Here is a 115,343-nt window from a genome sequence, read left to right as displayed (position 1 = left end):
CAGCTTTCACTTTAAATCCCTTATCACCTTCTTTATATTCTATCAACTCATTATACTCAAACGTTTTGTCACCATTCAGCACATCACCACCTTTCGATGTTTGTCCGTCAGCAGAAACTAAGAATCTTTCCACTTTCTTTAAACCTGCCTCCGAAACAATTTTAAAAGTAGTACGAGGCATAACAGGTTCCTCATCCATTTCATCATATACAATCTCTTCCGGATCGAATGTAATGACAGGACGCTCCATCACATCGGTAACGGCAATCGGTAAAGTCCCGCTCGTCACATGATTCAAATTGTCGGTGGCCTCAATGATAAAGGCTTCGTAATTTGCATTGTACTCCAGATTTTCAGACAAGCTGTATGAGTTGGGATTAAAGAATTCAGTCACCGTTTTATATTCGGTCACTCCCTCTACCGTCTGCAATTTCATTGTCACACTCCGGAGTCCGGCCTGCGACTTAATGACAGCCACTACCGGCAAATTATCCACTTTATTTAAATCCACATCCAGTTGTTCCATCGGGAATTTAATCACAGGAGCAGCCGCATTAGGATCCAGACCATCATTATCATCGCTACAGGCAGCAAAGCCCAGGCAAAGTCCTAATATTAATAAGGTATATATTTTACGAATCATAATTAGTTCTCTTTTTAATTAACTGTGGTTATTTGGAATATTTGCAATAGTTCTCAAATATATGAATCACACCATTCGTTGGCAGAATGTTGCTGGTCTTAGCCTGACGCTGTGGAGATTTCCCGTTGCTTCCGGTCTGATTCACCAGAATCTTACCGACTGCAGCTTGCCATGGGTTTTTCCATACAGACATTGTCATCAGCCCATTCTCTCCTTTCAGCATCGTCAATACGAACATAGGTTCCACCTGCAACTGTCCATAAGAACTATATTCACCGTCTACAATGTGATAAAGCAACATGTTCGTTACTTTCTCTTTATCACAATCTGTAATGGATGCCGCACCTGCAAATTCATTCTCCCGATACAGCTGCATACCTGTATTATTCAAAGCCAGAAAAGTATATTTATTATCAGTCTGGGTATAATAATCCTTCAGACCTGTATACTCAATAGCTGCTATCAACTCCGAGAACATATCTTTGTGATCTTGGAAATATTCCCACGCTGTCACTTTTACATACGGATCATCCACCGACGGTTCATAGTCATAGTTCTTTTGTAAGTCCAGATCACAACCGGTCAACGCCAGAATGGCCCAACAAAAGAAAAGAGCCTTATATAATATTGTCTTTTTCATCGTTTCTATCTTTTTAGTTGTTAGTATTGCCATAATACGTATTCTGCACAATCTTCGGATTTTCCAGAATATGTGAATAGTGGATCGGGAAAAGTTCATTACCGTCCTGCTCCATTCCGTTGATAGGTTTCATCACTTCTTTCCACTTTCCGGTACGTACCAAGTCAAACCAGCGACGTCCTTCACCAGCTAATTCCACTTGGCGTTCACGCAAAATATAATTAACGACTTCTTCTTCTGAAGCAAAATCATTTTCAGTCAGCGTGTTCAATCCGGCACGGTCACGTACAGATTTCACCAGTTCCAAAGCCTCACCCCATTTACCCTGATGAGCACGAGCTTCTGCTTGAAGCAACATCATATCTGTATAGCGATAGATCGGATAAGCAACCTCGCAAGTCTTATTCAAAGAATTACTAATATCACCCGCCATATATTTACGCAATTCATTTCCATTCTGGTAATACTTCACCATATAATCTTTGCGCAAATCACCTTTCATGTCCTTTTCATCAAAGATGCTCATAAACTTGTCGGACATAACCGCCGCACGGTTTCCTGAACCGGAGAACCATTGATACATATAACTATAACCATTCGTGCCGACTTCATCCATGTTGAAGTGAACCAGGAAAATAAACTCTCTGGAGTTATATTCATCATTTTCCGGTGTATCATCAGACGGTTTATTGGTCAGCTCTTCCGTAAACATGGTATGCCAAGTAGCAATGTTAGGTTCGAAGTCCACAAAGCGACCGCCTTTCTTGGAAGCAATAGTTGCCATCTTATCAATGGTCTGATCGGCCAGATTATATTCTTCAGCCCACATATAGGCGTCTGCCATGATAGCCCATACGCCACAGATAGAAATACGTTTGCGTTCAAAATTCTTGTTACGGTTAATCAGACTCTCCGCTTTCTTCAGATCCGGAAGAATAACATGTTCCAGAATATAATTCTTATCTGTACGTTCCTTGTAGATAGCCTCCGAATACTTTTCAGTAGGTTCTATAAACAAAGGTATGTCTCCCCAGACACGGATAGCATAGAAGTAGGCCAAAGCACGTAGCGCATACGCTTGTCCGAGGTAATCGTTGCGGTCTGCCACGTCGGGCATACTGATATTAGGAACATATTTGATGGCCAGATTGGTCTGGTTAATCATCTGATACAAGGTTGTCCATTTCGCACATTTCTCGTCCGTAGACATCAGGTTATTAATCACACGTGCCTGATCGGCCATCACCGGTGCTCCGGGAGCTACGTTATCCGAACGGAATTCACCCCAATAAAAATAATTCTCGCGTAGAGTGGAACGCAGCAATCCGTAGATTTCATTTATACCTGCCTTAGCATCACGAGCGGTCTGCCACATGTCACCTGCCGGGATTTCACTCACCGGTTCCTCATTCAGAAAGTCTGAACAGCTATTCAATGATAGAGCCAGGCATACAGCTCCAACAAAATATTTTATATTCTTCATACGATATTTTCAATTAAAAGTTAGCAGAAAAACCAATACCATATTCTCTCTTTCTCGGATAACGATAAGAGTCTTTACCTACCTGCAAAGGATTACTTGTAGAGAATTCAGGATCGAATCCCGAATAGTTGGTCCATGTCAATGCATTGTTTATAAAAGCGTAGATGTTTATATTCTTCAACATCAGCTTCTTTATCCAGTTTTCAGGAAGATCATAGGCTATACGTACGTTCTGCAAACGGATAAATGAAGCATCTTCCAAATAGAACGAGTTACCCATACGCGCATTGTTGAAATCATCGTTATACGGACGCGGATAGATGGCCTGATCGCCCGGATGCAACCACATATTATGAATGACTTCCGGTGAAGGAGTGGTTCCGGTATATTTGAACATATTACGATTATGTTCGGCAGCGTTATAAATCTGTCCTCCCAAAGAATAATAGAATCCCAAATACAAGCTTACGCTTTTCCAAGTCACGGTTGTATTCAAACCACCGGTCACATCAGGCATGGCATTACCAATCACCATACGGTCATTATCATCAATCACACCATCACGAGTTCCTTCCGGCTCTTCCCAGTTGTAATCTCCACCACGGAACGGTTTGCCGTTCGGTAACGTTTTCTGGCGGATATCACCTGCATATTCCTTTCCATTCAATAAATACTTATATTGGAATACACCATTTTCAAATACCGGAGTCAGTTGTTCCCATTTATCTGTAAAAGCGTTCGATTCGTCGTAAGCAAAGATACCGGCGCTTTTAAATCCATAGAAGTCACCTACACGGCCGCCTTCTTGCATCCACCAGATATCACCTTCCATATATGCCTTACCTTCAGACAGTTTCTCAATGCGGTTGATATTTCTGGAGATATTGAAAGAAGCATTCCACTTCCAGTCCTTTGTGCGGATAATATCACCGGTAACGGCAATTTCAAAACCGCGGTTACTCATCTCACCGACGTTTGTCTTCATATATGCAAAACCGGATTCTTTAGGCAATTGGTAGTTTGCCAACAGACCGTCTGTATATTTATCGTAGTAATCGGCAGTAATCGTCAAACGGCTATTCCAGAAATTCAAGTCCAAACCAAGGTTGAACTGTTTGGTTTCCTCCCATTTCAGGTTGTCTTTACCGATACGAGTCGGAATAACACCACCCACTCCGTCATAGATAGAATTCGGAGAATAAGAATAAATATAGTCATAGTTTCCGATCGCTTCATTACCCGTAATACCATAACTTACACGTATCTTACCATCTTCCAGGAATTTCTTCGAGAACTTCATGAACTTCTCATCAGAGAAACGCCATCCCACTGACACTGACGGGAAATTTCCCCATTTGTTTTCTTTCGCGAAACGGGAAGAACCGTCACGACGCATATTCGCTGTAAACAGATATTTTCCCAGATAATCATACGTCACACGTGCAAAGACAGAAGCCATGGAGTGATTGCTCAAGGTAGATCCCGTAGAAGACAAATCCAAATTAGCAGCAAAGGCATTCATCGTATAAATAAAGTCGGTGGATGAATTCAAACCTACAAAGGTTTCATTTTCATAACGCCATTGTTGAGCACTGACACCCACCATTGCGCTGAAATTATGTCCCTTGATCTTACGTGCATAAGTGATGAAATCTTCATTCATCCAGTTCCAGTTCAAGTAATTATAAGAATAGCCCTTATTCTGTTTCTGCCATTCATCGGTGATAAGACTCGGTTCGAGTTTTTTGCGCTTGTCCAGATAGAAGTTGGCATTGATATTGGCTCTGAACTTCAGATATTTGTTGAATTTGATTTCAAAGAACTGGAAAAAGTTCGCCTTATAAGAGTCTGTAAAGTCAGTTGTATAATTAACCTGTGCAATAGGGTTCTTCTGACCATTAAACACTCCAACCAAAGAGCCATCCGGATAATAAGTATTGAAATAAGGGCGACGAGTCAATACCGCACTCAATAATGTACCTTCATTCAGACCTTTCTTCTTAGAATAAGTCAAAGAAATACGGCTACCCATATTCATCCAGTCTGTCGGTGAATAATCGGAGTTGATACGAGTATTTAATCTTTGAAAACCGGTATTGGAAATAATACCTTTCTCGTTATAATAACCGGTATTGATGAAATATTTCAGTTTCTTCGTACCGCCACCTACGCTGATATCCACCTGATCTTTCTGCGCAGTGCTCGTAATCATGTCCAGATAATCATTGTCTACATTGAAGAAAGAGTTCAACGGATCATTCAGTATATCACTACTTTCGTCAGGATTACCTCCGCCGTATGTTTCAAAATACTCTTTGCGGTACTGGTCGTACAACAGACGCTCTTTGCGATTTGCCTGTGGCACCTTATGAGACAATGTACCCCATGAGTGATTATACTTGATATCAATACGGGCTTTACCTTCCTGACCGCTCTTAGTAGTGATAATAATCACACCGTTAGCCGAACGGGAACCGTAGATAGCTGCAGAAGCAGCATCTTTCAAAATCTCCATAGAAGTAATATCATTGGTATTGATACCGTCGATACTTTCCAAAGGCACACCATCTACAATATAAAGAGGAGTCACTCCTTCGGCGGAGAAAGTGGAAGTACCACGAATTTTAATAGAAGAAGACTCACCGGGCTGTCCCGAACCTGACACTACCTGTACACCGGCAGTAGTACCTTGCAGTGCTTCAAAAACATTAGTAGCCATCTTCTGCTCAATAGCCTCACTTGAGATGGAAGTAATAGCTCCCGTCACATCACGCTTTTTCATCGTACCGTAACCCACTACCACTACTTCGTCCAGTAACTTAGAGTTCTCTTCAAGCGTAATATTCATTGTTTTATCTTTCACTACTACCTCTTTAGGGGTATATCCCATGAATGATACAGTCAAAGTAACTCCCTTCTTTGAAACATTCAATGAGAAATTACCATCTAAATCCGTAATTGTCCCATTAGATGTTCCTTTCTCCATCACGTTAGCGCCAGGCAAAGGAAATCCTGTTTTATCCACAACAACTCCCTTCACTGCAAACCCGCCTTGAGCATAAGCCGGATGGACAAGGAAAAGGAGACTCAAGGAAATCAAAAGAAACGACTGCAACAACCGCACTTTTGTCCTACTCTGCAAATTTTTCATAACTAGAATAAAATTAAATTGGTTAATTATCAAGGTTTTACTCACTACTTAATTAATTAGGAGAAATACATTGGTTCTCTCCCGTAAGATGCTATCTTTTATTTATTACACGGATGATTGTCTTTCATAATACTATACAATAATTATTATATTAGAATAAAGATTATATCATACTCGGTCTGCTAAATAAAAGTGTGTGCGGACACACCTAATTAAAGAAAACTCAAGTACAAGCTGGCATGATCCAACGCCACAAAAGTATCGCATTTGAGCATATTGCACCCTATCGAATTGTTCGTTTTATCTAGTCTAAAAATTCAGATGACTTATTTTAATCACCTTACAGAGGGATCGGAAGGGGCATCATGAGATTTCCTATACTGTGTAGGAGCTATATCAAAAAGTTCTTTAAAACATTTGTTGAAGTATTGAGGATTTCCAAATCCTAACCGGTAAGCAATATCCGAAATGTTCATCTCCGGAGCATTCAGCAGAAAATACGCAGCCTTTTTCAGACGGAGATTCATGATAAAATTATTTGGTGTACTTCCCGTGATACCTTTTATCTTCTGAAATAAGACAGTACGCCCCACCCCCATCTCCCGTGAGAAAGCATCTACACTGAATTCGGGATTTTCCATATTATCTTCCACCACTTGAGTAGCTTGTTCGATAAACTTCTGGTCGAGTTCGTTCGTTGCAATCTTCTCCGCCTTGCTATCCAATTGATGGGCATATTTATTCTGTAAAAGTCTGCGGGTATTAATGAGATTATTGCATTGCATCACCAGCCGCCGCATATTAAATGGCTTCACCACATAAATATCCGCTCCAATTCTCAATCCTTCCAACTCACGTTCGGGAGCACTAAGGGCAGTCAGAAGAACGACAGGTATATGGCAGGTTTCTATATTGTTCTTGATCTTGGCACATAACTCTGTTCCGGGCATTCCGGGCATCATGATATCCGAAATAACCAGATCGGGCTGCATCACCTTTACTTTCCCGTATCCTTCCTTGCCATCACTTGCAGTTTCAACCGTGTACAATGGAGAGAAAATATCCACAAGGATATTTCTGATCTCTTCATTATCATCAATTACCAGTAACTTACAGTCAGTAGTCCCGCTTTCACTCTGGGCTGACCGCACCTCCTTAACCAATAGTTCTTTATCTTCCGAATAATAAATATATTCCTTATCCCGCTCCGGTTCAACCCGGGTCACAGAAGAATCAAAGTGAGCATCCCCTTTTTTCAAAATGACCTTAAAACAAGAGCCTTTTCCCAACTGACTTTCTACTGTTATATCCCCCTGATGGGCTTTCACAATACCCTGACTCAAAGCCAGTCCGATACCTGTTCCTCCATACTGTCCTATATTCTCAACCTGATAGAACCGCTCGAATATCTTAACGTAGTCTTCCTCGGAGATTCCCGCACCATTATCGGAAACGGAAAACATACATTCCTCCGTTCCATCAGCCAATTCCATACGGATAGTTCCACCGTCTGAAGTATATTTAAAAGCATTAGACAGCAGGTTATTAACCACCTTCTGTATTTGCATCCGGTCTCCCCACACAAGGCATTGCTCGCAGTCGGCATGCAAAACAAACGAAATATTCCTGTTAGCAGCCAACTCCTTGAACAATACATAATGCTCTTTGAGCAAAGAATATAAGTCAAATTGAGAAACTTTCAGTTTCAAAAGTCCCTGTTCTTGTTTCCGGAAATCAAGCAATTCAGTAATCAATGATTTCAGGTTACCTGCATTTTTATGTATATTCAACAGTTTTGAATAAGCATAGGTAGACAATTTGCCGGAATTCAGCAACAGATCAACCTGTCCCAGAATAAGAGTGATCGGAGTTCTGATTTCATGCGAGATATTCGTGAAGAAACGAAGTTTGGATTGATTCATCTCTTCAATGTATTGCTTCTCGCGAAGTTCAAAATCCAATGAAGTTTTCAGGAACAGACGGATTCTATATTCTCTCACGATAAAGAATAGCATAGTCAGAATCACGCATACATAAATCGTATAGGCCCACCAAGTGGCATAGAAAGGTGGCGTAATCGTTATATTCAGCGATCTGATTACTTCCGGGAAGTTCTTCAGCCTGATCTCAAAGACATAATCGCCCGGAGAGATGTTCGTATAAGTAATATCATTTCCCAAACGGTTCTCGCTCCATTCATCATTATACCCCATCAACCGGTATTCTACCTCACCCCCGCCTATATGCAAAAAATTATCTGTCGAGAAGCCGATAGAAAACACATTCTGCAAGTAATTCAATTTGATCCGGTCGGTATAGGCAAAGGATTTATTTAAAATACCGGTTTGATCGCCTGTTGTTATCTCTTTGTTGTTGACATACAAATGCGCCAACTCCAGATCGTATATTTTCGGAGGATAATACAGACTACTTTCACGAATGGTAACCAGTCCGGTGGCCCCTCCCATATAAATATCATGATTGCGCGATACATGCATGGATTTCCGGTTCACAAGAGTCAGAGGAAACCCTGTTTTCGAATTGAAGTTAATCACTTTTCCCTCTTTCTGCTCCAGCATTGACAATCCATGCCCGGTACCAATCAGCAAATTTCCGGAAGGAGTTTCACCCAATACCCTGATATTTTCTCCTGACAATGCACTTTCAGGAGTATGCAAATGAAATGAACGGTCTTTCTTATCCAACAAGAAAAGTCCGTTTCCATGTGTCCCTACCCAAATATTTCCTTTCCGATCTTCATAAATAACATTGACCAGCTCTTTTTGAGATCTGACCCGTTTCTTCAAACTTATCCTATAGGTTTCAAACCGCTTTTCATCAATCACATAAGCTACACAACCGTCATCGGAAGCAAACCATAATCTGTTTTTCGAATCAAGCAATAGGGTGTTGTAGTTATGTGTAAACAATTCCTTCTGATGAAACAACACCTCCGGTTTCAAGGTCTGTTTATCCAAACTCACAATAGCGGATGTTGTCCCGACATACAATTTACGAGGCGTATCTGCCAAAGCAAACAGGGCTTCTCCTACACTTTCTTCTCCAAGCGGTTCGAGATTATAGATATCATTCCGATAGTTATCAAGATGAAAACAATTCACCTTATTGGTAAAGTCAGCAGCAATCCATAAGCAATTATTAGCCTCATCAAAAACAACATCTTTCAGATAGTCCGTACTGAAATGATATCCCGTATGCGTATTAAAATGCTTGAACTTCCCTTGCTCCGGTTGATATAAATCCAATCCGCCTCCTTCCGTACAAATCCAGATATTTCCGGCTTTATCTTCCGCCATAGCACCGACCACGGGAAAAGACAATCCGGTGTCCGAAGCATGATAATGCACAAAATGCTGATATTCCGGAGAGAAGAAATTTACCCCTCCCCAATAAGTCCCCACCCAAACAGTTCCCTGATTGTCTGTATAAAGAGACGTCACCGAACGATTGGACATGGCACCCACCCGGTTAGGATCTGCCTGATAATGGAATATTTTCCCGGTAGCCACTTCAATCTTACTCAATCCACTTCTGTAGCCTACCCATATATTCCCTTCCAAGTCCTGACATAACGCTCTCGCCATATCATCCCGAACCGTGTAAACACTCTTATCATTGTATTCATAGTGATGTATGATGGCACCTTGAGGTGAAAAACAGAAAACGCCCTGATCCTGCGAACCTATCCAAATATTCTGGTCGTTACTTTTTATCAGTTTCATCACTTTAATTCCGGGCAAGTGAAGTGACATCGCTCCGCAAGTGTCTACACGCATCACCCCACCCTCTTTCAAAGCAATCCAGAGGCTTCCCTCGGAACCTTCCACCATCGTCGGGCCACTGTCCGGCAGCTGCAAATCGGCATACATCGGTTTCAAGAGGCGGGTATTCTTATCGTATAAGAACAGTTTCCCTCCTTCTGCAATCCACACTCCCGTCTTTCCTTTGGCAAGAGTGGAGGGAGAAGTCACCGGAAGGATATAATATTTCTCCGTTTCAAGGTCGAACTGGAAAAGTCCGGTAGAAGCCAACAGGAAAAGACTTCCCTGACCGTCTTCCACCATTTGAGTCACATATAAATTACCATAACTGATAGAGTCGTTATGAAAGTGGTTGAAGACTTTGATGTGATTGCCATCGAAACAATTCAGCCCGTCCAGAGTGGCAATCCATATACGCGATTTCTCATCCTGGCAAATATCGCTCACCGTTATTTGCGACAATCCATCTTCCACACCCAATGTTCTGAACTTGTATTCCTGTGACCGGAGTGGAAATACAAATCCAAAAAGAGATAGCAGAATAAAAAAATGGATATTAGATAGTCTTTGTCCGCGCATATCAAGAATGATGGTTTATAGCACACATTAATCTCGTCACAAAAGTAACAGTTTTTATGATATTCCCAAAATCAGAGCAAAATTACTGATAGATATAGACTTTCACCCTATTCATTCTTCCCGTCCGAACGAACGATATTCCAACGGAGTCAGCCCTGTACGCTTCTTGAAAAAAGAGAAAAAGTATTCGGTAGACTGGAAACCCAGAAAAAAAGAAATCTCTTTCACGGATTGGGAAGTTCCGACCAGCATTTGTTTGGCCTTACGTAGTTTCAATTCCTGAAAATACTTGGCGGGAGCATAACCTGTATATTCCTTGAAAACACGTCGGAACCATGAATAACTGATGTTGAGCCGCATAGCCAACTCTTCCGGATCCACATTACCGGAAACATTTTCATTCATGATAATTTTAGCCTGCTCTATCTTCTGGTCCACATCACTCATCTCAAAAAACTTATTCTTGGAAACGGAAAGAATCATTCCTATCATGTGAAGCACAATGCCGGAAAGATATTGTTGCGCGGAAATCTTATCCGCTTCTGCCACAGCAAGGGCACGGGAGAACAAGGAAACCAACTCTTCATTAATACCAATTTCGAGTATTTGCTGTTCCTGCGACAAAAAAGCATCGTTCACGATGGCGTCTATCATTGGTCCTTCAAAACCAATATAATACTCCGTCCAACCAGTCTGCCGTAACGGGCGGTAAGTATGCCATTGACCGGGAAACAGCACCATCAGCCGACCTTTACAAACCTGCTTTTCGGAAGTGGAATCGGATGAAAACAAACCACGCCCTTTGGTGATATAAACCAACTGATATTCGCGAAGTACCCTTCCTTTTTCCGCATTAAAAAAGTAACCGGAGGGATGTTCTTTCAACGGATAAGGTGAATCGGGAGGGATAGACTGATAGCCGACAGTATTTACCCACAGGCCGAATTTACGGTCCATGTCATTTACAATCAGATATTTAAATTCTAATCCCAAACTATTATCCTCGATCATATCAGTGTGTTTTCATGCAATTGAACCAGACAAAAATAGGAATTATTTTCAGAAAACACACGCAAGGGTATAAAAAAACATCCGGAGCGTACTTTCAAGTATCTCCGGATGTTTATATAAAAACAAACTTTACTATGACGAGATTTAGAATGCTTTATGATACAAGGCTTCAATATCCGCTACCGAAGTAGGACGAGGATTTCCACCTGTACAAACATCATTGAAAGCAGCTACAGCCAATGCAGGAATATCTTCTTCTTTCACATTGATTTCATGCAATTTCTGTGGGATATTAATGCTGATAGAAAGTGCTTTCACAGCTTCAATAGCAGCTTTAACGCCCTCTGCTTCACTCATTCCGGTTGTATCCACTCCCATTGCTTTCGCAATATGGATATATTTCGGAGCTGCCGGAGATTCAGCATTGTATTCCATCACATACGGTAACAACAAAGCATTGGCTACCCCATGAGGAGTATCATAGAATGCACCCAGCGGATGAGCCATTGAGTGAACTATTCCCAAACCGACATTCGAGAATCCCATACCGGCAATATATTGTGCCTGCGACATTGCTTCGCGGGCTGCCACATCTTTACCATTGTCTACGGCTGCTTTCAGATTTTGCGCAATCATCTCAATAGCCTTCAATTCGAACATATCGCTCATTACCCAAGCACCCGGAGTAATATAACTTTCGATGGCATGCGTCAAAGCATCCATACCGGTAGCGGCAGTCAGTCCCTTCGGCATTGAGTACATCAGTTCAGGGTCTACGATAGCCACGGCAGGAATGTCGTTCGGGTCTACGCAAACCATCTTCTTACGGGCATCTTCATCAATAATTACATAATTGATAGTTACCTCGGCAGCCGTTCCGGCAGTAGTAGGCAGTGCAAAGGTAGGTACAGCTTTGTGTTTGGTATCAGCTACACCCTCCAGAGACTTCACATCTGCAAAATCCGGGTTATTCACAACAATACCGATTCCTTTGGCAGTATCGATAGAAGAGCCACCACCCAAAGCTACGATAAAATCAGCTCCGGAAGCTTTGTAAGCTGCCACACCGTTTTGCACATTTGCAATCGTTGGATTGGCTTTTACATCACTATAAAGTTCGTAAGGTATCTGGTTCTCATCAAATACTTTAATGATTTCGGCAGCTACTCCAAACTTAATCAAGTCTTTATCCGTTACAAAAAAGGCTTTCTTAAAGCCACGTCTGGCTGCTTCCACAGCAATCACACTCCGGCATCCGGCACCGAAGTAAGAAGTTTCGTTTAAAATAATGCGATTCATGGTTGTGCTATTGTTTTTTTATTTAGGGAGATTAAAAGCAACTGTCATTTCTTTCATCTGTTCCTGACTCATACCATCCGGCTCGAAGCCCATATTTTTCGCTGCAATATAGATGAGAGCCGATTTATTAAGTACATCAATCTGGTCGAACGCCTGCATCGCATCGCAATCTACTGCAAATACACCATGTTTCTCCCACATCACAACATCGTAATCCTGCAATTCCTTGATGGTAGCTTCCGCCAACTCTACAGAACTAGGCAATTTATAAGGAATGATACCCAAACCACGCGGACAGAATGCCTTTGTTTCGGGAATCATACTCCACAACAGATTGGTAGCTACATCTTTTTCCAGAAACTTCGGGCAATGCGTCATGGCAATCAGTTCGATCGGGTGTGTATGCACAGATGCTTTATAAGGAGAGTTTTTACTCAACAGGTCATTATGCACGCTCAAGTGAGAAGGCAATTCCGATGTCGGAGCCACAGCCTCGTCCGCAATAATTACGTAGCTGGCACAGTCATCCAGAATACGGATCACCGAACCATTCTCCATTGGCCAACGGGCCAAATCGCGCATGCGCTTATTAGTTCCCTTGCAGTAGAAATAACATCCTTTCAGATAAGGAAGAGTTACACCGATAGGTTTAACTTCACTGATCGGTTTCATCTGACGGATTTCATCGTCTACAAACTCTGTGATATTAACAGTGATATTACCACCGTTACGTTCAGCCCATCCTTTCTGCCACAAGTATCCGGCAACTTCCGCTACCTTGTTTACTTCTTTGGCAAGTCCCGGACGATTCTCTAAGATTGATTTCATTCTATATATATTTTTTAATTAGGCACGGATTACACTGATTTTGTCGCAAGTTATAAAAAAACTGTGTAATCCGTGTAATCCGTGCCTGATTTTTTTAAAACAAATTTGGGAACACTAATGAGAAGATAAGTACGATCAGACCAGCTATCAGCACAGTTATGGTCTTGTTTGACACACCTTTCCATTCTTTCAGAATAATTCCCCAAACATTACTAAATGTGACATTCAATGCCATCAAAATACACCAGGAGAAAGCCAGCAATACCGGACTTTCCGTAAGGAAACTCTTACCCATTTCCAGTCCGAAGAACTGCATGTACCATAGTACACCAGCCAACGCACAGAAAACTAAATTATTGCCCCATACTTTTCCTTTAGCATAGTCACCCATCGATTTATTCGCTACATTCTGCTGCAGGCAGTAAACTGCATTTGTCAGGAATCCCCCCAATGTAACTAGAAAGATCACCGGAAGTCCGGCATAAAGCCCTTCTACTCCACCGGCTAAGGCAGCTTCCTTGATAGGTGTTCCCGCATCCAGTCCCAAAGCAAAACAAGCACTCATGACACCGGCTAGAAGTGCCACCAGCAAACCTTTTGTCAATGCGAAGTCCTTTACGGCAGCACGTTTTTCTTCTTCACTCATGTTTTGTGCACGCAAGCTACCGGCATACCCGATAACGGCAATACCCGCCAATGTGATGCAAACACCCAACAGAAGAATCAACCCGTTACCTTCAAACAAGTTTGTACCTGCAAAAAGAGCCGGAAGAAGAGTTCCGAAACCGGCACAAGTACCCAATGAGATACTCTGTCCCAGCGCAACCCCCAGATAACGCATGGAAAGTCCGAAAGTCAAACCGCCTACTCCCCACAGGATACCATAAAAGATGCTCATTCCAGCACCTCCCGCTCCCCACAAGTCGAACAAACTACTTTCCTGGGGTACCCCCAGTAGTGAACCCAGGAACGGGAACACTAACCAGGCAAATACACCTTGTATTAACCAGAAGCTTTCCCAGCTCCATTCCTTTACCTTTTTAATAGGCACATAAGAACTGGACTGGCAAAAGCTACCGATGGCTATAATCAATAAGCCGATTAAAATATCCATAACTTATCGTTTAGAAGTTACTTCGGCTTCGTACTTTTCGATTTCTGCGATGAAATCTTCACCTACAGGAACATTATTCTTCAAACAGAACATATCCCAAACTGCATTCCAAGGCAGCGCTTTTTCTTCTTCGAGCAGAGCCAGACGCTGGAATCCCTGTCCGTTTGCTTCGTATTCACGCAACTTCGCAATCGGTTCGAGCAAAGCACGAGTCATACATTTCTGTGCTGCACGGCTACCAATCACATAAGCGCCAATACGGTTGATAGATGCGTCGAAATAGTCAAGACCATAATGTACACGGTCCAAAGCACCGCAACGAACGATTTCGCTGAACAGTTCCATAGTCGGGTCATCCATGATAGTTACGTGGTCTGAATCCCAACGAACCGGACGGCTTACGTGCAACATCAATTCAGGAACATAAAGCAACAATGAAGATACTTTATCAGCTACACTTTCTGTCGGGTGGAAGTGACCGGTATCCAACGTAATCATCTTATTGCGAGAAGCACCGTAACCGATATAGAAGTCGTTAGAACCTACCGTGTAGCTTTCCAGACCGATACCGAACACCTTAGATTCGATACAATCCTTCATATTCTTATATTCGGTAGCGAAAATCTGATCCAAAGAATCTTTCAACAACGCACGATATTTCATACGGTTTACAGTGATATCCTTGCTTCCGTCATGCACCCAAAGGTTCATGATACATGGATCGCCCTGTGCCTTACCCATTTCTTCTGCAACTGCACGACAACGTTTGGTATGTTCAATCCAGAACTGACGGATACCTTCATCAGGATTAGAAAGTGACAAGTCACCTGATTTCGGATGAGAGAAAGAAGTAGAGTTGAAGTCAAGTTTCATGTTATGTTCTTTACCCCATTCTATCCAACTCTTGAAATGTTCCGGTTCCACTTGGTCACGGTCTACCACCTTACCTTGGAAATCTCCATAGATTTCATGCAAGTTCAAACGATGAGTACCCGGGATATAAGAAGCAGCTTTCAAGATGTCAGCACGCAGTTCATCAATGTTACGAGCTTTGCCCGGATAATTACCGGTTGCCTGGATACCTCCGGTCAATGAACCGGCCTGTACTTCAAATCCTGCAACGTCATCAGCCTGCCAGCAGTGAAGTGACAGATGAAAATCCTGCATAGTTTTCAATACTTTTTCGGTGTCTACACCTACTGCTGCATAACGTTCCACAGCAATTTCATACGCTTTCTGAATCAGTTCTTCTTTTTTCATGATATTCTATTAGTTTTAAAAATGATTATTCTGTCGGTTGTTCCATTTATTTCCGAACACAGTTCTTAAAATGGATATAAGCCGTATCCCAAGCTTCCGTGTCTTGCGGTTGATAAGTCTTCAACGGGATAGAACGGTTAATTAACTGGCGCATACCGGCAACATCCGTTGCTTCGCCTGCTGCCATGGCCTGAATCATCACATTACCGATGGCTGTCGCTTCAGACGGGCCGGCTACCACAGGAATGCCTATTGCATTGGCAGTAAACTGGTTCAGCAAATCATTCCGGCTACCTCCGCCAATCACGTGCAATGTATCAATCGGACGGGGAGAAAGTGAACGCAAATTCTCCAACACCTGGCGATAACGCAAAGCCAGACTTTCAAAGATGCAACGCACCACTTGTCCGCGTTTCTCAGGAACCGACTGTCCGGTAGCCCGGCAATATTCAGCAATGGCTTTTTCCATATCCGCAGGATTCGCGAAACAATCATCATCCGGATTAATCAGACTACGGAATGGTTCACAAGCATCCGCCTCACTGATTAATTCAGGATAACTTGTATCTCCCCAATTCAGACGGCAACGTTCCAGCAGCCACATTCCACAAATATTCTTCAACAGACGAATGGTTCCTTCCACACCGCCTTCATTGGTAAAGTTCAACGCTTCCGTTTCGGCATTAATCACCGGAGCATCCGTTTCAACTCCCATCAGCGACCAGGTTCCGCTACTCAAATAAGCAAAATTGCGATCCAATGCCGGAACGGCAGCAACAGCAGAACCGGTATCGTGTCCGGCTACAGCAATCACAGGAATCGTCCCCAGTCCGGTAATCTTTTGCACTTCTTCCGTCAATACTCCCACCTTTTCACCCGGAAATACAAAACGGCCGAAATTCTTCTCACTCAATCCTACCGCCTTCAGCAACTCCGGCTCCAAACGTCGTGTTTGTGCATTCACCAGCTGGGCTGTCGAAGCAATCGTATATTCCGTCACCATCTCTCCAGTGAGCATATAGCTCAACGCATCCGGCATAAACAGAATTTTATCTGCCGCCTCCAATGCGCTGTCGTGATTGCGCCGTAAAGTATCTAATTGGAAAAGTGAATTAAAATTCATAATCTGAATACCCGTTTTGCCATACACTTCGCTACGGGAGATACGGGAGAAAAGAGCCTCCGGTGCTCCTACCGTATGCGGGTCACGATATGCATAAGGTTGACGGAGCAAGTTACCGTCTTTTCCGACACATACAAAATCCACTCCCCAAGTATCGATGCCGATAGAAGCAATGGATTCGCCACGGTGAGCAACCAACTTCAATCCGTCAATAATGTGACGATATAATGCATAAATATCCCAATAGAAATGTCCACCCACTTCAATCAGGTGGTTAGGAAAACGATTAATCTCTTCCAGATTTAATCCGCCTTCAATGAAAGTTCCCAAGATTGTACGACCGCTCGTTGCGCCCAGGTCGACTGCAAAAAAGTTTTGTTTCATGGTATTCTGTCTATATGTTTAAGGTATACATTTACCTACATGGCAAAGATAGGCGATTCCCTCCTCCCTTTCCTTATGTATTTTGATTGAAAGGGTATACATTTTGACACAAAACAGAAAAACAGGCTCTCATCGTTTAGCATATTTTTCACTTTTATGCAAAAAAACTTTGGTTTTATGCATATTTTCTCCGAAATAATGCATACTTTTGCGCCATTCTTAGAATAATTATACAATGAAGAAGAAAGCAAATCGGTTAGACGCCATCAAAATGATTATCTCAAGCAAGGAGGTCGGTTCGCAGGAAGAACTGCTGCAAGAGCTGAACCGCGAAGGCTTCGAACTGACACAGGCCACCCTCTCCCGCGACTTGAAACAACTGAAAGTAGCCAAGGCTGCCAGTATGAACGGAAAGTACGTATATGTACTGCCGAACAACATTATGTATAAACGTTCTACCGACCAGAGTGCCGGTGAAATGTTACGCAACAACGGATTTATCTCTTTGCAGTTTTCCGGTAACATTGCCGTTATCCGCACCCGTCCCGGTTATGCCAGCAGCATGGCTTATGACATCGACAACAATGAATTCAGTGAAATCCTGGGAACCATTGCCGGTGATGACACGATTATGCTGGTATTGCGTGAAGGAGTTGCAACCAGCAAGATACGCCAGCTTTTGTCACTCATCATTCCCAATATCGAATAATTATACCTATTATTATATCATAAAGAAATGGACACTCAACAAATAGATGTTATGGTAGCCGACGCCTCACATGAGGTTTACGTTGACACTATTTTGGAAACTATCAGAAATGCTGCCGCCGTACGAGGAACAGGAATTGCGGAACGCACACACGAATACGTAGCGACAAAGATGAAAGAAGGTAAGGCGATTATTGCTCTTTGCGGTGACACTTTCGCCGGATTCACCTATATCGAATCATGGGGAAACAAGCAGTACGTAGCTACTTCCGGTCTGATCGTTCATCCCGATTTTCGTGGATTAGGGCTGGCAAAGCGTATTAAGCAAGCTTCTTTCCAACTCGCACGTCTCCGATGGCCGAAAGCAAAAATATTCAGCCTGACCTCCGGAGCAGCAGTCATGAAGATGAACACCGAACTGGGTTACGTACCTGTCACTTTCAATGAACTGACAGACGATGAAGCTTTCTGGAAAGGATGCGAAGGATGTATCAACCATGACATTCTGGTAGCGAAGAACCGTAAGTTCTGCATCTGCACAGCCATGCTGTACGATCCGACAGACCCGCGGAACATAAAAAAGAACAAGAAAGAAATAACATTTAAAAGATACAGCACTATGGAAGAAAAGAAGAAAAAAGTAGTGGTGGCATTCAGCGGCGGACTGGACACATCGTTCACCGTCATGTACCTCGCCAAAGAAAAAGGTTACGAAGTATATGCAGCTTGTGCCAATACGGGTGGTTTCAGTGAAGAACAACTGAAGACAAACGAAGAAAATGCTTATAAACTGGGAGCAGTGAAATACGTAACACTGGACGTTACCCAAGAATACTACGAAAAGAGTCTGAAATACATGGTTTTCGGAAATGTGCTGCGCAACGGTACTTATCCTATTTCAGTCAGTTCCGAACGTATCTTCCAGGCATTGGCTATCGCACGCTATGCCAACGAGATTGGTGCAGACGCCATCGCACACGGTTCTACCGGAGCCGGTAACGACCAGATCCGTTTCGATATGACTTTCCTCGTACTGGCTCCCAATGTGGAAATCATCACATTGACCCGTGACATGGCATTGAGCCGTCAGGAAGAAATTGATTATCTGAACAAGCATGGTTTCAGCGCAGACTTTACTAAGCTGAAATACTCTTATAACGTTGGTTTGTGGGGTACTTCTATCTGTGGCGGCGAAATTCTCGACTCCGCGCAAGGACTCCCGGAAACAGCCTACCTCAAACATGTTGAAAAAGAAGGTAGCGAACAGCTCCGCCTGACTTTTGAAAAAGGGGAACTGAAAGCTGTCAACGACGAGAAGTTTGACGACCCGATCAAAGCTATCCAGAAAGTGGAAGAGATTGGTGCAGCATACGGTATCGGTCGTGATATGCACGTAGGCGATACAATTATCGGTATCAAAGGCCGTGTAGGATTCGAAGCAGCTGCCCCGATGTTGATTATCGGCGCTCACCGTTTCCTTGAAAAATATACATTGAGCAAATGGCAACAATACTGGAAAGACCAAGTAGCTAACTGGTACGGTATGTTCCTCCACGAAAGTCAATATCTGGAACCGGTCATGCGTGACATCGAAGCCATGTTGCAGGAAAGCCAGCGCAATGTGAACGGTACAGCGATCCTCGAACTTCGCCCGCTTTCTTTCTCTACCGTAGGTGTAGAATCGGAAGATGATCTGGTGAAGACTAAATTCGGAGAATACGGTGAAATGCAGAAAGGCTGGACAGCCGAAGATGCAAAAGGCTTTATCAAAGTGACCTCCACTCCGCTCCGCGTTTACTATAATAACCACAAAGACGAAGAGATATGATTAAAGCAGGAATCATTGGTGGCGCAGGATATACAGCAGGCGAATTAATCCGTCTGCTGCTCAACCATCCGGAAACTGAAATCGTATTTATCAACAGCAGCAGTAATGCCGGAAACAAAATTACCGACGTACACGAAGGCTTGTATGGAGAAACAGATTTAAGATTCACCGACCAGTTACCTTTGGACGAAATCGACGTTCTTTTCTTCTGTACCGCCCACGGCGACACAAAGAAATTCATGGAAAGCCACAACATACCGGAAGACCTGAAGATTATCGACCTCTCCATGGACTACCGTATCAAAAGCGATGACCATGACTTTATCTACGGTCTGCCGGAACTGAACCGCCGGGCCACTTGCACGGCGAAGCACGTAGCCAATCCCGGTTGTTTTGCAACCTGCATACAACTTGGTTTGCTTCCGCTCGCCAAGAACCTGATGCTGACGGATGATGTGATGGTAAATGCCATTACAGGAAGTACGGGCGCCGGAGTGAAACCGGGTGCTACCAGTCATTTCAGTTGGAGAAACAACAATATGAGTGTGTACAAAGCATTCGAACACCAACACGTTCCGGAAATCAAGCAATCGCTGAAGCAACTGCAAAACAGCTTCGATGTAGATATTGACTTCATTCCATACCGTGGAGACTTCCCTCGTGGTATCTTTGCAACGCTGGTAGTCAAGACCAAAGTAGCACAGGAAGAAATCGTTCGTATGTATGAGGAATATTATGCCAAAGACTCCTTCGTACACATCGTAGATAAGAATATTGACTTAAAACAAGTCGTTAATACTAATAAATGCCTGATACATCTGGAAAAGCATGGCGACAAGCTATTGATTATCTCTTGTATCGACAACTTGCTGAAAGGCGCCAGCGGACAAGCCGTTCATAACATGAACCTGATGTTCAACCTGGAAGAAACCATAGGACTACGTTTGAAGCCTTCAGCTTTCTAAAAAACAGAAGAATTATGAATTTATTCGATGTATATCCTTTATACAATATCAACATTGTCAAAGGTGATGGCTGCAAGGTATGGGATGAGAACGGAATAGAATATCTGGATCTCTACGGAGGTCACGCCGTTATCTCCATCGGACACGCGCATCCCCACTATGTAGCGATGATCAGCAATCAAGTATCAAAACTTGGTTTCTACTCGAACTCCGTCATCAATAAGCTTCAACAAGAGGTAGCCGAACGACTGGGAAAGATTTCCGGTTACGAAGACTACAGCCTGTTTCTGATTAACAGTGGTGCCGAAGCAAACGAAAATGCCATGAAGCTGGCATCTTTCCACAACGGACGTACCAAAATCGTATCTTTCAGCAAAGCGTTTCACGGACGTACGTCTCTTGCAGTAGAAGCAACTCACAATCCTTCCATTATCGCTCCTATCAACAATAACGGTCATGTCACCTACCTTCCGCTCAACGACATTGACGCGATGAAGCAGGAATTGTCTAAAGGAGACACCTGTGCTGTTATCATTGAAGGAATTCAAGGTGTAGGCGGTATCAAAATACCGACCACCGAATTTATGCAGGAACTCCGCAAAACTTGTAGCGAGACGGGAACCATCCTGATTCTGGATGAGATTCAGAGCGGATACGGACGTAGCGGCAAATTCTTCGCTCATCAATATAACGATATCAAACCGGACATCATCACTGTAGCCAAAGGAATCGGTAACGGCTTCCCGATGGCAGGTGTCCTAATCAGCCCGATGTTCAAACCGGTATACGGTCAGCTGGGAACTACCTTCGGTGGGAACCATCTGGCATGTGCGGCAGCTCTCGCCGTGATGGATGTCATTGAACAGGAAAATCTGGTAGAGAATGCAAAAGCTGTAGGTGACTATTTACTGGAAGAACTAAAGAAATTCCCGCAAATTAAGGAAGTGCGCGGACGCGGACTCATGATCGGACTTGAATTTGAAGAACCAATCAAGGAACTGCGCAGCCGACTCATTTACGACGAGCACGTATTCACCGGAGCAAGCGGCACGAATGTACTTCGCCTGTTGCCCCCTCTTTGTCTTAGCATGGAGGAAGCAAAAGAGTTCCTTGCCCGGTTCAAGAAAGTACTCTAACCGCTCATTTGATTAATAAACAGCCAACGATAAAAGCAGCCTCTATTAGAAATTTAGTTCTTATTCTGGCTGCTTTTTGTTTTTTCGTAATTAACCGTTACCTTTGTCTGTAACAACTCATTAAAAACAAGCGTATATGAAAATAGCCATTATCGGTGCAGGAAACATGGGCGGTTCAATAGCCCGTGGCCTGGCAAAAGGAAGTCTGATAGACGATTCGGATATCATTGTATCCAATCCCAGTGCCGGAAAACTAGAGAAACTGAAGAATGAATTTCCGGGTATCTCTATCACGAACAATAATGCGGAAGCTGCCGCAGGAGCAGATATTGTCATCCTCGCCGTCAAACCGTGGTTTATGGAACCTGTGATGCGCGAATTGAAACTGAAAAGCAAACAGATACTAATTTCTGTAGCCGCCGGCATCAGCTTTGAAGAATTGGCTCATTGTGTCGTTGCACCGGAAATGCCGATGTTCCGTCTGATTCCGAATACCGCTATCAGCGAACTGGAAAGCATGACGCTTGTCGCTGCCCGCAACACGAATGATGAACAAGACAAATTCGTCCTCCGGCTATTCAGCGAGATGGGAACAGTGATGCTGATTCCCGAAGATAAAATAGCGGCAGCCACTGCATTGGCATCCTGCGGTATCGCTTACGTTCTGAAATACATTCAGGCAGCCATGCAAGCCGGAATTGAAATGGGACTCCGTCCTAAAGATGCCATGCAGATGATAGCCCAATCCTTAAAAGGAGCGGCCGCACTGATTCAGAACAATGACACCCACCCCAGCGTAGAAATCGACAAGGTGACTACTCCGGGCGGAATCACCATCAAGGGAATCAACGAACTGGAGCATAACGGCTTCACTTCCGCTATCATCCGAGCGATGAAAGCGTCGAAATAACAATAAGACTGTCAGTAAGTTCAGGCACGGATTACACGGATTACGCTGTTGCTTTATACAATTATAATACTAAAAACCGTGAAATCCGTGTAATCCGTGCCTGAATAAAATGAAATCATTTCGCAAAATTACTATAACTAATCACTTATAACTTCAACAATATGAATGACCAAATTAAACAGATAGCAGAACGCCTTCGCGGACTACGTGATGTACTCGAATTGACTTCTGAAGACATTGCCCGCGACAGCGACATTTCTGCTGAGGAATACCGGCTTGCGGAAACTGGAGAGTACGATATCTCCGTCAGTATGTTACAAAAAATAGCCCGTACGTACAATGTAGCTCTCGACGCCCTGATGTTTGGCGAAGAGCCTAAAATGAGCAGCTACTTTGTGACCCGTGCCGGCAAAGGTGTCAGCATCGAACGTACCAAAGCTTATAAATACCAATCGCTGGCTTCAGGATTCATGAACCGTACCGCCGACCCGTTCATCGTTACCGTTGAACCGAAAGCAATCGACGAGCCGATCCATTATAACAAACATAACGGACAGGAATTCAACCTTGTCATCGAAGGACGTATGCTTATCAACATCGAAGGCAAAGAAATCATCCTCAACCAAGGCGACAGCATTTATTTTAACTCTAAACTTCCACATGGCATGAAAGCGCTCGATGGCAAAACGGTACGTTTTCTGGCAGTAATTATGTAATAACATCATGGTAGAAAGATTTTTATCACAGACCTCTTTCAGTTCACAAGAGGACTTTATCAAAAACTTAAAAATAAACGTTCCGGAGAATTTCAACTTCGGCTACGACGTAGTAGATACCTGGGCTGCCGAACAACCCGACAAGAACGCTTTGCTTTGGACAAATGACAAAGGCGAAAGCCGCCAGTTCTCATTTGCCGATATGAAACGCTATACAGACATGACCGCTTCTTACTTCCAGAGTCTGGGTATCGGCCGTGGCGACATGGTGATGCTGATTCTGAAACGGCGTTATGAGTTCTGGTATAGCACCATCGCCCTACACAAACTGGGAGCAACCGTCATTCCGGCTACCCACCTGCTGACTAAAAAGGATATTATCTACCGCTGCAATGCTGCCGATATCAAAATGATTGTAGCTGCCGGTGAAGGAATCATCCTGCAACATATCATAGATGCTCTTCCCGAATGTCCTACTGTAGAAAAGTTAATCAGTGTCGGTCCGGATATTCCGGAAGGTTTCGAGGACTTCCATCAGGGTATCGAACATGCCGCCCCGTTTGTACGTCCCCGCCATGCGAACACTAACGACGACATCTCACTGATGTATTTTACTTCCGGCACTACCGGTGAGCCTAAGATGGTGGCACACGACTTCACTTATCCGCTAGGACATATCGTTACCGGTAGCTTCTGGCATAATCTGGATGAGAACAGCCTTCACCTCACCATTGCCGATACCGGCTGGGGGAAAGCGGTATGGGGCAAACTTTACGGACAATGGATTGCCGGAGCCAATATCTTCGTCTACGACCACGAGAAGTTTACCCCGGCAGCTATTCTTGAAAAAATCCAGGAATATCATGTCACTTCCCTTTGTGCACCTCCTACCATCTTCCGTTTCCTGATTCACGAAGACCTGACGAAGTTCGATTTATCTTCACTCAAATACTGCACCATTGCCGGAGAAGCATTGAACCCTGCCGTATTTGAAACGTTCAAGAAATTGACTGGTATCAAACTGATGGAAGGTTTCGGACAAACGGAAACAACCCTTACCATCGCTACCATGCCGTGGATGGAACCGAAACCGGGAAGCATGGGACTGCCGAATCCTCAATATGATGTAGACCTGATCGACCATGAAGGTCGCTCTGTTGAAGCCGGTGAGCAGGGACAAATTGTAATCCGCACCAGCAAAGGCAAACCTCTCGGACTTTTCAAAGAATACTACCGGGATGCGGAACGCACTCACGAAGCTTGGCACGACGGTATTTATTATACCGGTGATGTTGCCTGGAAAGACGAAGACGGATACCTGTGGTTTGTCGGTCGCGCAGATGACGTTATCAAGAGCTCCGGTTACCGCATCGGCCCATTCGAAGTGGAAAGTGCATTGATGACTCATCCGGCTGTTGTGGAATGTGCCATCACCGGAGTACCCGATGAGATTCGCGGTCAGGTAGTAAAAGCTACGATTGTTCTATCTAAAGATTATAAAGCACGTGCCGGCGAAGAACTGATTAAGGAGTTACAGAATCATGTGAAGAAAGTGACTGCTCCTTATAAATATCCGCGTGTGATTGAGTTCGTGGAAGAACTTCCGAAGACGATCAGCGGCAAGATTCGCCGGGTAGAGATTCGCGAGAATGACAACAAGTAAGTAGAAAATAGTTTCTAATCAATAAGAAAGCGATATTATATGAACTGTAATATCGCTTTCTCAGTTTAAAGAGAATGATCCCTCATCCGCCTATTTTTTCATCAAGCGTTCGATATATTGTATCTGGAAACGATAAAAATCACGGCTTTCCTGATTGCCTACGGAACTATTCGCCTTATAGAGCTGAAGTATTTTCTGCAATTGCCCGAAAGAGGAAGATTGCAACAACTTCTGATTCAAAGGAGGAATGACAGGCATACGCATGGTGGCTGACTGTTCCTCGGATGCGGCGGAACAGCAGCAGCGCCATTTCTCCGAATAGAATGAATCGGCCAATCCGATTCGAAGTCCCCCCATGGGTGGTTGTATAAATCCCGCATTGGTAGCCAGTGCTTCGATGGCTGCCGCCTGCATTTTCATCTCAGTATAATTGAGTGCCTGTCCGGCAATGGTAGATTGGAATATAGTACGATAGACGTCATCCAAATAAGACGTGAGTGTATAGTTGTTCTTTGCGTCTACTACGCCTCCTTCATAAATACGTTGCAACCGACGGGCATCGTAAAGTGTTGCCGCACCTCCTTGAATCAGACCGTCGGCACCATTCAAGTCAAATCCGAAGCGGATTATTTTCTCCGGTATAATCAGCCAATTGTTTGCTTCCCGCAGTTGGCTGACAACCCATTTCATGGATGCGGACTGTTGACTTTTGGGTACGAATACACGTACGCCGTCTTTTTCTCCTACACGATTGTAAGTATATACAACTCCTCCCACATACCCCAGTGTATGTCCCAAATAATTAGAATACTGTCCGACAATGCTAGCAAAGTAATCTTTTAAATCCTGATAAGTATCTCCCTTCACGCCCATCCAGTCTTCCAAGTTCTTATAGACGATTTTCAGATTGCTGATACCATAATCACCCGCCTTTATCGGGTCATTGCCTAAGTCTTCCGTTTGGGCGGTCGGGTCTTCAATAATCCCCATTTGCTGTAATCCGAATTGGTACATCGGGTCACCGGCTTTCTCTTCAATCCATTTGGCTAGAACCTTAGATTGCTCTTTGGGAGTCTTATTGCCCGGAATAAGGCGATATCCCCAATTGATGGCATATATGTCATACACTCCTAAAATAGGAGGCGTCAGTCTCACGCCTTTCTCAAAGTCGCCGGGTTGGGCAACGTAGTTGTTGCGGGCATAGTCCATGATGCTGGGAGTCGTACCGTATTTCTGTGTGAAAGCCGGATCGCGCAATTTCTCCACGGGGTAGGAATGACTAGCTCCCATGTTGTGGAGCAAACCTAACGTATGTCCTATTTCATGAGAGATGACATAACGCAGTGATTCGCACATTACATCGTCAGGAAACACATTGGCACGTACCCGTTTATCTACGGCACCGGTTTGTACAAACCGCCAGTTGTGTACAAGTTGGATGACATTGTGATACCAAATGACATCGGCTGTAAGGATCTCTCCCGAACGGGGGTCTACGTAACTGGGGCCCATCGCGTTCGGTATCGCGTATGTGGCATATTTCACACAACTATAGCGCATATCATCCGGATCGAAGTTAGGGTCGTTCGGATACATCTTGGCTTGGACGGCATTTTTAAATCCGGCAGCTTCAAAGGCAGTGTTCCAGTCTAAGATACCTTGTATGATTGTTTCACGCCATTTTTGAGGGAATGCTGTATCTACATAAAATACGATGGGTTTTATGGGCTCTACCAGCTCTCCACGGAAATAGGCTTCCCTGTCTTTAGGTTCCAGCCTCCAGCGATGGATAAAATTATAGGTGGTTACTTTATCTTCCTGGGTGTCGAACAGGTTACGGAATGAATGGAAATATCCCACACGATTGTCCTGAAAGCGCTGTTCCATCAGCGTATCCGGCAATTGGAGTATCGAGCGGTTGAGCATCAGCGTGATGCACTGGCCGTTTTGATTGTTGCGGAGATTCATTTGTGTGCGTACTTCCATATTGGACGGAAACAGTTTGACTCCTTTGATAATGGAAGCGTCCGGTGCAAAGGAGTAGGACTTGCGTATACCGTCGTGTATGGGAGAGATGATGCGTTGGTCGGTGGTGAAGAAATCGGTAACATCAATCGTCAAGTTCCCTTGATATTTGCTTTTCACTTTGAAGGCAGCTACCACGGGATTGGTAAAGTTCTTATGGAACGATGGAAGTACAGGGTCCCCTTCCGGCACAGCGAATACAAGTTGGCGCTGATGTATGTACACATTGATGCTGTCAGTAGAGAAATAAAAGCAAAGTGGTTCACACTGCATTTGTCCCGCCACTCCTACCCCAGTATTACTGGTCTCCGCCAATCGGGTAGCCAACAGATAATCATGCTTAAAGGCTTCGGAACCGAGTTCCAGCAGAAGCTTTCCCTCTTTGGTATAAGCGCAGAGCATGCCTTCCTGCCTTTTCATGCCCTCTATCAGTTTGTCATATTCCGTTTTTTTAGGGTCGGCGGGAGGCGTTACGGCTTCTGTTTTACCTTTTTTCTTTTTGGTCGTTTTCTTGTCAGACTTAGGTCCGGCAAATACAAGCATGGGGATGCAAAATGCCGCCAATGACACTAGTAGTAATTTTCTCATACGATATACTTTCTTTTAAGTTTGAATATTATTTCTTTGGATTGAAGCTTGCCAGTAGTTGTTCATAGTATGCTATGTATCGGTAGTTTTCCGCCGTCGTATTTTTGCGAATCTCGGAAAGGCGTTTCTTCACCCAGCCCGTTATCATTTTTCGGGTGGCGGAGGTGATTGTTCCGTTTCCTATGCGTGAAGCCCAGTTATAAAGAATCCCATCCGAGACGTCTTGTTTGCGGATTGCTTCGTTGCAAATTTGCGCATATTTGTTCCAGTCTCTTTGGTATTCCGCCACCAGCAGATGGTTGCGCAACATTATTTCGTCTCCTTTGAAGAGTGGGAAGCGGGTCATCTCTTCGAAATAGCGGTTTAACCCTTCTTCATCAATCTTATATACAGAGCCTTCCTGTTTGAAGAAGTCGCTTGCATGTGCCGACCACACTTGATACAACTTATCGTCTAACTGTTGCGGATCATACTGGGCTTTAAATTCGTCCTGATGTTCCTGCACGTAGCGGAAAAGAGGATGAAACGGTTCGCGGATATAGCGGAAGAAAAGGTCGTAAAGACCTTTGCTCTCCAACAATTCCTTCTCTTTCCCTTCCAGCAGCTCCAATGCAAGTTGCATAGCCTCTTTACGTTTCATGTGTTCATCGAGAGTCACAATATACTGCACCATAAATTCTTCACTGCGTTCCCCTCCCTCATACTTCGTTTGCAGGACTTCCAGCGTTTTGCCGGATAGGGTGCGTTCCGTACGTTCTATAAATTCGTCGGCTGTACAACCGCCCACGGCGGAATTCATCAACGTCCCCTCTTTGGTCAGATAGAGAAAAGTAGGAAAGGCTTTTACGCTGAACTTTTGGGCAAGTTCCGGTCCCTCTCCTTTTTCCATGTCTATCTTGGCGCATACGAAGCGCCCGTTCAGATAGTCTCCCAACTTCTTCTGGGTGAAAACCTGGCTTACCATCATTTTACATGGTCCGCACCAAGCGGTGTAGCAATCTACCAGAATCGGTTTGTTGGCAGCCTGCGCTTGCGTCAGCAGGGATTGCCATGCGGGATTGTCGAGGAAAGAAACCCCTTCTCCTTGCTGGGCGTACGTGATGGTAGTCCAGCAAGCAAGTAATGTTACTATGATATGCTTTAACAGTCGGTTCATAATTCTTTTGATAAATCAATATTAGTAGGGATATCCCATGAATGGACCGGAATCATTTCCCGGATATTTTGGTGCAAGATATACGGCGCGTTTCAGTTTACCGGTTCCGCTAATCGTTTTTACCGGTTCCCCATCGGGAGAACCACCTAACATATTATATAAATATAATTGATAGCTATCCCCCGTTTGAGTTCCTATTGCAAGGTATCTGAAACTGTCTCCATACCTGTCTTGATTGAATTGTTCCCAATAGATTGTTTCTGCATATACAATTTCTTCACCTGCAGGAATGCCTTCCGGCTTTAATTCCCATTCAGCCTCTTTCTCTATCTCTTCTATCGATTTCTTAGGATCTTGTTGATAATTTAACGAATAGGCATAAAGTTTTCCACCATCTACACAGTAGGCTATAGATGCCCAACGAGCATTGTAAGAACGATAAGTCGCTTTGGCGAAATGCATATCGGGATTCACGGTGAGCATGGTATCCGGAGTGCAATTACTCCAATTGGCTGTCATGCGGTAGAAAATCTTATCGCCGGTAGATGTTTCATTAAACAAGAAAAAGAGTTTGGTATCATAGTTAATGTAAGTCTGTCCGGCAGAAACACATTCATAATTGGTCAGGTTTTCTACTGCAACTTCTTGATATGCATTCTTTTTTGGACTAGGAGTCTTTATACCTCCATTCATGTCTATACGATAAATCGTATGGTTCTTTTCATTCCAGAAGACAGTTTCGTATGTTCCGGTTTTTACCACAAAGGGACTGGCGCCCGCCGGTTCTTCCGGATGACTGAATTTACCAATAGGCATGGGTTTTGCAGTGGCGTCGCCGCAAGCGGTAATGTATGCTCCCTTGCTGGAAAGATAGAGATTTTTAAAAGTGGTGTTCACACTTGTATAAGGAACCTCGTCTATTCCATCCGATGCATAAAACATGGTTTTCTCATCATGTACTACCGCTAAATCCGGTGCACGCAGAAAGCGTACTTTTCTGTCATCAGTAATGACACACAATGAATGGTCGTAAGACGCTTTGTTAGTCTCCGGATCAATGTACGCATGATTATATACGACCGACAAGCTTTTAGGCTTTCCGCTTACCGGTGCTTGGTGCAGTCGAGTAAAGACATTGTCTATCTTTTCATTCGAAGGGGACAGGAAATCCAATTCCGTGTTTCCGTTCACTTCTTTCAGTATATAGAATCCCTCTGTATAACGGGTAGATACATTCAGTGATGTACGTTGGTAGGCCACACAGCCATTGCTTAGGGATTTAACCCGAAGCACAATGGTGTAGTCGCCTACCCCCAAATTGACAGGATAGGACAGATTCTCATCTTCACTGATAAGGACTTCTTCGTAATGGTTTCCATCATTATCTGTAGATGCATTCTCCTTCGATTTTTCATATAAGAACCAATGGTATTCCAAGTCTTTTTTGGGATAGTCACTTTTGATAACGGGATTGATCTGTAGTACTTCACCATTATCGGACATGGCTGAATATTTCTCTTTTATCCCGCTGATGGAAATGTTTCCCACTTCAACGGAAGCCTCCTCGCTATTGTCGCTATAGCAGGCAGAGAGTATCGCCATCATTATAATCATGTATGTTATAAAGTAATGCCTTTTCATATCTTTACTATTTTGATTCATTTCATTTTTTCTATAGTGATATCAGGGGAATGGAGACTTCCGTCCCATCTGCCTCTTTCAGTTTTCCTAGTCCTTGCGCTTCACGTTCCGCATTCAGTTTGTCAAGAGCCTCGCGTAAAACACTTTCCAAATAAGCAATATAATATTTATCACAAACAGCGGCATCTTCAATAGACAGTTCGTTGGCAAGGAAGTCATCATCCCACTTATCTCCTGTCGTGTCTATCAAAAATTGATGTTTTGCTACTCCGTATTCGCCGAAATAATAGGTTGATAAAGTTTTCCATCCGGAAGGTTTAGCCAAAAAGTCCGCAATATAAATGCTCATGAAGCTCTTGTTGGTGTATCCGGCAGAAAACTCATCTGTGGTTTTGATGGTAAATACAAGCATGAAGCCTTGTGATTTTAGAGAAGCATCCCGTTTAAGTACTATTGGAATAGTAGTACCGGCAGAGTTTGCAGGAATATAATAATATTTCTTTAGCAATTCAGGGTCATCGAAAGCTACGTAATGTTTACCCGGTACAGCGTTATCTGACACTCCATAAGTTACTTGCTCTAACTGGAAAGGACGGTCATAGGGGGTGACAAAACCCATAGTATGTACTTTATACCACAGAGTATCTGTTGTGGTAGTGGCTTTCTCGTAGACAAACGAGTATCGCTTCAGTGTGTCCGCCGGATTGGAATAATCAAAGATCAGACGGTTATTCGGATCACTGTATACAGGTAGTTCTTTCTCGCATCCACTCATTAGCATGGCAAATATACCCCCTAAAAGCAATGATAGGAATGCATGATTATAATGTTTCATAAATTCTGTTTTTTATTGAATTGCATTTGGATTGTATTCTGTTTCCGGTAATGGTAAGACGTACAGTCCTTCATTCATGGTTTCACCAAAAAGAAAAGTCATAGACGTTGAGTTACGACGCTTGTACTGATAGAACATAACACCTTCCGCATAAAATTCACGCTGATACTCTGCCAACATGAAATTCGCCACAGCATCCAAAGAAGTAAAACTGTCCTCCGCAGAGATAGATATGTCATGAGAAGCCATATATTCTTTATATAACGCATTGGCTTCCTCCAGACTAGTGGTAGTTTCCATAGCAATCAAGTACAGTTCGGAAATACGAAGCAAAGGGATAATTTGTCCTTTCACCATATCATTATCGCTGCTGTATTTGCTATAATACTTCTTAAGTGTTGGAAACTTTTGTCCATTGGAGCTTGACTCCGTATTCAATTCCCATTGGTAAATGTATCTGTTGTGTGACGTGATAGAAAAGCCTGTGAAGAGCCTTTGCAAATTCCATGTGCCGTTCAGACAAAGTTGTTCCGATGGATTTATCTTACGGTCTGCGTCACCGCCTAGTACAGTAGGAGAATAGTCCCGTAAATTGTACTTGTGTATAGCAAGCAGACATTCTGACGGGCAGGCATAAAGACCTTTGAGGAGATCTTCTCTTCCGCTTAATTTCATTAGAGACTTGCCATCCGCTCCTTTTGCGTTGATAATTTCCATTGCGTTATCATGTGCTTTTGTCACATCTCCGATATATAAATAGAGACGCGCTTTTAAGGCTTTCACTCCCCAGTAGTTGAAGTGTAATTGGCGATAAGCCAGATAATCATCGTTCAAATTAATGTTTGAAGGAGTATTCAGTTGGTCGAATGTGTATTTAAAGATCAGATCATAGTCTTTTAGTAGAGAACAAGCTTTGTCCAGATCTTCATCCAACTTCTTCACGTAATCCTCAAAAGAATAATACACCGGCATAATCTTTATATCAGCACTTTCTGAATAAGGGAGCGACACTGTGAGCGTCGCATTTTGCGGAAGCTGCCCGAAGAGGCGCAGTATGTCCAACTGGCAAAACGCGCGTATGCCATACGCTTCTCCTTCTATCATGGCACGACTCGCCGGATCCGCAATGTTGTTGCCATATTGCTCGCAAGCTCCGATAATCATATTCGCCTGGGTAATCACATTGAATAATTGACTGTATATCGTTTTAATGGCATTCTTTGCATCATCCTGGGTATAATTGTGATGTAAAAAATAGTAGTCAGCTTTACGATAGTAGTCACTGGTCAGATTCCATTGTGCGGCAAGACTTTCAACATTGCTCATTGTCAATCTCTCACCATAAGCGTTACAGTCGGCTAATGCCATATAGCAGCCGTTCAAAGCATCTTTGAAACCCTGGTACGAAGAGAATAGGTCTTTTCCATACACCTCGTCCTCCGGTTTGATGTCCAGCCAATCGCGGCAAGATGTACACATGAAAGTAATGCCGGACAGTATGATTATCAGTTTCTTATTTATTTTCATATCTTTTCTTATTTAATTTGAACTAAAAAGCAAAGGAAAGAGTACCTCTGATGCCTCTGGCATAAGGATAACCAGTTCCACGCTCACGTTTGACGGATGAGATATAAAGTAAGTCGGACATATTGATTCCGAATATCAAATAACTAAATCTGGTAGCTTTCTGAAAGGCGGCAGAGTCCCAACGATATTGTATATCAAGTGATTGCAATTCAAAAACATTGTCGTCCATCACATAACGAGACGTGGCACGAGTGGCTTGGTTTGAGAATCCCTTGAAGAAGGTCAAATCACCTTCTTTGATCCATCTTTGACTTAATACGCGTGAGTCTACATTTTGTGAAGCAATGGTGTAGGTACTCACTTCCACTTTATCGAGTAATGTTTGATTATAGACTTTTCCACCCCAATGATAAGCAAATGAGAGATTAACGCTCAACCCTTTCCAACTGACCATCGTCCCGGCTATGCCACGATAGAGTGGTTCACCGGAACCAAGATACACTTTATCCGACGGATTCCATGTGCTAGTGATCTTCCCATTTTTATCCAAAAAGATTTCTTTACCCGAGCTGGGATCAATGCCCAATGATCGCACGGCATAGATACCGTTTTGCGGGCGTCCTTCATAGAAAAGACTGCTTACATCTACATTTTGTTTCAAGTATTCTTCATTTTGAGCTTTGATAGCTTCGGATACCTTGACAATACGGTTCTTGTTGTATACCAATTGGGCGCGTCCTGACCATGAAAAGTGATGCGCAGGATTACGGAGTATGATACCGTTCAATCCTATTTCGAACCCGTTATTTTTCACCTCCCCCACATTGGCGGCATACGAAGAAAAGCCCATTGAAAGAGGAATATTCATAGAAGACAGCAGATTGTTGGTCTGTTTCACATAGTAATCGAAGGTTCCTGAAAATCTTCCGTTCCACAAACCGACCTCAAGACCGACATTGTATTGAGCCGTCTTTTGCCATGTCAGGTCGGGATTTCCTAAACCAACGAGGTAAGCTCCCGTCCAGTTCAGGTATTTGTTGTTGGTTACATACTTGTAGGAGGTCTCCGTCGCCAGACTTGAGAAATTCATGGAACCGGTTTCTCCATAGGAGGCTTTTAAACGCAGTTGGGTGAGCACATCGTTTTCTTTCAGAAATGACTCATGATGCAGGTTCCATCCGATACCGGTACTCCAGAAAGGAGCGTACTTCTTGTCGGTCCCATAATTGGAACTTCCGTCCATACGCAGAGATAAATCGAGGAAATAACGGTTGTCATAAGTGTAGTTCACATTGGCTGTCAGACCAATGCGGCGATTGGTGCTTTTAGAACCTGAAGGAGTCGCGTCTTTCTTATATTGCAATGCATTGTTTATGTAATTCATATTCTCATTGCTGAAACCTTCCGCTTCAAATCCATACGAGTGTGACTTATATTCGGTAATGGAATAGTCCAGACCTGTATATAACTGATGTTTGTCGGCAATAATTTTGGTATAAGACAGGGTGAGGGCACCATCGTAATTCTGGTTCTCTCCTGTACCGTAGCGGTAAAGTCCCCGGCGAAAATATCCACTGGCGCTCTTGTATTCATCGGTATTGAATTTGGAATGTTCTGCCGGCAAAAAATAATCACTGGAGTGTGTCTGACCGCTGATTCCTAATTGTCCACGTAATTTCAGACCGTCAAAGATATTCCATTCAATAGAGAAATTATTGCTTATATCCTGATATTTACTTTTATCAAATGAGTTGAGAGTCGCGTCATAAAGCGGATTCTGCGTCCTTGAGTTCGGATTGGCATAGAAGTCGTCGAAATAACGCACAATATTACCATTCTCATCATAGGGAGCATTGTAAGGTTGTTGATTGGCATAATTGCTGAATGAACCGTAATTACTTTCCCTACTGTTAGTTATCCCTATGTTGGTCTGATTTTTGAAAATTAGATTCTTAATGGAATACATTAAGGTAATGCTTCCATTGAAAACTTTACGTGAAGAACCTTTCATAGCTCCTTGCGTGTCGTTATAGTCAGCGGAAGTGCTCCAGCGAAATTCTTCATTGCCGCCTTCCATTCGCAGATTATAACGCTGCCCGACTCCTGTACGTAGCGGTTTGCTCAACCAGTCAGTGTCTACACCGGAAAGGACTTTTCGTAAACGTCCGTTGTAGATTTCCTGTCGCTCTATCGTTGTCGTAGGATAACCTTCCAATACATAAAGTCCCGTCAGGCGTTCCAGCTCTAGTTTGTCTGCGGCATGCAGCAGATCGTATGAAGTAAGATCGGGCATTTCGAGGTTGAGTCCTATCGTACCTGTCACTTTCAGCCGACCGGAAACCGGGCGTTTTGAAACAATTACAATGACTCCGTTGGCTCCGCGTGAGCCATACAAGGCTGTAGCCGATGCGTCTTTCAGGATATTGATGGATTCAATATCATTGTCATTATAGTCCATCAGTTTGGTGAGTGAAATCTCAAAACCATCCATGATGATCAGCGGAGTATTGACTTCTCCCTTTACACCTTCGTTAAATTCCTTTACGCTCATAGGCAGGGAGGAGGTACCGCGGATATTGATATTGGGCAGGTTGTTAGGGTTACTACCCGAAATATTATCGACAGCCAGATTGATGGAAGCGTCTACATTGCGTAATGTTTGCAGCATATTCTGTCCCTTGTACATTTTCAGTTGTTCAGAAGTGATGGTAGAGACAGCTCCTGTAAAACTCTCTTTCGGTTTTTGGAAAATACCGGTTACGACAACGGCTTCCAATTCGGTTTTATTATCAGCTTTGAGCGATACATCCAGTTTATTCCCTCCTTTATAGGTGATTTCCTGAGCTTCCATTCCGATATAGCTGAATTGCAATACGGCATTGGGTTCCGCTTCTATTTCGTACACTCCATTGATATCCGCTACACTGCCGATGTTAGTCCCTTTTATGCGGACACTCGCTCCGACTAGAGGCTCTCCTTGCTGGTCATAGATTCGCCCTGTCACTTTTTGTTTCTGCAGCTTTGCCCCCGACGGAACAGGGGTTTTCTGACTTTGCGTTTCCAGACCGACAGTCACCATGTTCCCGTTTCTTTTGAAAGTGAATCCTTTCTTTCCGAAGACCAAGTTCAGCAGTTTCTCTATCGGTTCGTTCTTTACCGAAATGCTGATAGGTTCCATAGCAGCCATCTGCTTCGTGTTGTACACAAAATCCAATCCGGTCTGTTGATGCACAGCATCAAAAAATTGTTTGACTGTCGCTCTTTTCAAATTTAGAGTCACCGTCCTTTCCTTATCCCATGACCAATCCGTCTCATGCACGTCTGTTTTCACCTCCCGTGCACATACGCTTGTCGGTTGACATAATAAAAGTCCTGAAACTAATGTAGCTATCCACATTAGCTTCTTCTTTCTCGCTGTTTTTTTCATTGTGTATTCTTTAATATTTATTCATAACGGTTATTTGGTGCTCGTCTATGTGGAATTTGACGCTAGACGTTGCTTCAATCGCGTTCAAAAGAATGTTGACGTTCTCGTAGCGTCCCACGCTACCGGTGAAATGTATTTTAGAGAGAGCCTCATCTTCGAATTGTACGTTCATGTCATACCAAAGTGAAAGATTTTCCATGATTTCTCCCAATGATTGATCGTCAAAGACAAAACGGGAGCGATGCCATGCCACGTAAGCCTCAAAGCTTTCGGGAGCAGTAATTGAAATTGTAGAGTGAACTCGATCCCAAACAGCCACATCGCCGGCATTGAGCATTCTTACATCTTCATCGGGAGAAATCATTCCGATGGAACCTTCTTCCAAAACAATCATCGTATTTTGGGGAGAACGCGCGTTGATGCTGAATTTTGTTCCATATTGCCGTACGGTCACTCCATTCACTTTCACCATGAAAGGACGTTTCGGATCTTTGGCTACCTCAAAATAGGCCTCTCCGGTAAGCTCTACGGTTCGATTGTCCGCTTCAAAACAGACCGGATAAGAAAGGGTGGATTGTGAATTCAGGTGTATCCGGGTTCCGTCTTCCAGAATGACACGATATTCGCCTCCGCGCGGTGTTTCCAAAAGGTTGTTCTGGTGTATGTCTTGTCGGGAAGAAGTTTGGTGGTAATCCAGAATGCCTTGTTTCTCAGCAACCATATCCAGCCGGTTCAAGCGTATCCATTCAAATTCCTTAGAGTTTCCCAACTCAATCTTGGTAGTTGGGTCGAGATAAAGAATCGCCTTTGAGGTGCCCGGTTCTATTTGTATCTCTTTGTCCGAGCGCAGTCCGAGATATAGGCTGAATGCCACTAGCACAGGGATCGTCCAGCAAGCCGCTTGCACAAGCACGTGTTTCCAACCGGATTGCCGGACGCTGAAATTCCGATGGGAACGCTTATATTCTTGATATCGTTCGCTATAGTTTCTCTTTTTAAGTTTTTCCAAATAAAGAGCATTGTTCGGAGATTCTTTCATCCACAAGTCCAATAACTGTCGTTCTTTTGTGCTAAGTATTCCTAAGATATACTTAACTAAAAGTTCTTTTTTTCTCATGTTGACTATCGTTTTATTATTAAAACGACAAACTTCCTTAAATTGGGTACAAGAATTTAAAAAAAAATGAAGAATGGTGATGTTTTTTAGGTTTATCCGGCAATCATCTGATAGTCATTGAGTAATACAGAGACTTTCCATCAGTAAAGACATGGAATCAGGGTTCCAGTGCAATCCGCTATTGTTCAGATAACTAGAAGAAAACTGAAAGACCTGAAAGACAACGATGTATAGCTGTCAGTTGCTTCTTAAATGGAGCAGAGTAATTTAAAAAAGATAAAAGTAAATGAAATATTGGGAGAAGACTGGCTTTGAAAATGTTCTCTTAGAAATTTCATGGCGCGTTTCTTTTGTGTCCGTACGGTATCAATCGAAAGGGAGAGTTTATCAGCAATCTCTGTGCTGCTTAATCCGTCCAGATGCAATAAAAAGATTTCCCGACAACGTTTGGGCAGGCAGTCGATTGTCTTAAAAAGGAGCTCCATTACTTCTTTGTCGAACTGTTCATCAATCACATCTTCTTGGGATGTTTTTTCCATATACGCTTCTGCATAACGGGTCTCTACATCCAAATGCTTCAAATAGTCGAGAGAAAGATTTTTGACTGAAGCAAACAGATAAGAACGCAAAGCCACCTCCGAGAAAAAGTCATGGTCTTTTTCCCATAGTCTTATGAATGCTTCTTGTACTAAATCTTGCGCAATATCCTCCCGCATAACATAACTCTTGGCGAATGCCAATAAAGAGTCATGATATTCGTTGTATATATCTTTTATATTTTTATGCAGGATATCGGCGTTGATGTGAGAAGTATCCATTTTATTATGACTTAGACCGCAAATTAACATATATTTCAACACATATCCAAATGAATGCTGCATATTCTTCTTTTGCAATCTTCCGTTCGGTATGTTGGGGAGAATTTGTGGCAGGCATTGTCCTATTGGCTATTTCGTTTCCCGGGGGAAGGTAATATCCTGCAGGTGAGTAAAAAAGTTGCTGGAAGCTAAAAAATTCGCCGGTATAATCATGAAACAGGTGAATCTTATTACGTAGAGGATGTAGAGACATGGATGATAACTTCAACAATCACAAATAATACTATTATACTTCCTAAAACCGGATATTATGATAGCAATGAAGAAACTGAGTCAGATAGAAGTAGCACCATAAGTATCTTTCACTTAACAAGTAGGTATTGTTCGGCTAGAGTAACGGTATCTTTACCTTCCCACGGCCGTGGTGACTTCTTCCCACAGCCGTGACAAGTTCCTACCACGGCCGTGGGAAGATCTCGTCATGGCCGTGACGAACTAAAGATACCAACACTTTAGCGGAACTATACCGGCAGGTGAATGGAAGTATACCTGCTTCTTATCATAACAATACACGGTAGACAGCACATCCATACCCACTTTCCAATGTATCAGTCCCAGCATCATTAGTTCCGAACGTCATTAGTTGCAAATTAAAAAAAACTGAATTAAGAAAGTCTATTCTTTATCATGATAAATCCTAAATAGTTTGTTTTACAAGCACCTTATCCGTACCTTTGAAACCTATAACAAACACTTACAGGTCTATAAAATTCAAGATAAAAAGAAATGAAGATTACACAAATCAGGGAAAACGGAGATACGGAAGCACTAAGCGTGATGGACATTGACCTGCTGATAGAGAAAATGAAGAAAGAAACCAAGCTCCGCCCGGTATCCGGACTACGTCAGGCCCTGCATTTTGTTCTGCCCGATGAACCTTGTTCCCTCGCCAGCAAACTACCACGAGTGATTCCTGCCGCAGCTTTCGGGCGAGTGAACGGAGTGAAACGAATGAAAACCTACAATGGTATTGTAGAACTGACCATTGGCCCGTTAGCCGGAAAAGCAGAAGTGGATATTGTGAAGCAAAAGGCTGCCGAACTTCCCCAGACAATGTTGGCCTTCATGGGGGCAAGCGGTAAAAGTGTCAAGATATGGACTTGCTTCACCCGACCGGACGGCACTTTGCCACAAACAACGGAAGAGGCCGAAGTGTTTCAAGCGCATGCCTATCGCCTCGCCATCAAATGTTATCAGCCTCAACTCCCTTTCAATATTCTGCTAAAAGAGCCGAAACTGGAACAATTCTCACGTCTTAGCTATGATCCGGACCTGATTTATCGTTCCACCCCTGTCCCTTTCTATCTTTCACAACCTATCGGTATGCCCGGCGAGATGACTTATCGTGAGAAATCGAGCACTGAAACATCTCCATTGAATCGTGCCTTGCCGGGATATGATACGGAAGATACTGTAGCATTACTCTATGAAGCGGCATTGCGGAAAACATTCGAAGAAATGGAAACAGATTGGCACCGGAACGATCATGATTTGCAAACTTTAGTAGTCCCGCTTGCCGAAAACTGCTACTATTCAGGCATCCCGGAAGAGGAGGCAACCAGACGCACCATCATGCGTTATTACAAAAGAAAAAATCCGATGCTGGTACGCGAAATGATAAGAAACGTGTATAAGGAATGTAAGGGAGTGCCCAAAGACAACTGCCTGACTAAAGAGCAACGCCTTAGCCTGCAAATGGACGAATTTATGAATCGTCGTTATGAGTTTCGCTACAATACGCAGATCGGGGAGGTGGAATACCGGGAGCGTTTCTCATTTCAGTTCTATTTCCATCCCATCGACAAACGGGCGCAAAACAGTATTATGCTGGACGCCCAATCTGAAGGAATCGGGGTATGGGACAGGGATATAGACCGTTACTTACATTCCAACCGTGTGCCTATCTATAATCCATTGGAAGAATTTCTGTTTCATTTGCCGCATTGGGACGGTAAAGACCGCATTCATGCTTTGGCAAACAGGGTTCCTTGCAACAATCCACATTGGGAATTGCTTTTCCATCGTTGGTTCCTGAATATGGTTTCGCATTGGAGAGGGGTAGATAAAATGCACGCGAATAGTACATCACCCATATTAGTAGGGGCACAGGGAACTCATAAATCAACTTTCTGCCGTGAAATGATTCCGCCTGCACTTCGAGCTTACTATACGGACAGCATTGATTTCAGCCAGAAACGGGATGCGGAACTGTATCTGAATCGGTTCGCGCTCATCAACATTGATGAGTTCGACCAGATTACTCTGACGCAACAGGGATTTCTGAAACATATTCTCCAAAAGCCCGTGGTCAATCTTCGGAAACCGCATGGTCGCTCGGTACTTGAATTGCAACGATATGCTTCATTTATCGGCACAAGCAATCAGAAGGATTTGCTGACTGATCCTTCGGGAAGCCGTCGTTTTATCTGCATTGAAGTGACGGGAAACATCAACACTACACAACCAATAGATTATGAACAGCTTTATGCACAAGCCATGCACGAGATTTATCATGGTGAGCGTTATTGGTTTGATAGCGAAGATGAGCAGATTATGACTGAAAACAACCGTGAGTTTGAGCAAACACCGGCTATGCTGCAATTGTTTTATCAATATTTTAAGGCTGCGCAAACGAAAGAGGAAGGAGAATTTCTTACTCCGGTCGAAATTCTGAATTATCTGAAGAAAAAAAGCGGTATTTCATTGTCCGACAATAAAGTATATCACTTCGGGAGATTACTGCAAAAATGCGGAATTACCTCGAAACACACTTATAAAGGTACTGTTTATCAGGTAATAAAGGTATCGTAAGAGATAAAAGTAAGGCTGACAATAAAAGTAGAGATATTTTATTATCAGCCTATTATCAATGGTTATTGTCAGGTGATAGAGTGCTGATATTCATCTACTTGAATAGAATCCTGACAGTATGACAATAAAATAGGTACAAATCATAGTAATTGTAGGATTTGAAAGTTTGTTTAAACTTCACGAGAAATATTCCGATTATCTTCTTTTTAAACTATCTGGTTTTTCCGGATAGTTGCATCCTTATCTACTTCTCTTTATGAATATATATTTCTCAAATATTCATTAATGGTATGTATATCGACATCTCCCTCTAAGAAATTCAGCCTCTGTCTCATAATTTACATGTCAACATTAATCTCCCTTCTGATGTACTGGAAAAATATTCTCATAATGTTTATACCGCGTATGATGGGTATAGTTCATATAATCTCCGGTGAGATACAATCCTTTTCGCAGTTTGATATCCAACCGCAGCCCTGTTGCATGAAGAATTGCCATTGAACGATCTCCCTGTGCATTCAGCGTCTTTGAGTTATAATGTTCCCAATCCATATCTTGAGGAGTGAGTCCACGCATAGGAGAAACAACAAACGAAGCAAACTCTAACCCGAAACGGGATGCTCCTGTTTTCCTGTCATCAAGGATTAAATCGAATGCACGGTAGAACACTTCTCCCAACGCCATCCCTCCAATCGGTGTTGCTATAATATCATTGGTAGATGGATATTCATTTTCCACGAACATCTCCCACATGAAACTTCCTCCAAAGGCATATAGCCCGGATTGCCAATAATTATATCCATTTGACCGGGCCGAATTAAAATACAAACTGCCATGATAAGGATGCATAAACATGTTTGTTCCCATTGCATCATTATCCCAAACGAAACCGTGCTTGATATTGTCTTTAATTGTATGAAAGTCAATATAGGCAAAATCCGCTTTCCGAATATAGCGATCGAATGCCCATACTCCCATGTTAATGCCGAATGTCATCGTTGCCGCCCGCAATCCTTTCTTTTGTAGAACAGCTCGGAAAGTTCTGCATTATCAAAAAAGAGAGGGACCTCACAAGGATTCCCTCTCTTAAAAAAGATCAACTAGTCTTCATCATCATTAGGATGATAAAAATTATACTGTTTACTCCAACTAGGGATTCCGTTAAGAGTGATGTTATTGCCACTTGGACTACTATCCTTCAAAACATTACCTTCTCCTTCGTCGCACTTCCAATAACCAATCAAACCTTCTGCATCTCCTGGTATCTGGCGTGACATTCCTTCCTGAATAGCATTATCCGTCAAACATTTCTTCCAAAGGCGAATTTGTGCATATTCTACCTGCATTCTCCATCCAAAACTTTCGGCAAAGCTAATATTTTTAAATACAAAATCCCTTGTATCAGCCTTGTAGTTATTCAATGTACCATCTTTATACAAACGAATAGTAGATCCATCATAAGTATAAGCAATATGATACCATGTATCAGGATACCAGAACTCTTCACTATCAAAATAGTTTCCATTCAATTGACATTGCAAAGTAGGAGCTATCTTCTTTGCTCCATCTGCCCAATAACGTAGCAAGATATCATTGAAGTATATAGGAGCAGCATTATCAGCAAAGATGTTTCTTCTAAAGTCGATGTTAGCCGGTCCTACCCAAGCTCCAGTAGGTTGTCCTGTGGTGTTATCAAACTTTATCCAATATTCTATCGTCCATTGAGCAGCAGGCATTTCACTGTTAAAAACCGTAGTCGTTTTATTTCCCGATTTCAGAACCAATGTTTTCTGCTTATTGGGGGAAGTAAGCAGATAAAGAATATGGTTAGCATTTCCTACTATCCCTACTGTTCCTGTTACAGAAGTAATCCGTACTGGAATGGCATAAGCTTCATTATTAGGAGTAGTAAATGGCTTGATCGTAAGATTTATAACCGGAGCAGACACTTCTCCTGCAGGAATTGTAACCGTACGTTGAAAGCTCCAAAACTCTTCAGGCAAAAGTTCATAAGCAGCCTCATGCTTTTGATTATAGTCATTAATAAGTTGTTGGTCTATATCTAAAGTTACTGTCACGTCTTCTGTTATGGCACGAACCAGACGAACAGTTAGTGTCTTCGTCACATCACCATCATCTACCAGTTGTGCTTCTATTTGTTGCCCAAAAGTATTGGATGGAGCAGCTTCCTGAATATATAAACCGTTATCAATGGTTGACAGTTTGGCATCATCGCATCCGGCAGCAGATATTAAGACTGCCACCAACACAAGATATTTGGAATATTTAATCATCTTCATAGTCTTCTTTTTTAATCATGTTTTTAATGCTTGGCCGGATTTAATACCTGAATAGCCTCGCGCATAAATAAATAGTCGTTTACCGGACGGCATAAATTAAAACGGTAAGCACCGACTCCGCCAAGACGTGCATCCACTCCCGGACGATAATACATAGCCATTCCTTTCAATGAATAAGTCACGACACCATCACGAGTCGTAAATACTGGTCCCCCATCACCCTTATGCTTTTCAAAATCTTCGCACCATATCGTTTTCTTAAGAATGGTAGCTTCATCTTCTACAGAACCGAACTTGTTTAACAATAAGCCAAAACGATAATCTAAATTTGCATCTCCCGAACAATAATAAGACTGAACTACATAGTAATCCAACAAAGGACCGGATGCAGTTATCAAAGTCTGTGGTTCCCCATCAAGCATAAGCAAACGTCCTGTTCCTGATTTAGGACCAAAGTCTTTCGATAATTCATCAAGGAGAATGTGCATACGATCAGAATAGCTGCAAATATCTCCCGGAAAAGTGAAATTCGGCTCAAAGTCAATATCAAAGCCATCATATCCATACTTAATGATAGAATCCGCAATAACACGTGCATATTTACGAATGGCTTTTTCAATACCTTCAGGTGAAGTATCACCATAACCATTTCTATTCGGCCAACCTTCATACCAGCCCCAATAAGCAGCCATAGCTTCGCCTTTTGAAGCATACTGCACTCCATCCACTATAAAATCATTTTCAACAGATGCAGGGGTATGTGCTCTACCGATATCCATAATATGCTGGCAATACAATACTCTTGTACCTTTTTTCTCACGTACTTCCTTTAGATCACTTTTCTGTGCTTCAGTCAAATTGAAAGCATTTCCCCACAAAGAAACAATATCCATTGAATCAGGAATTCCTCTCAGTTGATTATTCATATTGGTACCGGTTCCTGTCCATTCACTATACCAACCAAAAACAACCTGATGGTCACTTTTCTTATATTCTCTCAACGCTTTATAATAGTCTTCACCATTAATATTCACAGGTTCTGTGAATTTTGGCTCCATTTCAGTCCAATCGCTGCATTGGATAAACATCAGCGCACCCATTGCCGCAAGAATGACATATAGCAATTTCTTCATAATGTATTTTTTAAGTTTTAACAATTAATAAGTTCCATCCTCTTTCATAGCCCACCAAAGATCGGTTCCGTTAGAGTCTTTTCCATTACTAAGCATACCGACAGCAGCTTCCACATTCGCTTTATTATTATTGTATTCACTAAGGGTGAAATGGATACGACGCTGTCCACGTGTCGTAGTACAATCAGGATTCATAGATTTAGTAGCCGGGAAAATCTTAGGATACCCTGTGCGACGAAAATCAGCCCAACCATTCATTGGATCCGGATAACAAGCAATCCATTTCTGCGTAAGTACCCTCTCTAGTTTTTCCGTAGGATCAGCACTTTCATCCCACTTAATAGTGACAGACGATTGGTTAGTATAATTATTTCCAGTGTGTCCACTAACTAAATTATCCTCATAATTCCCCGGAACGGATGTGTCATCAGCCAAATAAGCATCTACACCTGATATACCAAACTCTTCAAAAGAGAGTCTTATCCCCTTTTCATAGAAAGTCTTTGCATCGCCCCCCATACTCCATCCTTTCAAAGCACCTTCTGCACGCAGAAAGGCAGCTTCAGCAGCATACATAACCGGTTGCGGCAATGTTTTATCAGTAGCAATAAAAAGCTTACTATAGTTTGAATATGTGGTAGGTTCTGGAATTTCCACCGATCCTGAACGCACACCTACATATCCACCAACAACAGTCTGAGTTTGCGGAGTAAAATAAGCAGGACGACGTGGGTCATTATAACCATTCATATAGGATACCAGACAAGCATTAGCTCTAACTTCAGGCCATCCACTAACAATAGCATATCCATTCTCATTAATACCTCCGTTAGTGGTATCATAAGAACTTTCACTCACACTTTCCAACACACCATCAAGTACGGCTTCCTGCGCTTTCGTTTGAGCATAGCCCGATTCTTTTCCCGAAATGCGAATAGCCATTCTTAGTTTCAATGTGTTAGCAAATTTTAGCCATTTAGTACAGTCCCCTTTGTAGAATTGATCTACAGCAGCTAAATCCTGATTGGTGCCGAGTGAAGCCGCAGACTTCAAAATTGTAATCGCATTGTCCAAATCATCGAACATGGCATGCCAAACTGTTTGTTCGTTATCATAAGGCGCTTCCGTATCACCAGCTTTCATCTGTGTATAAGGAATAGGACCTTGCAGAGAAGCAAGTAATTGCATACCATAAACACGAGTCAGCTGTGCTATAGCATAAATAACACCTTTCTTTTCTGTAGAGTTTTCAACTAGGAAGAAAGAAGGATAAACATAGCCATAGATTCTTCCCCATGAGCTATCATTGTGCTTATCTAATGCATTGTAATAGGCAAAGATATTGGTTCCAAAACTCCAGTTGGCCGTTGCCGTTACTTGTCCGCTAAAACTAGCCCACATACAATTAATCTCCTGACAAGCATTCTGCTGTGGACAAGCATATACATTAAACATCGTTGACAGTAAGTTACTTGCCGGCACTTTTGACGGTTGATAAGGATTCGTATTAAAATCTTCAAAATTGGTAGTACACCCTGCCATTATGCATACGACTGCACTTGCTCCAATATATTTTATTATCTTGTTCATACCTATTATTATTTAAAACTGAAATTTTACATTGAATCCGATATTTCTTGTGTTCGGAAGCATATAAGCATCAAATCCTTGATAGAAGTTAGACGAGGCCGAAGTAGTCAGTTCCGGATCGAAAGGAGCCTTACAGTAAATCATCCACAAATTCTTTCCTACAAAACCAACAGTCATTCCCACTTTGTTATTGAACCATTTCTTAGGTAATGTATAACTGAGTGAGAGTTCGCCGAGTCGTACGTTAGTAGCACTATATGTATAGTAAGCAGAAGTACCTTGAATAGTCTGGAAATAGGTTTGTGCATCTACTTTAGTCTGATTGATTTGTATACCACCTGCATCACGTACATCTGCACTAACTTTAGATACCCCCGCAGCATCAAGAACAGATTGGGTTTCACTGATAACAATACCTCCAAAACGTCCTGTGAAAGTCATGCCCAAATTAATACCTTTATAACCAAAGCCAAGATTCCATCCCATGTTCATCTTAGGTAGAATAGACCCCAGATAAGTTTCTTTGTTCTCCATAGACAAACCTGTACCTTCTTCATTGAGAATGTAGCCATTCAAATCACGTTTAAGAACGCGTTGACCATATACGTCTCCCATTGAGCCGCCGACACGCAAGATAAGACGCGCATCTGTATTTCCATAAGTAAGCGGAGACAATTCTGGCATCTGAATAGGTTGACCAGTAGCATAGTTATATGCACCATCGGCCAGACGTTTCACTTCATTCCTATTCCAAGTCAGTGTATAGTTAGTATTGAAAGAGAAATCTCCCCAATGCTTGTCATAGCCCAATGACATCTCAACACCTTCATTCATTATATTTCCGCTCTGAATAGGAATATTAGAATATCCAGAAGAAAGTGACAAGTCTGCATAGAATGTCTGATTATAAGTATTAGAACGATAATAAGTCAAATTAAAACTAATGTCATTGAGGAACCGGGCATCCAAACCTATTTCCCATGATTTAGTACGTTCCGGTTTTAGTTTGGTATTCGGATAAGAAGAAGCACTGGTCCAATTCTGTGTCTGTTCATCATACGGATAAGTAATAGTAGTCATGAAACGTCCATATGAGTTGCCAACCTCTGTATACGAACCACGAACTTTCAAGAATGACAACCAATCAGGAGCATTGAACATGCTCGTCAAGATGGCAGATAAACCTACAGATGGGTAGAAGAATGATTTGTAATCGGAGAAAGCAAGTCTTGAATCCCAGTCATTACGACCAGTAGCAGTAAGATAAATCATCGATTTCCAACCAATTTCTGCATTAGCGAATATAGCGCGTGTCTGGTCATGCCATCCATCCTGTTTGGCTTTCCAAGCTTTATTGAAATCAAGATTATGAACAGCAAAGAAATTAATAAGCTTCAAGCCACCATCATATCCAATCATTTCATAACGGCTGTCATTCAGTGAAACACCTAGATTGACATTTACAGACCAGTCATTGAAATTCTTATTCATCGTAGCAATCGCATCAGCATAGGTGTTCTTTGATTGTGAAGATGTGTCACTATATGTTCCACGGTCACCTGACACCAAGCTGCCTGTAGAAGCATACGCTTTGTAAGTACTACGATTCTCATAATTATCAACTTTCACACGTCCGACAACATCCAACCAATCAAGTATCTGATATTTAAGAGAAGTATTAACCATGTAGCGGGTCTTTTTATTCTCACGCAATTGGCGGTTCTGTATCCAATAAGGATTGGCAAGTCCACTTGAAATACCTCCATAAGGCCAATATTGTTCCATCAAGTCCATACCGGAATTGTAGCGTTCAAACATACGCACATCATCAAAATTCTCACTACGTGGGAAACGGTAAAGTCCCGGTAAAGGGTTATAATTATACCCTTGCGACATCATATTCTTGTCATTTTGAAGAATATAGCTTGCACTTGCATCAAGCGTCATCTTGTCTTTCAAAAAACTAGTCGTATTGCGTACCGTAAAGTTATAACGGTTATACCCACTATTAGGTAAGATATTTGTCGTGTTAGTAGTAGAAGCCGACAGATAAGACTGGTTCTTCTGATTACCGGTTGACAAAGCAAACGAGTTGATAACATTAGCTCCTGTCCGGAAGAAATCACGTGGATTATAACTACTGTTTACCACTGGGCCCCAGCTGTCCAAACTGTTAGGTAAGTTTCCATATTTACTTTGCATCTCGGGCATCATAGTCACTTTTGAGAAAGTAGTGTTGTTAGAAACTGTAACAGAGGTCTTATCTACAGAACCTTTCTTTGTAGTTATCAGCACAACACCGGCAGCAGCGGCATTTCCATAAAGGGCTGCTGCAGAAGGACCTGTCAACATAGAGATAGATTCGATATCTTCCGGGTTAATATCAGCGGCACCGTCTGTACCTTGTTGGTCATAGATACCTCCGCCACCACCATTCATCATGTTGTACATAGGTACCCCATCAATTACGTAAAGAGCAAGATTAGACGAAGTGATAGACTTAACACCACGCATCACGACGCGGGAAGCACCACCGGTAGTATTAGATGAATTGATAGTAACACCTGCCACTTTACCATTCAGGGAAGAAATAAAGTTGGCGTCTTTTACAGCAGTTAGTTCATCGCCGTTCAATTGCTGCACATTATAGGATAATGCTTTCTCTGACCGTTTAATGCCCAATGCCGTAACAACTACTTCATTCAACTCTTGCGTTGCGTCTTCCAAAATTACATTTACATTTTTTTCTTTTACAGGAACTTCTTTTGTTTTATAACCTACATAAGAAAATACAAGAATGGGAGAAGCTGATTGTGTCACAATCTGATAGCTACCATCAAGATTGGTAATAGTTCCATTATCAGAACTTTTTTCAATGATGGAAACCCCGATTAATGGCTCGCCATTTTTGTCGCTTACCGTGCCTACAATAAGCCGTTCTTTTTTCTGTTGCACACTTTCTGTTGCTTTTGCAGCCAACACAATCTTATTATCCAATATTTTATATTCGATATTCACACCTGCGAAGACTTGCTCTAACACTTTAAAAATATTCTTTTTTGATACAGAAACCGATACCCGGCGATTAAGATTTAGATTCTTGCTATTTATAAAAAAGCTGAATCCGGATTCACGCTCAATCCTGTGCAGCACTTCTTCTATTGCGCAATCGTTTACTTGCAAAGTAATAGAAGTCTTTTGTGCATATCCGTCTGACGCATATGCTAATCCAACAGAACAAATCAAAAGTATAAACAGTAATTTCATAGTCAATGATATTTCTTTAAAGGTTCGTTCAAAGGACTTTAATCCTCCAAGAAATTGGACGATACAATAATTTTGCATAAATTTGTAACGAGTTTAATTAGAAAATTGGTAGTTATACTTGTCGGGAAACAAGTAGGTTCACAATTACTGAAGCTCATACGGGAGGATACGGCCAATATCATCCCGTATTTTTTTGGTTGCTAGGGATCTTTGTTTTTCATGGCAATAAGTTTTTGGGAATTAAGGTTTTTATCTTTTAGTACTAAATAAATATCTCTATCTTTATTTTCTCTTTACCGGCATCTGCGTTATTATTCAGATAACGCCAACGAACTTTCGAGGAGGCACTGATAAAATTAAGTACCTGTTCCAGATTCCGGTTAGTAAATGTCCCGAAGAATGAGTCGTCATGAGGTACATTCTCCTGTATGACAAATTCGGCATTGTATCTATCTGCCAAGATATCCAGTGCATCCCGTAATGACGTTTGACGGAAAATGATTTTGCCATCTTTCCATGAAAGTTCTCTCTCGCCGGAAGTCGTATAGAGTTCCGTCTTTCCATTCTGGGAATAATAGACCAGTTTCTGTCCCGGAGCCATCACAATATACTGCGGTTGTTGACTGGCATTGTTGAATTCAAAATTAACTTTCCCTTCAACTAAAGTAGTAATTACCTCATCTGCTTCTTTGTATGCCTTTACATTGAATTTTGTACCCAGAACTTTTATGGCAGACTGGTGAGCGGTAGAGACTATGAACTGTTTTTCCGGATTTTTCCGGACATCAAAATAGGCTTCTCCATCAAGTTCCACAGTACGTGTACGGGAAGAGAAATGGCTCGGGAAAGTCAATGTACTTTTTCCATTTACCCATACTGTAGTTCCGTCAGCAAGTGTCACGAATGTGCGTTGTCCGGCTGGCACATAAACAGTCTGCATTTCTATATCCTCTTTTTGGAGAACCTGTATCATTGCATAACTTAATCCGAAAGCTACGACAAACACTGCCGCAATCCGCAAGATTCGTTGTGTAACAGGATGCAATGAAATTGTCTTTTTTGTCTTCTTTGAGAATGCGCCTGTGTCTTGCCAGATGAATGCATCATAACTCTTACGAAGAGAAATGAATTCTTTAAGATTGGCTGCATCTGCATCAATCCATGTAGCAACGTCTTCCTTTTCCTTTTGGGATGCCTTGCCTGCAATATATTTTAATAGTAATTCCTTATCCATACAATAAATAATTTATGAGTAATGAGAATAGGAGTATTATTCCCCTTTCATTAAGAATACCACTCACTAAAGAGATTCCCTAGTAAGAAATGTGATTTTTTTTATTATTGCTTAAAAAAAATAGCAAGCAAGGAGGTATTTTCCTTCTTTTCAGATGAAAAAGAAAAGGAACGGAGCATAGTCTTTTAGATTATCACGCAGTATTTTAACTGCTCTGCTGATATGATATTCTACTCCTTTTACACTAATGCCCAGTTCTTCGGCTATTTCTTTATGGGATTTTCCATCCAGGCGATCGCGGATGAAAGCAGTACGAGTTTTTTCCGGCATACTCTCCAATAATGCATGCACTTTTGCCCGTAATTCCTCTGATAATATTTCCTTCGGATCACAGGCTTCCAATGTTGATATACGAATTTCCAATTCACGCTGTCCCTTATCAAGCAAAGTCTGAAAAACATTCTCCTGTGCTTGTATATGTTTCAGGTAATTGAGTGATTTGCTACGAATATAAGTGATTAAGATCGCTTCAACACTTGGGATTTCCCGTTCTTTACTTAGTTCCCATAAATGGATAATGGCTTCTGATACAATATCTTCTGCTACTAAGTCATTATGGACATAGGACAAGGTAAATAGGAAGGCTTTCCTATAATAAGCAGTATATATCGAGTTGAAGTTGATTTGAGCCATTCGCCAGTATATCCATAAGTATTAAACGCTGCAAAGGAATGCATTTTACTTATAACAAGAAAACTTTTTAGAGAAAATTTAAATTTGGCTAAAATTCCTTTTTCATATAAAGAAGAAAAGGGGTGCTGATTATAATTTGCACGTCAGCATTAAATCCCCTTCTGATGTACTGAGAAAAACATTTAGATGAAAAAGATATAAACAGGATAAATAGTAACTTCTTCATAAAACAAACATAAATAAAAGAAACCTGCTTACCAAAAGAATATTATCTTTTCAGTAAGCAGGCTTTCACTCATATTCAAAAATGCAAAGAGCAAAACTCTCACAAATTTGTGTGTTCCATTAATTAATAGCTATCGGAGCATCCAACGTCTTAATAGTAATTCCATTTGTAGTACCGTTTATACGCCCTGTGGCATCTTTGATAACTCCACCTTCCTGAGTCTCCGATCCGTCTAGTTTATAATAAAGTGCCAAGCCTTCTGAAGCAGGGTCAACCCCCCAGCATATTCTGCTTAAGTTGATTTTCCGTACGGGCTACACTCCAAACACGGACTTCACTCATTTTACCATGGAATGGACGTTCACCCCATTTGAAACCATAGATTCTACCAATATAAAAACCCATATCCGAATTCGGATCAAAACCGTCAATACCCCAATCTGAACCAGCCCATTTTTCACCATTTACATAAATGCCGGTTTTTCCTGTCGGTTGATCATAAGTCAACGCTACATGATACCAACGATTTGTTAACAACGGTTTCGTTACACGGTAGTTCTGTCCTCCGGCCACTTCCAAATAATCTTTAGGAGTAATTCCTCCTCCCGCATCACCGATACGGAGAATCATCACACCTTCGGTTCCCATAATCGTATTATTATCGAGGAAATAATCCACATTAATCAATGCTTCGTAAGTGAATGACGAGAAGAAAGTACCGACAGGGAACTTCACAGAAATATAGTGATTACTGAAATTACCAGCTTTGGTAATTTTCAACGGTTTGGAGAAAAAGAAATATGCAATGTTTGTTCCGGAAAGAGTCGACACCGAAGACGAATGTACCCGCATAGGCAAAACATACGAGTTCCCGGCTTTCAAGGCTTCTAACCCGGAAAGTTCGACTTCTACATTATTCGCATACAATTTTCCACTCGAAATAGAAGATGTCGTACTGCTTAGCTTTACCTGCGAAACATCAAGCATCTCATAATTTGTGCCATACTTTGCATTGTATTCGTCTACTACACTTGGTTCGGCTACACTATATGATACGTCTACCTGAGAGGAAGTTGCTGACGAGAGTCTTGAAACCAGATCAAATGTCATTACATCCATCTCATCTTCCACCGAGAAATTATATTCCTTGCTTTCGAAATAAACCTTAGGCTCCAGCAGGTCATTCATGCTGTCGTTGCAAGCGCCCAACAATAATGCCATACTACCTACCATCAAATAATAGAATATATGTTTATTCATCATCTTTTTACTGTTTTAGAATTTTATAAATCCACTTATTCCTGCGGTTTATTTTCCGCTTCGTTTTGTTTCGCTTTCCATTCATTGAAAACCCGCTGATTGATTTGAATAGCCTGACGCATCCATTTATAATTTGGTGTATTGTCATAATCATTATCGAAGCGATAAGCTCCTACTCCACCTTTATAACCTTTCCGCGGCATAGCAGCAGCCTGTCTCAGCAATTGACCTCCATTTGTGGCATACTTTTCAAAGTTTTCAGTACAGATTATTTTCTTAGGATCAACGCCATAACCATCTAAATTGGGGTTGGAACTACCATAACTTTGTATAATCCAATAATCGACATACTCATCCAATTCACTGGTAAGCCCATAAATATTTCCATCAATACAGATCATTTTATGTCCTTTACCTTCCGGATCGCTTTTCGGGCCAATGTAATTGTTCATCTCTTTAACCAAATGAATCAAATGCTTGTTCTGACTCAATGTGCCATCCATATCAAACACACCACTACCGATTTCCCAGTCTACATCATAACCGTCCCATTCGTTTGCATACAAAGAATCGCACAGAGCTTTGGCAAACTTCGCCAGACATGCATAATGGTTTTCACTTTCAAACTGACCTTCAAATCCCCAATATTTCCAACGGGCTTGTTTCTTCGCTGTTTCCAATTGAGCCGCCGACCAGCCTTCTTCCTCCGCTTGTTTTTCCACTTCGAGGTATACCGAATTTGGTGTCGCACCCTTACCAAGATAAGAAAGCAGACTTACCTGCAACAGTTTCGTTCCTTTCACCTTTTGCACAAACTCTTTATCAGCTTTCTGCTCCGGAGTGATTTCATAACGTCCTGGAGCGCCACTCCACATAGAAACAAAATCCATACTATCGGGCATAGCAGAAAGATATCCTCTTCGATAAGCTCCAGCAGGCGCCCAATTGGAATACCATCCGAAAGCTACGGGACGATTGTAATTCCAGGCAGTCGCCTTATAGGCACGCAGATTGGCATAATATGCCTCACTCTCCGCATTGTTCATTGTGGCATACCCGCCTATATGGTCTATCTCAATATTCTCCACATCCATGCAAGAAGTTACCATCATGCCTGTCAATGGAATAATATATAACAATTTTCTTAATGATTTCATATTTTTCATCTGTATTAAAATGATACATGTAGGTTATCTCTTACAATCCCACCACAAACGGGTAGAAGACCTATCTTCGCCACCGGCACCGTTATTGAACAACTTCAAGGCTGCTTCATAGATAGCCTTTCCCTCGTTAGTCTGAGAAAAACTGGTGGGATAAATCATACGGCGAATACCGCCCTCAAGAGTTGCGCCTTGCACTGCTCCTTTCAAAGTCTTAATGACATTCAACTTCGGATAACCGGTTCTTCTCCATTCCGTCCACGCTTCCTGTCCGTTAGGAAACAAAGCAATCCACTTCTGAATCATAATCTTTTCCAACTTCTGCTCAGTTGTTCCTTCAAACTTGGCAGTAGTCTCACACGGAGCAGAAAGTGTTTGCCCATACTGATAATGGGAAAACACAAATGCCCGAGGTGACAAATTGGAATTCATATAATCATCTACAGGATCGGTCACGCCATTCTCCTGAAAAGACATATCAATGCCCTGTTTATACCATGAATCCGCACTACCGAAACCTTCCCAGACTAAAGCTGCTTCCGCACGCAAAAAATAAACTTCCGACGCACGCAGCCAATATGTAGGAGTCCCACTTTGAATATTGGGCTTTGAGCAAGATTTGTAGATATCATTCTGCGCATTGGCATGCCCTGCCGGCACCGCTTGATATGTTTTTCCGTCGAAAGCCTCAACACCATAAGAGGTATTACCATCCATCGGCAAAAAATAAACACTCAAACGCGGGTCTTCATATCCCATCAGATAAGAAAAAATGGAAGAACCCATACGAGCTTCATTATAGTTGCCTGCCAGCCATTCAATGTTGTTGCGGAAAGTCATGCCTGCTCCTTGACTCATTTGGGCCGCATCATCCTTAGCCGTCATCACACCGATAGAATGATTTACTGCTTGAGTAGCATATTTTTTCGCCAGTTCCGCATTAGCGAAGCGGACACGCATAGCCAAACGAAGCATCAGCGAATTGCCGTATTTCACCCATTTAGTAGCATCTCCGGCATATACCGCATCATAAGCTCCCATCACATTCACCCCATTTTCAGCTTTTTCCGTCAATACGGCAATGGCAGCAGTCAAATCCTGAAACATAGCTTCATAAACATCCTTCTCCGAATCGAATGGAATGTTCATTGTAGCGTCCGCCGCATGAGAATAAGGCATCGGACCGAAACTTTCAAGTGTCTTGTGCCAAGCGGAAATCTTCAGAATTTGAGCCAAAGCAAAGACTTCGGGCGTACCATTTTTTTCGGACGCTATTTTCAATTTCTTCCAAGGATCAAGAGCATTGGTATAGGACTGTGTATAGGTCGCTTTTATCCAATTGTCCAACAAATAATAAGTAGTATTGTTACTACCTGCGTTCCAACCGTTACTGTTGTTCTCGCCAAAAAATCCACTCCAATTATCGGCCGATAGATGATAAGCTATTTGATATTCATTGATAACATCTGTATCATCAGCCTGTGTGCCTACGGGAATCACTGTCCGTTGCATAGCTGTAATCAGCCCTCCGACTTCAAAACCATCCATCGCACCTTCTCCGTCGCTCATCTCAAATTGGTTGGTATTGATTTCTTCAAAATTGCATGAGGCAAATAGCGCCATTGCGCATATCACCGCTAATAGTTTAAACTGATTCATTTTTCTCATAATAAAGAAGGTGTATTATAATTTAAATTTAATACCGAAACCAAAGCTACGAACACTCGGTTGCATAAAATAATCATTACCTTGTCCGTAAGTACTAGTGGAAGGAGTCAGTTCCGGATCGAACGGAGCTTCGCAATACAACATCCAAGGATTGTTGGCTATAAACGAAACTGTAACATCTTTCAACACGTTACCAAACCACTTATTAGGCATAGTATAGCTAAAGGTAAGTTCTTGCAAACGAATATTGGTGGCACTGTATACATAGTAACCGGAAGTTTCATAATTTCCCGTACCTGTCATCTGATAATAAGACTTCGCGTCTACCAGACCTTGTCCCTTCAACAATACGCCTCCCGCTTCACGAGCCTCAGCCGAACGTTTGGACACACCGAAACGATCGAGCAATGCCTCTGTAGAAGAGGTCACCACGCCACCAAAACGTCCGTTGATCTGGAATCCGAGCCCAAAGCCTTTGTATGTCAACATATTACTCCATCCCATATTGAAATCAGGAGAAGTTTTTCCCAAATAAACGGGTTCCCCCTTTTCCATTCCAAAGGTTCCATCGCTCTTTACCTCAACATATCCCAAGTGGTCTTTCTTTAAGAAGGTGTTGGCATAAATATCGTGAATACTTCCACCTTCTTTCAAGATGACACGACCACCATCCTTCAAAACCTCCGGAATATTAATCGGTTCATCCATCAAATCCGTATGATAGTTTTCAACCATCTCCTTAATCTCGTTTATATTACGAGAGAATGTCAATGTTGAAGAGACTCCTAATCCGAACTTAAACTGATCGGAATAGCTTAATGAAGCCTCCCAACCACGATTTCCCACATTACCGGCCTGCAAATAAATCTGCTTGTATCCGGTAAATTCCGGAAGATCACCCAAGAAGGTCTGATTGTATGTATTAGAATGATAGTAGGTTACCTCCGCACTTAATTTATTCCACAACTTCAGACTTAATCCAAATTCGTATGACTTTGTACGTTCTGCCTTGAAATCTGTAAACGGATAGATACCGGTAGGATCTAATGCACCACCCACAATAGGGGTAGTTACCGTACCCGGAGTCAGTCCCGAACGGGATACAGGCGCACCGACTTCCGTATACGAACCGCGAACTTTCAGGTAAGAGATAAATTCGGGCAATTTGACCATCTCGGAAATAATCCCGGACAGACCGATTGAGGGATAGAAGAAAGATTCTTCATCGGTATTCACCAAACGTGAATTCCAGTCATTACGTCCGGTCAGCGTCAAATAAAGCATACTCTTCCAACCAAGTTCCAAATTGGCAAAAACAGCATGATTACGTACACGACTATCACCACCCTTTTCTGAAATACGACCATTAGCCGGATCGATATTAGAAGCCGCAAATTTATTGGGCACTCCCAATAATGTCCCTTTGTATCCTCTCTCCAATGCCCAATAGTTAGAATAGTTCCAACCCGCATTGGCAGAAATACTGAAATCAGCTATATGTTTATTTACGTTCAACATAAAGTCGGCATATTCCTGACGGTCTTCATAGTTATTGTATCCATACAGTCCTTTCTTGCCTTCCGCAAATTTATCGTCGGATGAAGCGTAAATCTTGCGTTCAAACAATACATGTGTGTCATCCATTCTGAAACGGGCTGCCGCATTCAACCAATCGGTAATATTATAAGTCAACCCTACGTTGAACATATAACGACTCTTTTCATTCGTAGCTACATTGCGATAAGCAGTCCAGTAAGGGTTCTGTGAAGCATATACCGGATCTGCCACCGGCCAATACTGAACCGGAAGTTGACGGCTTTCATCGAAATGCTCGAATGACTTAATTCCATCAAAGTCTTCACCACGAGGGAACAAATAGGCGGCCATCACCGGATTCCAATATTGTCCTTGCGATACCATATTCTTGTCTTTCTGTTTCACATACGACGCACCTAAATCAAGTTGTAATTTATCATTAAGGAAAGTTGCCGTATTACGGATTGTGAAATTCAAACGTTCATATTCATTATTAGGCACAATACCTTTGGAATTGGTAGAAGAAACAGAAGCAAAAGTCTGATTCGATTTCGTACCGGTGGTCAACGTAACCGAATTAATAAAGTTTGTTCCGGTATTAAAGAAATCCTTCTTAGGATCATAACTTGTAGGAGTCAAAAGTTTCTCACCCCAGCTTTCATACATATCTTTTTTGTTACCATACGTATTTTGAAACTCAGGAGTCATATAAGCTTTGCTGAACTCTGAAGAAGAAGAGAACTGCACTGAAAGTTTTCCTTCTTTTCCTTTTTTAGTGGTAATCAAAATTACACCGTTGGCAGCACTACTACCATACAGCGCGGCAGCCGAAGGACCACTCAAAACAGAAAGGCTTTCAATATCTTCGGGATTGAAGTCGGCGATTCCTTCTGTTCCGGCCTTACCTTCACCCATAATACCACTGTCGGTATTTCCCATATTGGTATTGAACAAAGGAATACCGTCCACCACATACAAAGCATTGTTATCACCTTCGATAGATTTTGCACCACGCATTACAACACGTGTCGCACCACCAACTCCACTAGCGCTTTTATTAATACTCACTCCGGCTATCTTACCGTTCAACGAGTTTACAAAGTTAGCATCTTTTACCGTAGTCAAAGCATCTCCCTTGACTTGTTGTACATTGTAAGACAACGCCTTTTCTGCGCGTTTGATACCCAATGCCGTCACAACAACTTCATCGAGCACTTCGGTATCCTGCTTCATTACAACCGGATAAAAATCTTTCTTGGAGACAGGAATTGTCTGTGTAGCATATCCGATATAAGATACTTTAAGAATCGATTTTTCTGCCGCTTTGATCGTAAAGTTACCATCGAAATCGGTAATCGTACCTGTAGAACTACCATCCACAGATATATTTACTCCAATCAACGGTTCACCGCTTTCATCGGTAACCTTTCCTTTGATATTTTTAAGGGTTTGCGTAACTACAGGCTTCTTTTCAGTTATTATGATGTAGTTACCTTGAATCTGGAATGAAAAGCCTGTCCCTTTTAAAATGGTATCGAGTGCGGTTTCGAGGGATGCATTCTGCAAGTTTAACTGGGCTATTACTTTTCCTTTTAATTCGGAATCACTATAATTTATAGACTTTTTGGACTGTTTTTCCACAGTCTTTAAGGCATCAATGACAGTGATGTTCTTTTGCTGGATAGTTATTTTACTATCATTTTGAGCCAAAGCGAAAGTCTGTATAAGAATAAGACTTAAAAAAGTGAGAAAGACCCGCTTATGAGCTATTTTTTCTGCTATTTTTTCGTAGATTTGTAGCATCTTTAGTATTAGTTAATTGGTTATTATTCTAGGATCATTCAGAATAGCGTCAATATTACGCTAATATTAAAAGAAATTGATTTCATATCCGGGAGGAACGGCCATTCCTTCCGGGTATTTTTTTGCATTACGTATTAAATTAAAAAAGGTTCTACAATATATTTATTCTTTGCTAGTTACATAGCACTTATTTCCCTTGACAACATAGTTTACATTTCCTACAACTTGCGATATAATCTTCATAACTTCCTCCAAATTAGCCTGTTTGGAGAAACGGAAACTATATGTATTCTTTTTCAGACTATGAAGGCTATATACAAAGGCATAAGGAAATTTACGTTCAAGATTTGTAAAAATATCCTCCAGATGCATATTACTAAAAACCAATTCCCCACGTTGCCATGCCGTCACATCATCTATCTCAGGCATCCGCAAATTGTGCGCTTTCGTATGTTTGTCATAGACCAACTGTTCATTAGGCTTTAAAATAATATTTGACATTAAATTATTAAATTCCACTTTCACACGACCTTCCAATAATGTGGCAATTAATTCATTGCTGTCAGGATAAGCATTTACATTAAACTCTGTTCCCAAAGCTGTAACTTGATAATCATTCGCCTTTACAATGAAAGGATGCTTCTTATCCGGTTTCACTTTAAAGTTGGCCTCACCAATCAAATATACACTTCTAGTTTCTCCTGTAAATTGTTCCGGATATAGTAGTGTACTCTTTGAATTCAGCATGACATGTGTACCATCCGGTAATGTAAGTTCACGAGTTTCGGCTGTTGGTATATAGCATTCAACCAAATCTTTTTCTGGTCGGTCCTTTTCCAACATCAGATAGATAGAAATGGATGAGACAGCTAACAAGAAAATAGCTGCAGCTCTCCATATAAGTAACTGGTAATTTCTCTGCGAAGTGGCAGACTGCATTCCCAGATTCTGCCGCATTCGTTGTATTGATTGTTGCATACCATCAGGTGCTCTCTGTCCTTCTGCTTGTTTCCAAAGCTCATGAAGAGCCTCATTCTTTTCATCAACATGCTCCTCATCAGCCAACCACTGTTGCACTTTCTTCTGTGTATCGGCTGAATAGTTGTTATGGCCGAACAATTCTATGAGTTGTTGAATATAATTTTTCATGAATCTTTTTCTTTCTTTTTTGGGCTTTATACACTAAATACAACTACTACGAACACACTACTTAAAAATATTGGAGAAAAAAATTAAAAAGAGGAGTACCTTCTTTAATTCGATCAATGCCAGATAAACCTGATGCTCTATAGTACGAATAGAAACATCGAGTTTATCAGCTATTTCTTTATGGCTTAATCCTCGAAAACGGCTAAGTTCGAATATCAACCGACGACGTTTCGGCATCTTTTCCAAGGTCAACTGAATAATCAACAGCATCTCCCTATAATATACATTATTCAAGATCTCTTCTTTCTCTGTCAATTCATAAAGAAAAGTCTTTTCTATAACCTCCGCCTGATATTCTTGCTCTACCTGTTGATGCTTAAAGATGTTCAGAACTATATTTCTAGTCATTATAAAGATATAATTGTCTAGTTCTTTATCATTATTCAGCCATAACTCCGGCTGCAGCCAAAGCTTACAAAAAACATCTTGAGCCACATCTTCTGCATCACTTTCCGATTTAAGCAGCATTTGAGCAAAGTTTTTTACTTTCGGAAAATTCACAGTAAAAAACCTCTGAAACTTTAATTCAATCTGCTTGTCGTTATTTTCCATCTCTCTAGTATTTTTCAGTGTTAACGGTTAAATCAAATGTACCATGTATAAGGTTAAAGAAATGATTAATATAATATCTATTACAAGATTATAATCTGAAAGCAAAATAAAAGATTAATAACACAATAAAAAAATATTATTACTGTTTTTTGATTTATTTTTTCAAGTAGCCATTACTACAAAGCTCCCTCAAACAAAACAAATGTAGATTACACACCCATAAAAATAAAAAAGGCTTTATGAATCAATGATTCATAAAGCCTATAAAGAATACTCGTACTCGAAGCGGGACTTGAACCCGCACAGCCGCAATGGCCAAAGGATTTTAAGTCCTTCGTGTCTACCATTCCACCATTCGAGCATCCTTTCAAAGAAAGAGCGGAAAACGAGACTCGAACTCGCGACCCTAACCTTGGCAAGGTTATGCTCTACCAACTGAGCTATTTCCGCGTTTTTTCAACGGGTGCAAAGATAAGTAGTTTACTTGTTTCTGCCAAATCTTTTCGGAGGAAAGTTTAAAAAACTATCCTCCGAAAGTTTATTTTATCTTCCAAGCAGTGCTTTCTCCGCTTTCTCCATTCCACAAAAGTTGAATCCATCGATCACTTGCTGCATCAATGCTGAGATTTCCGCATTGCAAAGGTTGCCAATACTACCTTCATGAGTATGGTGTACTTCTTTTGTATGAGAGAATTTTCCAGCTTCAATATCCAAACCAACCTTCTTATATGCATCACGGAAAGGCATACCTTCACGTGCCAGACGATTCACTTCTTCCACGCTAAAAATAAGGAGGTATTTATCATCATCGAGGATATGCTCATTGACCTTTATTTCATTCATGATGTAAGTTGTCATCTGCAAACAGTCTTTCAATTCCTGAAAAGCAGGCAGGAAAACTTCTTTTATAATCTGCAAATCACGGAAATAGCCGGAAGGCAAATTATTCGCAATCATCATGATCTGTTGAGGAAGCGATTGCAGTTTATTACATTTAGCACGTGTCAGTTCAAAAACATCGGGATTCTTCTTATGGGGCATAATGCTGGACCCCGTGGTACAGTCATCGGGCAATTTCACGAAACCAAAGTTCTGGCTATTAAACATGCAGGCATCAAAAGCTAACTTGGAAATGGTTCCGGCAATCGTAGCCAATGCAAAAGCAACATTACGTTCCATTTTCCCACGCCCCATTTGAGCATACACAACATTGTAATTCATCGAATCAAAGCCAAGCAAGTCGGTTGTCATTGTCCGGTTCAAAGGAAAGGACGAACCATACCCTGCTGCAGAACCTAATGGATTACGATTACACATTTTAAATGCGGCCTGCAAAAACAGCATATCGTCCATGAGACTCTCGGCATAGGCACCAAACCACAAACCAAAAGAAGAAGGCATTGCAATCTGTAAGTGGGTATACCCTGGCATCAAAACGTTTTTATATCGTTCGCTCTGACGAATCAGTACATGGAAAAGTTGCTCTACAGCTTCGGCAACTTCTTTTATTTGTGTACGGGTAAAAAGTTTCAAATCCAATAAGACCTGATCATTTCTGGAACGACCACTATGTATTTTCTTTCCGATATCACCCAAACGACGGGTCAACATCAGTTCTACCTGTGAATGTACATCTTCCACCCCGTCTTCTATGATAAATTCACCTTTTTCAGCCGAGGCATAAATACTCTTCAACTCTGCCAGCAACTGTTCCAGTTCTTCTTTTGTCAACAAACCGATACTTTCAAGCATCGTAATGTGAGCCATAGAGCCGAGCACATCATGCTTGGCCAAATAAAGATCCATCTCACGATCACGACCTACCGTGAAACGTTCGATATCCTTATTCACCTGTACGGACTTCTCCCAAAGTTTCTGTGCCATAAAAAATAAGTTTAAGTATTAAGTGTTAAGTATTAAGTATTAAGCACAACAGCATGAGCCAAAGTGACTGCGGTTAATACTTAATACCTAATACTTAATACTTGTTTTTTAATATTCAATAACTGCCAGCATATCAACCATCTTCTCCAAACCCTCCTGAAGAGGTTTCTGTACCATTGCTTTCATAAACGGATTAAGATCCATACCGATAGTCACCTTCACCTTGCACTCTTCTTCTGCAGTTTCAACCAGTTGAATCCACATATTAAAGGGAAGTGGAGAGTTAGTTGTTGCCAACTTTATACATTTACATGGATCACGCTCTACAATTTGCAAAGTCAGTTGCCCAACAGGAGGGACACTAAAGCTTAACGTGTCCGAATCAAAACTCAAATCCTGTACCTTATCTTTCGGTAAACGATCTTTGACAGCTTCCAGATTACTCAAATCCGAAAGTTTATTATATACGCGTTCCTGACTGTAAGGTATTACCTTGACACTACTCTCAAAATTACTCATAAATTTCTATTAGTATAAAACAAAAAAAGAACAATCCGGCCAAATATTGTCCGAACAGTTCTTTTTACCAAATATGTTTGATCAAAAAATGAATCTTATTTTCCAGCATCCCAATGAGCAGGGTCTTTACGCCATTCGTTCAATGTCTGTATGTCTTCTTCTTCAATATAGCCTGTACGAAGAGCGACATCAAGTACTGCTTCATAATTGGTCAATGTTACCAAAGTCACCTTCGCATTTTTGAACGCCTCTTCAGCTACCGGGAATCCGTATGTATACGCTGCAACCATACCGATCACTTCGCAACCATCGCGACGAATTGCTTCAACAGCCTTCAAACTACTACCACCAGTAGAAATCAAATCTTCTACGACTACGACTTTCATGCCCGGACGAAGTTCACCTTCAATCAGGTTTTCCAATCCATGATCTTTGGGGGTAGAACGAACATACACGAACGGCAGATTCAATGCATCAGCTACCAAAGCTCCCTGCGGAATAGCGCCTGTAGCCACACCAGCAATCGCATCCACCTGTCCGAATCGTTCTAATATCAGACGTGTAATTTCAATCTTCACAAAATTACGAAGAGAAGGATAGGACAGAGTTTTACGGTTGTCACAGTAAAAGGGGGATTTCCATCCAGAAGCCCATGTAAAAGGGTTAGCGGGTTGAAGTTTAATAGCCTTAATCTTCAACAGTTTCTCCGCAAATAGTCTCTCTAAGTTTTTCATAACTAAACTAACTATTAATTATTTGCCGCAAAAGTACAGAAATTGAATGAGAATAAAAAGAAGAATCCGTTTATTTTTTCAGTCAATTTGTTCCTCTTCATCGGGAATGTCAATACAACGCTTGATATCTTTCAATTCAAATCCACGACTCATAGCGAATCGCATCAGCTTTCCATTCAATTCGTAATCGTCTGCCGCATGGATACTTTTCCGCTTGGAAGTCAGCAAGTCACGCAGAATAGAAAGATATTCTTCTTCATCAATTTCATTCAGATAACGCCATGCCACATCAGAAGGGATTTTCTTCATGTAAAGCCCTTGGGCTATTTTCATTTTCCCCCACTTGGCAAAGCGGAACTTGTCATTCACAAAAGCCCTGCAGAAACGTTCATCATCAATGAACTTCTCTGATTCCAGTCGGTCAAGAATACGCGCAATGGTATCATAGGCAATCCCCCAACGTTGTAACTTCTCATTTATTTCTGCCCGGCAATGCTCGGCAGTGGAGCAGTAAGAGGCTACGCGATTTAAAGCCTCTTCATCAGTTAATTGTGCACTCATCGGTTAGCTGTAACTATTCTATCTTTTCCAAATATGTCTTTTATAACACGAACATCACGATATTGGTTCATTTCAAGTATGTGTGCTGTTTCCCGGCCATAAGCCTGGTTGATTTCAAAATAAAGTTTTCCGCCCGGCAATAACAATTCACTTCCCAGACAGGCTATACGATTATAAAACCGTAAAGGGTCCTCATCAGGAACGAACAAAGCCAAACCCGGTTCCCACTCAAGGACATTAGCGTCCATTTCGTTCTTTTCCGTTTCAGTCACATAAGGCGGATTACTGACGATCACATCAAAAGACGGTACTTTTTCCCAGTCATCGGACAGCACATCTCTTTGCAGAAATCTCACCCCGGCTTCTAAATTTTCATTGTTTTTACGGGCAATAGACAACGCTTCTTCCGAAATATCCCAAGCCTCTACGGCTACATCCGGAAGTTTTTTATCCAGAGAGATCGCAATGCATCCGCTTCCTGTACCTATATCTAACAAACGACGTGCATTCGGGTTCTCCTTTACTATTAGCTCTACGAGTTCCGCGGTCTCCGGCCGAGGGATTAACACGCCGGAAGCAACCTTAAAATTCCTTCCACAAAACTCTGCAAAACCGCGAATGTACTGTATAGGTTCATTTTTCTGTAAACGGAATATAATGTTTTCTAATTCACGCTGTTTGCATTCGGATAAAATTATATCTTTGCCCATGTAAATATCGAGCGCATCTAAGCCTAACATGTCGCAACAAATCAGCATTGAAAGAGCTTTTATCTCTTCCGGCGGATAGATTTCCTGCAAAGAATGGCGAATGTAAGCGGTGATACGATTCATATTTTCACAATTTCGGAGTGCAAAAGTAAGAATAATATGGCGAAGAGCACCAAAATGGAAGAAGAAAAATACATGAGGCGTTGCATTGAGCTTGCAAAGAAAGGGTTATGCAATGTGCCTCCAAACCCGATGGTAGGGGCTGTTATCGTATGTAACGGACGTATTATCGGTGAAGGCTATCACATTCGTTGCGGAGAGGCACATGCGGAGGTCAACGCAATCCGTTCTGTCAAAGATGAGTCTTTATTGAAACATTCTACGATTTATGTCAGTCTGGAACCTTGCTCCCACTACGGGAAAACGCCTCCTTGTGCGGATCTGATTATAGAGAAACAGATTCCACGCATTGTTATCGGCTGTCAGGACCCCTTTTCTGAAGTAGCCGGACGAGGAATTCAGAAATTACTGGATGCCGGACGGGAAGTTACAGTCGGCATATTAGAGGAAGAATGTCAATCGCTGATTCGTCGTTTTATTACTTTCAATACACTTCATCGGCCTTTTATCACGTTAAAATGGGCAGAGTCAGCCGATCGTTTTATTGACATAGAACGTACAGGTGGAATGCCTGTGATACTCTCCTCTCCTCTCACTTCAATGCTAGTACATAAAAAAAGAGCGGAGGCCGATGCTATTATGGTAGGCAGACGAACGGCTTTATTGGATAATCCGTCGCTAACGGTACGCAACTGGTATGGGCATCATCCAATACGCATCGTATTAGATCGCACATTATCTCTTCCGAATGATTTACAAATATTCGATGGAAATGTGCCAACATTAGTCTTTACTGAAAAGAAACAGCCAGAAAGAACCAACATCACATATATCTCCATCGACTTCAATCATAACCCACTGGAGCAGATTATGGAGGTACTGTATCAACGGAAAATACAATCCTTACTGGTAGAAGGAGGCAGTCAATTGCTGCAATCATTCATCGATAATGAACTATGGGACGAGGCGTATATCGAGAAGTGCCCCAGCTGGCTACATTCCGGTGTTAAAGCACCCCAAATGAACGATAATTATAGTTATTCGATAGAAGAACACTTCGAAAGACAATTTTGGCATTATGTTCACCGGATATAGCTAAGATAGTTCTATTCAGGGGGTTTTACGTCGATAAAAACAGTATTATTATCTATAATTTTATATAAAACTTACCTGTAATGTTCATTATCGGAAAAAATGTTTCTATTTTTGCAACTTGTAAATAAACACAATCTTTCAAATGAGAATAAAGTTTTTATCATTCATTGCGAGTTTTTTCATGGTGTCATTTGTTATAACGTCATGTCTTGATGACGATAATAACATCGAATATAGCCCGGATGCAACTATCCATGCGTTTGAACTTGACACAGCAGGCCTTGGGAGTTATAAATTCACTATTGATCAATTATCACGTGAAATTTATAACGAAGACTCTCTTCCTGTTCATGCCGACACCATCATTGACAAGATTTTAATCAAAACATTAACTACGGCATCTGGTGTCGTAACAATGAAAGACAAAAGCGGTAACGATTCTGTCATAAACATCAATGATTCTATTGATCTCCGAGAACCACTTATTATAAAGGTATGGTCGACAGAAGCTTTAGCAGGAGTATCTCCTAATCAGACTAAGGAATATACTATTAAGGTAAATGTGCATCGGCATGATCCTGATTCATTGAGATGGAATTACTGTGGGAACATTGACGAAGCTAACCTCACAGGAGAACAAAAGTCAGTAGCTTTAGAAAATGATATCCTAACTTATTCTGTTGTTAATGGTAGCCTTATGGTATATCGTGCACAAATAGGTAACACGATGAATTGGAGCTCAAGTGTTGTGAGTGACAGCAAATCTAAATTTGATGACAAGCTCCCTTCTTCTATTTTATCATATAAGAAGAAACTGTATGCAACATCTGCAACAGAAGACGGAAAGGTATATGAGTCTACAGACGGAACAACATGGTTAGAGTCAGATTTGTTTAGTGGCAATCACGTCAATTTGCTTCTGGCACCACTAAGTAATAAAATAACATATATCAAGACTGATGACGGCAAGAAAGTATTTGATTCAACCGCTGAAATCGCATCTATAGCAGAGGCAGAAAAGAAGCTTCAAGAAGTACCGGATGACTTCCCGATTGGCAATATTTCCTACACTACCTATACAACAGCTACGAACCAGGAAGGTATCATGTTAATCGGTAAATATAAAAATCAACCAACTGTTGGAGAAACCGAAACGATTGTACCTTGGGCATATATGGGAGAGATATGGATTCCACTACCACCCAATAATGTAGATACAAGTTGTCCTGCATTGACTAATCCTTCCATAATATATTATAACAATAAGTTCTATATTTTCGGAGAGAAATTTGAATCTTTCTATATTTCTGAAGCAGGTATTGCATGGAAAAAGGCAAATAAGAAATTTTATCTACCTTATCAGGATTGGAGTGAGTCAGACTTTAAACCAAGTCCGGAGAAGCCGGAATTCAGGGGTAGAACAAGCTATTCAACCGTAGTAAATAAAGACAACAACAGTATCTATATTCTTTTCAGTGCAGGCAATGCTAGCTTTGATGAAGAAGTAGAAGATGACGATAGTACACGAGCTACGAACCACCATACTTATTCTTATAAATCAGAAGTTTGGCGTGGCCGTCTTAATCAGCTATGGTTTGATTTGGCAAAAGCTGGCAAATAAAAACGTATACGTTTAAAATAAAAAGATGTCCTATATAGAACAAATAGACAAAACTCGGATACCACAACACGTGGCCATCATTATGGATGGGAACGGACGATGGGCAAAACAACGAGGGGAAGAACGTACTTATGGTCACCGTGCTGGCGCAGAAACGGTACAGAATATTACCGAAGATGCCGCCCGTTTGGGAATCAAGTACCTGACACTGTACACCTTCTCAACCGAGAACTGGAATCGGCCGCAAGACGAAATTGCGGCTCTGATGAATCTATTGCTAGAATCTATTGAAGAAGAGACATTGATGAAAAACAATATCCGCTTCAATGTAATCGGTGATTTCAAAAAGTTACCTGTTGAAGTTCAGAAAAGTTTGGCATCATGCATAGAACGCACATCCCAAAATAGTGGCATGTGTATGGTATTAGCTCTTAGTTATTCATCCCGTTGGGAAATAACCGAAGCTGTACGACAAATAGCAACACTGATAAAAACTGGAGAAATATCTCCCGAACAAATAACTGATGAATGCATCGCATCTCATCTGGAAACTAAGTTTATGCCCGACCCGGATCTACTGATCCGCACGGGAGGAGAAATCCGGCTAAGCAATTACCTCTTATGGCAATGCGCTTATTCGGAGCTTTATTTTTGTGATACTTTTTGGCCTGACTTCAACAAAGAAGAACTCTACAAAGCCATTTGGGAATATCAACAAAGGGAACGCCGATTCGGCAAAACCAGTGAACAGATCAGCTAATATAACTCGAAACATCAAATTATAACATAAATGCATTATCGTATTTCCTTTATATTCATAACGTTTGTCTGCCTGTGCTGCTTTGCGACAACAGGCATTGCGCAAAATGCTAACACTGATGAAGACTCGAAACCTGTCATCTTATACTCTGGAACACCCAAAAAGTATGAGATAGCAGATATTAAAGTCGAAGGCGTAAAGAATTATGAAGACTATGTATTGATTGGACTATCCGGACTATCGGTAGGACAAACAATTACTGTGCCGGGTGACGAAATTACTGGAGCAATCAAACGTTATTGGCGTCATGGTTTGTTCTCAAATGTACAAATCACAGCCGAGAAAATTGAAGGCGACAAAATCTGGTTAAAAATCAGTCTGACACAACGCCCGCGTATCGCAGATGTGCGCTATCACGGTGTGAAGAAGTCGGAACGCACCGATCTTGAGGCCAAGTTAGGGATGGTAAAAGGTATGCAAATCACTCCGAATACCGTAGACCGTGCCAAGACATTGATCAAACGCTATTTCGACGATAAAGGATTCAAAAATGCAGAAGTTATTATCTCGCAGAAAGACGATCCATCCAGCGAAAATCAGGTGATCGTTGACATTGATATCGACAAGAAAGAAAAAATCAAAGTACACGAAATCCAAATCGTTGGTAATCATGCAATCAAGGCTTCCAAGCTGAAGAAAGTAATGAAGAAAACCAATGAGAAAGGTAAACTTCGCAATTTGTTCCGCACCAAAAAATTCGTGCCGGAAAACTTCGAAGCAGATAAGCAGCTGATTATCGACAAGTATAATGAGTTGGGATACCGTGATGCAATGATTGTAAAAGACAGCGTTTCACAGTATGACGAAAAGACTGTAAACGTTTATTTGAATATAGACGAAGGACAGAAATATTATCTACGTAATGTTACATGGGTGGGTAACACTCTTTATCCGTCAGAACAGTTGAACTTCTTGCTTCGCATGAAGAAAGGTGACGTATACAACCAGAAGTTATTGAACGAACGTGTTTCTACAGATGATGACGCTATCGGTAACTTATATTACAACAACGGCTACCTGTTCTATAATCTCGACCCGGTAGAAGTAAATATTGTCGGCGACTCTATCGACCTCGAAATGAGAATCTATGAAGGCCGTCAGGCTACTATCAATAAGATCAAGATCAGTGGTAATGACCGTTTGTATGAAAACGTTGTTCGCCGGGAACTTCGTATTCGTCCGGGACAATTGTTCAGCAAAGAAGACTTGATGCGTTCCTTGCGTGAAATCCAGCAGATGGGACACTTTGACCCGGAAAAGCTGCAACCGGATATTCAACCGGATCCGATGAACGGAACTGTTGACATAGGCTTGCCTTTGACTTCCAAAGCCAACGACCAAGTGGAATTCTCTGCTGGTTGGGGACAGACAGGTATTATCGGTAAGTTGAGCTTGAAGTTCACCAACTTCTCCGTAGCCAACTTGTTGCACCCGGGTGAAAACTACCGTGGTATCCTTCCACAAGGTGACGGTCAGACATTGACTATCAGCGGACAGACGAATGCTAAATACTACCAGTCATACAGTATTTCATTCTTCGACCCATGGTTTGGCGGTAAACGTCCGAACTCATTCTCCGTATCGGCATTCTTCTCTGTACAAACAGATATCAGCAGCCGTTACTATAACTCCAGCTACTTCAACAACTACTACAACAGTATGTATAGCGGCTACGGTGGTTATGGTATGTATAACTATGGTAACTATAACAACTACGAAAACTATTATGACCCGGATAAATCTATCAAGATGTGGGGACTTTCCGTAGGTTGGGGTAAACGTCTGAAATGGCCGGATGACTACTTCACTCTTTCCGCTGAATTAGCTTACCAACGCTATAACTTGAGCGACTGGCAGTATTTCCCGGTAACCAACGGTAAATGTAATGACCTTAGCATTTCATTGACTTTGGCTCGTAACTCTATTGACAACCCAATCTTCCCTCGTTCGGGTTCAGATTTCTCACTGTCAGTTCAGTTCACACCGCCTTACTCGTTGATGGACGGTAAAGACTATAAGGGATATTACAGCAACCCTGAAACAGGTAGCATCACCCAGGACAACATGAATAAACTTCATAAATGGATAGAATACCACAAATGGAAATTCAAAGGCAAAACATATACTCCGCTGATGGATCCGGTTGCTCATCCAAAATGTCTGGTATTAATGACACGTACGGAATTCGGTCTGTTGGGTCACTATAACCAATACAAGAAATCTCCGTTCGGTACATTCGACGTAGGTGGTGACGGTATGACCGGTTATTCAACTTATGCAACTGAAAGTATCGCTTTGCGTGGTTACGAAAACAGCTCATTAACACCATACGGTTCTGAAGGTTATGCCTATGCACGTCTCGGCATCGAATTAAGATATCCGTTGATGCTGGAAACAAGTACTAACATTTATGTGTTAGGTTTCCTTGAAGCAGGTAACGCATGGCATGATATCAAGAAATTCAATCCATTCGAGTTGAAACGTTCTGCCGGTGTCGGTGTTCGTATCTTCCTTCCGATGATTGGTATGATGGGTATTGACTGGGGTTACGGTTTCGACAAAGTATTTGGTTCTAAACAATATGGAGGAAGCCAGTTCCACTTTATCTTAGGACAAGAATTCTAATGTATCATCAAAAACTAAACGTTATGAGAAAGTCTGTTCTATTAATTATGATGCTATTTACTGTCAGCATGGCGGCAAATGCACAGAAATTTGCACTGATCGATACGGAATATATTATGAAGAATATTCCGGCAGCTCAAAGCGCTAATGAGCAAATGCAAGAAGCTACGAAAAAATACCAGAGTGAAGTAGAAGCTCTGGCTAAAGAAGCACAGAAGATGTTCCAGGATTACCAGGCAAAATCTTCCACTCTTTCTGCCACACAAAAAACAAAGACAGAAGATGCAATCGTAGCAAAGGAAAAAGAAGCAGCCGAACTGAAGCGTAGTTACTTCGGTCCGGAAGGCGAATTAGCCAAGATGAGAGACAAGTTGATTACTCCGATCCAAGACGATATCTATGAAGCTGTAAAAGCTATATCACAGCAACATGGATATGATTTGGTAATCGACAGAGCCTCTGCTACAGGTATAATATTTGCAAATCCACGCATAGATATTAGTGATGAAATCCTAAGAAAATTAGGATATTCAAATTAATTTCATACATTTGCAGCTGGAAATAACTAAAAATCATTCAAATAAATTATAGAACTATGCTAAAAAAAATTGCACTTGTAATGTTGCTTGCACTCCCAATGGGTGTATTTGCACAGAACCTGAAATTCGGCCACATTAATGCACAGGAAATCATCACTGTGATGCCGGAATTCACCAAAGCCCAAAATGATATTCAGACTTTAGAAAAACAACTTACTGCCGAACTACAGAGAACGCAGGAAGAATTCAACAAGAAATATCAGGAATTCCAACAAGCTATCGCTAAGGATTCTCTTCCTCCCAACATCGCTGAAAGAAGACAAAAAGAGTTGCAGGATATGATGCAGAGACAAGAGCAATTCCAACAGGATGCTCAACAACAAATGCAGAAAGCCCAAAATGATGCAATGGCTCCTATCTACCAGAAGTTGGACAATGCCATCAAAGCAGTAGGTGCTGCTGAAGGCGTGATCTATATCTTCGACTTGGCAAGAACTTCGATTCCTTACGTGAACGAATCACAGAGCATCAACTTGACTAACAAGGTAAAAGCAAATCTTGGTATCAAATAAGATCTGACCAAGGATAAAGAAATACCAAAAGGGAAAGAGAAAGAAGGATCATCTTCTTTCTCTTTCCCTTTTTTGGTGTACATTTGCATATATAAATCAGGTTTGTCATGAAGCAACATCTATCCCATACGCCCGGCCCAATCGGAGTATTCGACTCCGGCTACGGAGGTCTGACCATCTTAGACAAGATTAGAGAAGTATTACCGGAATATGATTATATCTATTTGGGAGATAATGCACGTGCCCCCTACGGAACGCGCTCTTTCGAAGTCGTATACGAATTCACCCGACAAGCCGTCAACAAGCTGTTTGATATGGGATGCCATCTGGTTATATTAGCTTGCAATACAGCTTCCGCCAAAGCTTTGCGTAGCATTCAGATGAATGATTTACCCCAAATCGATCCTGCCCGCCGTGTGCTCGGAGTCATCCGTCCCACTGTAGAATGTATTGGAGAGATTAGCAAGAATCAGCATATCGGTGTACTGGCAACAGCAGGCACCATCAAATCCGAATCGTATCCATTAGAAATACATAAACTGTTTCCTGAAATTCAGGTAAGTGGAACGGCATGTCCGATGTGGGTATCCTTAGTTGAGAATAACGAATCACAAGACGAAGGAGCCGACTATTTTATCCGGAAGTACATCGACCAATTACTGTCAAAGGATCCTCAAATAGATACTGTCATCCTCGGATGTACCCATTTCCCCATACTCCTACCTAAAATCCGGCAATACATTCCGGATCATATCAGCATAATTGCACAAGGAGAGTATGTTGCAGAAAGCCTGAAAGACTATCTGAAGAGACATCCCGAAATGGATGCCAAATGTACCAAGAATGGCAACTGCCAGTTTTACACAACCGAAGCGGAAGAAAAGTTTTCAGAATCGGCCTCTACTTTCCTGAAACAGCAGATTAGCGTAAAACATATCACACTCGAATAATTTTTAAGAAAATAAATAACTATTTCTCTCTCTTTTTTGTTATATTTGTAGATAACAACCCCTAATAAGTAAGATCATGAAAGAAGAAGATTACAGCAAGGCAATAGAAGTATTCTCCGGATCCCCTTGGGAAGCCGAGATCATTAAAGGGTTATTAGAAAGCAACAACATCCGTTGTGTGATTAAAGATGGAATTATGGGGACATTAGCACCCTATATCGCTCCTTCCGTATCCGTCCTCGTGACAGAGGAAGAATACGAAGCAGCCACCGAGCTAATCAGAAGCCGGGACGAGAAAGGTAGCGATTGATACGGTCCAGTCCTTCTTTGATATTCTCCAATGAGTTTGCATAGGAGAAGCGTACATATCCTTCACCTCCCGTTCCAAAGTCTACCCCGGGAGTAATGCCGACATGCGCATGCTCGAGTACATCGAATGCAAAGCGATAAGAGTCGGTTGTAAATTTACGTGCGTTGGCAAAAATGTAAAATGCTCCTTGAGGTTCTACTTTAATCTCAAACCCCATTTCCCGAAGACGAGCAATCATGTACCGGCGACGCTCATCATAAATCTGCTTCATCCGTTCCACATCCGAATCAGCCTGCCGTAATGCAGCAATCCCAGCCTGTTGAGCAACGCTGGACGCACAAATAAATAGATTCTGCTGCAACTTCTGCAAAGAACGCATACAAGATTTAGGTGCGATCAAATAACCCAGCCGAAGACCCGTCATTGCAAAACGTTTAGAAAATCCGTTCAGGACAAAAGCCTGATCGGTATATTCAAGAATGCTGTGCGCACGTCCTTCATAGACAAGTCCGTGATAAATCTCATCTGAAATAACAGGAACTCCCAGTGCTGCCACTTCTCTCAAGAATTTTTCATCCAGCAACATTCCGGTCGGATTCATCGGAGAATTGATAAAGATAGCCGCTGTATGTGGATTCACACATTTGCGAATAGCTTCTATGTCGTATTGCAGATATTCTTTAGACAAAGGAACCAAAACAGGTTTAGCCTGGGTAGCCAACACAAAATTACGGTAACAAGCATATCCCGGATTGGAAAGAATCACTTCGCTATCCGTATTGCAGAGCAACATTAATGCAAGAAGAATGGATGGAGAAGAACCGGAAGTCACTACAATACAATCCGGATCTACCGTCACTCCATATTCCCGTAGATAAAAAGCAGCAATTTCCCGCCGCAGTTCCGGGTCCCCCAAAGAATGCGTATAGTGAGTAAGATGACGATCATAAGCCGCTTTTGCTGCTTCCGACACACAAGACGGCACATCAAAATCGGGTTCACCAACTTCCAAATGAATAATATCAACACCTTGTTTCTGTAATTCGTTTGCCCTCTCCAACACATCCATTACAATGAAGGAGGTCATCTGTTCTACTTGTGGATTTGTATGTTTCATTGTTAATCTTTTCTCTATCTGGCTGCAAAGATAATTCTTTTTAGCCTGTTTTGGTAACATATCGGCAAAAAGCTCTATATTTGCGCTTTCAAATCGTTAGTAAGGATGAAACAGGAATTTACACGAATCGCAGTAAAAGTAGGAAGCAATGTATTGACACGCCGCGACGGAACGCTGGACGTTACCCGTATGTCGGCACTTGTTGACCAGATAGCGGAATTACATAAGTCCGGGGTAGAAATCATTTTGATTTCTTCGGGAGCTGTTGCTTCCGGACGCAGTGAAGTGCATCCGCAGAAAAAACTCGATAGTGTAGATCAGCGCCAATTATTTTCTGCGGTGGGTCAGGCCAAACTAATCAACCGTTACTACGAACTTTTCCGTGAGCACAATATCCCTGTCGGCCAGGTACTGACAACGAAGGAAAGTTTTGGAACTCGCCGCCATTATCTGAATCAGAAAAATTGCATGACGGTAATGCTTGAAAATAATGTCATTCCTATTGTCAACGAAAACGATACGATTTCCGTCAGTGAGCTGATGTTCACCGATAATGATGAGTTGTCCGGACTCATCGCTTCGATGATGGATACGCAGGCACTCATTATCCTAAGTAATATTGACGGGATTTACAATGGTTCTCCTTCCGATCCTAACTCTTCTGTTATCCGGAAGATCGGTCACGGCAAAGACTTATCCAACTATATTCAGACAACTAAGTCCAGTTTCGGACGGGGGGGGGATGTTGACGAAAACCAATATTGCCCGTAAAGTTGCCGATGAAGGAATTACAGTGATTATTGCCAACGGGAAGCGGGATAATATTCTCGTAGATTTGCTACAGCATCCTGAAGAAACTCTTTGTACACGTTTTATACCATCAGACGAACCGGTATCCAGTGTCAAAAAATGGATTGCCCATAGCGAAGGCTTTGCTAAAGGGGAAATTCATATAAATGAATGCGCTACAGAAGTTTTAAACTCTGAAAAAGCTGTCAGCATCCTCCCGATCGGAATCACTCATATTGAAGGTGAATTTGAGAAAGATGACATTGTACGTATCATGGACTTTCAAGGAAACCAGGTTGGCGTTGGAAAAGTGAACTGCGACTCCAAACAGGCACAAGAAGCAATTGGAAAGCATGGAAAGAAACCGGTAGTGCACTATGACTATCTATATATCGAATAATCACCAGTAGGAGATACTGTTTGCTTTAATTTGCTCCCTTTTACACGGTTTTGAATTAATTCCAAATCAACATATACTTATATCTTACGTCTAATAAATTTAGCTCCAGTACTGTATAACTCTATTCGTCTGACAACTGTTTCTTTTTCGTCTGACAGTTGTCAGACGAAAGAACAACAACTGTCAGACGAAAGTTCAACAGTTGTCAGACGAATAAAATCATTCATAACGAGTACTAGTTTCTAGCATATGAAGAAGTAAATCTTTGAGCAACCAGCCATTAGTGCTTGCACAACAATATTCATTTCTGCACCAATATGAACTAGAGAGTAAGCAAATAATCACATGAAATAAACGAATGCTGACAGAACGAGACTTTATTGAAAAGGATGGAGATAAATATATCCTTTCCGATCTCATTTCCGAACTCTGCTTCAAAAAGGAATATTATAGTAGAGAGCAACATTTATTTCTATTTTCAACCAGTTTTATTCACATCATTCACTATATTTGCATAGTTTATCTTTCCATTTAATGCAAAAAAGGAGCAAATGACTACAAATTTAAACGAAATCTTTGCCGCTGTACAAGTAGCAAGTCGGGAATTAGCCCTACTGAATGATGATGTCATCAATCAAATTTTAAATGCAGTAGCTGACGCAGCAATTGCAGAAACACCTTTCATTCTTTCAGAGAACGAAAAAGACCTCGCACGGATGGACAAAAATGACCCGAAGTACGACCGGTTGAAACTGACGGAAGAACGTTTGAAAGGTATTGCCGCAGATACACGCAATGTAGCAACACTCCCCTCTCCTTTGGGTAAAGTGTTGAAAGAGAGTGTTCGTCCCAATGAAATGAAGTTGACAAAAGTCAGCGTTCCTTTCGGAGTCATAGGAATCATTTATGAAGCGCGCCCTAATGTTAGCTTTGATGTTTTCTCCCTTTGTCTGAAGAGCGGAAATGCCTGCATATTGAAAGGAGGAAGTGACGCCGATTGTTCCAACCGGGCCATCATCTGTGTGATTCACAAAGTATTGAAGAAGTTCAAAATCAATCCGCACATTGTAGAATTACTTCCGGCTGATAGAGAGGCTACGGCAGCGTTACTGAATGCTGTGGGCTACGTAGACTTGATTATCCCCAGAGGCAGCAGCAGTCTTATTCATTTCGTACGCGAGAATGCAAGGATCCCTGTCATTGAAACAGGGGCAGGTATCTGTCACACTTACTTCGATGAATTTGGGGATACAAACAAGGGAGCAGACATTATTCATAATGCTAAGACACGTAGAGTTAGCGTATGTAATGCATTGGATTGCACCATTATACATGAGAAGAGACTGGCCGACCTCCCTCTGATTTGCGAGAAACTAAAAGACAGCCATGTCATTATTTATGCTGATCCGCAAGCTTACCAGGCATTGGAAGGCCGCTATCCAGCCGAACTGTTGGAACATGCAAAGGCAGAAAGTTTCGGCACAGAGTTTCTGGACTATAAAATGGCAGTCAAGACCGTAAAAAGCTTCGAAGACGCTTTGGGACATATTCAGGAGAATAGTTCGAAACACAGCGAATGCATCGTCACCGAGGACAAGGAACGTGCTACGCTGTTTGTCAAGATAGTAGATGCAGCTTGCGTATACACCAATGTGTCTACCGCTTTCACTGACGGGGCACAATTCGGATTAGGGGCCGAAATCGGAATCAGCACGCAAAAGCTACACGCACGCGGTCCGATGGGACTGGAGGAAATCACTTCTTACAAATGGGTCATTGAAGGAGATGGACAAACGAGAAGAAATTGAGACTATACCTATATGTTAAAAATCAAACAAGGTTTTGAGCGAAGCTAATTAAAAATTAAAAAATAAATGATATGAAGAAATTTACTTGTGTACAGGACATTGGCGATTTAAAATCAGCCCTTGCAGAAGCATTCGAAATCAAAAAAGAGCGCTTCAAATATGTAGAACTGGGACGAAACAAGACTTTAATGATGATCTTCTTCAACTCTAGTTTACGTACCCGCCTTAGCACACAGAAAGCTGCACTCAATCTGGGAATGAATGTCATGGTGCTGGATATCAATCAAGGTGCATGGAAATTGGAAACTGAACGTGGTGTAATTATGGATGGAGATAAACCGGAACATATATTAGAAGCCATTCCGGTTATGGGATGCTATTGTGATATCATTGGAGTACGTTCTTTTGCCCGTTTTGAAGACCGTGACTTTGACTATCAGGAAACGATTATCAATCAATTCATCCAACACTCCGGACGTCCGGTATTCTCAATGGAAGCGGCAACACGCCACCCTTTACAGAGCTTTGCCGACCTGATTACCATCGAGGAATACAAGAAAACAGCACGTCCCAAAGTAGTTATGACCTGGGCTCCGCATCCACGTCCATTGCCACAGGCTGTTCCTAATTCCTTTGCCGAATGGATGAATGCAACGGATTACGAATTTATCATCACTCATCCCGAAGGTTATGAGCTTGATCCGCAATTTGTAGGTAATGCAAAAGTAGAATATGACCAGATGAAGGCTTTCGAAGGAGCCGACTTCATATATGCCAAGAACTGGGCTGCTTATTCTGGCGACAACTATGGACAGATATTAAGCAAAGATCGTGATTGGACTGTCAGCGACCGCCAAATGGCAGTTACCAACAATGCTTATTTCATGCATTGTCTTCCGGTGCGTAGAAATATGATTGTGACAGACGATGTCATTGAAAGTCCGCAATCTATTGTGATTCCGGAAGCTGCCAACCGGGAAATATCAGCCACTGTTGTATTAAAACGATTCCTTGAAAATATGTAATGCGATGATTAAAAAGAAACTATCAGTTATCCTGCTATGCCTGTTCTTTGCAGGCGTAGCAGACGCGCAGGAAAAGAATCCCCAAGTTATAAAGGGAGAGCCTCAAGTAGAAGATATCTACAATGTATTGGAGGCAATGGATGTTCATATCTTCCGTTTCGACCTGAAAGAGTTTCTGAACAATGTCTATGCAGTCAATATCTACATAGACGAATATGAAGAGGGCAAGTCTCCCAAACAAGTACACAGCATCAGACTCGGCACTAACATCCAGTCTCTGAATGGAATACCGGAGGAACATCGTCAGGCTTTCCGGGAACTAAAACAGGTGCCCGAAGGAAAGGACGAATGGGAGGCGATAAAAGAAATGGCTGTGTATTTCAGGAAATCCAATGACTCAACAGCAGTTTGCACTGTCAATGTGCCGGGAGGCATGAAAGGTGGTGTACCTTTGCAACTACGACCGATAGAAAAGTTCCACTCCTATATTTATTATCCGCGTCCATTCAAATTTCAAGCTGTCGAGAAAGCGGATCATTTCAGGATTCCATTGGCTCTATACGGTTCCGCTTGGCTGGATAAGCAGCATGACTTTATCCGTTTCTGCGGAGAAAGGGAAATCGACCCGGGAATGAAGTCTGAAATACTCAAAGATATACCACATTACTATGTAATAGGGATTGAATTCAAATCCGCCAAGAATTAAAAGATAACTGACAAACAAGACTTGCCGAGATTCGACGCTCCGGCAAGTCTCCGTTCGGTATCAGTTCAGGAATCAATGCTCCACTTCTTTACCTGCTTCCTCCCAGGAATTAAATCCCTTATCAAGCTCAAAGACTTTATATCCCTTCTCGCTCAAAATTGCCGCAGCCTTCTTGCTTCGTTTTCCACTGCGACAATATACAGCCACCGGTTTGTCTTTTTGCAACAAAGAATCAGCCATTGAAGCAAAAGAGTCATCCATCACATTGATGTTGATCGTCTTCGTGATATGCCCCTCCGAATATTCCGCAAGTGTACGAACATCCAGACGTTGTATATCCTCATTCTGAATAAGAGAATCAAACTCCTCTACATTCATTGATTGAAAATCCCCTTTCTGCTGACAAGAGAAAAGGGAAGAGAGAAACAAAAATATTCCCACGATTAATTGATTCAATTTAAACATATACACTCCATTATTCAATTCTGTCCCGGAGTATAGTCAAACCCGGGATCACTGTACTTATCAGATTCTATCGGAGAGCCATCCTTATCGTACGTATAATATTTAAACTTTACCTTTATCGTCCGACCCGGATTCTCTTCATCTATATATTGCGCCAAAGGAACAGAAATGTAAGCACGCCGATTATAGTATTCTCCATCACTGTTCGCATCATGGTATAACAACATATTCACAATGCCATTTGTTTTAAGTTCGGACACATCTTCCACTATACCGAAAACATGTCCCTTGCCCGTACTGACCTTGAGATTCAAAATCATATTCAGATAATCCCTTCCAAGCCAGATACTGACCATCTCTACCGGATCCAGCTTTATACCGTCCTTGTAAACCGGATCATCTTCCGGTTTAGGTACCGGCGTTATGAGCGATTGCAAAGAATATATAGTAGCGGTGTTCTCACCGGAAAGTACCTCATAGTTACTCATTACACGTCTGGAAGTGTTTGGAGAGATAGTAGAACCCGTACGGTCTTCCGAAACAGTCAAGACTTCTCCCTTATCAGGAATAAGCGTTTGTATGCGACCGTCTTCTCCAGCCTCCACAGTCACAAATTCCAGTTTCACCGAAGGATAATAATAGTCATCATCTCCACAGGCAGTCATCAGGAAAAGCAATCCCCACAACCAAACAACATGTAATTTTCTTCTTTTCATCGGCAAGCTGCTAAATAATTAACTAACGGATTGGAATACATTAATAACAACTTCTCACGCAAAAAGTCTTCATCCTTATTCGGAATCTTGATTTTTGCCAATTGTTGTTCAATATAGTTCATAAACTGCAGTTTCTCTTCTTCCGTGTAATTGGACACGAATTCCGTTGTGCTATTCAGCCAATCATACGCCACATAATTTCCCGGATATATCCGATAATTACGATGGATGCGGCGATCAAGACAGGCAGAAATACGGGCAAACAAATCCGGTTTCGGCAACGAACGGTCCAAGTCTTGCAAGTCATCATTCAGGCAAGGAGCAACCTGAAAATGTACCCTGCCTTTATATCCGAAAAGACCAGTCTGCATATTAATCAAATCATCCTGTGTCGTCTTTTTATATCCTTCGACGTCCCTCTTCAACTGAAACTCTTGCGCTTTCAGAAAATCACACGGATCATATTCGTATGAAATAGCAAGAGGAGCAATATTCATTTCCATCAGGCGGTCTATCAAATCGCCTTCACCTCCCATTGCCAACATTTTCAATACACTGTCTTGTGTACGGTCATTCGAATCTTTTGCACGTCCTTCACGCTGCGCAATCCAAATAGACTGATTCTTCTCTGAAATGGTGTAATGCATATAACGGGACATACGCGCTGAAGATTCCAACATCTGCCGCATAGTCAACGCCCGCTGTACAATAAATGATTTATTGACACGCACCAGTTTCTTAATCCAGGGATAAATAAGCAAATTGTCGCCAATCGCAATTTCTACCGTATCCATTCCCTGGTCAATCAGCAAAATAGAGAGAAAGCCCGAATCAAGAATAATGTCTCTATGATTCGATATATACGTATAAGCTTTGCTTTTATCCGGTATGGCGGTATGATCCAGTGTCAGTCCGGCAGTATGATCTGCCGCTATCTTCCACAAAATGCCATAGCAAAATGCCTCCTGAAAATCAAGCTTAGTCTTACAGGCACGCATCTTTTGCGCCAGAAGTTCAAATGGAACGTTCGGTATAGCACCGGTAGCAGCTTTCTGAAAAGCCGGATCGGCAATCAGTTCCTCAAAGATTTGAGGAAGTTCCTCATCATTGTAAGGACGAATTTCATTAAACTCTGTCAGATCCATAAGTCTCAAGTATTATGTGCTCAAGTATTAAGTAATAAGTATAAAGTATTAGACTGCGTACAAACCGCATGGTTAATACTTGATACTTGATACTTAATACTTAAAACTTGTTTTCAATAATATCAGTCATCACATCCTTTATATCCAGTCCGGCTGCACGCACTTGCTGGGGAATAAAACTGGTAGTAGTCATTCCCGGAGTAGTGTTTACTTCGAGAAGATTCAGTTTTTCACCGGCAGTTATAATGTAATCTACACGGATAATACCGGAACAACCTAATATATCATAGATAGCTGAAGTCAGCATCTGTACGCGTTTGGTCAATTCATCCGAGATACGCGCAGGAGTGATTTCATCTACCTGTCCATTATATTTAGCATCATAATCAAAGAACTCATTGTGCGTCACTACTTCCGTAGGCGGAAAGATCACCGTCTTCTCTTTTGTCTTATAACAGCCGCAAGTCAGTTCCGTTCCGTCCATAAACGCTTCAACAATCACCTCTTCCGCTTCTCCGAAAGCTTTAACAATGGCCGGTTGTATTTGTTCTTTTGTCTTCACTTTCGTAACCCCGAAACTCGAACCTCCCAAACTAGGCTTGATAAAACAAGGCAGGCCGATCTTTTCCACTACTTCGTCGTCAGAAACCGATTGTCCCCGGCGCAACAACAGTGATTCGGCAATGCGCACCCCGAAAGCTTTCAGATATTGATTGCAGGTAAACTTGTCATAAGTAATGGCAGCCGCCAACACTCCACAACAGGAATACGGAATACGCATCATATCAAAATAGCCTTGCAGCCTGCCATCCTCACCCGGCGTACCATGGATGGTGATATAAGCAAAGTCGAACACAACCTTTTCCGTTCCGTTCATAAAACTAAAGTCATTTCTATCCACCGGCACTTTGTTTCCGTCCGGTAATTGTACTTCCCAGCGACGGCCTTCCATCTCCACGATATACAAATTATACTTTTCCTTATCAATAAAGGAATAAATACCCTGTGCGCTACGCAGGGAAACTACGATTTCAGAGGTATCTCCTCCTGCTACGATAGCGATGTTGCGTTTCATTCTAATTCTCTATTACTTATATAGCCTCTCCACTTCTCGATAAGCCGGGTCATGTCATCCGGAAGTTCGGAAGTAAAATACATCTCTTCACCTGTGACGGGATGCACAAACCCCAACGTCATAGCATGCAAAGCCTGTCGGGGACAAGTGTCAAAGCAATTATTTACAAACTGTTTGTATTTACTAAAATGGGTTCCTTTCAGTATCTCATGACCGCCATAGCGTTCGTCATTGAACAGCACATGACCGATATGTTTCATGTGGACACGAATCTGATGAGTACGTCCTGTCTCAAGTATACATTCCACAAGGGTTACGTATCCCAGTCTTTCCAGTACGCGGTAGTGTGTAACGGCATGTTTGCCCACTGTCGGATCGGACATCACCGCCATTTGCATCCGGTCTCTCGGATTACGGGCAATATTACCGACAATCGTTCCTTCATCCTGTTCCACAACACCCCACACCAAAGCACGATATTTGCGTTTGGTAGTCTTATTAAAGAATTGAATTCCCAAATTTGTTTTGGCATCCGGTGTCTTGGCAATCACCAGTAAGCCTGAAGTATCTTTATCGATGCGATGAACAAGTCCCACGTGCGGGTCATTGGCATCATAATCCGGTATATCCTTCATGTGCCAAGCCAGCGCATTGACCAGCGTGCCGTGATAGTTTCCGTGTCCCGGATGCACGACCAATCCCGCCGGTTTATTCACAACCATCAGATAAGGATCTTCATAAACGATAGTAAGGGGAATATTTTCAGGAATAATTTCATTTTCATAACGGGGACGGTCCATCATCACTGTAATGACATCCAGCGGTTTCACTTTGTAGCTACTCTTCACCGGTTTGCCATTGGCCATAACGAATCCATCTTCGGCAGCTTTCTGAATACGGTTGCGCGAAGCATTGACAATACGTTCGAACAGATATTTGTCGACTCTGACCATCGCCTGCCCCTTGTCTACAACCACGCGGAAGTGCTCGTAAAGCTGGGATTCGTCACCGACAGGTTCTATATCATCCAAATCATTCTCCAGTTCATCCGGAAGTTCTTCCTCTATCATGCGAGTCCGTTTCTGTTATTTATCTATTAAAACCAACTATCATCTTGGGCAGATGATGATTCCGACGTAACCGGCTTCTCCGTATCCACGAAAACTTCGACCGAGTCCTCTTCTTCCGACATATCACCGGAGCCGTCTCCTACCATCAATGTCAAAGAAGCTCCCAAAGGAATCTTTTCTCCGGCAGCCAACTGACGTCCCTGATATTTCACACCGTACACCCAGTCTTTCTCACCATTTACCAATTGAATCTGATTCAGTTTAAAACCGGCATTCAGTAACTTAGCCTGTGCCTGCCGGAGCGAGCTGTTGTCCGCCACATCAGGAATGGCACGTAAAGGGACATCCAGTGTATTAACAGTCAGGTATACCGTACGTCCTTCCTTCACTTTCTCACCGGCTCCCGGTTTCAGTTCAAGAATGATACCCGCTGCTTTATCCTTGACATATTTAGTATCGGAAATCACATATACCAGACCGTGATTCCGGAACATCTTCGTAGCTTCTTCCACTGTCATTCCTTTCACATCGGGAACTACCACGCTTTCACCATGATGTGTATGTATATCAAGCCATTTCAACACACCAAATATCATCACTATCACCACCACAATCATGGCGATAATATTCACCCAGAAATATTTATTGTTTTTAAAAGAAAAGAATTCTTTAATAGTCATACGCATTGCTGTTAATATGCGCCAAAGATACGACAAAATAGTTGAACTTTTTAAAAAGTAGGCGATGAAAAATGTCCCTACCTATTATGCAAGGACACTTATCATCACCAGAATTGCTGCAACTATAATCCCCACTCTTATAGATTTCAACAACCTTATTATAATGATACGGGATTTCAAGTCCCGGATATACTCTACCATCGCATATGTTCGTTTATGAGTTTTATTTAATCTCACAAAGAAAAGCAAAAAGTCATAAACAAGAGCCAATAATATCGCTTTTTAACATACTATCCCCTTGAAAAACAGAGAAACAAAAAAGGCGAAGATTAAATTCTCCGCCTTTTTTGTTTCCTGATGACAAGTGATTATCACTTCTGTCCGTTGTACTCATCAGAAACAGTCAGTTTCTTTCTGCCTTTCGCACGACGAGCAGCTAATACTCTACGACCATTAGCCGATGCCATTCTCTCACGGAAACCGTGTTTGTTCTTTCTCTTTCTGTTAGAGGGTTGAAATGTTCTTTTCATTACTGTATCTTGTTTTTATGTTATTATTCTACGTAATCGGGCTGCAAAAATAGGCACTTTTTTTAAATTAACCAAGAGATAACTCATTTTTGCTCAAAAGTTTTTGTGTTTTTTACCGATTTAGATTACTTTTGCAGTCGAATTCCTGCGAAAACAATTAAATAACAATAATAGATTAAGAAAAATAGCAGTATGATTAATGCTCAAGACATCAAAAACGGAACTTGTATCCGTATGGACGGAAAGCTCTATTTCTGTATAGAATTCCTGCATGTAAAACCAGGTAAAGGTAACACTTTTATGCGTACTAAACTGAAAGATGTAGTTAGCGGATACGTTCTCGAACGCCGTTTCAACATCGGTGAAAAGTTGGAAGATGTACGTGTAGAACGTCGTCCATACCAATTTTTGTATAAAGAAGGAGAAGATTATATCTTTATGAACCAAGAAACATTCGACCAACATCCTATCGCTCACGATTTGATTAACGGCGTTGACTTCCTACTCGAAGGTATGATATTGGATGTGGTTTCCGATGCTTCTACAGAAACTGTACTTTATGCAGATATGCCAATCAAAGTGCAAATGAAAGTCACTTATACTGAACCAGGACTGAAAGGTGATACAGCTACTAACACACTGAAACCTGCAACTGTGGAATCAGGTGCAACAGTACGTGTTCCTTTGTTCATCAGCGAGGGTGAAACAATCGAAATCGATACTCGTGACGGTTCTTACGTAGGACGTGTGAAAGCATAATTTAAAAGAACATATAAAAATAGCCGGGAGTCTTTGGACTTCCGGCTATTTTTATATTCATACAGTTCTATTATTTATATCCTGCAGCTTTCGCAATTCTTTTAGGTATTTCTGTATTATCAATCTTCTCACCAAACAGTTGAGAACCTGCACCAATAGCAAATACAGGAACATAACCGGCAGAGTGTCCGCCACTTACCCATCCTATCATGGCTATTTCATCCATCACTTCCTTCGCACGTGCAGCCATCGGTTCGTTCTTAGAGTACATACTTTCAGCAAATACGACTTTATTCTTCACGAATGATTTCTCAAACTCATCACGCAACTTTTTTTCCTGTTCCCAAGATATTGGGAATTGTTTCCAGAAGCCCATTTCTTCGCCAAGGAATGTTTTCATGTCCTCCCAAGTGACTTTATTGTCTTTTGATTTTCTCAATTCACTGATACGTTGTGAAAGTCCGTCAGTAGAATTTTTCTGATATTGCAATGCTTTCAGGTTCAACGCATATTTTCCCGTACCGAGCACGATACCACCTGTTTCATGATCTGCAGTGATCACAATCAGTGTTTCTTTCGGATGTTTCTTATAGAATTCATAAGCTACTTTGACAGCATTATCCATGTCTTTCACTTCGTTGAACACAGTAGCGGCGTCATTGGCGTGGCATGCCCAGTCAATTTTACCTCCTTCTACCATCAAGAAAAAGCCTTTATTATTACCTTTAGTAAGGAAGTCAATAGCACTTTCCGTAATTTGTGCCAATGTCAAATCATTCTCTTTGCGATCAATGGCATAAGGCAGACAAGAAGGATTGGCTCCTTCTTCCTGAATCAAGATCATCTTTTCTGCTTTTGCAGCTTTTGCCTTATAGTCATTGTAACCACGTGCTACTGTATATCCTGCTTCTTCAAAAATAGGGAAAATGCTCGGAGCTTCTTTCTTGTCATAAGTAGTGGTAGGTTTCAAGAAACCACCGCCTGCATAAAAATCGAAATTGGCTTTCGGCAAATCAAGAGCGATTTCATAATTCATATTACGATCAGGTTGATGTGCATAGAATGCGGCAGGAGTAGCATGATCTACACTGACAGAAGTCGTTACGCCCACCTTTTTTCCAGCTTTCTTTGCCTTTTCAGCAACAGTTTGAATGGCACTTTTATCTTCTCCTACGGAAATAGCACCATTATAGGTTTTCTTTCCTGTTGCCAATGCAGTACCTGCAGCTGCAGAGTCTGTTACTGAATTTTTAGCAGAGAAAGTGGTTGCTACGGTAGCAACCGGAAATTGAGTAAACAACAAAGGCTCGACGCCAATACGGCCATTTTGAATTTCCGCCTGATACATCTCCGTACCATTTACTTGATTGACTCCCATTCCATCTCCGATGAAATAGAATACGTACTTTGCTTGCCCGTTGGCTACAACGGAGATAAGGACAAAGAACAGTGTGTAGATTAACTTTTTCATTCTCTAGTATATTTATTATTAGATTAGTTGCCTACAAAGTTAGAAAAAAAAGAAAGAGATGCAGCGGATTATCGAACACTAAAAGTGGATATTTGCTGAATATGCCAGTATTACTTGCTCGCATATTACGAAGCAATAACACATTGCTATCTGTGAATAGCACTATAGGTTCATTACATTCTGCTCAAACTGATCTTTGTCCCCGGCAGCTTTATTACGCATCCGGCTACGATAATTATAGATAGTGGCCAAAGAATAACCGAGAAAATGAGCGATTTTGTTACTGTCTACCACTCCCAAGCGGATAAGGGCAAAGATACGAAGTTCTGTTGTCAGAAGCTCATCGGATTTCGGATAAACCCTTGCTTCTTCTACCAGCAATTCATTAAAAGCGGAAATAAAGTTCGGAAATAATTTCAGGAAAGACTTATCAAATTCATTATAAAACTCATCCCGCTCATCCCGGATAAACTGTTCGGATTTAATAGCCTTAAATAAATCTTCGATACGGGATGCCATCGCCAGTTTAGCCAATGAGCGACGGTAGGTTTCCAGCTTATCCAGATAGTTGACACACCTGTCCAGATAGCGGGCAATATATACCTCTTTTATTTTCCCCGTCTGCTCCAGTTCTTTGTTGACTACTTGCATCTGTTCATTGGCCAAACTCAAATCATGCCGCATGATAGACAGTTTCTTCATCCAACGGTACAGAAAGAAGATAGCAACCAAAAGAAACAATGACAACAAGCTGACACTGATTAACATGGTTCGGGAAACCGCACGTTCTTTTTCTTCCTTCAGTTTATAAGCCTTATCAATAATCGGAAAAAACTCAGTTACCTCGATAAAACGTAAACGGGCATTACAAGCTACAGCGTCCTCCATCGAACAACTCAAATACTTGTAAGCACGATCAATATCCCCCTGCTCATACATCAGATGGGCCAACTTCTGCAAAGAGGCATACTCCCTCACTGAAGACTCCAAATCCGCTATCGCTGTCAATATCAGATAGTATACTTCTTTCTCTGTATCTTTCTTCATACTATATGCTTCGGACAGCGTATAGTAGATATAAACTTTCTGGCGTTCATCAACAACGTCTTTCAATGCATCATTAAGCATGACTAAAGCTGTGTCGGCTTTACCATTGACTATATATTTTTCAGCTGCAACAATCGTCCTGTTTGTTTCCGGAGGCATGATACTGATAATAGAATCACGATATAAATCTGTCTTTTTCAGGTATTTCTTTTTTTCCTCCTTATTGGTAGTATAGTCAGCAAGCCAGCCATAGCAGGCACGGTAAGTCTGATAATAAGACAGTAACATTCTTTTGTCCAACTTCGCCGGGCGAATTCTCTCCAACTCTTTCATTGCTTCAATATACATCCCCATCACCCCCAACACTGTTGCCCGGTTAATCATAATCTCATTCTCCAACTCCGGACGATTCAGTTGAGGTAGAATCTGTTTTCTACTGTTTATATAATGAAGTGCAGAATCTGCCTGATAATGGAGATAAGCATCAAACAGAGCACCATATAGCCGGTATTTATCAACAGGATCAACCGAATGAGCAAGCTGGACTTTCAAGCCATCAATCTCCTTTTCTTTCTGAAGCTGATAAGTTTCTTTCTTATTTATGATGTCGTCCAGTCTTTTAAGAGCTGCTCCATATTCCGTCTGCTTTGCAGACAATGAAACAGGATAAGCCAAGAGAAAAAATAAAATATAACAGGCTATATTTCTCATAGGATACTTTTTAAAGATGTCACAAATATAATAAATATAGTAATGAGAATGAAATATATATTCATAACTATTTTAATTTTCACTTATATTTCCTCATCGTTATTTCGCTAACATACTATTGATTTACAACGCATTAACTCCCGAAAGCATTTATATTTATATTCTAGTTTCCAAATATAGCATCCTATCCCTCTACATTTGCAACATCGGTTCGCCGAGCAAACATTTAAAATCTACGTTACCATGAAAAAGTTTTTTTTATCCGTCATCTTACTTGTATCCTTATTTAGTTGCAGCTCACTATTCGCCGCAACTGCAATAAAAAAAGTAGCCCCTGCATTCTGGTGGGCAGGAATGAAAAACCCCGAACTGCAAGTCATGCTGTATGGGGAACATATAGCTTCTGCAGAGGTCAGCATTTCTTCTAAAGACATCATGTTACAAGAAGTTGTAAAACAGGAAAATCCGAATTACCTGCTTTTATATATGAATATTTCGGAAGCAGCCCCACAGAAATTCGAAATCATTCTGAAACAAGGAAAAAAGCAAACTGTAGTCCCCTACGAGCTTAAACAAAGAAGACCGTCAGCTTCCGAAGTGGAAGGTTTTAATTCAAGCGACGTTCTTTATCTCATTATGCCGGACCGCTTTGCCAATGGCGATGTTTCTAATGATATAATCCCCGGAATGTTGGAAGCTAAAGTAGATCGTAATGATCCTTTTGCACGTCATGGCGGTGATCTGAAAGGTATAGAGAATCAACTGGATTACATTGCCAATTTGGGAGTGACGAGTATATGGCTCAATCCGATTCAGGAAAATGATATGAAAGAAGGCTCCTATCATGGTTATGCCATTACCGATTACTATCAGGTAGACCGGCGTTTCGGAAGTAATGAGGAATTCCGCAGTCTGGTGCAACAGGCACACAACAAAGGCTTAAAAGTAGTAATGGATATGATCTTCAATCATTGCGGAGACCAAAACTATCTCTTCAAAGATATGCCTTCCAAGGATTGGTTCAACTTCAAAGGCAACTATGTACAAACGACTTTCAAGACAGCTACTCCATCAGATCCGTATGCTTCGGACTATGCGAAAAAGATTGTAGTAGACGGCTGGTTTAGCGAATGTATGCCCGATTTTAACCAACGTAACCGCCATGTAGCTACTTATCTGATACAAAGCAGTATCTGGTGGATTGAATATGCAGGTATCAATGGCATCCGCCAGGACACACATCCTTATGCAGACTTCAACATGATGTCTGACTGGTGTAAAGCGGTAACAGAAGAATATCCGAATTTCAATATTGTAGGAGAAACCTGGATAGGCAGTAACGTGCTTGTCTCTTACTGGCAAAAAGACAGTAAAGTAGCCGCTCCCCAAAATTCCTATTTGCGTACAGTGATGGATTTCCCGCTGATGGATCAGATGAATAATGCTTTCGACGAGGAAACGAACGACTGGAACGGAGGACTTTACCGGCTCTTCGACTATCTATCACAAGATATCGTCTATGCCGACCCGATGAATCTATTAATCTTTCTCGACAATCATGACACTTCCCGCTTCTACCGTTCGGAAGCTGCCACACAAAACCTCGATCGCTACAAACAGGCACTCACATTTCTGTTGACAACCCGGGGAATTCCACAAATATATTATGGAACTGAAATTCTAATGGCTGCCGACAAAGCTAATGGCGACGGTTTACTCCGCTGTGATTTTCCTGGGGGCTGGCAGAATGATACACGGAATTGCTTCGACGCAACCAACCGAACAGCACAACAATATGAAGCTTTCTCTTTCCTGCAAAAACTACTTCAATGGAGAAAAGGAAATGAAGTGATCGCCAAAGGGAAATTAAAACATTTTTCTCCTAACAAAGGTGTTTATGTATACGAACGCAAATATGGTGACCAATCAGTAGCGGTATTCCTTAACGGAAACAATCGGGAACAAACCATAAACCTGAATGAATATCAGGAAATACTACCCGCTTCATCTGCTCATAATGTGCTGACAGGAGAGACAGTCAAACTTGAAAAAGAATGGACCCTTCCAAGCCGTGGAATTTTGATTTTATCCTTCTGAACAAGTTCATAACGACTTATATTTACGGAGGTGACATTGCCAGTTAATTGACTAGGAAACAACGTATTGACATTTACACAGACTTGTATTTTTATTCTAATTCATAAAGCCGGCAAGGATAGTCTTTACATTTGCGATATTCCTAATGCAAAACACCTGAAAGCTCAAATTAATTAGCTTACAATTTAATACCATAGATAAAATGAAGAAGAATTTATTGATTATTGCCTTACTCTGTATTTCGTTCATCGCGAACGCACAACAGAAACTGACCTCACCGGATGGAAATCTGGTTATGACCTTCCAATTAAATAAAGAAGGTGCTCCCATATATGAATTGAGTTACAAAGAAAAAGCTGTCATCAAACCTAGTAAACTGGGATTGGAACTGAAAAAAGAGAATGCGACTAAGACTGATTTCGATTGGGTAGACCGCAGAGACATGGATAAACTTGATTCAAAAACAAATCTATCTGATGGGTTTGAAGTGAAAGATGCCCGTACATCTACTTTCGATGAAACCTGGAAACCGGTATGGGGAGAAGAAAAGGAAATCCGCAATCATTATAATGAACTGGCAGTGACCTTATACCAACCGGTAAACGACCGCTCCATCCTGATACGTTTTCGTCTGTTCAACGACGGTCTGGGCTTCCGCTATGAGTTCCCACAGCAGAAGACATTGAACTACTTTATCATCAAGGATGAGCATTCACAATTTGCAATGGCAGGTGACCATACCGCTTATTGGATTCCGGGTGATTATGACACACAGGAATATGATTATACCATTTCCCGCCTGTCAGAAATCAGAGGATTGATGAAACAAGCTGTCACCCCTAATACTTCACAGACCGTATTTTCACCAACAGGTGTACAGACCGCATTGATGATGAAAACCGACGATGGTTTATACATCAACCTTCATGAAGCCGCTTTGGTTGATTACTCCTGCATGAACCTGAACCTCGACGATAAAAATATGATATTCGAGTCATGGCTGACTCCGGATGCCAAAGGAGATAAAGGTTATATGCAAACTCCTTGCAATACTCCATGGCGTACGGTGATTGTCAGCGACGATGCCCGCAATATCCTTGCCTCACGTATTACCCTTAACCTGAACGAACCTTGCAAACTGGAAGATACTTCATGGATAAAACCTGTGAAATATATCGGCGTATGGTGGGACATGATTACCGGAAAAGGTTCATGGGCTTATACCGACGAACTGACCAGCGTGAAACTTGGCGAAACTGATTATTCTAAAACAAAACCGAACGGCAAACATTCCGCCAACACAGCCAATGTAAAACGTTATATAGATTTCGCAGCTACTCACGGATTCGACGCAGTGTTAGTGGAAGGATGGAATGAAGGATGGGAAGACTGGTTCGGCAACAGTAAAGACTACGTATTTGATTTCGTAACTCCGTATCCTGATTTCGATATACAGGAAATACATCGCTATGCAGCAGGTAAGGGTGTTAAAATGATGATGCACCATGAAACTTCCGCTTCTGTACGCAACTACGAACGCCACATGGATCAGGCTTATCAGTTCATGGCAGATAACGGATACAACTCTGTAAAGAGTGGTTATGTAGGCAATATTATTCCTCGTGGAGAACACCATTACGGTCAATGGATGAACAACCACTACCTGTATGCAGTAAAGAAAGCCGCCGACTATAAAATCATGGTCAATGCACATGAAGCAACCCGGCCGACAGGTATTTGCCGCACTTATCCCAACTTAATCGGCAACGAATCGGCACGCGGTACAGAGTATGAATCATTCGGAGGGAACAAGGTATATCATACCACTATCCTGCCTTTCACACGATTAATTGGCGGTCCGATGGATTATACTCCAGGTATCTTCGAAACTCACTGCAATAAAATGAATCCTGCCAATAATTCTCAGGTACGTTCTACCATCGCCCGCCAGCTAGCTTTATACGTGACGATGTACAGTCCTTTACAAATGGCTGCCGATGTCCCCGAAAACTACGAACGGTTTATGGATGCTTTCCAATTCATCAAAGATGTAGCCATCGACTGGGACGAGAGCAACTATCTGGAAGCAGAGCCGGGAGAATACATCACTGTTGCCCGTAAAGCGAAAGGTACTAACGACTGGTATATCGGTTGTACAGCAGGTGAGAATGGACATACTTCTAAACTGACATTCGATTTTCTTACTCCGGGCAAGCAGTATATCGCCACCGTTTATGCAGATGCCAAAGATGCTGACTGGAAAGAGAATCCACAGGCATATACCATCCAAAAAGGTATTCTGACCAACAAGAGTAAGATGACTTTGCGTGCAGCCAACGGTGGAGGATATGCAATCAGCATCAAAGAGGTAAAAGATAAAGCAGAAGTAAAAGGATTAAAAAGGCTATAATCATATAGCCTTTAAAGAATAAATGTTTTCAATAGGCATTTTTACTAAATATTTTCAAGGATATGATAATATCACTATATTGTTAACTTTAATTTTTAGAATGCATGAAGCAAGTTAATTTCAGAATCTTTCAAGTGATTCTCCTCATATTGCCGGGGCTGTTCTTCGCATTAAGTTCCTATGCACAACAGATGGCTGTCAAAGGACATGTAAAAGACACCACGGGCGAACCGGTAATCGGTGCAAATGTGATCATCAAAGGTACTACCACTGGTACAATTACCGATTTCGACGGTAACTTTACACTGAATGCTACCAAAGATGCCATACTCTCTATTTCCTTTGTAGGTTATAAACCTGCTGAAGTGAAAGCTGCTCCTTCTGTTACTGTGACACTGCAAGATGACAGCCAATTGTTGAATGATGTCGTTGTCATTGGTTATGGTTCCGTAAAGAAGAGCGATTTGAGTGGTTCAGTTGTTGCCATCAAAGCGGAAGACATGAATCGCGGTGCTGTTACATCACCGCAGGAATTAATCCAAGGCAAAGTGCCGGGACTTTTTGTAGCTCCGGGTGATGGTAGCCCCGGAGCCGGTTCTACCATCCGTATCCGTGGAGGCGCTTCGTTGAACGCATCCAATGATCCGTTGATTGTTATTGATGGTATTCCTACTTCCAATGATGCTGCTCCGGGTACACCTAATGCACTGGCAACAATCAACCCCAATGATATTGAAACATTCACCGTTTTGAAAGATGCCTCGGCTACCGCCATCTACGGTTCGCGTGCTTCGAACGGTGTTATCATTATCACAACTAAAAAAGGTTCGCAAGGCAAAGTGAAGATTACCTATTCCGGTAGTTTCACAGCCAAAGATGTTTATCAACGTGTTCCTACTCTCAATGCCGATCAATTCCGCGAAGTACTAAAGAATCAGTATAGCGGAACGACACAAGAGGATGCGATCAGGCAGATCGTGAACAAGTATCCCCACCAATCTACCGACTGGCAGGACGCCATCTACCAGACAGGTTTGAGCACCGACCAGAATATCGCTATCTCCGGCAAGACAGGTATACTGCCCTATCGTGTCAGCCTAGGTTACAATAACGAACGCGGTACTCTCAAAACTTCATCTTACGAACGTTACACCGCTGCCATCAATCTTAATCCGAAATTCTTTAAAGAGCATTTGAGTGTAGATATCAATGTAAAAGGTACGATCAACAACAATCGTTTTGCTGATTCGGGAGCCGTAGGTGCCGCTGCTTTCTTCGATCCAACCAAACCGATATACACAGACAGCGGAAATTATCACGGCTATTGGAACTGGTCGGAAGTGCCCGGTGCCGTTCAATCGGTAGCAACATTCAATCCACTATCTTTATTATATGATAGAGATAATCAGGGAAAGACAAACCGTAGCTTAGGCAACATCCAACTGGACTATAAGATTCATGGCCTGGAAGACCTGCACATGAACTTGAACATAGGTTACGACGTGGCAAAAACAACGGGACACAATTTTGTTGCACCCGGTTCTATCCAAAGCGCACAAGACACCAACTTTAAAAATCTGGGAAGCGGTAATACATGGAATAATTTGCGTCGCAACCATTTGCTGGATTTTTATCTGAACTATACCAAAGATATAAAATCAATCAAAAGCCATATTGATGTAATGGCAGGTTATTCCTGGCAACACTTCTACTATGCCAACCATGATATCACCTACTCCAACCCGACAGACGGAAGCGAGGGTGACAAAGAAGGGTATACGTATGATAAGGAAATAGGAAAATATGTTCGGGACAGCCATTATCGTATTCCTTACGAAAACTATCTTGTATCTTTCTTTGGTCGCTTGAACTACAACTTCATGGGACGTTATCTGCTCACCGCAACCCTGCGCCGGGATGGCTCTTCCCGTTTCAGCAAAAACAACCGCTGGGGTCTATTCCCGTCGGCAGCACTGGCATGGACAGTGAGCGATGAGGCATTCATGGCAGGAACAAAAAATGTTTTATCCAAACTGAAGCTTCGTTTGGGATATGGTGTCACCGGTCAGCAAGAAATCGGCGACTATCAATATCTGACCACTTATTCATTCAGTACCAACCCCAACACGACTTATCTGGGAACAACTTTACTGAAACCAAATGGCTACAGCCCCGACTTGAAATGGGAACAGACCGCGACCTCTAATTTTGCCATCGACTATGGTTTCCTGAATAATCGCATCAATGGTAGCATCGAGTATTATCAGAAACATACCAAAGACCTATTGAATACTGTCAGCGCACCTGCCGGCACCAACTTCACCAATCAGATTACAGCTAACGTGGGTGAAATGAAGAATGAAGGAGTCGAATTCAATATCAATGCAATGGCTATACAAAGCAAAGATTTTACCTGGAATGTGGGCTACAACATCACTTGGAATGACAGCAAGATTACCAAACTGACGGCTACTTATAATCCCGAATATCAAGGTATCGATGCCGGAACGAATCAAAAACATCAGATCAATGAACAGCCCAACACTTTCTATCTTTTCCAACAAGTATATGATAAAGATGGAAAAGCGATCCAGAATGCTTTTGTCGACCGTGACGGCAATGGAAAAATTACAGAAGCCGACCGTTATCTGACAGGTAAAAGTCCGATGGCAAAAGTCTTTATGGGACTAAGCTCGGAATTTACTTACCGCAACTGGGACTTGGGCTTCAACCTGCGTGCCAACCTCGGAAACTATGTATTCAATTCTCTTGCTTCCGGTAACAGCACTACCTACAACTACAGTGGTAAAGGCTTCCTCGTAAACTATTACGAAGCAATCTATAAAACCGGATTCACCCAGATCAACAGTACGGAGCAGGGAGCCAGCGATTACTTCCTCGAAAATGCCTCTTTCCTGAAAATGGATAACATCACGCTGGGTTACTCCTTCAAAAAGCTCTTCACCAACCGATTGTCGGGACGTATCAGTGCTTCGGTGCAGAACGTATTTACGATTACAAAGTACAGCGGTCTGGACCCAGAAACATCAGCAGTAGACGGAAGTATGTGGCCTCGTCCCCGCACATTCACTTTAGGTATCAATCTTAACTTTTAAAACGGAATGCCATGAAAAAGAAATATTATATATTAGTTTCAATACTGACTTGCCTCACCGTTTTCAGCGGTTGCGTGGGTGATTTAGATGTACAGCCTTTAGACCCGACCGTTGTTACAGCGGAAAGAGCCTATACAGATGCAGCAAGTTATACCAAAGGATTAAATAAAATATATTCAGTTTGGGCACTTTCCGGACAGAATGGAAGTGATTCCGATATTGCCGGTTTGGATGGAGGTAACACTGTATTGATGCGCTGCTGGTGGACGATGCAGGAGCAGACCACCGACGAATGCAAGAATGCAGCGAACGAAGCCTGGTCGAGCGAAATCAATAGCCTGACCTGGAGTACCAGCAAGAATGAAATCATAGAGGGAGTGTACCAACGCTGCATGTTTGTGGTGGCACTTACCAATGAATTTATGAAGAATATAGATAATGCACCGTCAGAAATCGACCAGAAAAGCTATGCGGCGCAAGCTCGATTCAATCGTGCTTTCGCATATTACGTTCTGATGGATGCTTATGGCAGACCTCCGTTCATCACCGAACAGAATTATTCGCTCACTCCATCACAGCTTTCACGCACGGAACTGTTCAACTGGATTGAAAGCGAACTGAATACCATCAGAACCGATCTGCCTGCTACCCGTACAGAATACGGACGAGCCGACCAAACTGTAGTGGACGCATTATTGGCACGTATGTATCTGAACGCCGAAGTTTATACGGGACAGCCACGCTACACCGATTGTATCTCCGCCTGCAAACGCATCATCCCTCATTATTCCCTGGCAAGCAACTATGCCGATTTGTTTAAAGCGGACAATGGAGAGAACCCGGAAACTTTGAAAGAAATTATCTATCCGGTCATTTTTGATGGCAGAAAAACTCAATCCTGGGGAATGACAGCACTGATTGTCGGCGCACGCAAAGAAGCAGGCGGTGGTGTTCGCGAAGGATGGAGTGTGTTCCGAGGCACACAGAATTTAGTGGGACTGTTTAGTTTTGAAGACAACACAACTCCTAAGCCGGAAGAAATTCTGGATAAACGAGGCATCTTCGATGACTATAACGGTAAATGTAACTATCAGATAACAACCGGAGTAGTAGGTAATTTTGATACCGAAGGCTGGGGAGTCATCAAATATACGAACCTCACCAGTACAGGAGAGCCGGGACAGGACGTTCTGTGGGTAGATACTGATTTCCCTTTGTTCCGTCTGGGCGATGTTTACCTGATGTATGCAGAAGCAGTGGCACGTGGCGGCGAAGGCGGTGATATCAATACGGCTGTCGGATATGTAAATGAGTTACGCGACCGTGCTTATGGAGAAACCCCACATAATAAGATCGACGCAGCCTGGCTGACAGCTAACAACTATCAGAATATCTTGGACGAAAGAGGCCGTGAACTTTACTGGGAAGGCGTCCGTCGCATAGACCTGATTCGTTTCGGCAAATACACATCTTCCTCCTACACATGGCCTGCCAAAGGTGGTGTCATTACCGGAGTAGGTGTCAACGAAAGATACAATATATTCCCTATTCCTATTTCGGACATCAGCGTAAACGGATCACTGGAACAAAACGAAGGTTATAAATAATAAAATGACTTACAGATATGAAAATAGTAAAATATATATCAGCAATCTGCCTATCACTATTGATATTCAGTGCTTGCGAGAGCGACCTGGACAAAGTGTATTACAATGAGAGCGAAGTGACTCCTGCCGTATTGTCCGGCATTGCCGACACTTATGTATTGGACGCGAATAAAGCCCAGACTATTGCGATAGAGTTTAAATGGACCAATCCACAAGCCGGATATACAGCCCAGATTACCAATTCTTTGCAAATGGCCTTGAAAGGCAAGGATTTTGAAAATGCAATAACCTTGTACTCCTCTACAGAAGAGGGGTCTTATGACATCACTACACTGGATTTGAACAGTAAAATAATGACGCTGTTCAAATCTTATGAAATGGAAGTCACCGTAGAACCTTATGATTTTGAATTCCGTATCGCCTCTTCTATCTCAGATGCTGTCGATTCCTTCTATTCAAACATAGAGTCCGCCCAGATCACTCCGTTTATCGGCGAACCCGAATATCCGAAAGTATACCTACCGGGAGCCTACTGCGACTGGGGAAATCCGGATGATTCGTTCAAGCAATGCCAATTACTGTTCTCTGCCAATGATGATGGCATCTATGAAGGATGGGTAGTCTTTGGCAATCAGGCAAAAGACGGCTGGAAGATTTCTCCTGAAGCATCCTGGAAAACGAGTTGGGGAACCGATGATGTCACCGAAAAGAATCCTGCTTCCATCACGCTGGCTACCAGTACGGGTAATATTGCCTGCTATGATAAGTATTCTTACAAATTTTCTTTTAATAAGGCGACTCTGGAACTTTCTACGAAAGCATCAGCCGATGCATGGGGAATTGCAGGTACACATAACGATTGGGGAAATGCAGCTGCGGACACTCCTATGACTTTAGCTTTTGAATCGGAGGCTTCAGGCAACAGAGCCTATTACTTAACTGCCACATTGGACCTAAAAGCCGATAACGCATGGAAAATCCGCGCAGATAACAAATGGACGAATTCATTCGGTACCAATGATGTTGAAGGAGAATTTGAAGAAGCGGGCAGCGATAATAATTTTAAAGTAAGCGAGGATGGTACTTATATCATTAAGTTGTACTTCAATAAAGTGAAAGCTAAGTTGATCGTGACGAAGAAATAAGTTTTTCATTAGGAATTACGCTGGTTAATACAGATTCAGTAGGGATATTTACTGAATATCTTTACTGAAAGATAAAATCAAAAGCAACTAAATCGCAATGAATTAGTTGCCTTTGATTTTAATATTTAGAGAATATCCCTGTTATATTGCAAATAAATAAGTTACAATCCAATCTATGTAATTGGTAGTATAATAATCAAGCTTGCGTTTCTCCTTCGATATACTCTTCCAAAAAGAGATTCTCTCCGTCGAATACGGCATAAGAGAAGAAGTTAATCCAGTCTCCCAAAATCAGTACGCGGGAGGTTGCACTCAACATCAGATCCAATTCAATGTGACGATGCCCGTAGATAAAGAAATTGATATTAGGATGGCTTCTCAGATACTCCTTTGTATATAGTACCAAATGTTCTTTATTTTCTCCCATGTAATCCGGTTCTTTTCCATCAACCCGTTTCTGTCGGCTACGCTTTGCCCACGTCAGTCCCAATTCCACACTCCACCGGGGATGGATGGCTGAAAACATCGTTTGCAAAGTTTTACTATGAAACATCTGCCGGAGTAATTTGAACTTCTTATCCGGATCACCCAGTCCGTCACCATGAGCAAGATAAAATTCTTTCCCATAGATTTCTGTAGTCAACGGTTCACGGTGCATAATGACACCACATTCTTTCGTAAGATAATCCCCACACCAGATATCGTGGTTACCAATAAAGTAGTGAATTTCCACTCCCATATCCGTCAGCTCGGAGATTTTCCCCAAAAACCGGGTATAGCCTTTAGGAACCACCAACCGGAATTCATACCAGAAGTCGAACATATCTCCCAACAGATAAATGGCAGAAGCTTTATGCTTTATACTGTCGAGAAAGTTCACAAGGCGTCGTTCCTGGGTGCGTCCATGTTCTATGGCACGAGACCCCAGATGCGCATCGGAAAGGAAATAAACATTCTTCATGAGTTTTGAGTTGTTAGTTATAAGAGATTGATTATGAAGCTATCACTCGTAACTAAAGAAAGCCCAGTTCAAGTTTTGCTTCCTCGCTCATCATATCTTTATCCCACTCGGGTTCAAACACTAGATTAATGGTGGCTGCAGTCACCCCCTCCACCGATTCCACTTTCTGACGGATATCCTCCATTATAAAATCAGCTGCCGGACAATTAGGGGCGGTGAGTGTCATATCAAGTACTACTTCCCCATTATCAGAAACATCTATCTTATAAATCAGTCCAAGATCGTATACATTCACCGGGATTTCCGGGTCGTACACCGTTTTTAGCATGGCTACAATCTTTTCTTCTATTTCAATCTTTTCCATACGTCCTCTTATTTTTTTATATATCGCAAAGATAGAGATAAAAAATGAAACATAAAAAATTAGACACAGAATGCATATCACGTATCCAAAGAATATGCAGTTTATTCTCTACCTCCGGCTGATTAAGAAAACGTATCGGGATGGCAAATTGTTGTAGAAAGCCAAACAGTCAAAGTAATCCTTCATCTGCAAAACTAAAGAATCCTTCTTCACAAACGACCACATGATCTATCAGGCGGATATTCATTGTATCCGCTGCTTTGCGAATATGTTCCGTCAAGGTTTTATCGGGCTGACTAGGACGGATATTCCCTGAAGGATGATTATGGACCACAGCTATTTGTGTGGCTCTTTGCAACAATGCTTCCCGAAGAATGGTACGCACATCGGTGTATGTTCCATCTATCCCGCCAGTACTGATACGCACCTTATCAATCAGTTTCGTTGCCTGGTTCAACAAAAGAACCCAGAATTCTTCTTGTTCCAGATCGCACATCAGAGGTTGAAAAATATCATAGATATCTTTTGAACAGCTTATTTGAGATCTTTCTTTTATACTCTGCAGTTTCCTTCGTTTTCCAAGTTCCAATGCAGCCATCACTGTGATACTCTTCGCCGGTCCTATACCTTTAAAACGGGAATAGTCGCAGACTTCCCATTTTGCCAAGGAATTAAGATTATTATCACAAGACAGAAGCAAGCGTCGCATCAGTTCAACAGCACTCTCTTCCGTATTTCCGGAGCCGATTAATATAGCGAGTAGTTCGGCATCACTCAATGCGGCTGCTCCCTTCTCCATCATTTTCTCCCGCGGGCGGTCCTCCAGTGCCCATTGGTTGATGGATAGTTTGTGTTTACTTTCCATTTGCTATGTTTTGAAAATGTAAAGGTAGACTTATTTTATTTAATGATAGAGGTAACGGAAAACAATTTGGCTATAGCCATCTTCTTTTTTCTATGCTAAGACAAGTTGTCTGACACCCGGGTGTCAGACAACTTGTCTTATGTAGGTCGGCGGCATTGCTGCCGCTTTCCCCATTAAGAACTGTACGTGCGACTTTCACCGCATACAGCTCCGATAATTCTAAATTTAATTCTCATAAAATTAAATCGGCTCATAATCATCTTGCGATGACTTGTTTCCGATAAAGTTTTCTTCACGCACGTTGACGGGCACTTTTGAGTTTCCGCCTTTCGAAGTATTCGTCCCATGATGGGTCGAACGGATTGGCCTCGCATCTTATCTTTGTGTGTCGCTTGATTGGAATTTCTGTCAGTTGCTGTAATGTGAACTTATCCTTTATTTCTCCACATACATATTCAAAACCGAAAATCCAATTTCTGCCACCTTTTCGGATAAAATACTTCTTCCTTATCCATTTCCTTGACTTGTCGGTATGTCTGCGATATGACCATCTTTTAAGTTGATTTATTAAGATATGGTCACATCGGCAGAACACCTCCTTTGATACCACATGGCTGTAGTAGTTACCCCATCCCTTTATTATAGGATTGAGTTTCTCTATCAGCTCCTGCTGGGATGATGCCTTACCTTTGGTCAGCACAACCTCATGCAGCTTGTCAGTGAAACGTTTCTGACTTTTCTTTGACGGCTTTATTAACAATGTGCCGTTGTACTTCCGGACATTGAAACCTAAAAAGTCAAATCCGTCACTGATATGTGTTATCAGTGTCTTCTCATCGGATAGGGTAAGTCCTCTTTCCTTTAGAAAAACTGTCAACATTTCCTTTATTTCAAGTAACGTTTTCCTTTTGTCAGCAGTGACAATGAAGTCATCCGCATATCTTACGAGATTGACTTTGGGGCAGTAAAGTTTTCCATTGACATAACTTGCCTTGTACTTCTCTTTGAGCATCCTTTCCATGCCGTCAAGAGTTGCATTTGCAAGTGTCGGTGAAATAATGCCGCCCTGTGGTGTCCCTTCAATAGTCGGTTGAAGCAGTCTGTTGAATACAACTCCACTTTTCAGCCATTTTCTTAATATCTGCCTGTCGATTCGTACGTTATCGAGAAGCCATTCATGGCTGATATGGTCGAAGCAGCCTTTTATGTCTCCCTCCAATATCCATTCGGGAGAGCAATCCCTGCTTAGCCATCTGTGAAGCGCATCTATCGCATCTGCCGTACTTCTGAACTTTCTGAATCCGTAAGAGTTTGCATCCGCTTCACTTTCCGTTATGGGTTCCAATGCCATAAGATACAGTGCCTGCATGGCTCTGTCTTTCATGGTCGGTATTCCCAACGGTCTTGTCTTGCCGTTTGCCTTAGGTATGTTAACTCTTTTCAATGGGAGGGCTTTATATCCTCTCCGTGTCAAAGAACGTATAGCTTCTATTTTATTGGCATCGGTATCCCACTTTATGTGGTCAACCCCTGCCGTGCGTTTACCTTTATTGGAGGTCACTTTCCTTACTGCCAATGCCTTGGCTTCGAACGAAGTGACAAGCAGGTGCTGCAAGGCTTTAACCTTGTTGTACCTCTTTTCTTTATGAGCCTTTGCTATTCGGACTTGCAGCTTTCTGACCTTTCGTTCACATTTGGAGAAGTCAATGCTTTTCCATGTTGTGTTACGCTCGGCTGAAGATGCACACTCGGCTTTCGCCTTGCTCCTTTGCTGTTTCTTCATTTCGTTAAAGTTCTACAATCGTTTCACAAAGAATTACCCTGCGGAAGTCTGCCTGCTTTCGCATGAGGTGACGTTTAAACCTCTATCTTCCGCATTACACGGAAGCGTTCGCTTTCTCCGCAATCCTTTACCCGCACATCATTCGGCTTCTCTTGCGATTGGCTTACCTGTCCGATAAAGGACAGGAGAGATACGGGCTTACCAAGTTCCGTACAAGTAACTTACGACCGACTTAAAGTCCGCCCATCCACCGGCAGTGCTGCATCCGTGTAGTCCTGAAAAAGAGAGAACTATCCTGACTGCCCGCCATTTTGGCTATAGCTTGTAAATATCCGTAAGCTATTCTTTTGTTACGATGGTGCAGCGGTTCACATACGTTACTCATATCGGTCAGCCTAACAGCCTATACATTGGATATTTCTGCATAGAACCATATTGTCAAGAGGGCTTCGCACCAAACAATTACTCGTAAAGCACGCCTCTTTAGGCTACTGTTGACGGAACAACAGGTTCAGACATTATGCTGAACAATTACTTGTACGACTTCTTGTCGCACCTTTTAAACAAAAATAGGAATGGTAATAGGCAAATAAAAAATGGATTACTTATAAAAATTCTTTTGGAAAGCCTCAAACTCATCCTTCCCTCTGATACAACGCTGCCACCATGCGCGCCAAAAACCTGTACCATAGCCTATAAGCTGTATAAATGCGGCAGCAATGGAATAAACGCCAATAGACAGACTTTTATTCTGAATAGTAGAATCAATGCATACGAGCAATGCATAGAGAATGATCGGCGTGAAACTGAAGAGGCAGAAGGGGGTTCCTAATAATAGAAGCGCCACTCCCAATGTAAATACGGCTGGAAGCAAATGCACCAGTTTCAGAGAATCCGGATATTTCTTATAAAGATTAATACGGGCAATGCCGGAATTATGCACCTGCTTGAAAAATTTCTTCAAGTCAGTCCGACGTTTATGATATACCCAGGCATCAGGAAAAAGACGACAAGTGTACCCATTCTTAAAGATACGGATACTGAAATCAATATCCTCCCCAAAACGCATCTTTGAAAAACCTCCCAAAGCCTCGTACACTGCCCGGCGAACTCCCATATTAAAACTACGGGGATAGAATTTGTCCATCTTCTTTTTTCCACCACGGATACCTCCGGTCGTGAAGAAAGAGGTCATGGAATAGTTAATTGCCTTCTGAATATCAGTGAAAGAATCGTGTGCACGGTCGGGGCCACCAAAAGCATCGGCAGGAGAAGTGGTAATCTCCTTCTCTACCGCATCGAAGTAGCCTTCGGGAAGGATGACATCAGAATCCAATATAATAAGGTATTCTCCTTCGCTACGTTCTGCTCCGTAATTACGGGTTTGTCCCGGACCGGAATTGGGTTTAGAGAAATATTTTATATTCAACCGATCTGCATACCGGTCTACTACTCCTTTGCAGGGAATGGAAGAACCATCTTCAACAACAACAACTTCAAAATCCTTAAAGTGTTGCACTGTAAGACTTTGCAATAATTCATCCACTTCATCGGGACGATTATAAACGGGAATTATGACGGAGTAACGCATATCAAAAACGGGATATAACTATTGATATGCAAAGTAAGACAAAAAAAAGGAAACTGCTTCTCTGATTGACAAAAAATAAATGGAAGGTATTGGATGATGCATCCAAACAATAGCAACTGGCAGCAGAATAGGTGTAATTACTAAAGTTACCAAACTATAAGTACCCGGACGGACTCACATAAAAAAAGATGGACTCAAAATTGAATCCATCTTTTTTATTTCTAACTGATTAATCTGTTATTTCTTCAGGATATCCATTGTATCCGATGCGATCAACAGTTCTTCGTCTGTCGGGATCACTACCACTTTCACTTTAGAAGCAGGAGTAGAAATGATTGCTTCTTCACCGTGAACCTTAGCATTTACTTCATTATCAAGTTCGATACCCATGAATTCCATATCCTTACAAACTTCACGACGACATTCCATCTGATTTTCACCAACGCCACCTGTAAACAGGATAATATCCACACCACCCAATGCAGCAGCATAAGCGCCGATATATTTCTTGATACGGTAATAATACATCTTCTCAGCAAGGATTGCTTTCTCATTACCAGCCGCACAAGCAGCCAAGAGTTCACGCATATCGCTTGATACGCCTGAAATACCCAGTACACCGCTCTTCTTGTTCAACAGATTAGAAACACCGGTCGTATTCAAGCCTTCTTTTTCCATGATAAATGTTACTGCACCGGCATCAATATCACCGCTACGAGTACCCATCATCAAGCCTTCCAACGGAGTCAAGCCCATCGTAGTATCCATACATTTACCATCTTTGATAGCAGCGATAGAACCACCGTTACCAATGTGGCAAGTAATAATCTTCTGTCCTACCGGATTTACACCCAGGAATTCACATACACGCTTTGACACATAACGATGAGAAGTTCCGTGGAAACCATAACGACGTACACCATACTTTTCATACAGTTCGTGAGGAATAGCATACATATAAGCATAATCCGGCATTGTCTGATGGAAAGCCGTATCAAATACACCTACCTGCGGAATGTCAGGAAGAATAGCAGAAACTGCATTCACCCCTTTCAAGTTAGCAGGATTGTGAAGTGGAGCCAAGTCATTACAAGCAGCGAAAGCTTCCAAAACTTCTTTATTCAGCAATACAGATTCGCTGAAACGCTCTCCCCCGTGTACCATACGGTGACCTACAGCATTAATCTCATCCAAAGATTTGATAGCACCATATTCAGGGTGGGTCAATGTATTCAGGATAAACTCTACTCCTATTGTATGTTCCGGAATATCTTTTTCCAAAATTTTCTTCTCACCATTCGGCAAAGTCAGTTTCAAGAATGATCCTTTCAGACCGATTTTTTCAATACCACCTTGTGCAATCACCTCTTTGGTGGTCATATCGAACAATTTATATTTAATAGATGAACTTCCGCAGTTCAATACCAGAATCTTCATGTTGTTGTCGATTTATACTTAATACTTTATATCTAATACTTATTTATTCGCTTTTGCTGCAATGGCCTGATTAGCCGTAATAGCAATCATGCGATATACATCCTCGATAGAACAACCACGAGACAAGTCGTTTACCGGACAAGCAATACCCTGAAGAATCGGGCCGACAGCATCAGCATGTCCCAGACGTTGAACTAATTTATAAGAAATATTACCAACCTCCAGACTCGGAACGATCAGCACATTTGCTTGTCCTGCAACTGGAGAACCCGGCGCCTTGCTAGCACCGACTTCCGGTACAAGAGCAGCATCAGCCTGCATTTCACCATCCAGATCAAGAGTAGGAGCCATCTCTTTCGCAATCTTAGTAGCTTCTACCACCTTATCCACTACTTCGTGTTTAGCAGAACCTTTGGTAGAGAAGCTCAACAGAGCTACTTTCGGATTTTCAATACCGGCAACAGCTTTCGCAGTTTGAGCGGTACAAACAGCAATCTGTGCCAGCTGGTTAGCATCCGGAACCGGAGTTACGGCAACATCTCCCATGACTAGAATACCGTTCTTTCCGTATTCAGGAGCATGAGTCAAAAGCAACATAGCACCAGACACGCAAGTGATTCCCGGCGCAGTCTTGATAATCTGTAAAGCAGGACGCAGTACGTTACCGGTCGTGTTGCGGGCACCGGCCAACTGACCGTCAGCATCACCGCTCTTAATCATTAAACAACCATAGAACAAAGGATCGCTCGTCAATTTGCGGGCTTCTTCGATAGTCATCCCCTTCTTTTTACGAAGTTCACACAACAACTGTGCGTATTCTTCGTGTTTCGGAGAAGTTTCAGGATCAATGATAGTAGCTTTACCGATGTTTCCCAATCCCCATTTTGTAGCAAGTTCATTAATTTCAGCCGGTTTACCCAGTAAAATTAGATCGGCTACTTCGTCTGTCAAAATCATATTGGCAGCTTTCAATGTGCGTTCTTCAGTTCCTTCCGGAAGAACAATACGTTGGCGATTTGCTTTCGCACGCGCCACGATTTGGTTGATTAAATTGAGCATAGATATATTGAATATTATTATAAAACCTCATTACAATTTGTAATTTGCGGTGCAAAAGTACTCAATTTTGCAACATCCACATTACAATTTCGCCTATTTTTCTCTTTCAAGTCTAAAATATTATAATATTTAACACTGTACTCCTATTTTTCATACCTTTGCAGCGTTTTCAAAACAAAATCAATAGGTTATTAGTATATGATACGTCAGTGCGCCATTTTATTTGGCTGTTTGGCTTTGGGTGAATTAATTGTTTATTTTACGGGTATCAAGCTCCCCTCCAGCATCATTGGCATGCTGCTGCTCACCCTCTTTTTAAAATTAGGTTGGATTAAATTACACTGGGTACAGGGGTTGTCCGACTTTCTGGTTGCTAACTTGGGATTCTTTTTCGTTCCACCCGGTGTGGCTCTTATGCTATACTTTGATGTTATTGCGGCAGAATTCTGGCCAATTGTGATAGCTACCATTGTCAGTACCGCACTTGTACTTGTCGTAACGGGATGGGTACATCAGATCGTTCGCAAGTTCAGACTGGCGCATCAGATCAAACTGGCACGCAAACTTCATCTGTCAGATTTCCATCTACCGGAGAAACTACACCTTAAAGATAAAATCAACTTAACGAATAAAGACAAATGAGTTTCTTAGAAAATAATTTCTTCCTGTTGGCTATTACCTTCGGGATTTTCTTCTTTGCCAAACTGCTTCAGAAGAAAACAGGACTGGTATTATTAAATCCTATATTGCTGACCATCGCACTATTAATCATCTTCCTTAAAATGACCCATATCTCTTATGAGACATATAATAAAGGAGGACATCTGATCGAATTCTGGCTACGCCCGGCCGTTGTGGCTTTAGGCGTACCTTTATATCTACAACTGGAAATGATAAAAAAACAGTTGTTGCCTATTCTACTGTCTCAACTGGCAGGCTGCATCGTCGGAGTTATTTCAGTAGTACTGATTGCAAAGTTCATGGGAGCTTCACAAGAAGTAATCCTGTCGCTGGCTCCAAAATCGGTTACGACTCCCATTGCGATGGAAGTAACCAAAGCCATCGGCGGTATTCCGTCACTGACGGCGGCAGTTGTTGTAGCAGTAGGTTTATTAGGCGCTATCTGTGGTTTTAAAACAATGAAAATCATGCATGTAGGCAGCCCGATCGCCCAAGGACTTTCAATGGGAACAGCCGCCCATGCCGTCGGCACCTCTACCGCAATGGATATCAGCAGCAAATACGGAGCCTATGCTAGTCTGGGACTGACGTTGAATGGAATATTCACTGCATTGCTGACACCTACAATCCTTCGATTATTAGGTGTTTTGTAAAAACAAAATCTCTTGATTTTCCGTTATATAAAGAGTTAAACGCAAAAAAGCAATCTTATGATTCCATTTAAAGATATTACATTAACAGACAGGGACACAATCACCTCATTCACGATGAAAAGTAATCGCCGCAATTGCGATCTTTCATTCTCAAATCTTTGTAGCTGGAGGTTTTTATATGATACCCAATTTGCAGTAGTCGATAATTTTCTGGTGTTCAAGTTCTGGGCAGGAGATCAGCTTGCTTATATGATGCCCGTAGGTACAGGAGATTTGAAAGCAATATTGCGGGAGCTGATAGAAGATGCCCGCAAAGAAAACCATCATTTCTGTATGTTAGGAGTGTGTAGTAATATGCGCACCGAACTTGAGACCATCCTTCCGGAACAGTTCACTTTCACAGAAGATCGCGACTATGCTGATTATATCTATTTAAGAAGTGATCTTTCGACGTTGAAAGGTAAGAAATTCCAAGCGAAAAGAAATCATATCAACCGGTTCCGCAACACTTATCCGGATTATGAGTATACACCGATTACCCCAGACCGTATTCAGGAATGCCTCGATCTGGAAGCAGAATGGTGTAAAGTGAACAATTGTGACCAACAGGAAGGAACGGGCAATGAACGCCGTGCCCTGATCTATGCACTTCATAACTTCGAAGCACTCGGGCTGACGGGTGGAATTCTTCATGTGAACGGTAAAATCGTGGCATTTACATTCGGTATGCCTATCAATCATGAAACGTTCGGTGTACATGTAGAAAAAGCGGATACCAGCATTGAGGGTGCGTATGCTATGATTAATTATGAATTCGCCAACCGGATTCCTGAGCAATATATTTATATCAACCGGGAAGAGGATTTAGGTATTGAAGGTTTGCGCAAAGCCAAATTGTCTTACCAACCGGTGACGATTCTGGAGAAATACATGGCTTGCCTCAAGGAGCATCCCATGAATATGGTTAAATGGTAAACTCTTTATAAATATGATGATAAAGGAGCAAGTAAAAGCATTGTGGAAAGTCTGTTTTGACGATAGTGAAGAATTCGTCGAGATGTACTTCGGACTGCGCTACAAGACAGAGGTGAACGTCGCCATCCAAAGTGGTGATGAGGTAATCTCTGCCCTTCAGATGCTTCCTTATCCGATGACTTTTGGTGGAGAGACCGTGCAGACCTCCTATATTTCAGGAGCCTGTACGCATCCCGATTTTCGAAGCAAAGGGGTCATGCGCGAGCTTTTATCACAGTCTTTCGCCCGGATGTTACGGAATGGGGTACACTTCAGCACATTGATACCGGCGGAACCCTGGTTGTTCGATTATTATGCCCGTATGGGATATGCTTCGGTATTCAAGTATTCAACTAAAGAGATCGTTTTGCCCGAGTTTATCCCTTCTAAAGAGATAGCGGTCAGTGTTGTTTCAGAATTTCAGGAGGAGGTCTATTCCTATTTGAATAAGAAGCTTTCCGAACGGCCTTGCTGTATTCAGCACACACCGGAAGACTTTCAGGTTATTATGACCGATCTTGCCATTAGCGGAGGTTATTTATTTGTAGCCAGACAGGAAAACGAAATCAAAGGAATAACCATTATATATAAAGGAGAAAAACAGATCATTATCAATGAACTTTGCGCTGATGATAAGGATGTGGAATATAGTTTATTGTATGCGATCAGGCAGCACACCGGATGCAAGCGCATGGTTCAACTACTGCCTCCCGAAGATAAACAGCCTCAACATCCGCTAGGCATGGCACGTATCATCAATGCCAAAGAAGTGTTGCAAATCTATGCCGCAGCTTTTCCTGAAGATGAAATGCAACTGGAATTATCAGACAAACAATTGTCTGTAAATAACGGCTATTATTACCTGTGCAAAGGAAAGTGCATGTATAATACCGAGCGACTGCCCGGTGCACATATACAAATGAATATTAGCGAATTAACCAATAGAATACTTCGGCCGTTAAAGCCATATATGAGCTTGATGCTGAATTAAATTTTAGGCACGGATTACACGGATTACGCTGTTGACTTATATTAAGACATGCCTCTAAGAGCTGTGAAATCCGTGTAATCCGTGCCTGTATTTATTTATTCAAATAACGAACCCGTTCGCAGGCTGCCAATAGAAACGCACCTACTCCAAAATTCGAAGTGGAGTTTGCGTCTACCACCTGACCGGGTATCGCTTTCTCACCAATCGGTTGCACATATCCAATCTTGCCATCAGGCTGCAAAGCAACTGTTGAAAGATATTTCCATGCTTTTTCAACCACCGGCTGATATTCTGCAGCATCCAGGAAACCGTTATTGATTCCCCATTGTAAACCATAGGTAAAGAAAGCCGTTCCACTGGTTTCCGGTCCCGGTGCATGCAGCGGGTCGAGCATACTGCGTGTCCAGTAGCCTTCCGGCTGTTGACAAGCAGCAACCGACTTAGCCAGGGTACGGAAACGGTCTATATATTCCGGACGATACTTATCTGTTTCAGGAAGTTCTTTCAAGACTTTTGCCAATCCGGCCAATACCCAGCCGTCTCCACGTGCCCAAAAATCCTTTTTGCCGTTCACACTTTTATGTTTAGGAAACACGTATTTTCCATCCCGATAATAGAGTCCGGCCTCTTCATCATACATAATACTATCAGCATAGGCGAGGTATTCATGCAATTTCTCCAAATAGAGCGGATTCTTAGTTATATTATACATCTTTGTCATGACCGGCATGACCATATACAAGCCATCTGCCCACCACCAATAATCATGATTGGGGGTACTCATCTGATATTCCATCACTTCGCGGGCACGGGCTATTTTCTGTGTATCCGGTTCCAGATTATAGAGATCGGCATACGTCTGGAAACAAATCTGATAGTCACCGAAAAGCACATAATCATCACTTTCACCGTAACTGTACTTCCAGTTTTCCTTATGATCTGATTTTGCCCCTTTCCATTCATTATGTTCCGCCCAGGCTTTCGAGTATTCCAAATAGTCCGGCTGCTTAGTCAAAAAATAAGCTTCCATATTTCCGGTGTGATAAGCGGCATTATCCCAAAAAGAACGTCCGTGTTCCGGATGATTCGTCTGCCAATAATGATTCACTTTATGAATGGTGTTTATCACTTCTTCAGCAGAAGCATCCTTCTTATCCGTACAACTTGCACAGATTGCACCGCCTAGAAAGAGTGCAGAAAAAAGAGTTGCATATCGTTTCTTCATACCTTTATTTATTTGTATCCATATTCGTTTCCAATACATATATCATTTGAGGCTCAATTTCCGCTGTGCGTTCACCATCTCCCTGACGGGTGTGTTGTACAAAGAGATGCAGTTTCCGCTGCTTTTTCCAAAGTTCCGTATCATGAGAGGGTTCCCAAGCATCCACGGAAAAATCCGTCAGATCCGTTATCGTCCACTTACTCGTACCCACATCATTCGCATATGCCATCGACACACGACTTCCCCGTTCTTCGTCACGGAAAATATAAAAGACTTCTCCACCTTCTACCACAATACGCGGACGGGCAATAGGGATCATTTTCGTACCTCCACCCTTCAAGGTAAAAGGTGTCTGGCGATCGGTTATCTGCCGTTGATGCCACATCTTCCCGTCATTCCAGACGATGCGGTATTGAGGAACATCACTATCGGGTTCCCGCCAATAAGTAGCTATATACGGATTTCCTCCCGCATCGGCACTCATACTCGTCTGATTTATCAACTCACAGTTTTGAGGTAAACGACAGGCATACTCCGCATTGGACAATTTGATCGGGAGTTCATATCGTTCTCCACTCGTTTTATACCAAGTTACCCCATTATCAAAAGAACGGGCATAACAAATATCATGGTTTGTTTCCACATGCCAGGTCTCGCGCCATACCCATGAAAGATGAATCGTCCCTTTCTCATCAACATATAACTGCCAATAGGCATTCCGTTTATTTTCTCCGTCGATCAGTATATCCTGCACACGAGTCCATTTGTGTTCTTTCAGCGAGTAACGGTTCATTACCAGATTTCCACGACCCGAAGAACCAGAGCGGTAAACAAACAATAAATCTCCTCCGGATAAAGGATAGAACTCCGGATAGGTGACATTTGCTTCGTCAACTCCGGTCATGGGCATTTTATCCCCCAGTTCCAAGGAACCGGGAGCAATGCTCCGGCAGTAATTCAATGGATGTCCATGATGGTCAAAAGATACGTGTATGTATCCTTCTCCATCTATCATCATGCTAATTATATTATGAGCATCCTTCACATTTCCCTGATATTGGGTGCGATGTAATGTCCATTGTTCCGAATCCAGTTTCCGCTTTCCAAGTACCAGATAGCCATCGTTATCGTAATAACTGATATATTGTTCATCACCGTGTGTAACCAGCGAGTTATTCCGAAAGACCGTCGTATTGACCGAAGTACAGCTATACCCCTTTCCTACTTCAACCAAATGCTGGGAACAGGCAATAACAGGAACGAGCATTATTCCACAAAGTAGCAACAGTATCCGTTTCATATTTATATTTTTTATTTGTCAAAGATAGAAAGGTTCCATTTTTCATACCAAGGGATCGTTATTTCCCCGTCTTTTACCAACACAGGCAACCATACATAACGGGAATCTTCCAAGTCCTTCTTCTTCCAACGGTCGAACATGGCAATATATGCATCCTTCTTTCCGACAACGGGCTGGACATAAGTACTCTGGGCATAAAACGTTTTATCTGCATCCGGTCCCGTACAAGGGTTTCCGATTGTCTTCCATGTTCCCATAATAGAATCGGCTACTGCGATCTCGGCTATATTAGGATCCCAACCAGTACAACCGGAACTTAACATATAATATTTACCATTATATTTAAACACAGCCGGAGCCTCCCTCGATTCTTTTACGAAATTGCGTGTAAAACGTCCGCTCGGTTTCAGATAATCATCAGTCAGAAGGCTGATATACATCGTTTCATTATTTTCTGAAGAATAAAACTGATAAGCACGTCCATCATCATCCACAAAAACAGTCTGATCGCGGCTCATCGCATTGTTCGGACGAAAGCTTCCCTGATAAACGAACGGACCGACAGGAGAATCGGAAACTGCCACTCCGGCACAAGCCTTACTGTAATCAGCACTTTCCACATGGGCCCACATTACAAATTTGCCCGTTTTCTTATTATAAACCACTTTCGGACGTTCCAATACTTTGGAGGGGTGCAGGTCATGATTCGGATCGTCTTTAACTGCCGGAAGTACAATACCCTCAAATTTCCAATTCAGCAAATCTTTAGAAGAGTAACAACCTACTCCGGTCACATCCGTACGATAACACTCCCACGTAGCCCAGTCAGGCAAAATGGTTTTCCCCTCCTTGTATTCGCCATACCAATAGTAAGTGCCGTTATGATATAGAAGTCCACCACCATGGGCATTGATCGGATTCCCGTCCGTATCTTTCCAAACTTCTCCGGGGATAAATGCAGCGTTTTTCTGAGCTTGTACCGGCATCGGCAACAAGCCAAGACAAACTACAATAAATAATAATAGTCTAGTCATATATAAATCTTTATTAGTTAGTCCATCTTAATGAACAGCATGATCTTTCGGGAAATCTTTCCCCTCCCAGGCTTTCTTACTTGTCCAATCCTCGGCAGGTGAAGTCCAGAATGGATGTTCTGCCGGAAGTCCCAATGGGAGGAATGCGAGTGAAGCCATATATAAGCTACCATTATTCGTATACCAGTCTGATATATTCGGCTGCTTACCATTGAATCCTAAAGTCAGGAATCCTTTTTCATTGAAATTATGATTATCACTAAACATTCGTTTGATAACTGCCGTCATAGCTGCACGTACTTGTCCATTTGGTAATTCTTTAGGGAGCCACTCTCTCCATGCCAGCAATGCCAAAGGTTGTAAAGTTCCTGTACGGTACGTGATAGAACGCCCGAATACTGGGAGCGTACCTTCCGGAGAAATAAACCGTTCCAGAATCATTCCAAAGCGTTGCATCCGTTTGACTGCACGATTATAATCGCAATCCGGCATATTCCAGACTTTGTTCTTACCGGCATTTGTCATGATTTCCAACGGTTCTATATACATAGGGTGCAAAACGAAACTATTATAA

The 115,343-nt window shown here is 42.0% G+C and carries 87 protein-coding genes, 2 tRNA genes and 3 pseudogenes (2 of these 92 only partly in view); 31 read left to right on the top strand and 61 right to left on the bottom strand.

Annotated elements, in window-relative coordinates:
• The 11 genes from NXV01_RS07595 to rhaB all read right to left on the bottom strand — a co-directional run.
• Positions 1-643, bottom strand: the 5' end (the start) of a protein-coding gene (locus NXV01_RS07595) for a hypothetical protein (protein ID WP_217722912.1). Its footprint begins 875 nt before the window's first position; 643 of the gene's 1,518 nt are visible here — the first part of the coding sequence; its start codon is at positions 641-643; the stop codon falls past the left edge of the window.
• A gap of 28 nt (positions 644-671) precedes the next feature.
• Positions 672-1,283: a fasciclin domain-containing protein gene (locus tag NXV01_RS07590; protein ID WP_195649279.1), complete on the bottom strand. Its 612-nt coding sequence runs from the start codon at positions 1,281-1,283 to the stop codon at positions 672-674.
• Positions 1,284-1,296: 13 nt separating this feature from the next.
• Positions 1,297-2,766, bottom strand: a complete 1,470-nt coding sequence (locus tag NXV01_RS07585; protein ID WP_217722911.1) for a RagB/SusD family nutrient uptake outer membrane protein — start codon at positions 2,764-2,766, stop codon at positions 1,297-1,299.
• A 13-nt stretch (positions 2,767-2,779) separates the two neighbouring features.
• Positions 2,780-5,917 (bottom strand): TonB-dependent receptor, encoded by a 3,138-nt coding sequence (locus tag NXV01_RS07580; protein WP_195649281.1) that lies wholly within the window; start codon positions 5,915-5,917, stop codon positions 2,780-2,782.
• 335 nt (positions 5,918-6,252) lie between these two features.
• Positions 6,253-10,278 carry a hybrid sensor histidine kinase/response regulator transcription factor gene (locus tag NXV01_RS07575; RefSeq protein ID WP_259022106.1) on the bottom strand — a complete coding sequence of 1,342 codons (4,026 nt, stop codon included), beginning with the start codon at positions 10,276-10,278 and terminating at the stop codon, positions 6,253-6,255.
• Between the two features lie 111 nt (positions 10,279-10,389).
• Positions 10,390-11,289: an AraC family transcriptional regulator gene (locus NXV01_RS07570; RefSeq protein ID WP_148363927.1), complete on the bottom strand. Its 900-nt coding sequence runs from the start codon at positions 11,287-11,289 to the stop codon at positions 10,390-10,392.
• Positions 11,290-11,433: 144 nt separating this feature from the next.
• Complete coding sequence (gene fucO / locus NXV01_RS07565; protein WP_004304988.1) at positions 11,434-12,588, bottom strand: lactaldehyde reductase; 1,155 nt, start codon at positions 12,586-12,588, stop codon at positions 11,434-11,436.
• Positions 12,589-12,606: 18 nt separating this feature from the next.
• On the bottom strand, positions 12,607-13,416 hold the full coding sequence (gene rhaD, locus NXV01_RS07560) for a rhamnulose-1-phosphate aldolase (protein WP_008997894.1): 810 nt from the start codon (positions 13,414-13,416) through the stop codon (positions 12,607-12,609).
• Positions 13,417-13,510: 94 nt separating this feature from the next.
• Positions 13,511-14,530, bottom strand: a complete 1,020-nt coding sequence (gene rhaT / locus NXV01_RS07555; RefSeq protein ID WP_148363928.1) for an L-rhamnose/proton symporter RhaT — start codon at positions 14,528-14,530, stop codon at positions 13,511-13,513.
• 3 nt (positions 14,531-14,533) lie between these two features.
• Positions 14,534-15,790 (bottom strand): L-rhamnose isomerase, encoded by a 1,257-nt coding sequence (locus tag NXV01_RS07550; protein ID WP_004299875.1) that lies wholly within the window; start codon positions 15,788-15,790, stop codon positions 14,534-14,536.
• 46 nt (positions 15,791-15,836) lie between these two features.
• On the bottom strand, positions 15,837-17,297 hold the full coding sequence (rhaB, locus tag NXV01_RS07545) for a rhamnulokinase (protein WP_259022105.1): 1,461 nt from the start codon (positions 17,295-17,297) through the stop codon (positions 15,837-15,839).
• A 235-nt stretch (positions 17,298-17,532) separates the two neighbouring features.
• Here rhaB and NXV01_RS07540 point away from each other — a divergent pair, with 235 nt between their 5' ends.
• The 8 genes and pseudogenes from NXV01_RS07540 (at position 17,533) to NXV01_RS07510 (ending at position 25,223) form a co-directional block, all read left to right on the top strand.
• A complete protein-coding gene (locus tag NXV01_RS07540; protein ID WP_004299854.1) occupies positions 17,533-18,006 on the top strand; it encodes an arginine repressor in 474 nt (157 codons plus the stop codon).
• A gap of 27 nt (positions 18,007-18,033) precedes the next feature.
• Positions 18,034-18,348 (top strand): annotated as a pseudogene (locus NXV01_RS26010) (GNAT family N-acetyltransferase); the annotation flags it as partial.
• A 276-nt stretch (positions 18,349-18,624) separates the two neighbouring features.
• On the top strand, positions 18,625-19,833 hold the full coding sequence (locus NXV01_RS07535) for an argininosuccinate synthase (RefSeq protein WP_004310468.1): 1,209 nt from the start codon (positions 18,625-18,627) through the stop codon (positions 19,831-19,833).
• Entirely contained in the window at positions 19,830-20,798 is a 969-nt protein-coding gene (gene argC, locus NXV01_RS07530) for an N-acetyl-gamma-glutamyl-phosphate reductase (RefSeq protein ID WP_259022104.1), read from the top strand. The genes NXV01_RS07535 and argC overlap by 4 nt, the downstream gene beginning before the upstream one ends.
• A gap of 14 nt (positions 20,799-20,812) precedes the next feature.
• Complete coding sequence (locus NXV01_RS07525) at positions 20,813-21,934, top strand: aspartate aminotransferase family protein (RefSeq protein WP_195649292.1); 1,122 nt, start codon at positions 20,813-20,815, stop codon at positions 21,932-21,934.
• A gap of 136 nt (positions 21,935-22,070) precedes the next feature.
• Positions 22,071-22,844: a pyrroline-5-carboxylate reductase gene (gene proC / locus NXV01_RS07520; protein ID WP_148363933.1), complete on the top strand. Its 774-nt coding sequence runs from the start codon at positions 22,071-22,073 to the stop codon at positions 22,842-22,844.
• Between the two features lie 161 nt (positions 22,845-23,005).
• Positions 23,006-23,560 (top strand): helix-turn-helix domain-containing protein, encoded by a 555-nt coding sequence (locus NXV01_RS07515; protein ID WP_148363934.1) that lies wholly within the window; start codon positions 23,006-23,008, stop codon positions 23,558-23,560.
• Between the two features lie 7 nt (positions 23,561-23,567).
• Positions 23,568-25,223 carry an AMP-binding protein gene (locus tag NXV01_RS07510; RefSeq protein ID WP_195649293.1) on the top strand — a complete coding sequence of 552 codons (1,656 nt, stop codon included), beginning with the start codon at positions 23,568-23,570 and terminating at the stop codon, positions 25,221-25,223.
• Between the two features lie 90 nt (positions 25,224-25,313).
• Here the strand turns inward: NXV01_RS07510 and NXV01_RS07505 are convergent, their stop codons facing one another.
• The 8 genes from NXV01_RS07505 to NXV01_RS07470 all read right to left on the bottom strand — a co-directional run bounded on the left by NXV01_RS07505 (position 25,314) and on the right by NXV01_RS07470 (position 38,357).
• Positions 25,314-27,836 (bottom strand): zinc-dependent metalloprotease, encoded by a 2,523-nt coding sequence (locus tag NXV01_RS07505; protein WP_148363936.1) that lies wholly within the window; start codon positions 27,834-27,836, stop codon positions 25,314-25,316.
• Between the two features lie 28 nt (positions 27,837-27,864).
• Entirely contained in the window at positions 27,865-28,992 is a 1,128-nt protein-coding gene (locus tag NXV01_RS07500; RefSeq protein WP_259022102.1) for a thioredoxin family protein, read from the bottom strand.
• Between the two features lie 21 nt (positions 28,993-29,013).
• Positions 29,014-30,633 carry a PKD-like family lipoprotein gene (locus NXV01_RS07495; RefSeq protein WP_259022100.1) on the bottom strand — a complete coding sequence of 540 codons (1,620 nt, stop codon included), beginning with the start codon at positions 30,631-30,633 and terminating at the stop codon, positions 29,014-29,016.
• A 31-nt stretch (positions 30,634-30,664) separates the two neighbouring features.
• Positions 30,665-31,468 carry a DUF4843 domain-containing protein gene (locus NXV01_RS07490; protein ID WP_148363939.1) on the bottom strand — a complete coding sequence of 268 codons (804 nt, stop codon included), beginning with the start codon at positions 31,466-31,468 and terminating at the stop codon, positions 30,665-30,667.
• Between the two features lie 12 nt (positions 31,469-31,480).
• A complete protein-coding gene (locus NXV01_RS07485; RefSeq protein ID WP_148363940.1) occupies positions 31,481-32,995 on the bottom strand; it encodes a RagB/SusD family nutrient uptake outer membrane protein in 1,515 nt (504 codons plus the stop codon).
• A 22-nt stretch (positions 32,996-33,017) separates the two neighbouring features.
• Positions 33,018-36,422, bottom strand: a complete 3,405-nt coding sequence (locus tag NXV01_RS07480; protein WP_148363941.1) for a SusC/RagA family TonB-linked outer membrane protein — start codon at positions 36,420-36,422, stop codon at positions 33,018-33,020.
• A 10-nt stretch (positions 36,423-36,432) separates the two neighbouring features.
• On the bottom strand, positions 36,433-37,539 hold the full coding sequence (locus NXV01_RS07475) for a FecR family protein (RefSeq protein WP_148363942.1): 1,107 nt from the start codon (positions 37,537-37,539) through the stop codon (positions 36,433-36,435).
• A 248-nt stretch (positions 37,540-37,787) separates the two neighbouring features.
• The gene (locus tag NXV01_RS07470) at positions 37,788-38,357 is read right to left on the bottom strand and encodes an RNA polymerase sigma-70 factor (protein ID WP_148363943.1); all 570 of its coding nucleotides are present in this window, start codon (positions 38,355-38,357) and stop codon (positions 37,788-37,790) included.
• Between the two features lie 786 nt (positions 38,358-39,143).
• On the opposite strand from NXV01_RS07470, the gene NXV01_RS07465 reads away from it, so the two are divergent.
• Complete coding sequence (locus NXV01_RS07465; RefSeq protein ID WP_259022096.1) at positions 39,144-41,228, top strand: BT4734/BF3469 family protein; 2,085 nt, start codon at positions 39,144-39,146, stop codon at positions 41,226-41,228.
• Between the two features lie 351 nt (positions 41,229-41,579).
• On the opposite strand, the gene NXV01_RS07460 is transcribed toward NXV01_RS07465, so the two are convergent.
• The 20 genes and pseudogenes from NXV01_RS07460 to prmC all read right to left on the bottom strand — a co-directional run bounded on the left by NXV01_RS07460 (position 41,580) and on the right by prmC (position 65,393).
• Positions 41,580-42,224 (bottom strand): DUF3943 domain-containing protein, encoded by a 645-nt coding sequence (locus NXV01_RS07460; RefSeq protein WP_229128599.1) that lies wholly within the window; start codon positions 42,222-42,224, stop codon positions 41,580-41,582.
• A gap of 104 nt (positions 42,225-42,328) precedes the next feature.
• On the bottom strand, positions 42,329-43,528 hold the full coding sequence (locus tag NXV01_RS07455; protein WP_259022095.1) for a BT_3987 domain-containing protein: 1,200 nt from the start codon (positions 43,526-43,528) through the stop codon (positions 42,329-42,331).
• A 23-nt stretch (positions 43,529-43,551) separates the two neighbouring features.
• Positions 43,552-44,661 carry a glycoside hydrolase family 18 gene (locus NXV01_RS07450; protein ID WP_259022094.1) on the bottom strand — a complete coding sequence of 370 codons (1,110 nt, stop codon included), beginning with the start codon at positions 44,659-44,661 and terminating at the stop codon, positions 43,552-43,554.
• A 24-nt stretch (positions 44,662-44,685) separates the two neighbouring features.
• Positions 44,686-46,251, bottom strand: a complete 1,566-nt coding sequence (locus NXV01_RS07445) for a SusD/RagB family nutrient-binding outer membrane lipoprotein (protein WP_259022090.1) — start codon at positions 46,249-46,251, stop codon at positions 44,686-44,688.
• 12 nt (positions 46,252-46,263) lie between these two features.
• A complete protein-coding gene (locus tag NXV01_RS07440) occupies positions 46,264-49,518 on the bottom strand; it encodes a SusC/RagA family TonB-linked outer membrane protein (protein WP_259022089.1) in 3,255 nt (1,084 codons plus the stop codon).
• 262 nt (positions 49,519-49,780) lie between these two features.
• Complete coding sequence (locus NXV01_RS07435) at positions 49,781-50,752, bottom strand: FecR family protein (protein WP_234133256.1); 972 nt, start codon at positions 50,750-50,752, stop codon at positions 49,781-49,783.
• A 150-nt stretch (positions 50,753-50,902) separates the two neighbouring features.
• A complete protein-coding gene (locus tag NXV01_RS07430; protein ID WP_008997914.1) occupies positions 50,903-51,445 on the bottom strand; it encodes an RNA polymerase sigma-70 factor in 543 nt (180 codons plus the stop codon).
• A 345-nt stretch (positions 51,446-51,790) separates the two neighbouring features.
• A pseudogene (locus NXV01_RS07425) lies at positions 51,791-52,934 on the bottom strand (DUF1735 and LamG domain-containing protein).
• A gap of 32 nt (positions 52,935-52,966) precedes the next feature.
• Positions 52,967-54,088 (bottom strand): glycoside hydrolase family 18, encoded by a 1,122-nt coding sequence (locus tag NXV01_RS07420; protein ID WP_217722896.1) that lies wholly within the window; start codon positions 54,086-54,088, stop codon positions 52,967-52,969.
• A 33-nt stretch (positions 54,089-54,121) separates the two neighbouring features.
• Positions 54,122-55,762, bottom strand: a complete 1,641-nt coding sequence (locus NXV01_RS07415; RefSeq protein WP_117935555.1) for a SusD/RagB family nutrient-binding outer membrane lipoprotein — start codon at positions 55,760-55,762, stop codon at positions 54,122-54,124.
• A 15-nt stretch (positions 55,763-55,777) separates the two neighbouring features.
• Entirely contained in the window at positions 55,778-59,101 is a 3,324-nt protein-coding gene (locus tag NXV01_RS07410) for a TonB-dependent receptor (protein ID WP_148363952.1), read from the bottom strand.
• Positions 59,102-59,263: 162 nt separating this feature from the next.
• Positions 59,264-60,250 (bottom strand): FecR family protein, encoded by a 987-nt coding sequence (locus tag NXV01_RS07405; RefSeq protein ID WP_258979377.1) that lies wholly within the window; start codon positions 60,248-60,250, stop codon positions 59,264-59,266.
• Between the two features lie 57 nt (positions 60,251-60,307).
• Positions 60,308-60,862 (bottom strand): RNA polymerase sigma-70 factor, encoded by a 555-nt coding sequence (locus NXV01_RS07400; RefSeq protein ID WP_259022088.1) that lies wholly within the window; start codon positions 60,860-60,862, stop codon positions 60,308-60,310.
• A gap of 277 nt (positions 60,863-61,139) precedes the next feature.
• Positions 61,140-61,223: transfer RNA gene (locus tag NXV01_RS07395), tRNA-Leu, on the bottom strand.
• 16 nt (positions 61,224-61,239) lie between these two features.
• A tRNA-Gly gene (locus NXV01_RS07390) sits at positions 61,240-61,312 on the bottom strand.
• Positions 61,313-61,405: 93 nt separating this feature from the next.
• Positions 61,406-62,746, bottom strand: coding sequence for an argininosuccinate lyase (argH, locus tag NXV01_RS07385; RefSeq protein WP_148363955.1), 1,341 nt, complete (start codon positions 62,744-62,746; stop codon positions 61,406-61,408).
• Positions 62,747-62,854: 108 nt separating this feature from the next.
• The gene (locus NXV01_RS07380) at positions 62,855-63,265 is read right to left on the bottom strand and encodes an SRPBCC family protein (RefSeq protein ID WP_148363956.1); all 411 of its coding nucleotides are present in this window, start codon (positions 63,263-63,265) and stop codon (positions 62,855-62,857) included.
• A gap of 95 nt (positions 63,266-63,360) precedes the next feature.
• Positions 63,361-63,999: an orotate phosphoribosyltransferase gene (gene pyrE / locus NXV01_RS07375; protein WP_004299787.1), complete on the bottom strand. Its 639-nt coding sequence runs from the start codon at positions 63,997-63,999 to the stop codon at positions 63,361-63,363.
• Positions 64,000-64,077: 78 nt separating this feature from the next.
• On the bottom strand, positions 64,078-64,560 hold the full coding sequence (locus tag NXV01_RS07370) for a regulatory protein RecX (RefSeq protein WP_148363957.1): 483 nt from the start codon (positions 64,558-64,560) through the stop codon (positions 64,078-64,080).
• Complete coding sequence (prmC, locus tag NXV01_RS07365) at positions 64,557-65,393, bottom strand: peptide chain release factor N(5)-glutamine methyltransferase (protein ID WP_259022087.1); 837 nt, start codon at positions 65,391-65,393, stop codon at positions 64,557-64,559. Before prmC ends, NXV01_RS07370 begins: the two co-directional genes overlap by 4 nt.
• 36 nt (positions 65,394-65,429) lie before the next feature.
• Between prmC and ribD the strand changes: the two genes are divergently transcribed.
• The 8 genes from ribD to NXV01_RS07325 all read left to right on the top strand — a co-directional run bounded on the left by ribD (position 65,430) and on the right by NXV01_RS07325 (position 73,922).
• Entirely contained in the window at positions 65,430-66,485 is a 1,056-nt protein-coding gene (gene ribD / locus NXV01_RS07360; RefSeq protein WP_259022086.1) for a bifunctional diaminohydroxyphosphoribosylaminopyrimidine deaminase/5-amino-6-(5-phosphoribosylamino)uracil reductase RibD, read from the top strand.
• Between the two features lie 142 nt (positions 66,486-66,627).
• Positions 66,628-68,106 (top strand): DUF6242 domain-containing protein, encoded by a 1,479-nt coding sequence (locus tag NXV01_RS07355; protein WP_259022085.1) that lies wholly within the window; start codon positions 66,628-66,630, stop codon positions 68,104-68,106.
• A gap of 25 nt (positions 68,107-68,131) precedes the next feature.
• A complete protein-coding gene (locus tag NXV01_RS07350; protein ID WP_008997927.1) occupies positions 68,132-68,866 on the top strand; it encodes an isoprenyl transferase in 735 nt (244 codons plus the stop codon).
• Positions 68,867-68,896: 30 nt separating this feature from the next.
• Complete coding sequence (gene bamA / locus NXV01_RS07345) at positions 68,897-71,551, top strand: outer membrane protein assembly factor BamA (RefSeq protein WP_074556722.1); 2,655 nt, start codon at positions 68,897-68,899, stop codon at positions 71,549-71,551.
• 23 nt (positions 71,552-71,574) lie between these two features.
• Positions 71,575-72,090: an OmpH family outer membrane protein gene (locus NXV01_RS07340; RefSeq protein WP_074637331.1), complete on the top strand. Its 516-nt coding sequence runs from the start codon at positions 71,575-71,577 to the stop codon at positions 72,088-72,090.
• Positions 72,091-72,146: 56 nt separating this feature from the next.
• A complete protein-coding gene (locus NXV01_RS07335) occupies positions 72,147-72,662 on the top strand; it encodes an OmpH family outer membrane protein (protein ID WP_117935535.1) in 516 nt (171 codons plus the stop codon).
• 107 nt (positions 72,663-72,769) lie between these two features.
• Positions 72,770-73,612: a glutamate racemase gene (gene murI, locus NXV01_RS07330; protein WP_148363961.1), complete on the top strand. Its 843-nt coding sequence runs from the start codon at positions 72,770-72,772 to the stop codon at positions 73,610-73,612.
• 76 nt (positions 73,613-73,688) lie between these two features.
• Positions 73,689-73,922, top strand: coding sequence for a DUF2007-related protein (locus NXV01_RS07325; protein ID WP_004299777.1), 234 nt, complete (start codon positions 73,689-73,691; stop codon positions 73,920-73,922).
• On the opposite strand, the gene NXV01_RS07320 is transcribed toward NXV01_RS07325, so the two are convergent.
• Positions 73,891-75,039 carry a pyridoxal phosphate-dependent aminotransferase gene (locus tag NXV01_RS07320; RefSeq protein ID WP_148363962.1) on the bottom strand — a complete coding sequence of 383 codons (1,149 nt, stop codon included), beginning with the start codon at positions 75,037-75,039 and terminating at the stop codon, positions 73,891-73,893. The genes NXV01_RS07325 and NXV01_RS07320 overlap by 32 nt on opposite strands.
• A 105-nt stretch (positions 75,040-75,144) precedes the next feature.
• Between NXV01_RS07320 and proB the strand changes: the two are divergent.
• The 4 genes and pseudogenes from proB (at position 75,145) to NXV01_RS07300 (ending at position 79,767) form a co-directional block, all read left to right on the top strand.
• A pseudogene (gene proB, locus NXV01_RS07315) lies at positions 75,145-76,228 on the top strand (glutamate 5-kinase).
• Positions 76,229-76,779: 551 nt separating this feature from the next.
• On the top strand, positions 76,780-78,036 hold the full coding sequence (locus NXV01_RS07310; RefSeq protein ID WP_258979372.1) for a glutamate-5-semialdehyde dehydrogenase: 1,257 nt from the start codon (positions 76,780-76,782) through the stop codon (positions 78,034-78,036).
• Positions 78,037-78,107: 71 nt separating this feature from the next.
• Entirely contained in the window at positions 78,108-79,061 is a 954-nt protein-coding gene (locus NXV01_RS07305) for an acetylornithine carbamoyltransferase (RefSeq protein ID WP_259022084.1), read from the top strand.
• A gap of 4 nt (positions 79,062-79,065) precedes the next feature.
• Positions 79,066-79,767, top strand: coding sequence for a DUF5041 domain-containing protein (locus tag NXV01_RS07300; RefSeq protein WP_259022083.1), 702 nt, complete (start codon positions 79,066-79,068; stop codon positions 79,765-79,767).
• 72 nt (positions 79,768-79,839) lie between these two features.
• Here NXV01_RS07300 and NXV01_RS07295 read toward each other — a convergent pair whose 3' ends face one another.
• From NXV01_RS07295 to rpmH, 7 genes are all read right to left on the bottom strand, one after another.
• On the bottom strand, positions 79,840-80,232 hold the full coding sequence (locus NXV01_RS07295; protein ID WP_259022082.1) for a rhodanese-like domain-containing protein: 393 nt from the start codon (positions 80,230-80,232) through the stop codon (positions 79,840-79,842).
• A 14-nt stretch (positions 80,233-80,246) separates the two neighbouring features.
• Positions 80,247-80,948, bottom strand: a complete 702-nt coding sequence (locus NXV01_RS07290; RefSeq protein ID WP_259022081.1) for a hypothetical protein — start codon at positions 80,946-80,948, stop codon at positions 80,247-80,249.
• Positions 80,945-82,093 carry a 1-acyl-sn-glycerol-3-phosphate acyltransferase gene (locus tag NXV01_RS07285; protein WP_259022080.1) on the bottom strand — a complete coding sequence of 383 codons (1,149 nt, stop codon included), beginning with the start codon at positions 82,091-82,093 and terminating at the stop codon, positions 80,945-80,947. Before NXV01_RS07285 ends, NXV01_RS07290 begins: the two co-directional genes overlap by 4 nt.
• Positions 82,094-82,193: 100 nt before the next feature.
• Complete coding sequence (locus tag NXV01_RS07280) at positions 82,194-83,168, bottom strand: D-alanine--D-alanine ligase (RefSeq protein ID WP_234133277.1); 975 nt, start codon at positions 83,166-83,168, stop codon at positions 82,194-82,196.
• Positions 83,165-84,238 (bottom strand): RluA family pseudouridine synthase, encoded by a 1,074-nt coding sequence (locus tag NXV01_RS07275; protein ID WP_117935519.1) that lies wholly within the window; start codon positions 84,236-84,238, stop codon positions 83,165-83,167. The genes NXV01_RS07280 and NXV01_RS07275 overlap by 4 nt, the downstream gene beginning before the upstream one ends.
• Before the next feature lie 26 nt (positions 84,239-84,264).
• The gene (locus NXV01_RS07270) at positions 84,265-84,918 is read right to left on the bottom strand and encodes a PASTA domain-containing protein (RefSeq protein WP_148363970.1); all 654 of its coding nucleotides are present in this window, start codon (positions 84,916-84,918) and stop codon (positions 84,265-84,267) included.
• Between the two features lie 371 nt (positions 84,919-85,289).
• A complete protein-coding gene (gene rpmH, locus NXV01_RS07265; RefSeq protein WP_004299762.1) occupies positions 85,290-85,448 on the bottom strand; it encodes a 50S ribosomal protein L34 in 159 nt (52 codons plus the stop codon).
• A gap of 192 nt (positions 85,449-85,640) precedes the next feature.
• Between rpmH and efp the strand changes: the two genes are divergently transcribed.
• Positions 85,641-86,207, top strand: coding sequence for an elongation factor P (gene efp, locus NXV01_RS07260; RefSeq protein ID WP_148363971.1), 567 nt, complete (start codon positions 85,641-85,643; stop codon positions 86,205-86,207).
• Positions 86,208-86,277: 70 nt separating this feature from the next.
• On the opposite strand, the gene NXV01_RS07255 is transcribed toward efp, so the two are convergent.
• Complete coding sequence (locus tag NXV01_RS07255) at positions 86,278-87,678, bottom strand: alkaline phosphatase (protein ID WP_148363972.1); 1,401 nt, start codon at positions 87,676-87,678, stop codon at positions 86,278-86,280.
• A gap of 162 nt (positions 87,679-87,840) precedes the next feature.
• Positions 87,841-89,436: a DUF6377 domain-containing protein gene (locus NXV01_RS07250; RefSeq protein WP_148363973.1), complete on the bottom strand. Its 1,596-nt coding sequence runs from the start codon at positions 89,434-89,436 to the stop codon at positions 87,841-87,843.
• A 243-nt stretch (positions 89,437-89,679) separates the two neighbouring features.
• On the opposite strand from NXV01_RS07250, the gene NXV01_RS07245 reads away from it, so the two are divergent.
• The 5 genes from NXV01_RS07245 to NXV01_RS07225 all read left to right on the top strand — a co-directional run bounded on the left by NXV01_RS07245 (position 89,680) and on the right by NXV01_RS07225 (position 99,811).
• Entirely contained in the window at positions 89,680-91,533 is a 1,854-nt protein-coding gene (locus NXV01_RS07245) for a glycoside hydrolase family 13 protein (protein ID WP_259022079.1), read from the top strand.
• Positions 91,534-91,735: 202 nt separating this feature from the next.
• Positions 91,736-93,943: a glycoside hydrolase family 97 protein gene (locus NXV01_RS07240; protein ID WP_259022078.1), complete on the top strand. Its 2,208-nt coding sequence runs from the start codon at positions 91,736-91,738 to the stop codon at positions 93,941-93,943.
• Positions 93,944-94,047: 104 nt separating this feature from the next.
• Positions 94,048-97,059, top strand: a complete 3,012-nt coding sequence (locus NXV01_RS07235) for a TonB-dependent receptor (RefSeq protein WP_217721895.1) — start codon at positions 94,048-94,050, stop codon at positions 97,057-97,059.
• 11 nt (positions 97,060-97,070) lie between these two features.
• Positions 97,071-98,666 (top strand): RagB/SusD family nutrient uptake outer membrane protein, encoded by a 1,596-nt coding sequence (locus tag NXV01_RS07230; protein WP_148363977.1) that lies wholly within the window; start codon positions 97,071-97,073, stop codon positions 98,664-98,666.
• 17 nt (positions 98,667-98,683) lie between these two features.
• The gene (locus NXV01_RS07225) at positions 98,684-99,811 is read left to right on the top strand and encodes a SusE domain-containing protein (RefSeq protein ID WP_259022077.1); all 1,128 of its coding nucleotides are present in this window, start codon (positions 98,684-98,686) and stop codon (positions 99,809-99,811) included.
• Positions 99,812-100,007: 196 nt separating this feature from the next.
• Here the strand turns inward: NXV01_RS07225 and NXV01_RS07220 are convergent, their stop codons facing one another.
• The 8 genes from NXV01_RS07220 to pta all read right to left on the bottom strand — a co-directional run bounded on the left by NXV01_RS07220 (position 100,008) and on the right by pta (position 107,871).
• On the bottom strand, positions 100,008-100,772 hold the full coding sequence (locus NXV01_RS07220; protein ID WP_258979366.1) for a UDP-2,3-diacylglucosamine diphosphatase: 765 nt from the start codon (positions 100,770-100,772) through the stop codon (positions 100,008-100,010).
• 52 nt (positions 100,773-100,824) lie between these two features.
• Positions 100,825-101,136: a metal-sulfur cluster assembly factor gene (locus tag NXV01_RS07215; protein ID WP_074909760.1), complete on the bottom strand. Its 312-nt coding sequence runs from the start codon at positions 101,134-101,136 to the stop codon at positions 100,825-100,827.
• A 169-nt stretch (positions 101,137-101,305) separates the two neighbouring features.
• Positions 101,306-102,001 (bottom strand): RadC family protein, encoded by a 696-nt coding sequence (gene radC, locus NXV01_RS07210; RefSeq protein ID WP_148363980.1) that lies wholly within the window; start codon positions 101,999-102,001, stop codon positions 101,306-101,308.
• A gap of 292 nt (positions 102,002-102,293) precedes the next feature.
• A complete protein-coding gene (ltrA, locus tag NXV01_RS07205; RefSeq protein ID WP_258978446.1) occupies positions 102,294-103,784 on the bottom strand; it encodes a group II intron reverse transcriptase/maturase in 1,491 nt (496 codons plus the stop codon).
• 232 nt (positions 103,785-104,016) lie between these two features.
• The gene (locus tag NXV01_RS07200) at positions 104,017-104,169 is read right to left on the bottom strand and encodes a hypothetical protein (protein WP_167511788.1); all 153 of its coding nucleotides are present in this window, start codon (positions 104,167-104,169) and stop codon (positions 104,017-104,019) included.
• 216 nt (positions 104,170-104,385) lie between these two features.
• Positions 104,386-105,375: a glycosyltransferase family 2 protein gene (locus NXV01_RS07195; RefSeq protein ID WP_259022076.1), complete on the bottom strand. Its 990-nt coding sequence runs from the start codon at positions 105,373-105,375 to the stop codon at positions 104,386-104,388.
• Between the two features lie 237 nt (positions 105,376-105,612).
• Entirely contained in the window at positions 105,613-106,812 is a 1,200-nt protein-coding gene (locus NXV01_RS07190) for an acetate kinase (RefSeq protein ID WP_148363982.1), read from the bottom strand.
• Between the two features lie 39 nt (positions 106,813-106,851).
• The gene (gene pta, locus NXV01_RS07185) at positions 106,852-107,871 is read right to left on the bottom strand and encodes a phosphate acetyltransferase (RefSeq protein WP_148363983.1); all 1,020 of its coding nucleotides are present in this window, start codon (positions 107,869-107,871) and stop codon (positions 106,852-106,854) included.
• Positions 107,872-108,069: 198 nt separating this feature from the next.
• On the opposite strand from pta, the gene NXV01_RS07180 reads away from it, so the two are divergent.
• The 4 genes from NXV01_RS07180 to NXV01_RS07165 are packed head-to-tail and all read left to right on the top strand — an operon-like array spanning position 108,070 to position 111,210.
• On the top strand, positions 108,070-108,513 hold the full coding sequence (locus NXV01_RS07180; protein ID WP_148363984.1) for a CidA/LrgA family protein: 444 nt from the start codon (positions 108,070-108,072) through the stop codon (positions 108,511-108,513).
• Entirely contained in the window at positions 108,510-109,205 is a 696-nt protein-coding gene (locus tag NXV01_RS07175) for an LrgB family protein (protein WP_148363985.1), read from the top strand. The genes NXV01_RS07180 and NXV01_RS07175 overlap by 4 nt, the downstream gene beginning before the upstream one ends.
• 57 nt (positions 109,206-109,262) lie before the next feature.
• Positions 109,263-110,180 (top strand): DUF2156 domain-containing protein, encoded by a 918-nt coding sequence (locus NXV01_RS07170; RefSeq protein WP_258979365.1) that lies wholly within the window; start codon positions 109,263-109,265, stop codon positions 110,178-110,180.
• 13 nt (positions 110,181-110,193) lie between these two features.
• A complete protein-coding gene (locus NXV01_RS07165; protein ID WP_195358445.1) occupies positions 110,194-111,210 on the top strand; it encodes a GNAT family N-acetyltransferase in 1,017 nt (338 codons plus the stop codon).
• A 91-nt stretch (positions 111,211-111,301) separates the two neighbouring features.
• On the opposite strand, the gene NXV01_RS07160 is transcribed toward NXV01_RS07165, so the two are convergent.
• The 4 genes in view from NXV01_RS07160 to NXV01_RS07145 are tightly spaced (at most 27 nt apart) and all read right to left on the bottom strand, a layout consistent with a single transcriptional unit that may run on beyond the window.
• Positions 111,302-112,435: a glycoside hydrolase family 88 protein gene (locus NXV01_RS07160; RefSeq protein ID WP_258979364.1), complete on the bottom strand. Its 1,134-nt coding sequence runs from the start codon at positions 112,433-112,435 to the stop codon at positions 111,302-111,304.
• A 4-nt stretch (positions 112,436-112,439) separates the two neighbouring features.
• Positions 112,440-113,735, bottom strand: a complete 1,296-nt coding sequence (locus tag NXV01_RS07155; RefSeq protein WP_148363989.1) for a BNR repeat-containing protein — start codon at positions 113,733-113,735, stop codon at positions 112,440-112,442.
• A gap of 11 nt (positions 113,736-113,746) precedes the next feature.
• Positions 113,747-114,769 (bottom strand): glycoside hydrolase family 43 protein, encoded by a 1,023-nt coding sequence (locus NXV01_RS07150; protein WP_195358442.1) that lies wholly within the window; start codon positions 114,767-114,769, stop codon positions 113,747-113,749.
• 27 nt (positions 114,770-114,796) lie between these two features.
• On the bottom strand, positions 114,797-115,343 hold the end of the coding sequence (locus NXV01_RS07145) for a DUF2264 domain-containing protein (RefSeq protein ID WP_259022075.1). It continues 710 nt past the right edge of the window; the window shows 547 of its 1,257 coding nt (coding positions 711-1,257); its start codon lies beyond the right edge, outside the window — the gene reads right to left on this strand; it ends in the stop codon at positions 114,797-114,799.

Origin of the sequence: Bacteroides sp. BFG-606, assembly GCF_024788145.1 — a bacterium.
Taxonomy (GTDB): domain Bacteria; phylum Bacteroidota; class Bacteroidia; order Bacteroidales; family Bacteroidaceae; genus Bacteroides; species Bacteroides vicugnae.
This window is presented reverse-complemented; position numbering and strand designations above follow the sequence as displayed.

What these genes read in the sequence shown, in the direction of transcription:
- ribD (WP_259022086.1), top strand. Translation starts at nt 65,430, where the DNA reads ATGGCGAAGAGCACCAAAATGGAAGAAGAAAAATACATGAGGCGTTGC.
- NXV01_RS07415 (WP_117935555.1), bottom strand. Translation starts at nt 55,762, where the DNA reads ATGAGAAAAATGAATCAGTTTAAACTATTAGCGGTGATATGCGCAATG.
- NXV01_RS07470 (WP_148363943.1), bottom strand. Translation starts at nt 38,357, where the DNA reads ATGGATACTTCTCACATCAACGCCGATATCCTGCATAAAAATATAAAA.
- radC (WP_148363980.1), bottom strand. Translation starts at nt 102,001, where the DNA reads ATGGAAAGTAAACACAAACTATCCATCAACCAATGGGCACTGGAGGAC.
- NXV01_RS07150 (WP_195358442.1), bottom strand. Translation starts at nt 114,769, where the DNA reads ATGACTAGACTATTATTATTTATTGTAGTTTGTCTTGGCTTGTTGCCG.
- pta (WP_148363983.1), bottom strand. Translation starts at nt 107,871, where the DNA reads ATGCTCAATTTAATCAACCAAATCGTGGCGCGTGCGAAAGCAAATCGC.
- NXV01_RS07155 (WP_148363989.1), bottom strand. Translation starts at nt 113,735, where the DNA reads ATGAAACGGATACTGTTGCTACTTTGTGGAATAATGCTCGTTCCTGTT.
- NXV01_RS07235 (WP_217721895.1), top strand. Translation starts at nt 94,048, where the DNA reads ATGAAGCAAGTTAATTTCAGAATCTTTCAAGTGATTCTCCTCATATTG.
- NXV01_RS07165 (WP_195358445.1), top strand. Translation starts at nt 110,194, where the DNA reads ATGATGATAAAGGAGCAAGTAAAAGCATTGTGGAAAGTCTGTTTTGAC.
- rhaB (WP_259022105.1), bottom strand. Translation starts at nt 17,297, where the DNA reads ATGAAACAAAACTTTTTTGCAGTCGACCTGGGCGCAACGAGCGGTCGT.
- NXV01_RS07505 (WP_148363936.1), bottom strand. Translation starts at nt 27,836, where the DNA reads ATGAGAAAATTACTACTAGTGTCATTGGCGGCATTTTGCATCCCCATG.
- efp (WP_148363971.1), top strand. Translation starts at nt 85,641, where the DNA reads ATGATTAATGCTCAAGACATCAAAAACGGAACTTGTATCCGTATGGAC.
- rpmH (WP_004299762.1), bottom strand. Translation starts at nt 85,448, where the DNA reads ATGAAAAGAACATTTCAACCCTCTAACAGAAAGAGAAAGAACAAACAC.
- NXV01_RS07575 (WP_259022106.1), bottom strand. Translation starts at nt 10,278, where the DNA reads ATGCGCGGACAAAGACTATCTAATATCCATTTTTTTATTCTGCTATCT.
- pyrE (WP_004299787.1), bottom strand. Translation starts at nt 63,999, where the DNA reads ATGAAAAACTTAGAGAGACTATTTGCGGAGAAACTGTTGAAGATTAAG.
- NXV01_RS07275 (WP_117935519.1), bottom strand. Translation starts at nt 84,238, where the DNA reads ATGATAGAGGAAGAACTTCCGGATGAACTGGAGAATGATTTGGATGAT.
- NXV01_RS07240 (WP_259022078.1), top strand. Translation starts at nt 91,736, where the DNA reads ATGAAGAAGAATTTATTGATTATTGCCTTACTCTGTATTTCGTTCATC.
- NXV01_RS07245 (WP_259022079.1), top strand. Translation starts at nt 89,680, where the DNA reads ATGAAAAAGTTTTTTTTATCCGTCATCTTACTTGTATCCTTATTTAGT.
- NXV01_RS07175 (WP_148363985.1), top strand. Translation starts at nt 108,510, where the DNA reads ATGAGTTTCTTAGAAAATAATTTCTTCCTGTTGGCTATTACCTTCGGG.
- ltrA (WP_258978446.1), bottom strand. Translation starts at nt 103,784, where the DNA reads ATGAAGAAACAGCAAAGGAGCAAGGCGAAAGCCGAGTGTGCATCTTCA.
- NXV01_RS07400 (WP_259022088.1), bottom strand. Translation starts at nt 60,862, where the DNA reads ATGGAAAATAACGACAAGCAGATTGAATTAAAGTTTCAGAGGTTTTTT.
- NXV01_RS07250 (WP_148363973.1), bottom strand. Translation starts at nt 89,436, where the DNA reads ATGAGAAATATAGCCTGTTATATTTTATTTTTTCTCTTGGCTTATCCT.
- fucO (WP_004304988.1), bottom strand. Translation starts at nt 12,588, where the DNA reads ATGAATCGCATTATTTTAAACGAAACTTCTTACTTCGGTGCCGGATGC.
- NXV01_RS07475 (WP_148363942.1), bottom strand. Translation starts at nt 37,539, where the DNA reads ATGAGAAAAAAAGAACTTTTAGTTAAGTATATCTTAGGAATACTTAGC.
- NXV01_RS07340 (WP_074637331.1), top strand. Translation starts at nt 71,575, where the DNA reads ATGAGAAAGTCTGTTCTATTAATTATGATGCTATTTACTGTCAGCATG.
- NXV01_RS07430 (WP_008997914.1), bottom strand. Translation starts at nt 51,445, where the DNA reads ATGGCTCAAATCAACTTCAACTCGATATATACTGCTTATTATAGGAAA.
- NXV01_RS07445 (WP_259022090.1), bottom strand. Translation starts at nt 46,251, where the DNA reads ATGAACAAGATAATAAAATATATTGGAGCAAGTGCAGTCGTATGCATA.
- NXV01_RS07490 (WP_148363939.1), bottom strand. Translation starts at nt 31,468, where the DNA reads ATGAAACATTATAATCATGCATTCCTATCATTGCTTTTAGGGGGTATA.
- NXV01_RS07285 (WP_259022080.1), bottom strand. Translation starts at nt 82,093, where the DNA reads ATGGATCTGACAGAGTTTAATGAAATTCGTCCTTACAATGATGAGGAA.
- NXV01_RS07280 (WP_234133277.1), bottom strand. Translation starts at nt 83,168, where the DNA reads ATGAAACGCAACATCGCTATCGTAGCAGGAGGAGATACCTCTGAAATC.
- proC (WP_148363933.1), top strand. Translation starts at nt 22,071, where the DNA reads ATGAAAATAGCCATTATCGGTGCAGGAAACATGGGCGGTTCAATAGCC.
- NXV01_RS07355 (WP_259022085.1), top strand. Translation starts at nt 66,628, where the DNA reads ATGAGAATAAAGTTTTTATCATTCATTGCGAGTTTTTTCATGGTGTCA.
- argC (WP_259022104.1), top strand. Translation starts at nt 19,830, where the DNA reads ATGATTAAAGCAGGAATCATTGGTGGCGCAGGATATACAGCAGGCGAA.
- argH (WP_148363955.1), bottom strand. Translation starts at nt 62,746, where the DNA reads ATGGCACAGAAACTTTGGGAGAAGTCCGTACAGGTGAATAAGGATATC.
- NXV01_RS07410 (WP_148363952.1), bottom strand. Translation starts at nt 59,101, where the DNA reads ATGCTACAAATCTACGAAAAAATAGCAGAAAAAATAGCTCATAAGCGG.
- NXV01_RS07420 (WP_217722896.1), bottom strand. Translation starts at nt 54,088, where the DNA reads ATGAAATCATTAAGAAAATTGTTATATATTATTCCATTGACAGGCATG.
- NXV01_RS07370 (WP_148363957.1), bottom strand. Translation starts at nt 64,560, where the DNA reads ATGAGTGCACAATTAACTGATGAAGAGGCTTTAAATCGCGTAGCCTCT.
- NXV01_RS07460 (WP_229128599.1), bottom strand. Translation starts at nt 42,224, where the DNA reads ATGACATTCGGCATTAACATGGGAGTATGGGCATTCGATCGCTATATT.
- NXV01_RS07510 (WP_195649293.1), top strand. Translation starts at nt 23,568, where the DNA reads ATGGTAGAAAGATTTTTATCACAGACCTCTTTCAGTTCACAAGAGGAC.
- NXV01_RS07270 (WP_148363970.1), bottom strand. Translation starts at nt 84,918, where the DNA reads ATGACTATTAAAGAATTCTTTTCTTTTAAAAACAATAAATATTTCTGG.
- NXV01_RS07380 (WP_148363956.1), bottom strand. Translation starts at nt 63,265, where the DNA reads ATGAGTAATTTTGAGAGTAGTGTCAAGGTAATACCTTACAGTCAGGAA.
- NXV01_RS07200 (WP_167511788.1), bottom strand. Translation starts at nt 104,169, where the DNA reads ATGAGTAACGTATGTGAACCGCTGCACCATCGTAACAAAAGAATAGCT.
- NXV01_RS07335 (WP_117935535.1), top strand. Translation starts at nt 72,147, where the DNA reads ATGCTAAAAAAAATTGCACTTGTAATGTTGCTTGCACTCCCAATGGGT.
- NXV01_RS07225 (WP_259022077.1), top strand. Translation starts at nt 98,684, where the DNA reads ATGAAAATAGTAAAATATATATCAGCAATCTGCCTATCACTATTGATA.
- NXV01_RS07495 (WP_259022100.1), bottom strand. Translation starts at nt 30,633, where the DNA reads ATGAAAAGGCATTACTTTATAACATACATGATTATAATGATGGCGATA.
- NXV01_RS07405 (WP_258979377.1), bottom strand. Translation starts at nt 60,250, where the DNA reads ATGAAAAATTATATTCAACAACTCATAGAATTGTTCGGCCATAACAAC.
- NXV01_RS07195 (WP_259022076.1), bottom strand. Translation starts at nt 105,375, where the DNA reads ATGCGTTACTCCGTCATAATTCCCGTTTATAATCGTCCCGATGAAGTG.
- NXV01_RS07570 (WP_148363927.1), bottom strand. Translation starts at nt 11,289, where the DNA reads ATGATCGAGGATAATAGTTTGGGATTAGAATTTAAATATCTGATTGTA.
- NXV01_RS07350 (WP_008997927.1), top strand. Translation starts at nt 68,132, where the DNA reads ATGTCCTATATAGAACAAATAGACAAAACTCGGATACCACAACACGTG.
- NXV01_RS07230 (WP_148363977.1), top strand. Translation starts at nt 97,071, where the DNA reads ATGAAAAAGAAATATTATATATTAGTTTCAATACTGACTTGCCTCACC.
- rhaT (WP_148363928.1), bottom strand. Translation starts at nt 14,530, where the DNA reads ATGGATATTTTAATCGGCTTATTGATTATAGCCATCGGTAGCTTTTGC.
- NXV01_RS07585 (WP_217722911.1), bottom strand. Translation starts at nt 2,766, where the DNA reads ATGAAGAATATAAAATATTTTGTTGGAGCTGTATGCCTGGCTCTATCA.
- NXV01_RS07465 (WP_259022096.1), top strand. Translation starts at nt 39,144, where the DNA reads ATGAAGATTACACAAATCAGGGAAAACGGAGATACGGAAGCACTAAGC.
- NXV01_RS07170 (WP_258979365.1), top strand. Translation starts at nt 109,263, where the DNA reads ATGATTCCATTTAAAGATATTACATTAACAGACAGGGACACAATCACC.
- NXV01_RS07590 (WP_195649279.1), bottom strand. Translation starts at nt 1,283, where the DNA reads ATGAAAAAGACAATATTATATAAGGCTCTTTTCTTTTGTTGGGCCATT.
- NXV01_RS07580 (WP_195649281.1), bottom strand. Translation starts at nt 5,917, where the DNA reads ATGAAAAATTTGCAGAGTAGGACAAAAGTGCGGTTGTTGCAGTCGTTT.
- NXV01_RS07485 (WP_148363940.1), bottom strand. Translation starts at nt 32,995, where the DNA reads ATGAAAATAAATAAGAAACTGATAATCATACTGTCCGGCATTACTTTC.
- NXV01_RS07550 (WP_004299875.1), bottom strand. Translation starts at nt 15,790, where the DNA reads ATGAAAAAAGAAGAACTGATTCAGAAAGCGTATGAAATTGCTGTGGAA.
- NXV01_RS07500 (WP_259022102.1), bottom strand. Translation starts at nt 28,992, where the DNA reads ATGAACCGACTGTTAAAGCATATCATAGTAACATTACTTGCTTGCTGG.
- NXV01_RS07215 (WP_074909760.1), bottom strand. Translation starts at nt 101,136, where the DNA reads ATGGAAAAGATTGAAATAGAAGAAAAGATTGTAGCCATGCTAAAAACG.
- prmC (WP_259022087.1), bottom strand. Translation starts at nt 65,393, where the DNA reads ATGAATCGTATCACCGCTTACATTCGCCATTCTTTGCAGGAAATCTAT.
- NXV01_RS07440 (WP_259022089.1), bottom strand. Translation starts at nt 49,518, where the DNA reads ATGAAATTACTGTTTATACTTTTGATTTGTTCTGTTGGATTAGCATAT.
- NXV01_RS07180 (WP_148363984.1), top strand. Translation starts at nt 108,070, where the DNA reads ATGATACGTCAGTGCGCCATTTTATTTGGCTGTTTGGCTTTGGGTGAA.
- NXV01_RS07300 (WP_259022083.1), top strand. Translation starts at nt 79,066, where the DNA reads ATGATTAAAAAGAAACTATCAGTTATCCTGCTATGCCTGTTCTTTGCA.
- NXV01_RS07515 (WP_148363934.1), top strand. Translation starts at nt 23,006, where the DNA reads ATGAATGACCAAATTAAACAGATAGCAGAACGCCTTCGCGGACTACGT.
- NXV01_RS07295 (WP_259022082.1), bottom strand. Translation starts at nt 80,232, where the DNA reads ATGTTTAAATTGAATCAATTAATCGTGGGAATATTTTTGTTTCTCTCT.
- NXV01_RS07455 (WP_259022095.1), bottom strand. Translation starts at nt 43,528, where the DNA reads ATGAAGATGATTAAATATTCCAAATATCTTGTGTTGGTGGCAGTCTTA.
- NXV01_RS07535 (WP_004310468.1), top strand. Translation starts at nt 18,625, where the DNA reads ATGGAAGAAAAGAAGAAAAAAGTAGTGGTGGCATTCAGCGGCGGACTG.
- NXV01_RS07450 (WP_259022094.1), bottom strand. Translation starts at nt 44,661, where the DNA reads ATGAAGAAATTGCTATATGTCATTCTTGCGGCAATGGGTGCGCTGATG.
- NXV01_RS07310 (WP_258979372.1), top strand. Translation starts at nt 76,780, where the DNA reads ATGACTACAAATTTAAACGAAATCTTTGCCGCTGTACAAGTAGCAAGT.
- NXV01_RS07325 (WP_004299777.1), top strand. Translation starts at nt 73,689, where the DNA reads ATGAAAGAAGAAGATTACAGCAAGGCAATAGAAGTATTCTCCGGATCC.
- NXV01_RS07255 (WP_148363972.1), bottom strand. Translation starts at nt 87,678, where the DNA reads ATGAAAAAGTTAATCTACACACTGTTCTTTGTCCTTATCTCCGTTGTA.
- rhaD (WP_008997894.1), bottom strand. Translation starts at nt 13,416, where the DNA reads ATGAAATCAATCTTAGAGAATCGTCCGGGACTTGCCAAAGAAGTAAAC.
- NXV01_RS07435 (WP_234133256.1), bottom strand. Translation starts at nt 50,752, where the DNA reads ATGGATAAGGAATTACTATTAAAATATATTGCAGGCAAGGCATCCCAA.
- NXV01_RS07320 (WP_148363962.1), bottom strand. Translation starts at nt 75,039, where the DNA reads ATGAAACATACAAATCCACAAGTAGAACAGATGACCTCCTTCATTGTA.
- NXV01_RS07290 (WP_259022081.1), bottom strand. Translation starts at nt 80,948, where the DNA reads ATGAAAAGAAGAAAATTACATGTTGTTTGGTTGTGGGGATTGCTTTTC.
- murI (WP_148363961.1), top strand. Translation starts at nt 72,770, where the DNA reads ATGAAGCAACATCTATCCCATACGCCCGGCCCAATCGGAGTATTCGAC.
- NXV01_RS07525 (WP_195649292.1), top strand. Translation starts at nt 20,813, where the DNA reads ATGAATTTATTCGATGTATATCCTTTATACAATATCAACATTGTCAAA.
- NXV01_RS07305 (WP_259022084.1), top strand. Translation starts at nt 78,108, where the DNA reads ATGAAGAAATTTACTTGTGTACAGGACATTGGCGATTTAAAATCAGCC.
- NXV01_RS07190 (WP_148363982.1), bottom strand. Translation starts at nt 106,812, where the DNA reads ATGAAGATTCTGGTATTGAACTGCGGAAGTTCATCTATTAAATATAAA.
- NXV01_RS07220 (WP_258979366.1), bottom strand. Translation starts at nt 100,772, where the DNA reads ATGAAGAATGTTTATTTCCTTTCCGATGCGCATCTGGGGTCTCGTGCC.
- NXV01_RS07540 (WP_004299854.1), top strand. Translation starts at nt 17,533, where the DNA reads ATGAAGAAGAAAGCAAATCGGTTAGACGCCATCAAAATGATTATCTCA.
- NXV01_RS07160 (WP_258979364.1), bottom strand. Translation starts at nt 112,435, where the DNA reads ATGAAGAAACGATATGCAACTCTTTTTTCTGCACTCTTTCTAGGCGGT.
- NXV01_RS07480 (WP_148363941.1), bottom strand. Translation starts at nt 36,422, where the DNA reads ATGAAAAAAACAGCGAGAAAGAAGAAGCTAATGTGGATAGCTACATTA.
- bamA (WP_074556722.1), top strand. Translation starts at nt 68,897, where the DNA reads ATGCATTATCGTATTTCCTTTATATTCATAACGTTTGTCTGCCTGTGC.